The 115,343-nt window shown below is 48.2% G+C and carries 98 protein-coding genes and 3 tRNA genes (1 of these 101 running past the window's edge); 34 read left to right on the forward strand and 67 right to left on the reverse strand.

Going from position 1 to position 115,343, the window contains the following annotated elements; genetic code table 11:
* Positions 1 to 90: 90 nt before the first annotated feature.
* The 3 genes from B7991_RS12905 to B7991_RS12915 are packed head-to-tail and all read left to right on the forward strand — an operon-like array spanning position 91 to position 2,444.
* A complete protein-coding gene (locus B7991_RS12905; protein WP_088631198.1) occupies positions 91 to 285 on the forward strand; it encodes a hypothetical protein in 195 nt (64 codons plus the stop codon).
* A 9-nt stretch (positions 286 to 294) separates the two neighbouring features.
* Positions 295 to 1,014 carry a MauE/DoxX family redox-associated membrane protein gene (locus B7991_RS12910; protein ID WP_088631199.1) on the forward strand — a complete coding sequence of 240 codons (720 nt, stop codon included), beginning with the start codon at positions 295 to 297 and terminating at the stop codon, positions 1,012 to 1,014.
* Positions 1,014 to 2,444, forward strand: coding sequence for a hypothetical protein (locus B7991_RS12915; RefSeq protein WP_088631200.1), 1,431 nt, complete (start codon positions 1,014 to 1,016; stop codon positions 2,442 to 2,444). The genes B7991_RS12910 and B7991_RS12915 overlap by 1 nt, the downstream gene beginning before the upstream one ends.
* 50 nt (positions 2,445 to 2,494) lie before the next feature.
* Here B7991_RS12915 and B7991_RS12920 read toward each other — a convergent pair whose 3' ends face one another.
* The 7 genes from B7991_RS12920 to B7991_RS12950 all read right to left on the reverse strand — a co-directional run bounded on the left by B7991_RS12920 (position 2,495) and on the right by B7991_RS12950 (position 9,590).
* Entirely contained in the window at positions 2,495 to 2,917 is a 423-nt protein-coding gene (locus tag B7991_RS12920; protein WP_088631201.1) for a PTS sugar transporter subunit IIA, read from the reverse strand.
* Positions 2,917 to 3,939: an aminoglycoside phosphotransferase family protein gene (locus B7991_RS12925; RefSeq protein ID WP_088631202.1), complete on the reverse strand. Its 1,023-nt coding sequence runs from the start codon at positions 3,937 to 3,939 to the stop codon at positions 2,917 to 2,919. Before B7991_RS12925 ends, B7991_RS12920 begins: the two co-directional genes overlap by 1 nt.
* Before the next feature lie 116 nt (positions 3,940 to 4,055).
* Positions 4,056 to 5,072: an ABC transporter permease subunit gene (locus B7991_RS12930; RefSeq protein ID WP_014545089.1), complete on the reverse strand. Its 1,017-nt coding sequence runs from the start codon at positions 5,070 to 5,072 to the stop codon at positions 4,056 to 4,058.
* The gene (gene dapB, locus B7991_RS12935) at positions 5,073 to 5,903 is read right to left on the reverse strand and encodes a dihydrodipicolinate reductase (protein WP_088631203.1); all 831 of its coding nucleotides are present in this window, start codon (positions 5,901 to 5,903) and stop codon (positions 5,073 to 5,075) included. It abuts the gene before it with no gap.
* A gap of 236 nt (positions 5,904 to 6,139) precedes the next feature.
* Positions 6,140 to 6,880, reverse strand: a complete 741-nt coding sequence (locus B7991_RS12940; RefSeq protein WP_088631204.1) for an ankyrin repeat domain-containing protein — start codon at positions 6,878 to 6,880, stop codon at positions 6,140 to 6,142.
* A 107-nt stretch (positions 6,881 to 6,987) separates the two neighbouring features.
* A complete protein-coding gene (locus B7991_RS12945) occupies positions 6,988 to 9,378 on the reverse strand; it encodes a LysM peptidoglycan-binding domain-containing protein (protein ID WP_088631205.1) in 2,391 nt (796 codons plus the stop codon).
* Positions 9,375 to 9,590 (reverse strand): hypothetical protein, encoded by a 216-nt coding sequence (locus tag B7991_RS12950; protein ID WP_088631206.1) that lies wholly within the window; start codon positions 9,588 to 9,590, stop codon positions 9,375 to 9,377. Before B7991_RS12950 ends, B7991_RS12945 begins: the two co-directional genes overlap by 4 nt.
* A 251-nt stretch (positions 9,591 to 9,841) precedes the next feature.
* Here B7991_RS12950 and B7991_RS12955 point away from each other — a divergent pair, with 251 nt between their 5' ends.
* Entirely contained in the window at positions 9,842 to 11,974 is a 2,133-nt protein-coding gene (locus B7991_RS12955) for a thrombospondin type 3 repeat-containing protein (protein ID WP_088631207.1), read from the forward strand.
* A 126-nt stretch (positions 11,975 to 12,100) separates the two neighbouring features.
* On the opposite strand, the gene B7991_RS12960 is transcribed toward B7991_RS12955, so the two are convergent.
* Together B7991_RS12960 and B7991_RS12965 are read right to left on the reverse strand one after the other, a co-directional pair.
* Positions 12,101 to 12,280 carry a hypothetical protein gene (locus tag B7991_RS12960; RefSeq protein WP_088631208.1) on the reverse strand — a complete coding sequence of 60 codons (180 nt, stop codon included), beginning with the start codon at positions 12,278 to 12,280 and terminating at the stop codon, positions 12,101 to 12,103.
* 298 nt (positions 12,281 to 12,578) lie between these two features.
* The gene (locus tag B7991_RS12965; RefSeq protein WP_088631209.1) at positions 12,579 to 14,228 is read right to left on the reverse strand and encodes an endo-1,4-beta-xylanase; all 1,650 of its coding nucleotides are present in this window, start codon (positions 14,226 to 14,228) and stop codon (positions 12,579 to 12,581) included.
* A 219-nt stretch (positions 14,229 to 14,447) separates the two neighbouring features.
* Between B7991_RS12965 and B7991_RS12970 the strand changes: the two genes are divergently transcribed.
* Complete coding sequence (locus tag B7991_RS12970; protein WP_235002970.1) at positions 14,448 to 15,332, forward strand: TIGR01212 family radical SAM protein; 885 nt, start codon at positions 14,448 to 14,450, stop codon at positions 15,330 to 15,332.
* 176 nt (positions 15,333 to 15,508) lie between these two features.
* Positions 15,509 to 16,024, forward strand: a complete 516-nt coding sequence (locus B7991_RS12975; protein ID WP_088631211.1) for an adenine phosphoribosyltransferase — start codon at positions 15,509 to 15,511, stop codon at positions 16,022 to 16,024.
* 50 nt (positions 16,025 to 16,074) lie between these two features.
* Here the strand turns inward: B7991_RS12975 and B7991_RS12980 are convergent, their stop codons facing one another.
* Genes B7991_RS12980 through B7991_RS13040 form a run of 13 tightly spaced genes read right to left on the reverse strand, consistent with a single transcriptional unit; the run spans position 16,075 to position 29,328 of the window.
* Positions 16,075 to 17,304: a beta-ketoacyl-ACP synthase gene (locus tag B7991_RS12980; protein WP_088631212.1), complete on the reverse strand. Its 1,230-nt coding sequence runs from the start codon at positions 17,302 to 17,304 to the stop codon at positions 16,075 to 16,077.
* A complete protein-coding gene (gene fabG / locus B7991_RS12985; RefSeq protein ID WP_088631213.1) occupies positions 17,301 to 18,029 on the reverse strand; it encodes a 3-oxoacyl-ACP reductase FabG in 729 nt (242 codons plus the stop codon). The genes B7991_RS12980 and fabG overlap by 4 nt, the downstream gene beginning before the upstream one ends.
* A gap of 14 nt (positions 18,030 to 18,043) precedes the next feature.
* Complete coding sequence (locus B7991_RS12990) at positions 18,044 to 18,514, reverse strand: thioester dehydrase (protein ID WP_088631214.1); 471 nt, start codon at positions 18,512 to 18,514, stop codon at positions 18,044 to 18,046.
* Positions 18,511 to 19,719 carry a beta-ketoacyl synthase N-terminal-like domain-containing protein gene (locus B7991_RS12995; protein ID WP_088631215.1) on the reverse strand — a complete coding sequence of 403 codons (1,209 nt, stop codon included), beginning with the start codon at positions 19,717 to 19,719 and terminating at the stop codon, positions 18,511 to 18,513. The genes B7991_RS12990 and B7991_RS12995 overlap by 4 nt, the downstream gene beginning before the upstream one ends.
* 26 nt (positions 19,720 to 19,745) lie before the next feature.
* Entirely contained in the window at positions 19,746 to 22,091 is a 2,346-nt protein-coding gene (locus B7991_RS13000; protein WP_254917974.1) for an MMPL family transporter, read from the reverse strand.
* 20 nt (positions 22,092 to 22,111) lie between these two features.
* Positions 22,112 to 22,726, reverse strand: coding sequence for an outer membrane lipoprotein carrier protein LolA (locus tag B7991_RS13005; protein WP_254917975.1), 615 nt, complete (start codon positions 22,724 to 22,726; stop codon positions 22,112 to 22,114).
* A gap of 7 nt (positions 22,727 to 22,733) precedes the next feature.
* Positions 22,734 to 23,171: a thioesterase family protein gene (locus B7991_RS13010; protein WP_088631218.1), complete on the reverse strand. Its 438-nt coding sequence runs from the start codon at positions 23,169 to 23,171 to the stop codon at positions 22,734 to 22,736.
* A 15-nt stretch (positions 23,172 to 23,186) separates the two neighbouring features.
* Positions 23,187 to 24,713, reverse strand: coding sequence for a histidine ammonia-lyase (gene hutH, locus B7991_RS13015; RefSeq protein ID WP_088631219.1), 1,527 nt, complete (start codon positions 24,711 to 24,713; stop codon positions 23,187 to 23,189).
* Between the two features lie 14 nt (positions 24,714 to 24,727).
* Positions 24,728 to 25,681, reverse strand: coding sequence for a lipid A biosynthesis acyltransferase (locus B7991_RS13020; RefSeq protein ID WP_088631220.1), 954 nt, complete (start codon positions 25,679 to 25,681; stop codon positions 24,728 to 24,730).
* 2 nt (positions 25,682 to 25,683) lie between these two features.
* Complete coding sequence (locus B7991_RS13025) at positions 25,684 to 26,433, reverse strand: glycosyltransferase family 2 protein (protein WP_217898066.1); 750 nt, start codon at positions 26,431 to 26,433, stop codon at positions 25,684 to 25,686.
* Positions 26,426 to 28,792: an AMP-binding protein gene (locus B7991_RS13030; protein ID WP_088631222.1), complete on the reverse strand. Its 2,367-nt coding sequence runs from the start codon at positions 28,790 to 28,792 to the stop codon at positions 26,426 to 26,428. The genes B7991_RS13025 and B7991_RS13030 overlap by 8 nt, the downstream gene beginning before the upstream one ends.
* On the reverse strand, positions 28,792 to 29,049 hold the full coding sequence (locus tag B7991_RS13035) for an acyl carrier protein (RefSeq protein ID WP_014545111.1): 258 nt from the start codon (positions 29,047 to 29,049) through the stop codon (positions 28,792 to 28,794). The genes B7991_RS13030 and B7991_RS13035 overlap by 1 nt, the downstream gene beginning before the upstream one ends.
* 3 nt (positions 29,050 to 29,052) lie before the next feature.
* Positions 29,053 to 29,328: a phosphopantetheine-binding protein gene (locus B7991_RS13040; RefSeq protein ID WP_088631223.1), complete on the reverse strand. Its 276-nt coding sequence runs from the start codon at positions 29,326 to 29,328 to the stop codon at positions 29,053 to 29,055.
* Between the two features lie 95 nt (positions 29,329 to 29,423).
* On the opposite strand from B7991_RS13040, the gene B7991_RS13045 reads away from it, so the two are divergent.
* The 6 genes from B7991_RS13045 (at position 29,424) to argH (ending at position 35,189) form a co-directional block, all read left to right on the forward strand.
* On the forward strand, positions 29,424 to 30,527 hold the full coding sequence (locus tag B7991_RS13045) for a methyltransferase (protein ID WP_088631224.1): 1,104 nt from the start codon (positions 29,424 to 29,426) through the stop codon (positions 30,525 to 30,527).
* Positions 30,528 to 30,540: 13 nt separating this feature from the next.
* Positions 30,541 to 31,215, forward strand: a complete 675-nt coding sequence (locus B7991_RS13050) for a beta-ketoacyl synthase chain length factor (protein WP_088631225.1) — start codon at positions 30,541 to 30,543, stop codon at positions 31,213 to 31,215.
* A gap of 3 nt (positions 31,216 to 31,218) precedes the next feature.
* The gene (locus B7991_RS13055) at positions 31,219 to 31,989 is read left to right on the forward strand and encodes a 1-acyl-sn-glycerol-3-phosphate acyltransferase (RefSeq protein WP_088631226.1); all 771 of its coding nucleotides are present in this window, start codon (positions 31,219 to 31,221) and stop codon (positions 31,987 to 31,989) included.
* 134 nt (positions 31,990 to 32,123) lie between these two features.
* A complete protein-coding gene (locus B7991_RS13060; protein WP_088631227.1) occupies positions 32,124 to 33,140 on the forward strand; it encodes a hypothetical protein in 1,017 nt (338 codons plus the stop codon).
* Between the two features lie 2 nt (positions 33,141 to 33,142).
* A complete protein-coding gene (locus B7991_RS13065) occupies positions 33,143 to 33,709 on the forward strand; it encodes a hypothetical protein (RefSeq protein ID WP_088631228.1) in 567 nt (188 codons plus the stop codon).
* 76 nt (positions 33,710 to 33,785) lie between these two features.
* Positions 33,786 to 35,189 carry an argininosuccinate lyase gene (gene argH / locus B7991_RS13070; RefSeq protein ID WP_088631229.1) on the forward strand — a complete coding sequence of 468 codons (1,404 nt, stop codon included), beginning with the start codon at positions 33,786 to 33,788 and terminating at the stop codon, positions 35,187 to 35,189.
* Positions 35,190 to 35,290: 101 nt separating this feature from the next.
* Here the strand turns inward: argH and B7991_RS13075 are convergent, their stop codons facing one another.
* From B7991_RS13075 to nirJ2, 8 genes are read right to left on the reverse strand one after another with little or no spacing between them, the layout of a single operon-like run.
* A complete protein-coding gene (locus B7991_RS13075; RefSeq protein WP_088631230.1) occupies positions 35,291 to 35,956 on the reverse strand; it encodes a hypothetical protein in 666 nt (221 codons plus the stop codon).
* Entirely contained in the window at positions 35,956 to 36,606 is a 651-nt protein-coding gene (locus B7991_RS13080) for an OmpA family protein (protein ID WP_014545120.1), read from the reverse strand. The genes B7991_RS13075 and B7991_RS13080 overlap by 1 nt, the downstream gene beginning before the upstream one ends.
* A 2-nt stretch (positions 36,607 to 36,608) precedes the next feature.
* Positions 36,609 to 38,474, reverse strand: coding sequence for a fimbrial protein (locus tag B7991_RS13085; protein WP_088631231.1), 1,866 nt, complete (start codon positions 38,472 to 38,474; stop codon positions 36,609 to 36,611).
* Positions 38,475 to 38,481: 7 nt separating this feature from the next.
* On the reverse strand, positions 38,482 to 39,399 hold the full coding sequence (locus tag B7991_RS13090; protein WP_014545122.1) for a hypothetical protein: 918 nt from the start codon (positions 39,397 to 39,399) through the stop codon (positions 38,482 to 38,484).
* A gap of 9 nt (positions 39,400 to 39,408) precedes the next feature.
* Entirely contained in the window at positions 39,409 to 40,125 is a 717-nt protein-coding gene (locus B7991_RS13095) for a right-handed parallel beta-helix repeat-containing protein (RefSeq protein ID WP_085490267.1), read from the reverse strand.
* On the reverse strand, positions 40,122 to 40,970 hold the full coding sequence (locus tag B7991_RS13100) for a hypothetical protein (protein WP_088631232.1): 849 nt from the start codon (positions 40,968 to 40,970) through the stop codon (positions 40,122 to 40,124). Before B7991_RS13100 ends, B7991_RS13095 begins: the two co-directional genes overlap by 4 nt.
* Before the next feature lie 23 nt (positions 40,971 to 40,993).
* Positions 40,994 to 41,557 (reverse strand): tRNA adenosine(34) deaminase TadA, encoded by a 564-nt coding sequence (tadA, locus tag B7991_RS13105; protein ID WP_235002967.1) that lies wholly within the window; start codon positions 41,555 to 41,557, stop codon positions 40,994 to 40,996.
* Positions 41,558 to 41,559: 2 nt separating this feature from the next.
* Positions 41,560 to 42,552: a putative heme d1 biosynthesis radical SAM protein NirJ2 gene (nirJ2, locus tag B7991_RS13110; protein WP_088631233.1), complete on the reverse strand. Its 993-nt coding sequence runs from the start codon at positions 42,550 to 42,552 to the stop codon at positions 41,560 to 41,562.
* A gap of 190 nt (positions 42,553 to 42,742) precedes the next feature.
* Here nirJ2 and fabF point away from each other — a divergent pair, with 190 nt between their 5' ends.
* Genes fabF through B7991_RS13125 form a run of 4 tightly spaced genes read left to right on the forward strand, consistent with a single transcriptional unit; the run spans position 42,743 to position 46,658 of the window.
* Positions 42,743 to 43,993 (forward strand): beta-ketoacyl-ACP synthase II, encoded by a 1,251-nt coding sequence (fabF, locus tag B7991_RS13115; RefSeq protein ID WP_088631234.1) that lies wholly within the window; start codon positions 42,743 to 42,745, stop codon positions 43,991 to 43,993.
* A gap of 13 nt (positions 43,994 to 44,006) precedes the next feature.
* Entirely contained in the window at positions 44,007 to 44,138 is a 132-nt protein-coding gene (locus B7991_RS15185) for a hypothetical protein (RefSeq protein WP_254917976.1), read from the forward strand.
* A 3-nt stretch (positions 44,139 to 44,141) separates the two neighbouring features.
* On the forward strand, positions 44,142 to 44,912 hold the full coding sequence (locus B7991_RS13120; RefSeq protein ID WP_015732489.1) for a polysaccharide deacetylase family protein: 771 nt from the start codon (positions 44,142 to 44,144) through the stop codon (positions 44,910 to 44,912).
* A gap of 18 nt (positions 44,913 to 44,930) precedes the next feature.
* On the forward strand, positions 44,931 to 46,658 hold the full coding sequence (locus B7991_RS13125; protein WP_088631235.1) for an AMP-binding protein: 1,728 nt from the start codon (positions 44,931 to 44,933) through the stop codon (positions 46,656 to 46,658).
* Between the two features lie 96 nt (positions 46,659 to 46,754).
* Here B7991_RS13125 and hemL read toward each other — a convergent pair whose 3' ends face one another.
* The 5 genes from hemL to cobA all read right to left on the reverse strand — a co-directional run bounded on the left by hemL (position 46,755) and on the right by cobA (position 52,436).
* Positions 46,755 to 48,041, reverse strand: a complete 1,287-nt coding sequence (gene hemL, locus B7991_RS13130; RefSeq protein WP_088631236.1) for a glutamate-1-semialdehyde 2,1-aminomutase — start codon at positions 48,039 to 48,041, stop codon at positions 46,755 to 46,757.
* A 4-nt stretch (positions 48,042 to 48,045) separates the two neighbouring features.
* Positions 48,046 to 48,855: a mechanosensitive ion channel family protein gene (locus tag B7991_RS13135; RefSeq protein WP_088631237.1), complete on the reverse strand. Its 810-nt coding sequence runs from the start codon at positions 48,853 to 48,855 to the stop codon at positions 48,046 to 48,048.
* Positions 48,856 to 48,922: 67 nt separating this feature from the next.
* Complete coding sequence (gene hemB / locus B7991_RS13140) at positions 48,923 to 49,888, reverse strand: porphobilinogen synthase (protein ID WP_088631238.1); 966 nt, start codon at positions 49,886 to 49,888, stop codon at positions 48,923 to 48,925.
* A gap of 5 nt (positions 49,889 to 49,893) precedes the next feature.
* On the reverse strand, positions 49,894 to 50,853 hold the full coding sequence (locus B7991_RS13145) for an NAD(P)-dependent oxidoreductase (protein ID WP_088631239.1): 960 nt from the start codon (positions 50,851 to 50,853) through the stop codon (positions 49,894 to 49,896).
* On the reverse strand, positions 50,853 to 52,436 hold the full coding sequence (gene cobA, locus B7991_RS13150) for a uroporphyrinogen-III C-methyltransferase (protein ID WP_088631240.1): 1,584 nt from the start codon (positions 52,434 to 52,436) through the stop codon (positions 50,853 to 50,855). The genes B7991_RS13145 and cobA overlap by 1 nt, the downstream gene beginning before the upstream one ends.
* A 54-nt stretch (positions 52,437 to 52,490) precedes the next feature.
* Here cobA and B7991_RS13155 point away from each other — a divergent pair, with 54 nt between their 5' ends.
* On the forward strand, positions 52,491 to 53,048 hold the full coding sequence (locus B7991_RS13155) for a CMP deaminase (RefSeq protein ID WP_085490262.1): 558 nt from the start codon (positions 52,491 to 52,493) through the stop codon (positions 53,046 to 53,048).
* Positions 53,049 to 53,286: 238 nt separating this feature from the next.
* Here the strand turns inward: B7991_RS13155 and hemC are convergent, their stop codons facing one another.
* From hemC to nirJ1, 4 genes are read right to left on the reverse strand one after another with little or no spacing between them, the layout of a single operon-like run.
* Positions 53,287 to 54,342, reverse strand: a complete 1,056-nt coding sequence (gene hemC, locus B7991_RS13160; RefSeq protein WP_088631241.1) for a hydroxymethylbilane synthase — start codon at positions 54,340 to 54,342, stop codon at positions 53,287 to 53,289.
* 12 nt (positions 54,343 to 54,354) lie between these two features.
* Positions 54,355 to 55,725, reverse strand: a complete 1,371-nt coding sequence (locus B7991_RS13165) for a glutamyl-tRNA reductase (protein ID WP_088631242.1) — start codon at positions 55,723 to 55,725, stop codon at positions 54,355 to 54,357.
* A 24-nt stretch (positions 55,726 to 55,749) separates the two neighbouring features.
* Positions 55,750 to 56,736, reverse strand: coding sequence for an Lrp/AsnC family transcriptional regulator (locus tag B7991_RS13170; protein WP_159462300.1), 987 nt, complete (start codon positions 56,734 to 56,736; stop codon positions 55,750 to 55,752).
* 22 nt (positions 56,737 to 56,758) lie between these two features.
* Positions 56,759 to 57,931, reverse strand: coding sequence for a putative heme d1 biosynthesis radical SAM protein NirJ1 (gene nirJ1, locus B7991_RS13175; RefSeq protein WP_088631244.1), 1,173 nt, complete (start codon positions 57,929 to 57,931; stop codon positions 56,759 to 56,761).
* Between the two features lie 377 nt (positions 57,932 to 58,308).
* On the opposite strand from nirJ1, the gene B7991_RS13180 reads away from it, so the two are divergent.
* The gene (locus B7991_RS13180; RefSeq protein ID WP_088631245.1) at positions 58,309 to 59,238 is read left to right on the forward strand and encodes a toxin-antitoxin system YwqK family antitoxin; all 930 of its coding nucleotides are present in this window, start codon (positions 58,309 to 58,311) and stop codon (positions 59,236 to 59,238) included.
* Positions 59,239 to 59,256: 18 nt separating this feature from the next.
* Positions 59,257 to 60,447, forward strand: coding sequence for a GIY-YIG nuclease family protein (locus tag B7991_RS13185; RefSeq protein WP_088631246.1), 1,191 nt, complete (start codon positions 59,257 to 59,259; stop codon positions 60,445 to 60,447).
* Positions 60,448 to 60,475: 28 nt separating this feature from the next.
* On the opposite strand, the gene B7991_RS13190 is transcribed toward B7991_RS13185, so the two are convergent.
* Positions 60,476 to 60,769, reverse strand: a complete 294-nt coding sequence (locus tag B7991_RS13190; protein ID WP_088631247.1) for a HigA family addiction module antitoxin — start codon at positions 60,767 to 60,769, stop codon at positions 60,476 to 60,478.
* A 223-nt stretch (positions 60,770 to 60,992) separates the two neighbouring features.
* Here B7991_RS13190 and B7991_RS13195 point away from each other — a divergent pair, with 223 nt between their 5' ends.
* Positions 60,993 to 61,796 (forward strand): Rpn family recombination-promoting nuclease/putative transposase, encoded by an 804-nt coding sequence (locus B7991_RS13195; protein WP_088631248.1) that lies wholly within the window; start codon positions 60,993 to 60,995, stop codon positions 61,794 to 61,796.
* 88 nt (positions 61,797 to 61,884) lie between these two features.
* On the opposite strand, the gene tgt is transcribed toward B7991_RS13195, so the two are convergent.
* Positions 61,885 to 63,027, reverse strand: coding sequence for a tRNA guanosine(34) transglycosylase Tgt (tgt, locus tag B7991_RS13200; RefSeq protein WP_088631249.1), 1,143 nt, complete (start codon positions 63,025 to 63,027; stop codon positions 61,885 to 61,887).
* Positions 63,028 to 63,406: 379 nt separating this feature from the next.
* Here tgt and B7991_RS13205 point away from each other — a divergent pair, with 379 nt between their 5' ends.
* Entirely contained in the window at positions 63,407 to 64,786 is a 1,380-nt protein-coding gene (locus B7991_RS13205) for a TrpB-like pyridoxal phosphate-dependent enzyme (RefSeq protein WP_088631250.1), read from the forward strand.
* A gap of 120 nt (positions 64,787 to 64,906) precedes the next feature.
* On the opposite strand, the gene B7991_RS13210 is transcribed toward B7991_RS13205, so the two are convergent.
* From B7991_RS13210 to B7991_RS13230, 5 genes are all read right to left on the reverse strand, one after another.
* Entirely contained in the window at positions 64,907 to 66,028 is a 1,122-nt protein-coding gene (locus B7991_RS13210; RefSeq protein ID WP_088631251.1) for a sialate O-acetylesterase, read from the reverse strand.
* Between the two features lie 161 nt (positions 66,029 to 66,189).
* Entirely contained in the window at positions 66,190 to 68,511 is a 2,322-nt protein-coding gene (locus tag B7991_RS13215) for a DUF6055 domain-containing protein (RefSeq protein WP_254917977.1), read from the reverse strand.
* Between the two features lie 113 nt (positions 68,512 to 68,624).
* A complete protein-coding gene (locus tag B7991_RS13220) occupies positions 68,625 to 69,542 on the reverse strand; it encodes a hypothetical protein (protein ID WP_088631253.1) in 918 nt (305 codons plus the stop codon).
* Positions 69,543 to 72,968: an MFS transporter gene (locus B7991_RS13225; protein WP_088631254.1), complete on the reverse strand. Its 3,426-nt coding sequence runs from the start codon at positions 72,966 to 72,968 to the stop codon at positions 69,543 to 69,545.
* A gap of 50 nt (positions 72,969 to 73,018) precedes the next feature.
* Entirely contained in the window at positions 73,019 to 74,395 is a 1,377-nt protein-coding gene (locus B7991_RS13230; protein WP_088631255.1) for a Xaa-Pro peptidase family protein, read from the reverse strand.
* An 82-nt stretch (positions 74,396 to 74,477) separates the two neighbouring features.
* Between B7991_RS13230 and B7991_RS13235 the strand changes: the two genes are divergently transcribed.
* From B7991_RS13235 to B7991_RS13265, 7 genes are all read left to right on the forward strand, one after another.
* Positions 74,478 to 74,834, forward strand: a complete 357-nt coding sequence (locus tag B7991_RS13235) for a hypothetical protein (protein WP_088631256.1) — start codon at positions 74,478 to 74,480, stop codon at positions 74,832 to 74,834.
* On the forward strand, positions 74,824 to 75,786 hold the full coding sequence (locus tag B7991_RS13240; protein WP_088631257.1) for a PhoH family protein: 963 nt from the start codon (positions 74,824 to 74,826) through the stop codon (positions 75,784 to 75,786). The genes B7991_RS13235 and B7991_RS13240 overlap by 11 nt, the downstream gene beginning before the upstream one ends.
* An 11-nt stretch (positions 75,787 to 75,797) precedes the next feature.
* The gene (locus B7991_RS13245; protein WP_088631258.1) at positions 75,798 to 78,074 is read left to right on the forward strand and encodes an HD family phosphohydrolase; all 2,277 of its coding nucleotides are present in this window, start codon (positions 75,798 to 75,800) and stop codon (positions 78,072 to 78,074) included.
* A 158-nt stretch (positions 78,075 to 78,232) separates the two neighbouring features.
* Positions 78,233 to 78,308 (forward strand) — tRNA-Asp (locus B7991_RS13250).
* 315 nt (positions 78,309 to 78,623) lie between these two features.
* Complete coding sequence (locus tag B7991_RS13255) at positions 78,624 to 78,815, forward strand: hypothetical protein (RefSeq protein WP_088631259.1); 192 nt, start codon at positions 78,624 to 78,626, stop codon at positions 78,813 to 78,815.
* A gap of 6 nt (positions 78,816 to 78,821) precedes the next feature.
* Positions 78,822 to 78,896 (forward strand) — tRNA-Val (locus B7991_RS13260).
* Between the two features lie 25 nt (positions 78,897 to 78,921).
* Positions 78,922 to 78,997: transfer RNA gene (locus B7991_RS13265), tRNA-Asp, on the forward strand.
* A 125-nt stretch (positions 78,998 to 79,122) separates the two neighbouring features.
* Here B7991_RS13265 and B7991_RS13270 read toward each other — a convergent pair.
* The 5 genes from B7991_RS13270 to B7991_RS13290 form a co-directional block, all read right to left on the reverse strand.
* Positions 79,123 to 79,785 carry a hypothetical protein gene (locus B7991_RS13270; protein ID WP_088631260.1) on the reverse strand — a complete coding sequence of 221 codons (663 nt, stop codon included), beginning with the start codon at positions 79,783 to 79,785 and terminating at the stop codon, positions 79,123 to 79,125.
* A gap of 25 nt (positions 79,786 to 79,810) precedes the next feature.
* Positions 79,811 to 80,611, reverse strand: a complete 801-nt coding sequence (locus tag B7991_RS13275; RefSeq protein ID WP_088631286.1) for a hypothetical protein — start codon at positions 80,609 to 80,611, stop codon at positions 79,811 to 79,813.
* A complete protein-coding gene (locus B7991_RS13280; RefSeq protein ID WP_088631261.1) occupies positions 80,583 to 81,821 on the reverse strand; it encodes a lamin tail domain-containing protein in 1,239 nt (412 codons plus the stop codon). Before B7991_RS13280 ends, B7991_RS13275 begins: the two co-directional genes overlap by 29 nt.
* 49 nt (positions 81,822 to 81,870) lie before the next feature.
* Complete coding sequence (locus B7991_RS13285) at positions 81,871 to 82,737, reverse strand: M23 family metallopeptidase (protein ID WP_254917978.1); 867 nt, start codon at positions 82,735 to 82,737, stop codon at positions 81,871 to 81,873.
* 191 nt (positions 82,738 to 82,928) lie between these two features.
* The gene (locus B7991_RS13290) at positions 82,929 to 83,693 is read right to left on the reverse strand and encodes a Nif3-like dinuclear metal center hexameric protein (RefSeq protein WP_088631263.1); all 765 of its coding nucleotides are present in this window, start codon (positions 83,691 to 83,693) and stop codon (positions 82,929 to 82,931) included.
* A gap of 228 nt (positions 83,694 to 83,921) precedes the next feature.
* Here B7991_RS13290 and metK point away from each other — a divergent pair, with 228 nt between their 5' ends.
* Positions 83,922 to 85,115, forward strand: a complete 1,194-nt coding sequence (gene metK / locus B7991_RS13295; protein WP_088631264.1) for a methionine adenosyltransferase — start codon at positions 83,922 to 83,924, stop codon at positions 85,113 to 85,115.
* 264 nt (positions 85,116 to 85,379) lie between these two features.
* On the opposite strand, the gene B7991_RS13300 is transcribed toward metK, so the two are convergent.
* From B7991_RS13300 to hsdR, 14 genes are all read right to left on the reverse strand, one after another.
* Positions 85,380 to 85,835: an ATP synthase subunit K gene (locus B7991_RS13300; RefSeq protein WP_014544954.1), complete on the reverse strand. Its 456-nt coding sequence runs from the start codon at positions 85,833 to 85,835 to the stop codon at positions 85,380 to 85,382.
* Positions 85,836 to 85,853: 18 nt separating this feature from the next.
* Positions 85,854 to 86,309, reverse strand: a complete 456-nt coding sequence (locus B7991_RS13305; RefSeq protein ID WP_015732433.1) for an ATP synthase subunit K — start codon at positions 86,307 to 86,309, stop codon at positions 85,854 to 85,856.
* A gap of 39 nt (positions 86,310 to 86,348) precedes the next feature.
* On the reverse strand, positions 86,349 to 88,280 hold the full coding sequence (locus tag B7991_RS13310; protein ID WP_088631265.1) for a V-type ATP synthase subunit I: 1,932 nt from the start codon (positions 88,278 to 88,280) through the stop codon (positions 86,349 to 86,351).
* Positions 88,277 to 88,909: a V-type ATP synthase subunit D gene (locus tag B7991_RS13315; protein WP_085490495.1), complete on the reverse strand. Its 633-nt coding sequence runs from the start codon at positions 88,907 to 88,909 to the stop codon at positions 88,277 to 88,279. The genes B7991_RS13310 and B7991_RS13315 overlap by 4 nt, the downstream gene beginning before the upstream one ends.
* A 1-nt stretch (position 88,910) precedes the next feature.
* Positions 88,911 to 90,212 carry a V-type ATP synthase subunit B gene (locus tag B7991_RS13320; RefSeq protein WP_073424070.1) on the reverse strand — a complete coding sequence of 434 codons (1,302 nt, stop codon included), beginning with the start codon at positions 90,210 to 90,212 and terminating at the stop codon, positions 88,911 to 88,913.
* On the reverse strand, positions 90,205 to 91,962 hold the full coding sequence (locus B7991_RS13325) for a V-type ATP synthase subunit A (RefSeq protein ID WP_088631266.1): 1,758 nt from the start codon (positions 91,960 to 91,962) through the stop codon (positions 90,205 to 90,207). Before B7991_RS13325 ends, B7991_RS13320 begins: the two co-directional genes overlap by 8 nt.
* Before the next feature lie 17 nt (positions 91,963 to 91,979).
* A complete protein-coding gene (locus B7991_RS13330; protein WP_088631267.1) occupies positions 91,980 to 92,516 on the reverse strand; it encodes a hypothetical protein in 537 nt (178 codons plus the stop codon).
* A 9-nt stretch (positions 92,517 to 92,525) separates the two neighbouring features.
* A complete protein-coding gene (locus B7991_RS13335) occupies positions 92,526 to 93,128 on the reverse strand; it encodes an ATPase (protein WP_088631268.1) in 603 nt (200 codons plus the stop codon).
* A 249-nt stretch (positions 93,129 to 93,377) separates the two neighbouring features.
* Positions 93,378 to 94,445, reverse strand: a complete 1,068-nt coding sequence (locus tag B7991_RS13345) for an HTH domain-containing protein (RefSeq protein ID WP_088631270.1) — start codon at positions 94,443 to 94,445, stop codon at positions 93,378 to 93,380.
* 239 nt (positions 94,446 to 94,684) lie between these two features.
* Positions 94,685 to 99,256, reverse strand: coding sequence for an ATP-binding protein (locus B7991_RS13350; RefSeq protein WP_088631271.1), 4,572 nt, complete (start codon positions 99,254 to 99,256; stop codon positions 94,685 to 94,687).
* A 16-nt stretch (positions 99,257 to 99,272) separates the two neighbouring features.
* Positions 99,273 to 100,787 carry a restriction endonuclease subunit S gene (locus B7991_RS13355; RefSeq protein ID WP_088631272.1) on the reverse strand — a complete coding sequence of 505 codons (1,515 nt, stop codon included), beginning with the start codon at positions 100,785 to 100,787 and terminating at the stop codon, positions 99,273 to 99,275.
* 5 nt (positions 100,788 to 100,792) lie between these two features.
* The gene (locus tag B7991_RS13360; protein WP_088631273.1) at positions 100,793 to 102,340 is read right to left on the reverse strand and encodes a class I SAM-dependent DNA methyltransferase; all 1,548 of its coding nucleotides are present in this window, start codon (positions 102,338 to 102,340) and stop codon (positions 100,793 to 100,795) included.
* A gap of 18 nt (positions 102,341 to 102,358) precedes the next feature.
* Positions 102,359 to 103,315, reverse strand: coding sequence for a Fic family protein (locus B7991_RS13365; RefSeq protein WP_217898067.1), 957 nt, complete (start codon positions 103,313 to 103,315; stop codon positions 102,359 to 102,361).
* 120 nt (positions 103,316 to 103,435) lie between these two features.
* Positions 103,436 to 105,748: an EcoAI/FtnUII family type I restriction enzme subunit R gene (gene hsdR / locus B7991_RS13370; RefSeq protein WP_088631275.1), complete on the reverse strand. Its 2,313-nt coding sequence runs from the start codon at positions 105,746 to 105,748 to the stop codon at positions 103,436 to 103,438.
* Between the two features lie 232 nt (positions 105,749 to 105,980).
* On the opposite strand from hsdR, the gene aspS reads away from it, so the two are divergent.
* On the forward strand, positions 105,981 to 107,774 hold the full coding sequence (aspS, locus tag B7991_RS13375; protein WP_088631276.1) for an aspartate--tRNA ligase: 1,794 nt from the start codon (positions 105,981 to 105,983) through the stop codon (positions 107,772 to 107,774).
* Positions 107,775 to 107,903: 129 nt separating this feature from the next.
* Here the strand turns inward: aspS and B7991_RS14910 are convergent, their stop codons facing one another.
* The gene (locus tag B7991_RS14910; protein WP_015732430.1) at positions 107,904 to 108,077 is read right to left on the reverse strand and encodes a hypothetical protein; all 174 of its coding nucleotides are present in this window, start codon (positions 108,075 to 108,077) and stop codon (positions 107,904 to 107,906) included.
* Positions 108,078 to 108,086: 9 nt separating this feature from the next.
* Positions 108,087 to 109,727: an acetolactate synthase large subunit gene (locus tag B7991_RS13380; RefSeq protein ID WP_088631277.1), complete on the reverse strand. Its 1,641-nt coding sequence runs from the start codon at positions 109,725 to 109,727 to the stop codon at positions 108,087 to 108,089.
* 288 nt (positions 109,728 to 110,015) lie between these two features.
* Between B7991_RS13380 and B7991_RS13385 the strand changes: the two genes are divergently transcribed.
* The 4 genes from B7991_RS13385 to B7991_RS13400 form a co-directional block, all read left to right on the forward strand.
* Positions 110,016 to 112,418, forward strand: coding sequence for a circularly permuted type 2 ATP-grasp protein (locus B7991_RS13385; RefSeq protein WP_088631278.1), 2,403 nt, complete (start codon positions 110,016 to 110,018; stop codon positions 112,416 to 112,418).
* Position 112,419: 1 nt separating this feature from the next.
* Positions 112,420 to 113,298 carry a transglutaminase family protein gene (locus tag B7991_RS13390; protein WP_088631279.1) on the forward strand — a complete coding sequence of 293 codons (879 nt, stop codon included), beginning with the start codon at positions 112,420 to 112,422 and terminating at the stop codon, positions 113,296 to 113,298.
* A gap of 112 nt (positions 113,299 to 113,410) precedes the next feature.
* Positions 113,411 to 114,904 (forward strand): circularly permuted type 2 ATP-grasp protein, encoded by a 1,494-nt coding sequence (locus B7991_RS13395; protein ID WP_088631280.1) that lies wholly within the window; start codon positions 113,411 to 113,413, stop codon positions 114,902 to 114,904.
* A 24-nt stretch (positions 114,905 to 114,928) separates the two neighbouring features.
* Positions 114,929 to 115,343, forward strand: partial view of an alpha-E domain-containing protein gene (locus tag B7991_RS13400; RefSeq protein WP_014544941.1) — the start only. Its footprint extends 515 nt past the window's final position; only the first 415 of its 930 coding nucleotides appear in the window; it begins with the start codon at positions 114,929 to 114,931; the stop codon falls past the right edge of the window.

Genomic DNA, 115,343 nt, shown 5'->3' on the forward strand with positions numbered 1-115,343 from the left:
GTTTCTTATACATGAAAACCCCGAAAGTTGTGTCCAACTTTCGGGGTTCACATCACAAACGGTGGGTTCTTTTTTTGTATATTGAACAACATGAAAGAAAGAATTCAGAAGATTTATCAAGACATCCTCGTCTACCTCAAATCCTTAAATTGGATTGTCCTGCTTGGCATTGCCGCATTCAGCATCGCACTCGCCATCATCAACAACATCCGCGTCGATGACGCCAAATCCGTCGATTGGATTGGCACCCAAGATGTCCTCGAAAAGCCGGCAGACGTTCTTTAAGGAGTTCCCATGATTGCATGTTTTGAAAAAGAAAATCTCAAGAAGACCATTATTGCGGGCGTTCTCCTTCTCGTGGCGACATTTTTCGTGACCGTCGGCGTTGCCGAAATCAGCTTCCCCGAAACGATTCTCACGTTCACTGACCAGGAATGGCTCCTCGACATTTGGCCGAAGGCATACCGCTACAACATCCACGTTGGCGTTGGCGCTATCGTTCTCGCTTGTGCGCTCATCTTCCCGGCCATCAAGATTCAAAAGGACTTTGCCATCCGCGCTCTTGAAACGCTTTGCCGCGTAGGCATTGGTGGCATGTTCATTTTCGCCTCCATTTTCAAGATCCAGGACCCGCACCAGTTCGCAACGCTCGTTGCGCAATACCAGTTCTTCTCGGCGCTGCACCTCGACTTCGTGAACAACTTCTTTGCACTCGTGTACCCGCAATTTGAATTCTGGTTCGGGCTTGCGATGATCGTGTCGCCGTTTGTCCGCGAATCGGCATTTGCGATTTTCTGGATGTTCGTAAGTTTCATCATCGCACTCGCCTGGGCGCTGTGGAATGACCTCGGCATCACATGCGGTTGCTTTGAACTCGAAGGCGCACAGGATAAGGCAGAAGCTTGGACTAGCCTCATCCGCGACCTCATCCTCATTTGGCCGACTCTATGGCTTGCCTTCCGCAAGAACAAGAGCATCATCGGCATCTGGAAAAAAGACAAGGAAGTGAAGTAATGCAATCGTGGCACAAGACCTCGTCTATCCTTAGCATTATCTTTGGAACCGCACTCACCTGCTCGGCACATCCGGTCGACATGCCACACCACATTTCCTTTGCCGATTCGGCGCATACCAAAGAGTTGAACATCAACGTCCAGCTTCTGGATTCTCTTGCTGTCACAAATTTCAGCAATGCGAAAACGCATTACGACAATTCCATGTCCATACGCCTTTTCGCAAGCGGTAAATTCACCGACGCGTTCCTGTTTGATACCCGTGTCAAAGTCAACACGGACTACACAAACCGCTACATCAATTTCAATTACTATAATCCCGACGAAGGACTCCCCTACAACAAGCAAAGCGAACACAAGCGCACTTGGGACCTCTTCGCCGCAAACGTGAGCTACAATCTTGAACCCGTCAAGTTGCTCGCTGGATTTGACTTTTTGGAATGGGGGCCAGCCCGCCGTAACCACGTGATTTTACGTGGAGAACGCAATTTTTACCGCCCGTGGCAAGACAGCTCCAGCCGTATTTCCGATGCGGCCCCGACTCCTTATTTTGGCTACCAGTTCACGTTAGGCCCTATTGAATACACGCAGTATGCCGCCAAGCTCTACGAAAAGAAGAACTTTGGCAAGTATTTCCATGCGCACCGCCTGAACTTGAACCTCCCGAAAGAAATCACACTTGGCATTTCAGAAACGTCGCTTTACGGCACCACCACCGAAGCGGCTGGTACAAATCCGAACCCCGATAGCGATAGCACGGGCCGCGAATTTGAATGGGCTTACGTTCTCCCCTTCATCCCTTACGTTTTTCAGGAACACTTGCAAGGCGATCAGGACAACATCTCACTGGCTTTTGACTTGAGCGTGAAAACTCTCCCGAATTGGGAATTTTACGCTGAACTTTTGTGGGATGATATGAAATCCCCGACAAGCATGTTTGACGACAGTTGGTGGGGCAACAAGTGGGCCACAACGCTCGGCGTCGCTCGCGACAACTTTGAAATTGGCCCTGTGAATCTCAACTGGATGTTTGAATACACGCGCATTGAGCCCTGGGTTTATACGCATCACAAAGGGAACGCTTACACGTACGCGAGCTACGCCCAAAGCCTTGGTTGTGACCTCGGCCCAAACAGCCAAGAAGTCCATACCGAATTGACCGCCACATACAACTTTATCAAGGCTACGCTCTTCTTTGGCGCTGTCGCCAAAGACACCGCCTTCGGCGGAAACATCAAGGATTTGCACACGCCCGAAAGCGCCATGGACAAAAAGTTCCTGAACGAAGAGACGACGCTTCGCTACAAGGAACTTGGATTTACATTGAGCGTGACTCCATGGGAATGGTTCAGCTTTAGAACAAGCTACACAAGATTCTTTGGAGATTTTAAAGGCTACCGCGCTTATGCAGCCGGTAGCGTACAATGGTAAATGTACTTCGTCATCCTGAGTGGCGCAGCCACGAAAGATCCAGTAACATTTTAGAACATTTTCTTTAATTCTTCCTCGTCGGTTGTGGCGAGGACTTTTTCTTTCCATTCGGGGTCGAGCAAGCGCTTTGCCACATTTGCAATCGTAACCGTATGCGCCATTGCCGATTCCGCCGGAGAAAGAAGCACGCACATAAATTGCGCCTTCTCATCATTACGAGTTTTAATCCCCGTAATGCCTTCACGGGCGACGACAAAAGCCATCAACGGTTCTTGCAAACCAGAAACGCGCGTATGCGGGAGCAAAAGCCCCTGCCCCATATAAATGCCCTGAGCAACACGCTCAGAAAGCCCTTTCCATGTCGACATTGCGTCGAACGGATAAGGACCTTTCACAAGCGCGTCATAAGCGTAACCCAAAGCACGATTGAACTCCACTGGCTGCGCGTAAATACGCGTATAGATGAGAGCCATTACTGAAGCGCCCAATCCATGAACTTGAACACTTCAGGATCTGTAGCCTTGGCAATCTGCTTGAATTCGCCAAACAGTACACGGAGCTGAGCCTTGCCCGGTTCAATGTACTGTTCGAACTTTTCAATCTTTTTCACCTTGGAGAGGAAGCAATAAGCGCCGAGAGCCTGCATCAAGCGCTGCAAGCTAGCATGCACAAAGCCTTCCCATGCATCGTCCTTCGTATAAATTCTTGTACCGCGGTACTGGCTGCGCCAATATTCAAAGAAGTCCTTGATCATCGGAAGCGGGAGACTCACGTACGGGTCCCACAAGAGCGATGCGATATCATAGAACATGGAACCACGACGAGCGCCCTGGAAATCGACAAATGCGACTTCGGAATTCGGACGGATCATAATGTTTTGGCTCTGGAAATCGCGATGCATCAAGACCTTCGTCTGTGCTTCGACGGAGACAGCCACGAGCGAATAGAAATTGCGGACCGATTCCGGAATTTCCGTAATGCCCTTGTGGAGCTTGAGATAATTCTCGGTAAAGTAATCGGATTCCCACTTGAGGGCGGCAAAGTCAAAGCGGCGGAGCCAAATTTCGGTGTGATGGCTGAACAGCTGGTGGCTTGCATTCTGCCACTGGATAAGTGCATCAATCACTTCCGGGTACAGAATACGAACGCTGCCAGAGAGCACTTTCGAATCATTCGGGAAAGCTTCATCCAAGAGGTTACGTTTGCCCAAGTCTTCTTGCAACACCTGGCAGGCTTCTTCGTCAACGCAATAAACGCGCGGAACCGGCAAGCCGTATTCCCTAAACGTCTTGGAATACTCGACAAAGTGCTTGAAATCTTCATTCACTTCGGCACTCACCTGCAAGACGCTTTTACATTCATCGCTAGCGATACGGAAATAACGCCTTCCAGAGCCTGCACCGGCAATGGGAGTCACAGTAAAGTTTTCAGTATAACCATGAGTCAAGAGAAACTCATGAATACTCGGAGAAATTTTAATAATATCGTTTTGCATGCTTTTAATATACAATAAGAAAGAGGAAAATGACAAAGAAAATGTAGGTTATTAGTCATTAGTTGCTAGTTATTAGCAATAAACCAAAGACTATGGACTAACGACTAAAGACTATCTTACGAGAACTTAATTCTCGGGTCAACGAGCGTATAAAGGATATCGCTGAAAAGGCGACCCACCATCGCCATAAGGCTACTGAGAAAGATAATCCCCATCACCACGTTATAATCGCGGTTGACCATCGAATTGTAATACAAAAGCCCCATACCATCGATATCAAAGACTTTTTCGATGAGGAGCGCACCCGCAAACATGAGTGTGCAAATTTCAGAAAGGCGGGTTGCAATTGGGATAAGCGCATTGCGGAGAGCGTGGCGCACAAGAGCCTGCTTAAAGCTCAGGCCCTTAGCCAAAGCCGTTCGCATGTAATCGCGGCCCAATTCCTCGAGCGCAGAATTTTTCATGAGGAACGTGAGGAACGCAAATTCGCTAATCATGTAGCAGAATATCGGGAGCGCCAAATGCTGTGCCAAATCAAACACTTTCCCGAAGAACGTAAAATCCTCGAAGTCATCGCTCGTGAGCCCACCCAGCGGGAAAATGTCCAAGTACGAACCGCCCGCCAAGAAGATAATAAGCAAAATGCCAAGTGCATAACCCGGCATCACGTAGCCCGAGAAAATAAGACCACTCGTAAAAGAATCAAGCTTGCTGCCGTGATGCACCGCCTTCCAGAGTCCAAGCGGAATGCAGATAAGGTAGCTCAAGAAGAACGACGTCACGCCAAAGAACAAAGAAATCGGGAAACGGCTTACAATCACGTCCCAGACCGGGAGTCCGTACGTGTAGCTTTCTCCGAGATTCAAATGCAGGACATTCCAAAGCCACGTGAGGTAACGTTTCCACGCAGGCTGGTCAAAACCAAAGTACGCCTGGATTTGCGCAATCTGGTCCGGCGAGAGCGCCTTGGACGCATCCACGCCACCCTTCATCGAAGCTGCCTGCTGCGCACGAGAAATCAGCTCTTCCACAGGTCCTCCCGGCAAGAGCTGAATCAAGATAAAGCACACCAACGAAATCCCGATTAATGTCGGGATCATCAGCAGCAAACGACGAAGGATATAGGATCGCATTTATCTCATTTTTCCAGAGCGCAAGACGTCCATCATGTTGAACGGCTTTGCGGTGCCTGCAGCAATCTGGTCGGCAAGGAAGTTCACAGCATCGACAGTGCCTTCGGCGTAAATCTTGCGGCCGCAAACATTGTGCTGGAATTCAAAGTGAACCGTACCATCAGCGCTATCAAGGCTGTAAGTATGGAAAGCGTGACCGCCGAGATATTCTTCGGGCACGTGCATGCGTTCCATCTGTTCCTTCTCGTTGCGCACCTTTTCGATGTCATCGACGGTGAAGTCAAAACCCATCTTCTGGAAGTCGCCGACCACAGCGCGGGCGGTACCGCTCGTATCGGCCTTGGTCTTCTGGTGGCTTTCGACAACGGAGAGCTTGTAGCCGCTGAATGCCGTCGGGAATTCCTTGGCCAAGAATTCAATCATCGCCTGGAAAGCGACAATCTGCTTTGCCATGTTCGGTGCGATGACGCTCGGATGGTTGGCTTCGGCAACAAGCTTTGTAAGAGCTTCGCGGTCACCACCGGTCGTGCCCATCACGAACGGAATCTTGTGATTCACGTAGAAAGCGGCGTTGTCGTTCACAGCCGTCGGGTGCGTGTAGTCAATGCAAATCATGTTCGGATACTTGGCAAGCACTTCACCAATGCGGGCTTCGCGGTTGGAGGGCTTCAAGAGCTGAATCGTCTTGCCTGCAACTTCGGCTTCGTTTTCGACGATAATTTCACCCGTCAAAGAATACGGGACAAGTTCCAAACCGCGAGCAACACAAGTTTCGGCCACAATGCGGCCCATGTTACCCGGAATACCATTAACCATCACTTGGATAGACATAAAATCTCCTGTTGTTTTTCCGTTTGACAAGATAGAAATTTACACATAAAAAAAGGGAGATGCCCGCTCGGAGGCGGGCATGACAGGTTATAAAAAGGTGATCCCGGCATGCTTCGACTGCGCTCAGCACAGGCTCCAGCCGGGATGACATGCAAAAAAGACTGGTATGACTGATTATAAAAAGGAGATGCCCGCTCGGAGGCGGGCATGACAAATTTTAAGCAAAAAAGATTAGCTTATTTGCCACGAGAGTCAATCTTATACTTTGCAGTATTCTTGGCACCCTTCTTCTTCAAAGCCTTGATGAGGCGAGTATAGCCTTCGTTCGTAGCCCAGTCGAGCACAGAGTAACCCTGACCGCACTTGGCGTTCACATCGACACCCTTGTTGATGAGGAACATCATAGCATCGTAGTTACCAGACTTGACAGCCCAATGAATCGGCATATAGCCATCCGGGCTGCGGTTTTCAAGCGGAGCGCCAGCGTTTGCAAGCACTTCGAGCATGTCGGCCTTACCCGTCTTAGCAGCGATAAGCACTGCGGTAGCGAGGTTCTGCGGTTCAACGCCTTCCTTCTTGAGCTGATCCAAGATGCGGACGACAACTTCCTTGTTGCCCATCATGACTGCGTTATCGATAACCGGTTCACCGTTGCCGTTGTTGACGTTAGCCTTTGCGCCGTGATCGAACAAGTAGTTGAGCACCATCATGTTGCCCTTATTTGCTGCGATAGCGACGGCGTTGTTGCCGTTATCAGCCGGCTGGTCAATTTCAAAGGAAGCCTGGAGGAACAAAGTCATCTTGGCGGTATCGCTATTGACCGCATAAGAGACGAACTGGTTCGGCGTAAAGCCAATCTGCTTCTTCGTCAAATATCTACGAACAGACTGCGGGTCGTTCGGGTCCATGGTTTCTTCACAACCGGTCAAGGAAAAAATAAGACCAGCAGCACAGAGAGCCAAGATTTTCTTCTTCATATTATACTCCAATGAATTTTTGATTTTTCAAGTTAAAACTACACTATTTTTTCCAATTTATTCCATAAAAAACACGAATTTACACATTTTTTTTCAAAAACAAACGATTATTTCTTGTTTTTCTTGGTCGTTTTGATTTTTAACTTCTCATTAATCTTGATTTTCGTGTCTTTAAGGCCGTTCCACTTCACAATATCTTCAATTGTCACACCGTATTGGCGGGAAATATCCCAAAGGCCCTCGCCCTTCTTGACCACGTGAGTAATCTCTTCGACCTTCGGAGTGCTCGGCGCCGGAGCCGCAGATCCTGGAATCTTGAGCTTTTGACCAACCTTGATGTTCGAGGAATTGCCCATATCGTTCATTTCACGAATGGCGGCAACCGTTGTCGAAAACTTCTTGGAAATTGCAAACAGATTATCCCCTGCTTCGACCGTATAGATTATCGTCGTATTGGCGGGAGTCTTCTTAGAAGATTTCGATGTCGATTCAGTAGTCTTTTCGGTTGTCTTTTCCGTCTTTTTAGTGGTCTTGCTAGACTTCTTAGAATCTGCAACAGCATCGTTTGTCTTGGATGGTTCCACATCTGGAGTACCTTCATCCACGGCACCCGACATCCGACGCAGCGGACGGACATAAGCCGGGATCGCTAAAGAATCACCAATCGTAAGGCGCTTGGTAAACCCGCTATTCGCCTGCAACAAGAGGAAAACAGGGACTTTGTACTTCTTTGCAATATCAGCATAGGTATCCCCAGCCTTGACCACGTATTTTTCACCTTTTTTGAGCGCAACACGTTGCTGAATAAAGCTCGTCGGCTTGAGATCAGGCTTTGAAACGTAAATAGTATCGCCCTTCTTGACGTTATAACCCGCCTCGATATTGTTCCAGACGCGAAGCGATTCCTGAGAAACGCCAAAACGGCGAGAAATGGAAGCCAAATTATCACCAAGTTGCACCACATATGTACGGACTTTCGTTGGCTTTTTGCCTGTAGACCTGCGCGGAGCGACTTTTATCGGGATGAGAAGCGTACGGCCCGGCTTGAGCTTCGTCTTTTTCATGTCGTTGGCACGTTGAATTTCGGCCACACGGACGCCATACTGTTGTGCAATTACGCCAATCGATTCCCCTTTACGGACCTTGTGCTGTTTCCAGCTCGAAAATCCATTCTTTTCCATGCGGTCATAATTCTGCACAAACGCAGCACGAGTGCCATAAGGCAAGCGCAACAAATAGGCGTCACGGTTTGGCGGAGTACACCACATGGTGAGTTCCATATTCAAAGTACGAAGCGTATCTTCCGTGACTTTCAGGAACTTTGCAATTTCATCGAACGAAAACGAATCATAAACAGTAACGGTATCATAAGCAGGCAACTGGCGCTTAGTAATTTGCACATCGTAATGTCCCGGATAATGCCCAATCACCATTGCAGCAAGGATTCTCGGCACATAATGCATTGTCTCTTGCGGGAGTTGCAAGTCCCAATACGTCACCGGGCGATTGCCCCATGTAGAATCAGCCTGTTTTTCCTTAATCAAACGACGAATTCGGCCTTCACCGCAGTTGTACGCCGCCATAGACAAAAGCCAGTCGTTAAATTCATCATGAAGACGAGAAAGGTAAGTCAAAGCGGCATCGGTCGCAAGTTCAGGATTACGACGCATATCCACCCAGAAGTCCTGTTCAAGACCATAGCGGGCACCCGTTTCAGGAATAAACTGCCACATGCCGGCAGCCTTTGCTCGGCTATATGCTTTCACGTTAAAGCCGGATTCCACCAAGGCCAAATAAATCAAATCACGAGGCATACGTCGTTGTGCAAGCTTTGCATTGATCAAGGAATCATAAGCCGTCTTGCGGGTAAGCGACCTTGTAATAAATCCGCGAGCCGTAGTCGTCATGTAGTAAATTTCTTGCATGACGCGTTCGTTAAAACGAATCGGGAGCGAGAAACGCCCGGCATCTACAGTATCTAAGAAATTTTCGATAACACGAATTGAAGCGCTATCGGCTGCATTTTCGTCGTAAGCATCAACACCATCAATAGTTAAGCTATCTACAGAAGCCGAATCATTCCCCTCTTGCTCTGCAAGGTTCGGATAAACATCTTCTAATGCTTGCACGATACGCACAGGCATCTGCATTTTGTAGATAGAATCTTCAGAACGTGTAAGCTTACTCTTTGTAGAATCGTACTTCTCGGTTACGAGCAAACGGAGCGATTCTTCGAGATAATGCTTGGAAACAGCCCATTGATTATTATCAATAGCCTGAAGGCCATACTGATAATAGACCCAAGAGGGCCTTGTCGAATCCCCAACTATTTCCTTACCTGGATTTACTCCAGTAGGTACATCAATAGAAACCTTCTCCGCTTGGATAGGTTCCCCCTGAGATGACGCGGCAAGCTTCGCCTGCTTGGAAGCGCAGGCGGTCAGCATTAAAAGAGCAAGAGCGAAGCCGAGTCTGAGTAATTTATTCGACCATATCACTGGTCGAAATCCATATCCTCGCCGTAGTCAGACCAAATTGGGTTACGGCCAAAGGACGGCTTGTCAAAATCGACTTCTTCGTCAACTTCTTCTTCCTGCGGTTCTTCTTCTTCTTTGATCAGATCATCTTCTTCGCCCAAATAAGACGGATCGGGAGCATCATCGAACGCATCACTCTTAGGACGACGACCACAATAGTAAGCCTTACTCATATAAGCTTTCCTCCAGTTTATTGCATCAATCTGTTCATACCATACAGGATAACACCGCACATCGCAAGTGCAGTCACAATTTGCAGGATGATGATCACCCTGTTAATCTTGTACGCCTTTTGCGACTTTCTATGCCATGGGGGCAATTTATTTGCGGAGTTCATGTTTCTCACTTCGGAAGTGAAATATATACATAAATTTTAAAATGCAAATAGATAATCATAAAAAAATGTCTAAATTCTTTATGAAAAATGAAACAATTTCTATCAACACTTCTCTTTAGCGCAGTTTTTCTGTTTGCGCAGTCCGGATTTTCCATCAACAGCAGCGGAATCCATGTTCCTGGAGCACGAACTCTCAGTCCGGGAGACTTGTTCGTCATGGGCGGATTCGAAATGGCGAATAGCAGTAAGCCCGCCAGTATCGAAGGATTCCTGACGGATGAAAACGGTAAAAAATACGAGCTTACCAAGGACTCCCCATCAAACTCCGTCCTCGGTTATGTAGGCTATGGTATTTTGGACTACCTTGAAATCGGATTGAACCTGAACGTCCACTATGACGGAAATGCAGGTAACACCAAGCTCAAGGGGCTTGGATTTGGAGATATAGGACTATTAGCCAAGGTCCAACTTCCCAACCAGTCCTTGAGAGATCTGTTCAACTTTGCTGCTGCACTTGAAGTTTTCATCCCTACCGGAACAAACGAAAAGGGGTTACGCCCAAGGCACCTTTGGTACATTCACGAAGACGAATTGTCCAACCCCTATTCTGCATCTGATTTCGTCGCCGCAGCAACATTGTACATGACGATAAACATCCATAGGAACCTCAACTGGAACAACTATGCAGGTTATCTCAGAACATTTGGAAACGGAGAGAACATTTTTATCTGGGGTTCAGGCTTAAATCTATTCCCCTATGAATGGGTTTCTCTTGTACTCGAGACCTCCGGTGAAACGCACATTCGCACTAAAAACGTCTGGCACGAATTTTTGAATGACCAGCTGAGATTTTCACCGGGTTTGAAAGTAAGACTTCCGAAATTCACAACGCTTTCCATCAATGCCGATCTCGGTATGGACCTTTTCAGAAAGCAAAAGATCCACCGTGGCCACGCCATCACTGTCAAGAACAAGGACCACAAGTATTCTTACACTGTCCCTGGCAGTCCAACCATGGCCGTATCCATCAAGTTTAGCCGTACATTTGACCTCAGTGGAAGGATCGAAGACTTTAAAAAGAAGATGGACGCATGCCCCAAGTCAGGCCTTTCGTTCAAAGAAAACAAGTACCGCTGTGCGCCCGACGACGATAACGACGGTATTGCAAACGACCTAGACCGATGCCCTGACACGCCCGCAGAAGTGCTTATTGACGAGAACGGATGCCCGTTTGACCACGATAGCGATGGCGTTCCAGACCACCTGGACAAGTGCCCCAACACCAAGGAAGGCTACCCAGTCGATGAATTTGGATGTATCCGAGACAACGATAACGACGGCATTCCGAACGAACTAGACAAATGCCCCAATTCCGAGCCCGGTGAAGAAGTCAACGAGAAAGGCTGTATTCTCGATACAGACGAAGATGGCATTCCGAACGTACTCGACTCCTGCCCGAATACGCCTGCAGGACTCACCGTGAACAAATACGGATGCTTCTTGGACATGGACAAGGACGGCGTCCCAGACGAATGGGACAAGTGCCAAAACAGCATGCCGAACGAGATTGTCAATATGTACGGCTGCCCCATTGACTCTGACGAAGACGGCATTCCGGACTTTATGGACAAATGTGAAAAGACTCCTTCAGGAGTAAAAGTCGATAGCGTCGGATGCCGGCTAGACCATGACCTTGATGGTGTATTTGACGAAGATGACAAATGCCCTGATACGCCTGAAAATGCGCCAGTCGATAGCATCGGTTGCCCTTTGGATTCTGATAAAGATGGCATTTTCGATTACCTCGACAACTGTCCGAACACACTTGAACAAACCGAAGTCGATGCAAACGGCTGCCCGATTCGAGAAAAGCAGAACCTCGACAAAATCGCAAGGCGAATTCAATTCCACAAGAGCACAGACAAGCCGATTAATTCATCTTACACGGCTTTAAGCGATGTGGTTTCTATCATGCGGCACAACAAGAAAATCGCCATTGAAATTCAGTGCAGCGTAAAGCCAGGTGAAGCGATGATTCCGCAATCCCTTTCGGAAGCGCGCGCAACAGTTGTTTACGAGTACCTTGTGAATAAAGGCATCAAGGAAGATCGCCTTAAAGCAACAGGTTTTGGGCTACAGTTGCCAGCAAACGTCCGTGGACATGCCAAGTTGAACCCTGTAGGAATAAGACTACTGCCTTATACAATCAAGGAAGAATAAGCGCTGGACTTAGATGGATTGCCGCGCTTCGCTCGCAATGACGTGCAAGGTTAGACAGCACGAGCGCTTGCGTTCGTATTGGATAACCGCAGCCATCAAGCCTCGAAGAGGAATGACGTTTCTTTTCTAAGTTCTGTCCTTGCTATTAAAGAAGAGCGCAATGACGAGCGCGACTACGACGTACAGCGCGACAGCAGATAAAAGCCCGAGAATTTCCGAGCCAGAGAGCGCCTCCACCTTGATGTAAAGGAGGACGGAAAGAGGCATGGCGAGTAAAAAGAGTATTCCGGGAATTTTCTGTTTCATGAAAAGCAAGATAGTAAAAAAGCCGCATCACGCGGCTTGTAAATGGCGATGCCGGAACGGTGTCCGGCATGACAAAAGTATTCGCAAATCGTCATCCTGAGGAACAAAGTGACGAAGGATCCAGTGAGATTTAAAACTTGACTGGATTCCTCGCTCGTAAAGGGCTCGGAATGACGAATGCAAGCGGAGCCTGTCACCCCGGATTTGTACAAGTACAATGCCCTTCGGCTCAGCTATGAAAATGCAAGCATTTTCGCAGCGTTCACCTCGGCTGCATTTGTTCCGGGGTCGACTTTTATTACTTCACGGTAATCTGGAACTTCTTGTCGCCAGCGTTGACCTGGTAGTAGCCCTTGAAACCGCGGAACTTGGCTTCGCCATTTTCGTCGGCAGTGGCGTAGAGATCGGTTGTCCAGACCTTGTGCCACAAGTCGTAAACACGCTTTGCAGCAGGCTTTTCGCGACCGTCCGAAGCAATCATGCCGCCGTTTTTGACCCAGTGGCGGTTGTCCCAGAAGCCCCAAAGCACAATGCCGTTCACTGCCGGGTGGCTAAATGCAGTACGGATAAACGTTTCGAACTTTTCGGCCTGGACTTCTTCGGAGTCGTTCATACCGACCTGCCAATCGCCCACGTCAAATTCCGTGACCTTGATCGGGAGGCCAAGAGAAGCAAGCTTATCGAGACGAGTCTTGATGAGTCCCGGAATCACAGGACGAAGCCCGAAGTGGCACTGAACGCCAATACCCATTACAGGCACCTTGCGGTCAAGCATCCCCTTGATCAAACCGTAATAGCGGTCCGTTTCGCCAGCTGCCACGACGTTGTAATCGTTGATGTAAAGGAATGCGCTCGGGTCAGCCTTGTGTGCCCAAATGAAGGCACTGTCGAGAATTTCCCAGCCGCACTTGTTGAACGTCCAAGATTCGTGAATCGGTTCATTCCACACGTCGTATTCCGTAATCTTGCCCTTGTATTCCTTGAGGTCGCGGTAGATACGGGCTTTGAGCTTTTCAGCCATTTCTTCGCAACTACCCTTGTTGCTGTAGTGCTTGTCGAAGCCGTAGCCCTGATGGCTCCACATGAGCGCGTGACCGCGGAGTTTCCAGTGATTTTGAGCTGTGAAGTCCGTGTATTCCTTCATTTCATCACGCTTGATTTTGCCCTCTTTCGGTTCATATTCCGGCCACTTGAACTGATTTTCAGAGACGCCGTGCCAGAAGTACTTCTTGGCAGCATTGCGGTACCAATTTTCAGTGCTATCCTTGGTGTCGTAAAGAGCGAGTGCCGTACCGAACGGGAACGAATGGCGCAACAGCTTCACGTGGACTTTTTCGCCCGGATTTGCCTTGACCGTGAAATCCACCTTGCGGAGGCTATCGATACGGGCATCGGCATTGTTATACCAAGACGGATCAGACATTTCGTCCATCTTTTCGACTTCGACATCGTCGAGCTGGATCCAGCCCTTCTTAAGCCCAATCTGGAACGTAATGTTGTTGAGGCCGTAACCCTTCTGGTCGGCAAGGAAAATCATTTCATAAGTCTGCCACTTGTCCGTCAAGTCAAACGAAGCGCTTTCTTTTTGGCGGTAGTCTGGAGGGCCGCCCTGCACCACAGAATTGATGGGCATGTTGCCCTTAGCCTTGAACGAGAGCTTATAAAAACCAGAGTCTGCCAAGAATTTAGGCGGCTGGAGCTGCAAGCCCCACCACGGATTCGGAAGTTCCTTCACGACGACCTTAGCGCCCTGGGAACCATCGACACCGAGCCCCTGCACAGCAATTTGCGATTCGGCTACAGCTGGACCATCAGGATTGTTCCACAGATACCAGCCGCCGTCACCATACTCCATATCACCATTATTCAACTGTGCAAAAGACGGCACAGAAAGCGCCATGGCAACGGTCGCCGCAATCGCAAGAGCTTTATTCTTTTTAAAATTCATGAGGACACCTCGGTTATGTTTACAGGTTAAATATATACTCGAAGTGCGTTTTTCGGGCGATTTAGGGCATATTTTAAGCAGACTAAAACACAAACAAGCGAAAAAGTGTAACAAGTGTATCAAAGGAAGGCAAGCGATTTTATAAGCAATAATCAATGTTCATTCTAGCAGAAATAAATGTATATCTAGTAACAAAGAACTTTTAACTATTTTATAGCCATGCATTACAAACCTTATCGCGATTTACTTTTGGAGCTTTTCCCCAACTACCTCAAGGTGCGCAAACTCCCGCTCAACGGCGGCATGAGCTGCCCAAACCTCGACGGCACCAAGGGATTTTCGGGTTGCAGCTACTGCAACAACCGCAGCTTTAGCCCAGTTTTTGATGAGGCAAAGGTTTCGATTCAGGAACAACTCGAAAAGTACGTTCCGAAACTTCGCGACAAGTACCCGAATGCAGGTATCCTCGCCTACTTGCAGCCGTACACAAATACGCACGCACCGCTAGAGCATTTGCGCGAAATCATCGATCCGATTATTAAGCACAAGGAAATTGCAGGGCTAGCCATTGGAACGCGCCCGGATTGCCTTGAAGACGAAAAGATTGAATACCTTGCGGAAATCAACCGCAAAAAGCCGATTATCGTTGAAATCGGGCTCCAAACGGCAAATGACTTGACGCTTGCAGGCATCAATCGCAGGCACACGCTTGCGGAATTTGAAGATGCCGTAAAACGCTGTCAAGCCGCAGGCCTCACCGTCACGACGCATGTGATTGTTGGGCTTCCCGGCGAAAAGATGGAAGACTTTAAGCACACGGCACAAGTCGTTCACGATTTGAAACTTGCGGCAGTCAAGATTCACCCGCTGCACATTGTCGTGGGCACGGTCATGGCACAAGATTTCGCCAACGGCGAAGTCAAACTGCTTTCGTTCGAGGAATACTGCGAAGCGGTTGCCGAAATGATCAAGATTATCGGCAAGGATATTGCAATTGAACGTTTCAGTGGCGAAAGCCCAAGCGAGCTTTTGATTGCGCCGAACTGGTGCGGGGAACGCGACAAGATTATAGCAACAGTCGAGAAGTTGTTGGATAGTCATTAGCAATAACGAGATGGCGATTCCGTCCCCATTCGCGGATCATGACCACATAAGCGCTAAAGCGCAAGTGGTCAAAGAGCTCGGAGGCCGGAATGACAAAGACGCCTGAGCAAGAAATAACTGGATTCTTCGCGATTTCATCGCTCAGAATGACGAAGACGTAAAAAAGAGAGGGGAAAATGAAACGTATTGAAGACTACATTATTGCTGTTCCGGATTTTCCTAAACCGGGTGTTTTGTTCCGTGATATTACGGGAATTTTGAGTGACCCTGATGGATTGAAGCTCACGCTTGATGCATTCTATAAAACGCTTGAAAATGTTGATTTCGATGTCGTTGTCGGGCTAGAAGCACGCGGATTCCTATTTGGTGTTCCGATTGCAGAGCATTTCCACAAGCCGTTTGTTCCTGAACGCAAAAAAGGGAAACTCCCCCGCGAGACTGTAGAAATCACTTACAATCTCGAATACGGGACCGCCTGTATGGAAGTCCATAAAGATGCGATAAAGCCTGGGCAACGCGTGGTAATCGTCGACGACCTACTCGCTACCGGTGGCACTGCAAAAGCAGCCGCCCATCTCGTAGAGAAAATGGGCGGTAAAGTTGAATGTTTTGCTTTTGTTATTGAGCTTGCGGATCTTAAAGGTCGCGAAGTCCTTGATGGCTACCGCGTGGAATCACTGACGAAGTTTTAAAGCAAATGATAATGGTGATTCCGGCTCGGAGGCCGGAATGACAATGGTGATTAAACACGCTTGAAGATAAGCGAAGTATTTATGCCGCCGAACGCAAAGTTGTTCGACATAAAATATTCCGTATCAATTTCACGCCCGGAACCCGTGATGTAATCCAGCGGAGCGCATTCCGGGTCCACATTTTTCAAGTTCAAATTCGGGCTAAACCATCCGCGATTCATCATGTTGATGCCAAGCCAGGCCTCGATACCGCCGCATGCGCCAAGCGTATGGCCCATATAGCTTTTGAGGCTAGAAATTGCCACGGCACGTTGCTTAAAAGCGTTGTATGTCGCCCAGCTTTCAGCAATATCGCCATGATGCGTTGCGGTTCCATGGCCATTCACATAGCCAATCGCATCCGTTGAAATTTCGGCATCTTTTAAAGCCAATTCCAGCGCATGTTGCATCGTATCCTTCTTGGGCTGCGTGATGTGTTCGCCATCCGTATTATGCCCAAAGCCGACGAGTTCTGCATAAATGTGTGCGCCACGAGCTTTGGCATGCTCATATTCTTCGAGCACAAGCGTTCCCGCGCCCTCGCCGATAACAAGGCCGTCTCGGTCGCGATCGTACGGCGCAGGCGTGAGTTCGGGCGTTGAATTTTTGACGCTCGTTGCAAAAAGCGTGTCGAACACAGCCGTTTCTGTAGCGGCAAGCTCTTCGGCACCGCCTGCAATCATCACATCTTGCATACCGTACTTGATGGCTTCATAAGCGTAACCGATGGAAAGGCTACCACTCGTGCAAGCGGTATTCGTCGTGATGAGTCGCCCCGTAAGGCCAAAGAAAAGGCTTACGTTCACAGCGCAAGTCTGCGGCATGGACTGGATATACGTCGTCACAGAAACATTAGCGCAGTTGTACGGCGGATTCTGCATGGAGACAAAATCCAAAAGCGGACGCACGCTCCCCATCGAAGAACCGTAGGCAACGCCCACACGGCCAGACTTGAGAAGTTCTTTTTCACCCGCAAGGCCCGCCATTTGCATTGCCTTATCCGCAGATGTAATCGCCAGCACGCCCACACGACCTGCACCACGGATTTTTTTGCGTGGGAATTCCGGCAAATCATAGAGAATCGGGCCCGCCAAGCGCGTATTCATTTGCGCATACTTGTCCCAATCATCCATACGGACGATGTGATTTTTCAGAGACTTGAGTTCCGAAAAAATTTCATCCAATTCCATCCCTAAAGATGTAACGCAACTGCCTCCGGTAACGACAACTCGACGACTCACGCCAAGCCTCCATTGACCGAGATGACCTGGCGCGTAATGTACGCAGCACCTTCAGAAAGCAGGAATACAACAGTAGCCGCGACTTCTTCGGGTTTGCCCACACGCTTCATCGGGATTGTCGGAAGAATCATATCGAGCGGAGCATCCTTAATCATTTCAGTTTCGATGACGCCCGGAGCAACGCTATTCACGGTGATATTGCGGCTCGCAAGTTCAGTTGCAAGCGCTTTCGTAGCCCCAATGAGGCCCGCCTTTGAAGCGCTGTAGTTGACCTGGCCACGGTTTCCAATCACGCCAGAAACAGACGAAATCGTAATAATGCGGCCTTTGCGCTTACGGCACATCGGCAACACAATCGGATGGACAACGTTATAAAAACCGTTCAAGTTTGTATTCAGGACTTTGTCCCAAAATTCGTCGGTCATCGCCGGGAATGCGGCATCAGCACAGACGCCAGCATTTGTCACAACGCCATAGTACACGCCATTTTCGGCAATGTCTTTTTCAATAACTTCTTTGCACTGTTCACGGTCGCAAATATTGAACTGCAAGGTGCGAATTTTACCGCCATTGGCTCGGATGCGTTCGGCAAGTTCATCAATCGGTGCGGAGTTTCTATTGTAATGGGCGACAACAGTGTAGCCTTCTTTTGCGACAGCTTCGGCAATGGCAAGACCAATTCCGCCACTTGCACCCGTAATCAAAACAGACTTTTCATTTTCCATTCCATACCTCTGCATCAATTTAAATTTAACGAACTTTTAGGGTCATCGACTTCGACCGTATTGAGTTTCGCCGTTACCGCAAGTGTTCCATTGACCGTTGCAGAACCTTCAAAAGTCACCGCCTTGTCCATGCGGATATTTTCAAGAACGTTGATCACAACGGTTTCGCCCTCCTTAAAAACAGGGACATCAGCCTTGAAGCCACTCACGCTCATAATAAATCCAGTTTTTGGCTTTTCGCCTTTGGCTCTGCCACAAATTCCAGACAACGCAGAAACGCTTTGAGCCATATATTCAAAAGCAACCCACACGGGTACGCCGCCAAGCTCGTCTTCATAGAACATGTTATCGCGAGCGATATCAATTTCAGTCGTGATAGAATTTTCTTTCAAATCGTAATCGCGTACGCGGTCGAGCAAAAGCATTTTGCCCTTGTGCGGCACAAGTTCACTGACTAAATCTTTTGTATCAAAAACTTCTGTCATGCCAAACCATTTTCAACAATCAAAGACACATTACAGCCACCGAACGCAAAAGAATTGCTCATGCAATATTTGAGGTCTTTTGCTGTCTCGCCAGGCTTTACCAAATGAACTGGTGGGAGTTTCGGATCGACGACGCCATCAAAAAGATGCGCTGGGAGAACATCATTTTTTAGAGCCATGCAACAGAAAGCAAGTTCCAATGCGCCAGCCGCACCAAGCGTATGCCCCGTGAGAGCCTTCGTCGAACTAACAGGAACATCTGCGTGATTCGCTTCACCGAAAAGACGGTTGATGGCACGCGATTCCATGGCATCGTTCAGTTCTGTTCCTGTTCCATGCAAATTCACGTAACCGATTTGAGAGGCATCAAGGCCGGCATCGTTAAGAGCCGCCTTCATCGCCTGATAAGCGCCTTCCCCATCAGCACGCGGGGCCGTAATGTGGTCGGCATCGGCACTTTCGCCAAAACCAACAACCTTTAGGCCTTCGCATTTTGCTGTGCAAAGATCCGCACTAGGTTCTTTTGTAACGACAAAGAACACCGCGGCATCGCCAAGTGTAAGGCCCGAACGATTTGCACTAAAAGGATTTGTCGGCTTATCGCTCATGGCTTCGAGCGAAGCAAAACCGAGAATCACCGAAAGCGAAGCAATATCGATACCGCCCACAATCGCGACATCGCAGTTGCCTGCGTAAAGATTATTGCGCGCCGAGACAAACGCACTTGCGCTAGATGCACAAGCCGTCGAATGTACCGAAAGCATCCCCGTGATTCCAAAGCGTTGCGCAATAAACTGCGCTGGGAAATCAGCCCGCTGGTAATCGAGAATGTAACCTTCAGGGAATGCTCCAGTTTCTTTAAAACACTTAAGCGCCGCCATTGAAGCTTCGGAACCATTATCGCATGAACCCAAGAAAATGCCCACACGATCAGCACCGAACTTTTCAACCGCTTTGCGAATCGTATTTTCAATCGCTGAGAACGCTGCTTGCGACAAGCGGTTCACGCGGTTATCAAACTTTTGTTCAGGGACAGGAGCAAGCGTAGCAGGGTCAATCGTCGCCGCTGGGCGCATGACACCGGCTACATCGTACATGGTAAAAGTCCCACGTTTGCCATTCGTGAGCGAATCAAGAACTAGAGCCTCATCGCTACCTAAAATGCAACGAAGGCTAAAATCGTTAATGTACACAGGTCGTTTCATCGGTCAATGAAACCAAATCTAGAAATTTAACGTTTGGCACTGAGCGGAGATAACAGGAAACAGCAAGAAATGCCAAGCAATACGGCTAAGCCAAACGTCCAAACCGGAGTAAAACCACTGTACACAAGGCCCCCGAACGAGATGAGCGTTGTTGCTGCAGAAAGCATCACCGCAAGAGCGGTAACCGATTTTTGTCGACCGCCTTCCCTAAAGAACAGAGCGTAGTCAATACCTATGCCGAGCGTTAAAATGACACCGACAATGGCAAAGAAATTGAATTCAATTCCAGCGTAACCAAAGACTGAAGCCGCAAAGAGGCTCGCCAAAATCGGGGCTCGCAAAATTTTCAAAGCACCTGTAAATTTGTACACAAACACAAGAATAATGAACATCACAATATAAGCCAAACCGACAAGTGTCAGCGAAACTCGGGATATTTTCGTAAACGATTCATTGATATTTTGCATTTTGTTCACGACGTAAACATGAGGCATATTTTTGGCCAATTGTTTTGCATCAAAAGCATCCGTTGCATGCAGCGGGAAAACAGCGCTATAAAACTTTTTTCCTTGCGAATTTTCAACAGCACCAACCCAAAGCATTTCAACCATTGAACGAATTGAAGATGGGAATTGATTCAAGTCCTCGAGTCCTACATATTTCGGCGCTTCTTTTAAACTTGCATCAAGCAAAGAATCGTTCTGCACGCCAATGCTCGTCAGATATTCTTTCGTCACATCATCATTGAGCAACTTTTGGGCATTTTCAAAAGTTTTTCTCTGCGTCATTTGCGATGGTATAAAGCTCGATACCGCTAAATGAGACTTTAACAAATTTTTCTTTTCGGCTTGCAAGAGGCGTTCCGTGAGCAATTCTTCCTGTTCTAAAACATCCTGTTCAGTTGCTCCATCTACAATAAAATAGTTTGACGAGATTCCAATATCATTCAATTTTCTGTTCAGAGTCTCCCCCGCCTTAAGCTTGTCACTCATCGAATAAAGGCTACCCAAATCCGTATGGATGTTGAGTGCACGAAGCCCAGGTAACAACGCAATTGCAAAAAAAACAAAGAAAAGAACGATAACCCATGTGGGTAAATTCGAATAGCACTTTATGAAATTTTTAGGAACAGATAAAGGAAGATTCTTTACAGCAACAGCTTCATTTTTCGTTCTAACATTTCTCGTTTTTTCAAATGCAGCATGGAACAAAAGTGTTATCGTCAAGAACGAGCTCAAAAGCCCGACGATTGAGAACACAGCCATCTGGCGCAGCAAAGTAAAATCGGCAAAGGTAAGCGACACATAGCTTACTTCTGTTGTCAAGAACCCAAGCAACAATCCCTTGAAAATCTTAGAACGGACATTGCTCACTCCCGACTTCCAATTCGTAAAGAAATGTACCGCATAATCGATACTCACGCCTATGACGCTCGTGCCAAAGACAAACGTAAATACATGAACATTGCCAAACACGAACCATGTAAATGTAAGAGCCGTAAAAATGGCAACAGCAATCGTCGAAAGTGTTGCCAAAATCGGAACCGCCGAACGGAATACATAGAGCAACAACAGCAGAATCAAAACAATAGACACACCCGAGATCCACGCCACTTCACGCTTAGCCTCACTCGAGCTTTCGTAACTGTGGAACGGAACGCCCGAAGCTGAAATATGCAATCCAAAATTTGCATTTTCTAAAGAATCGAGCACATGATTCAAACGGCCGATTACATGATCATCTGTTGCAAGAGATGATACATTTTCAGAAAGCACCGCGTTCCACATCACGTACGTCATGCCAGAATCTTGCGCCACAAGGACACCATCGTGCAAGCTAAAATGCGTAGACGATGTTAGCGTTTTTTTCATAAAATTATCAAAGGAGGCTTCGCCAAGCAAATACGGGTCTTCATCCAGGCGATTTAAATTCGCCATAGAAAACGAACCATAGATTTTTTGCAATGCTGCAAGTTCCAAAAATTTATGATTCAAATTAAAGAACGCTTCACGAACATCTTCCCCTTGAATCGTATAACGATGTTCGAATAGAAATTCGCGAGTTTCATTCAGCGTTTTTTCATCAACATAAAGTCGTGATTCCTCAATGGAGGAATCGCCTTTGAAAATGCTATCGAGAGAGGCCGCAACTTGGCGAGCCACTTCAAAATTTTCATGCCCAACTAGTACCGTTATGTTACGCATAGAACGTGAGCTAAGCGTTTTTTCAGCAGTGCTCACATTCTTGATTTCGTTGGAATCCGGCAGAATCGAATACAAGTCGGAATCCATCTTCCACGGCACAGAAATGCCGAGAATAATCAAGATGGCGTGAATCACCACCCACAGGATAATTCCCAATTTTGCGTTCAAATTCTTCCCTCCAACATTTTTCATTTTTTCGAGACCTTATAATTCAGAAAATCCAAAGTCGTCGGAATCTTTTCGCCATCCGTAATAACAATCCTATCCACGTTTTTGCAAGCATCCATCACGACGTTATCCACGAGCATGCGGACCATCGCCTCACGCGGAATCAGTCCGATTCTAAAACCACAAGACTTTTTTTCGTAAAAGACTTTGAAGTTTTTCTCCAATTCCGTGATTTTTCCAGAAAAAAGCGATTGGATATTATTCGAGACTTCTGCAAAGATAGGATTTTCCTTTGGCAACAATGTGCGAATTTGTCCATTAGTATCGCGTTCGACAATGCCCGCGTTATGGATAGCGAGCTCAGAGAATACGGGCTTTTGCGTTTTCCAGATGATTCCCGCCTTTTTAGAAATGCGGAACGTACCCGTCGAAACAAATTCGCGATTGAGCTTTTGAATGGACTTGGTCTGCTTAAAATCGCCCGTAGCCACCTGATAATCCATGACTTTCGCCAAGGATTTTTCAAGTTCCGGCCTGTTTTTAGCACTCAATGGGCGTTCAAAGACATCCGCCATTGATGAACCAATGCCAAGCAAAACTGTCAAAAGCAAAACGCCAATATTTCGACAGGACATACGCATTTTACACCACCTTATCGTTTGCCAAGAACGCTCTGACCTTGTCCACAAAGCAAGTTGGGCAAGCCCAAAGCGAATCTTTCGTTTTCATATCCACCGCCATTTGGGTACTTTCAGCTTTCGTGAGCACCGCACCCGTTTCGGCATCCATAAACTTGTACAACAGTTTCATGCAGACTTCGTATTCCACAAGTGTCACCTCGGCACGAATCCTCTGCATAAAAATCATCGGACGGATATATTTAATATGCAAATCTACGACGGGCCAGATGTAACCGCTACGCGTCATTTCGTTGTAATCATACCCAATTTTACGTAAAAGTGCGCAACGGGCGACTTCCATGAACTTTACATAATTGCCATGCCATGCGACTTGCATAGAATCGACATCGTAAAATTCAACTTGGAATTCAATCGTTTCCTTAATTTTTTTCACGGCCATACAAATTTAGGTCCTTTATACAGCGTAAAATTTCTGACGAATCAGCTCCAGCGTATTGCGCAAATCCTGTTCCAATTGACGGTCACATTCAAGCGGAGCAAACTTCGAGAACACCTGATTGTAAGTCTCTTGAAGATTCTTAAGGCGGTCTTCCGAAATTTCACCTCGTTCCAAGCGTATGCGAAGTGCCTGAGCCGAAGCCAGAAGCGTTGCCGCTGCCACCTGTTCCGAAAGCTCCAAGACGCGGATGCAGTCGCGGGCTGCAATCGTACCCATGCTGACCTTGTCCTGGTTGTGGCATTCCGTCGAACGGCTGAACACGCTCATCGGCATTGTCAAATGCAAAGCTTCTGCCGTCCAAGCTGAAACACCAATCTGCACCGCCTTAAAGCCATGGTTGATATCGTAATCGCCCTTACTCCCCGCAAGATTCGGCGGCAAATGGCGATTAAACTTGATATCGACAATCATCGCCAGCTGACGGTCCAAAAGGTCCGCAATGTTTGCAACCATATTCTTGAGAGTATCCATCGCAAGGCAAATATGCCCGCCATAGAAATGCCCACCGTGGAAAATGTTCTTTGTGAACGGATCTACAATCGGATTGTCATTGGCACTGTTGAGTTCTATTTCAATCAGTTGGCGCAAGAACGCACTAGAATCATAAAAAAGTCCAATCACATGTGGAGCGCAACGCAGAGAATACGGATCCTGGATTTTCTCGGGAACCACATTCTTCGCCACATCAAGATTCAAGGCTTCACGAATTTTCTTTGCAGCCAAGCCAAGTCCCGGATGCGGTTTTGCTTCGAACAAGCGTTCATAATAGTGATACGCATTGCCCTTCATTGCAACCGTAATCATCGCTGTAATTCGGCAAGCGAGGTCAGAAAGGTATTCTGCACGGGAATAAGCCATGCAAGCGACCGCATTCATCGCCGCCGTGCCGTTCATAATGGCAATTGCTTCTTTCGGGCGAAACTTGTGCGGAGTAATTCCCAGTTCCTTCATCACGTCCAAAGAAGAACGACGTTCTCCCTTGTACATCACATTACGTTCACCAATCACGGCACCTGCCAAATACGAAAGCGGAGTCAAGTCGCCACTTGCGCCCACGGAACCTTCCTGCGGAATGAGCGGTAAAATGTCGTTCTGTAAAAACTGCGTAATGATTTTCAAAAGCGCATAGCTCACGCCCGAGAAACCTTGCGCAAGCGTATTCAAGCGCACCGCCATAATCGCGCGGGTCGTCTCGGCATCAAAGTAATCACCGAGACCGCATCCATGGAAACGCGTCAAGTTAATCGGAAGTTGGCTGTAATGTTCCGGCGGCAACACCTGCGTGCAGGAATCACCATATCCTGTTGTCACGCCATAAATGCCACCATGTTCTGCAAGCGCTTCGTCCAAGAATTCTGCACCAGAATCAATCTTTCTCTGGAATTCCGCAGAACTGTCAAGTTCCACTGCGACTTGCTTTTTCGCAATCGCAACAACATCTTCAATCGAGAGCTTACCGCTTCCAATAACGACGGTTTTCATTTAATTATTCTCCACTATTTATCTAACCTGTCCCAAAAATTGTAGAAATTGTACCACTGATAAGGATGTTCTTTACACAGCCTTTCCAACAGCTCAGTGTATTCCTGCAAAAGCATTTTCAAGCGCGCAGGGCGTTCCTTGCGCAAACAATCCAAATTCGTCTTGGCACGCACCACATGCATTTCGTAAGGCGAACGGATATTAAAGTCATGTTTGCGAATCGCAAATACAAAGTAAACGGGAGCATTCAAAATGCCCGCCAGCGAAAAAGCGCCTTCCGGGAAATTTGCAGTTTCACCTAGGAACGTTGTTTCGAGTACACGATTTCGCGTATGTGCAGACGTACGATCTCCCGCAATCACCACGAGATTTCCATCTGCTATTTTCTCTTTCATCCAAATGGCAGAATCCACATCAATGGAATTAGCATCAATTACATTTTCCATCAATTCCGGATTCAGTTCACGCAAAAGCGCATTGAACTTTTTCGAGCCCGACAAATCGACTACCGGGAAAACCTGAAACTTTCGCGATGTATGGAACTCACCATATTCCGTAAGCGAGCGGAGCATTTCCATATTGCCTAGATGCGAACAAAGCAGAAACGCGCCCTGCCCTTGATTCATTTGAGAAACAAGCATTTGCAAATCGTCATTTTGCGATTCAATCTGATTGAGCTTGATAGCGCCCTTCCAGCCACGTAACTTTTCGACCATCGAAAGCGCAAACGAAAGGATGTGCTTATACGTTCCAAACGCACCCACGCGTACGCCCAATTTTCGCAAGTGTTCCAAATAAATTTTCGAACGCGCACGAACAGGTGCAGCCCCAAGCCAGAAAAAGAAACATATTACAGCCGTACACAATTCGACAAGAAACAGCGGCAAATGGCACACGACCCAAAGCATAAAACGGAAATGCCAAACACTTCCGCCAACTTCTTCAATTTCGGACCAATGCTTGCTCATAACTATTTCTTTTTAAACAAGCGACGAGATAAAAGCAAAGGAAGCCTAAAGAACATGCCAAAGCAAAGCATCGTGTGCGTCATCGAAATCACAACGTTATCATGGAACATTCTAAAGTTCGAAACGCCATCTTTCGGGTAATTCACCTTCACTGGAAAAAAGCGCATCTGCACGCCCGCCCACGCAAGACGAACAATAATTTCGATATCGACGCCCATGCGCTTGTTGTGCAAACGTTTCATCACCGGCCAAGATGTCTTGAGCGGATAAATTCTAAAGCCGCACATGGCATCGGGAATCTTTAGCGAAAGCGTTTCAATCGCCACCCAGAAATTTGTAATCTTACGGCCCTGTTCACGAGCCTTTGGCACAGATTCATCGTATTCCGGGTAACCGCAAATCAAGTCTTCAGGGTGTTCCTTCGTCTCGTTTATAAAAAACGGAATCGCCTTCATATCGTGCTGGCCATCGGCATCGACTTGCAAAGCGTGCGTGAAACCCGCCACAACAGCAGCATCCATACCAGAACGCATTGCAGCGCCTTTGCCGAGATTGCATTTATGCGTCACAAGTTCGACATTCGCAAATTCTTTTGCAATCTGTGCTAGAATTTCATGACCTTCAGGAGCATTTCCATCGTCAATGAGAATCACAGGAATGTTCAAATCGACAAGGGATTTCACGACATGGCGCGATGCATTTTCGTGGCGATAAACTGGCACTATGGCGCAAACTTTTACCGCATTATCCACGATTTTCGCCCTCGCCCACATCACCTGTTGAAGTGTTCATTATCATCGAACCATTAGAATATGAAGTTTCACCATCTTCGCTTGTGTACGCAAACGTTACCTTACCCGCATCCGCATCGTACGTGATTTTCACCAATACAGGAACATCCGGCAAAATGGGATTAGCAAAACGAGTGCGATTCATCTTGGAAAGTTCCTTAGGCACTTCCAAGAAGTTCCGCGCCAAGCGCAAAACCATATCCACCTGCACCACTGCAGGCAGCAGCTTAAATTCCGGGAAATGCCCATCGTAATAATCGCTCGTCGCCGGGAACAAAAGCTTCGCGGTCAAAGCGCCCGGTTCACGGCGGAACTTGAGAATCTTGAAGTTCGGACTTTCGGCAAGGCCAAACAGCGCCTGGATATCGCGCATGCGAATCTTGCCTTCCGTATTCTGCGGAAGTTCTTCAAGATAGCGCCACTTCTTCGGTGAAACCGTATTCTCGATAAACTTGAGCAAGTAATCGTGGAAATAATTATTGATCGTAAGTTTGGGCGACCCCGCAAACTTTGTGCGTCCAGCTTCGTTCAGCACAATCGCAGCGGCTAGGTATTGGCGTTTTCCCACCATCGGCACCACGCGAACATCTTGTACCAACCCAGTCTGCTTCAAGCGCATTTCCACTTCCGGGAGCGAGATGCGTTTTTCTTCAATCTTCACAATCGAATCCGAACGGCCCTTGAGCAAGAATCTTCCATCATCATAAAGGTCCACCAAGTCACCTGTCGTAAAGCCTTCGGGTTCCAGAATATAACTCGACTTGATGTTCAGGCAACCGTTTTCGGCAACGCTCATCTTGCAAACTTCAAACGGAGTCCACACCGGTCCATTCTTGGATTGCCTATACGCAATGCCACCCGTCTCGGTACTGCCGTAAATTTCCATCGTCCAAAAACCCGTCAGTTCACAGGCCTTGCGCGCCACCTCTTCGGGCAACGGGCCTCCGGACGAATAAATAATCGGAGGACATTTAAAGTCAATCGGCTTATCCGTTTCTGCAGATAAACGTTTCAAGAACGCAGGGCTCGAAGCGATTACCGCAGCTTCCCCTGCAATATTTGCTAGTTCTGTCGGAAAATCAATACGATGCCTGCGGAACGGAAGCCCAGTCGCAATCGGCAAAAGCGCCGTAAACAACAAGCCGTAAATATGGTGGTGGTTGACCGTGCTATAAACCTTGCGGTTTACCCAGTCATTTCCAAAGACTTTCACAAGTTCAAAAAGTTCATTTTCAAATTGCAAAAAGCGCTTGTACACAGCCTTCGGTTCACCCGTCGTGCCCGACGTGTACATCACCATCTCAGCTTTGGACTTGTCGAACTTGCCGAACTTGATTTCGCGAGCTTTGTCACCATCCGAACAATGCGCATTTTCATTACCAAGCACATCCTGGATCAAAGTCGCCGGCATTTCGTTCGCACCAGCAACACTACCAGCAAACGGTTCATCTGTCAAAAATCCGTATTCCGGCTTCTTGATTTCCTTGATAAACGCTTCTTGGCGATTCGCAGTCACAAGCGCCTTGCGCCCGCTCTGGAGCATTGCTAGCAAAGAAACCGTAAAGTAATACGAATCTTCGCAATGCAAAATCCACGGCACATTTTCACGAGCTTCCAGGTAATAACGCACCTTGGAAACATCACTTACAAAATCGCCCCAAGTCTTACCTTCGGCGACAAGCGCACCATCCGGGCGAGAATCACGTTCCAAATCACAGACAGGAACATACGACTGCATTTTACTCTGCACCATTTTTCGAACCAAATATTCCACAATGAAAAATAAACCAATTAAAATGTAAGAAATAAGTCCATTGTACAACGACCAAATCTTATCGGAACCCACGAAAACGGTAAGCGCAGAAACCGATCCGTTCACGACAAAAAAGAGGCACCATGCAAAAGTCACCTTATTGCAATAACGCTCCACCGCCTTAAACGAAGGCGATGTGTTCAACGACTTGTTCCCCAAGCACGCCATACGGAACGCAAAGCTCGGCGGTCGCCATAGCGTAAATCCGAAAAACGCAAGCAAGCTCAAGTTCACGAGCACCGGATAAAACTTGACAAATAAAATGTTATTTGCAAAGAAAGCGACAAGTGCGCACACCAAAATAAGCGCAACGAGAGCCCCCGTACGCCCACGATCCGCCTTTGACTTGCTACGCGTAAAATTCAAGAAATGGTAAAAGCCTAGCGCCAAAAGCATCAAGCTCATGCGCCGTGGAGAAAGTCCCCAGTACCTAATTCCGCAATAGACAAGGACCGGATACAAAACAGAAATCGCGGTAAAGAAAATCTTTCCCGCAACCTGTTTCATTACTTAGATTCCGAATTTTGAACAAGATTATAGATACCATCGACCACGTTCTCAAGAGTACGCATCTTCTTGAACGCTTCCGGGTCGATGTTTCTCGGCAAAAACGACTTGAGCTTCACGATCAAGTCCACAGCATCAATGCTATCCAATTCCAAGTCTTCGTAAAGGCGAGCTTCAGGAACGATTCGATTTTCTTCCAAGTCGAAATCTTCAATAAGGGCAGCCTTAATCTTTTCGAAAATGACCTGTTTGTCCATGGATTAGCCCTTAGAATTTGCAGAAATGTAAGCGGCAAGCGCATCCACCGATGCAAAATGCTTTTTGGTCTCTTCCTTAACCGTCGAGAAAGTTACACCAAAATTTTCCTTGATTGCAATGCCCAATTCCAAAGCGTCAATCGAATCCAGACCAAGCCCTTCGCCAGCAGCGTTCTTACCAAAAATCGGGGCAGAATCCACAATATCGGCTGGGGTAATATCTTCCAGTTCCAAGGACTCAATCATGACTTCTTTAATACGGGTATTCAAATCAGACATATATTTTAGCGACCTCAATCAAGGTTTACATTTTCTTGGATAGGCAATATAGAAAAATAATTTTATATTAAGGGAACCTTATTTTTAGAGACACCATGTTCGATTTTTACAAAAACGATTCCATCGACGCTGTAAACGCCAAGTTTGAAGCTCAAAAAATTGCATTTGCCCCCCTCAGTTTCCAAGCGGCCCGCGCCCTCAGGGACATGGGTATTTTAGAAGAAATCAGCAAATCCCGCAAAAAAGGCATAACCATTTCGGAAATTGCTCAGAAGCTAGACATTTCGCTTTACGGCGTGGGTGTTCTTGTAGAGATGGGACTTGGCATGGGAGCCATCAAGCTCCACAAAGATTCTAGCGAAGATGACCTGCGCCTCACGCTCGGGAAAATTGGATTTTTCCTCTTAAACGACGAAATGACGCAAGTGAACATGGACTTTTCACAGGACATCTGCTACCGCGGTGCCGAAGATCTCGAGCAGTCCATCCGCGAAGGGAAGCCCTCAGGACTCCCCCACCTCGGTCCGTGGAAAACCGTCTACGAAGGCCTATCCCAGCTTACCGACCAGCAGAAAAAGAGCTGGTTCGGATTTGACCATTTCTACTCCGACTTGGCATTCCCCGAAGCTCTCCCGATCGTATTCGAAAAGCTTGCAGAACTAAAGCAGCCAAGACTTTTTGACATTGGCGGAAACACCGCAAAATGGGCCATCGCCTGCTGCAAATACAATGCTGACGTACAAGTTTCCATCATCGACCTTCCGGGGCAAACCGCAGTCGCCGAAAAGAATGCCGCACAAGCTGGCTTTAAAGACCGTATCGATACAATCGCCTGCAATGTCCTCGATGACACGACCGAATTTCCGCAGGGCGCAAACGCCGTCTGGATGAGCCAATTCCTAGATTGCTTTTCGCTCAAGCAAATCACAAAAATCTTGACAAAAATCCACAAAGCCGCAACTCCAGAAACAGACGTCTACGTTCTCGAGCCGCTTTGGGACAAGCAGCGTTTTGAAGCCGCAGCATACTCGCTCCAGGCCACATCGCTTTACTTTACCTGCATCGCCAACGGTAACAGCAAAATGTACCGTTACGAAGAGCTTAAAAAGGCCATCGAAATCGCAGGTTTCGAGCTCAAGGAAGCGCACCACAGCGTAGGCCCGAACGCCTATTCACTTCTCCGCTTCCGCAAAAAATAAACCGGCGTAAATCATGCAAAAAGTTTTCATCGAAAGATTAGCAAGCTTTGTACCGACAGAAGCGCGCCCCAAGCCGGACGTATCGTTCGTTCCCATGCTGACGCGCCGCCGTCTGAGCTACATTTCGCGCATGGTAGTTCTCGTGAGCGATCAAGTTTCTCGCGACAAAGATGACAACAAGCTCACGCCCTGCAAGGTGACATTTGCATCGCAGTTCGGAGAAATCAGCCAGCAGCTGAAAATTTCGCAGACGCTTCTCGACACGGGCATGGTCTCGCCCGCACATTTTAGCCTTTCGGTCTTTAACGCCTCCATTGCAAACGCGTCGATTCTCGAAACGAACACCGCAGGCTACTCCGCCGTATTCTCTGGGAAGGACGCCTTTACCACGGGCCTCACAGATTGCATTGCCGCCCTCGAAAGCGAAAGCGCAGACACGCGCACGTTCATTTTTGCAGACGAGCTCATCCCCGAGACTTATGCTCCCGTCGCAGGCGTCCCTTACCCGAACGCCGTCTGCGCCATTGCACTCCGCCTCACGACCGACGAATCCAAGGCAGACCCGACATTTAAAAACGTCGATATTGCAAGCCAACTAGCGCAACTCAAGATTTTGCGCAACAACTTCGACACCGCTGCAGAACAAGCCATTGCTTTTCTCTGCGCCATCGACATGCAAAAGGCTTAACAGATGGCAAAAATCCGCTACATCCGTCGCGTTTTCGCAAAGCTTTTCTGCTTTGCTTTTTTCGGCATTTGTAGCCTGATTCTCACAATACTTCTTTTCCCCATTATCCACATCATTACAGGATTTAACGAAAGAAGATTCAAGATTTTTGTTCGCAAGTTCAACCACCAGTATTTTAAAATCTTCGTCAAAATCGCCGAAATTTCAGGAGCCATTCGACTTACTGTCGAAAACAAAGAATCGCTCAAGAATATCCGTTCCAAAGTCATCATCGCGAACCACCCCTCATTATTCGATGTTGTCATTCTTTTTTCGCTTATCCCCAATGCTAATTGCATTGTAAAAGGCGAACTCATTCAAAACAAGTTTATTTCGATTATCATCAAGAACTTGTACATTCCAAACAACATTCCATTTGAAGACCAACTTGAAATGGCAAAGACTTCAATGGACGAAGGGAACAACCTTATCATATTCCCCGAAGGAACCCGTAGCAAACCCGGAGAGCCTTGGGAATTCAAGAAAGGAGCCGCCCGTTTTGCACTTTATGCACAAAACGATGTCATCCCCATTTTCTTTGGTGGAAATGAAAAAATCGGGCTGAGCAAAAACGATAAATTATTGCAATTTCATCCAACAGAACGCTATTTATACAATTTAAAAGTTCTCCCAACAATCCCTATAAAAGAATACGAGAACATGCCTCTCACAAAAAGTGCCACCAAGTTGACACACAAAATGAAAGAAATTCTCGAAAAAGAACAATCGATTTAGCTATTTCATCGTTAAAAACATGCATTTTATTGCAATTTTTATTCCATTTATCAATCAAATGGACGTTTATGCAAAAAAAATGCTTTTCTTTTTACCTTATAATTACTAAATTAATCCCTAAAGGAGATTTCACTATGAATTGTATCAAGAAGTTTTTTGCAGCAACGCTTGCTCTTGCAGCTTCAATTTACGCTACAGAACGCGTCTATTTGGCTCCATTCAGCATGGTCGGTTTAAATGAAGATTTCGGCATTGCTGCCGAAAAGCTCATGAATGCCTATATCGATGATAACGGTCGTTATGTTTTGGTCAACTATTCCGAAGACGATTCCGTCAAAGTAGGCAACCGCGAATCCATCAATCAGAAAGCTATCGAAAAGAACTGCACCAAGTTCATCATGGCTGAATTCACCCGTCTTGGTGAAAACGTCATTACCTCCTTTAAGCTCTACGACATCAACAACGAAAACGTCGTCTGGAGCGACCGTCTCAAGGCTAAGAACCCGGACGACTTCGACCCGATTATCCAGCGCGTTGCCCGCAATATCGGCACAAAGAACAAGGCCACCAACGATGACGACATCTATACAGTCACCGAACAGGAAACCAAGAAGCCGAGAAAGAAAGGCGTGACCTCTTACTGGGGTGGCAAGATTGTGGGATCCCTCCCGCTCAACCCGTCTGACGCAAAAATGGACGCAGGACTTGGCCTCTTTGTTTTGTACGATGCTAGAGACCTCCTTTTCGGCTTTGACTGGACGATGAGCAACCTTGGTGAAAGCAACGACAAGCCGACACTTATCGACTTGACTCTTTCCGCCTTCTACCCGTTCACAAGCTCCAATATTTCTCCGTTTGTCGGTGGCGGTCTTTCTTATAGCTGGCGCTATACCTACTACAGTGTTTATAGATACGGATACGATGAAGACGAAGAATTTGAAGCAAACGGTCTTTCCTTGCAGCTCGGTGGCGGTGTCATTTTCAACCGTGCAAGCCGCGTCATGTTCATCTTGCAAGCGAACTACTTTATAGACTTCTTCGAAACTCCGTTTATTAAAGAATCTGAAAATGGCAAGACACTTCAAATTGCCAAGAAGGAACATTACATGAACGGCTTTAAGTTCGGTTTGGGCCTCGCCATCGGATTCTAAAAATGATGCGTAAGATTCTTACCCTTTCCTTGATTGCATCCGTGTCACTCAGCATGACCGGATGCTTTGCTGGGCGATCAAGCGTTGTAGCAAGCCAATACGCATCCAAGCCTTACGACATTTATCTCAACGGTAGACAAGTCTGTAAGATGGCAAGTGATGATGACTGCTCCTTCCAGACTCGTGGTACAAGAGCTGGTGGTCACCTCGAAGCCTATCTTGATGGACAAAGAGTTGGTTCGATAAACATTCACCGCAGCATTTCATTTGCTTCGATTCTGTGGGCTCCGTTTACTTACCTCTCCTCGATTTGGCTTTATCAAGCCTATCCTGATGAAATCGAAATTCCTATTGACACATACTTGTTAAGAGGTGGCAGCAATAGCAGTGATTTCGACAATGGAGGAAGCGTTTGGGACCGTCCAGTAAACATTCAAAAGAAAACAAAGAAAGTTTCTGCACCCGAAGAATCTGTTGAAGATGCAGCCCCAACAGCTGTACGAAATGGAGATTCGGAAAATGCTTATGAAGAACCCGCTGCACCTAAAAAGAGTAGCGTTTGGGACTAACAAAATACTCTAAAAATTTTTATCTTTAGCCGAGAAATCATAGCCGATTTCACGGCTTTTTTATTTGAGGTTTACAATGGCTAAGAAGAAAGATACCCAGACTAACATGTGGACGGGCCGCTTTGCTAGTGGCATGGCTCAGAGCATGGTCGATTTAAGTTTCAGCTTGCAGTTTGATGCAGAACTCATCGAAGAAGATATCGAAGGAAGCATCGGACATGGCAAGGGTCTTGTTGAATCTGGAGTTCTTTCTAAAGCTGACTACAAGAAGATTTGCGACGGTCTCAAGAGCATCCTCGACGACTACCACGCCGGCAAGAACCTCTGGTGCGATAGCGACGAAGACATCCACATGGCCGTAGAACGCGTTCTTACCGAACGCATCGGCGCACTCGGCAAGAAGATCCACACGGGCCGTAGCCGCAATGACCAGGTCTGCACGGACTTCAAGCTTTACATGCGTCATCGCGCTGCAGAAATCCGCGCCCTCGAAATTGAACTTATGGAAACGGTTTTGGACCTCGCCAAGAAGTACTTTGGCAAGATGATGCCGGGCTATACGCACTTGCAGCAGGCACAGCCGATTTACTTTAGCCATTACCTCATGAGCATGTTCTTTGCCGTGAGCCGTGACGTGAAGCGTCTCGACAACTTCCTCGAATTGCATAGCCAGCTCCCGCTCGGCAGTGGCGCTATGGCAGGTTCTGCATTCCCGTACCACCGCGCTCTCGTTGCAGAAGCACTCGGATTCAAGGATGTAAGCCCGAACAGCATTGACGCCGTGAGCCATCGCGACATGATGCTCGAATTCGAAGCCGACCTCGCCATTATCGCAAACACGATGAGCCGCTACGCCGAAGACTTTGTGAACTGGAGCTCTTGCGAATTTGGATTCCTCACGTTACACGACGCATTCTCCAGCGGTTCTTCGATGATGCCGCAGAAGAAGAATCCGGACTCCATGGAACTTATCCGCGGAAAGTCTGGCCGCATGCTCGGAAACTTCACCGCACTCTACACGCTCGTGAAGGGCGCTCCGCTCAGCTACAGCCGCGACTTGCAAGAAGACAAGGAACCGGTCTTTGATAGCGTCCACAACGTGAAGGTGATTCTCCGCGTGATGAAGGAAGCTTTGGAAACGGCTCGATTCAACTTCGAGACAATGCACGCCAAAATGCTCCCGGCGCTCCTCGCAACCGATCTTGCAGATTTGCTCGTGGAAGCTGGTGTTCCGTTCCGCGACGCCCACCACATCGTGGGAAGCCTCGTCGGCGATGCCGCACGCCAGGGCAAGCAGTTTACGGAACTTTCCGACGAGGCTTGGGCCGCCGCTGGCGTCCCGGACGTCGCCAAGATGAAGAAGACGCTTACGTTCGAATACAGCGTCAGCAAGCGCAACATTGAAGGCGGTACGGGTCCGAAGTCTGTGAAACAGCAGTTCACGAAGGCTGCCGCACTCCTCAAGAAGCTCAAGAAGTAACTGGACCCTTCGCTTCGCTCAGGGTGACGAGATTGTTGCTTAGGGTGACGAGATTGAAACTGCCGCGCAACTCAAGTGCGCGGCAGTTTTGCATATAAGCTTTACTTTTTGTCTTGCGGAACCAACCGATCCACGATTCTGAACAAATCGTTGTAAATTTCGAGGAAGTCTTCAATCCAAATCGGGTCATGTTCGCCAACAATGTGGAATGTTTCTTCGAGCGTGTGGAGAGAGTTGTAAAGACCCACGGTCGAACCGGCTGGCTGAACGTATCCGCCACTGTACGCAGACGACGCGACAATGCGGGCGCGGTAACTGCGGCGGAGACGCGCAATCAAAGCACTGCGGAGCGCCAAAAGTTCATCGTGAGCGACGAGATATTCGCCTTTCTGGATCCAGCCATCGACAATGTTCAAACGGCGATTGATGGAATCACGTTCCGTAGACGGCACGAGCATTTTTTTCGTTTCGAGTGTCGAACGGATGCGTTTAACAATGTTGTTCAACAAGTCTGCATTCCAGAAAATCATCGGCGGGCGCGCATCGCCCTTGTTCGTCTCGAGAGCGAGCTTGTGGGCTTGAATCCAGCGGTCCAGCTTCTGCGCCACAAGTTTTGCCTCGGGGTAACGATCCACCGCCACATATTCCTGGGCACGCGTGTAAAGCGTATCCGCATAAACCATCCGCCAATGCGAAAGCTTGCCAGTCTTGCGAATGGCATCAATGCTAGCCTTGATTTCGGACAGTTTTTCGGTAAGCTCTTCCATTAGGGCGTCACCTCAGCTGTTTTGTTGGACTGGAGCGGGGTCACACCGATTTCCACGCGACGGTTCAAACGGCGATGTTCTTCGCTATCGTTCGGGTACTTCGGGCGGTGTTCGCCAAAGCCAGCGGCAAAGAGCCTATCGGGCGGGAAGCCCATTTTCACGAGCATCTTGACCACGTTCACGGCACGTTCCGTAGAAAGGTTCCAGTTCGTATAGGATGTCGAACCGCTAAACGGAATATCGTCCGTAAAGCCACTCACCATGATCACGTCCGTAGAATCGAGAGCTTCCAAAAGGCCCTTGCTGATACCGCGAATCACGCCCTCGCCTTCCTTGGTGAGGTTTGCGCCGTTAATCGGGAAAAGGAAACTCGCCTGGATCTGGATTTTGCCATCTTCGAGCGCGATAAGGCCTGCTTCGATGGAAGTCTGCAAGCTCTTAGACAAAAGCGCATTGCGTTCTGCCGCTATCTTACGCATCTGTTCCTGGCAGCTGAGCACTTCTTCTTCGGTACGCGTGAGGTCTTCCGCTTTTTGTTCCTTGAGGGTCGCCATCGCCACAAACGCAAGGATAAAGAGCGAAACAAGGGCCACGCCCAAGTCTGTGTACGCCATCCATGGATTGCTATTTTCGTCTCTATTGCGACGCATGATTAACCTTCAGCTTTAGGTTGAGCGGGGATTGCAGAACGCTGTGTCTGTTCGAGAACTTCGAGCAAGATTTCCTGAGTCTTGACAGCATTTTCCATGAGCACTTCGCTCGCGCGTTCGTGGAAGGCTTCGAGAGACTGGTTGAGATGTTCAACAAAGTTGTCTTCTTCTTCGTGTTCTGCGGTATCGCCCGAGAGCTTTTCGAGAATCGTTTCGAGGCCGCTACGCAGCATTTCGAGGTTTGCACTGAGTTCGGACTGGTTCACGCGCATAAGTTCTGCGGTTTCCACAATGTTTCCGCCAAGAGCGTCCGTGGCTTCTTTTTCTTTGACCACGCGGTTGTCGATGCTTTCGGTGAGCGCCTTTTGAGCTTCGAGAAGCACGCTTGATGTTTCGGAAAGTTTTTGGAATGCACCGAGAATGTCGGAAGAAAGGGCGCCGAGCTTTTCGGAGATGTTCTGCGAAAGTTCTGCAGAACCCGCCTGAGCCTTTTCGGCAACTTGGAGAGCCACGTTCTTGAGCGTTTCGAGACCTTCGCGCTGGGAATCCACATTGGCAGTCGTCTTGTCTTCGAGACGCTGCATAAAGTCAGCCCACTGTTCGCTAGACTGCTTGACCTGTTCAGCAACGGAAACACCAATGCTCTTAGAAGCTTCGTCCATAGCATCCTTAGTAAGGTATGCCACATCCATCGTGCCCTTCGCCACATCCTGAAGGCCAGCCTTAACATCGGAAGCAACGCCATCAAGACCCGCCTTGACGTCAGAAGCCACACCGTCGAGCGAGCTCTTGACACCAGCAGAAAGACCATCTAGGCTTGCGTTCAAGGCAGCAGAAATGCCATTAAGCTTATCATCGAGCTTCGACGGGATTGCCTCAACGGACTTGGAGAGCGCACCGATATTTTCGTTAATCGGGCTAAAGGCGTTCGTCACAGAAGCGCCAACGAGTTCGCCAAACTTCTGCGTTGATTCGTTCATATTCGCCACAGCACCAGCAAGAGAATCGTTGACTGTCTTAATGGAAGAAGTCATTTCCGTAGAAACCTTCTGGACAGAATCAACGACATCTTGGTTCAGCTTCGAAGTCATGGCAGAGAGTTCCTCGCCCACCATCGAAACAACACCAGCCAAACCTTCCTTGACCGAAGAGGCGATCACAGACAAATTCTTTTCAACAGATTCAAAGAGGCGTTCAAGCTCGTTCTTGTCTTCTTCAATCACGCCTTCTGCGCTTTCATCTTTTTGCATGTCGAGCGTGAAGGAGTCGAGGTGCGCCATGAATTCATCGCGCTTGGAGCTGAGCACCGTGCGGCTTGCACTCAAAATCAAGGCGGCAAACAAACCACAAAGGCTAGTACCGAAAATGCCCTTCATATTCTGGAAAAGCACCTGAATCGTATCGAGCGTGCCCTGCGTCGTGGAATTGTCAATCGCACCACCGGCGGTTGCCACAGACTGCATAAGGCCGAAGAACGTACCCATAAGGCCAAGGAGAATGACTGTCGAACCCACGCTGCGGTTGAGCGGAATCGAAGAACCCGACGAGAGCACGTCAAAAGCAATCGGAGAATCGAGGCGGATATTCTTTTGCAACAAACGCTTTGCAAGTTCAATTCTCTTCGCGACAACGCCCGTTCCCGGCTCCGGATAAGCGTTCCCTTTTTCGCAAGAATCGATAACTTCGTCTTCGGCGATAATCTGCTTCATCTTGCGGATGGCAGAAAATTGCTCCACCAAGTAAACAGCCATGATGGCGATCATGATAATCCAGCCAAATGCCGGGGCGCCAAAGTAAAGAGCGCCTGCGATAAGGGCTATAAAACCCACCACCGTCAAAATAAGAATCGTATTGAATGCATTTTTCATTTTTTACCTACACATTCTGCGCTTGATAAGGAGCGACTGTTTCAAACAAGTTCAACTGACCGCGAGAGAACCCGCGAAGGAAAAGGGACCATTTGCTCTGGTACCATTCGATAACCTGAGTCGTAAGCCCCTGGGCGTAATCACAAAAATCATCCGTAAATGCAAGGAAGCAGTTTTCGTATGCGTAATGCGGGTTCCAGTAGCGCCCCACATTGCGGGCGCAAGACATTGCGGACGAATAGTAACGGACTGGGCCTTTAGAGGCAAACGCCGCCGCAAAACGTTTTTTCGCAAGCGAGTTCAAGGACGTACGGAGCGAAACAACCATGGCGTTTTCTTTTTCGCGAAGCGAAGCTTCAAGGCACGGCAAAAGCTTCGACACCGGGTCCACCGCACTTTCAGAAAGCCAGTACTTGCAGAGTTTTTCTTGCAACTGCATCACACGACCGTGCATACGCACAAACAACGGTTCGGCATCGCTCACAAGCAAGTGAATCGTCGCCGAATAAAAATTGTTGATGTCCTGCTTGTTGTTCTTGACCGTAAGAGCCCAGCCCTTTTCTTCGTCATGGACCAAGAAATCACCGCCTTCAAGCAAGAGTCGCAAGACTTCATCGGTCGAAAAACGCTGGATCCACTTGGCGCGGAACTCGCTATAAAGTTTTTCGCAATCCTTGAAAATCTGCGGGAAGCCCGATTCGCAAAGTTTCCAAGCAGACTCGCTGTACGAGATGAGCTCGGAACTGCCGACGTTTGCATCCGGATTGTTGAGCATGGCGTCGAGATGTTCAAAGAGCGCAATCGACCACGTGACCATCATGGACTGAGAAAGCGTCGCGACAATAGCCGAGCGATTCGGACGCACGGCCAAGCGTACGCTTGCCCCTGTCATCTTACGTATGGCTCTACGGAAAGCTTCTTCCACGACTACCTCTTAGAAACGCGCTTCGATGTTGTGCCACACGTTGCGGCGGACGCGCTTTTTACTCGTCTTCAAATCAGCGGCTTCACTGCGGATATCGGATTCCTGGTTGTTGCGAATCAAGTCCGTATCGCCATCGAGCTTGCCTTCAGTTTCGAGATAAAGTCCATAGACGTTTTCGGAGATGCTTGTACCGTTCGAAACGACACGACCAGCCCTCACAGACAAGGCATAACGGTTGTGAGCAAACGTGCAACGGGCAAGCGTCACATTGGGGCTTTCATCGACCCAAAGGCCATAATAGTTATTAAAGAAATTGACGTTTTCGAGAGTACCACTAGAACGGAAAATCGTATTGCGGAATGCATTCTCGACAGTCAAGTTCTTGATTTCAAACGGTTGTGCGCTAGACATGATGTGGAAACCATTCCAGTTTGCCACAGAATCGGCTCCACTAAAGACAACGGGTTTATCGTTTGTACCCGCAATTTTCACCGAGCCCTGGATCATGAGCTTTGCAAATTCGCCCATCAAAACGGTCACGCCCGGTTCAATGACGAGCGTATCCGTAGCGCCAACAACCACGCTCTGTTCGAGCACGTAAGGGCTATCCTTTTCTTGCAAAAAGACCTTGTTGTTTTCGGCCACCGGGAACGGCATACCAGAAGCGACTGCCACACTAGCAATTGTCGCCACAGCCACGAGAGAGGAACAGATTAAATTTTTCATTGAACGTTCCTCAAGGTGATTTTCTGATTGACGTTCATGCTCGGAAGCGTATCACCAGCGACAAGGTCGCGAACATCAATAACTGCCACGAGATTCATTTCGGCAGACGAGATGATTCCATGAGTGACATCAAAGAGAACCATGCCATCGCCAACGACATAGTCGCTACTCTTCAGCTGTAAATTCGAAGTCGTGTCCGGGAGTTCGAGGTATTTCACACCCATATGGATTTTAGCCATGCGAACGCCATCCTGAAGGAAAACGTCTTGCAGCGTGAATGTCTTATAAACGGTCGTGGAACTATTACCCTTGCCGAAAATCGGCATCTGGCGTTCCCAGGATTCACCAAGCTTGACCGGCTTTTCGGGGAGAAGCGGCTGAGCCTTGAGGAAAAGCGGAATCAGATTCAGTTCGTCTTCGGAAGGCATATCAAGCGCATTTTCGATAGTCGGATCGGTGATGATGCCATCGTGATCGAGCTTGAACTGGAAATTCTGAATGGATAAATACTTTTCAATATTGCGGAATTCATCGACAGAGCGCTTGTCGCTGGTGTAATCGACGGAATCGATTTTCATCTCGAAGCGGCCCGAGCCATCGTCATACGACATGAGGAGGCTCATCGTGCTGCGAACATTCACGTGGGTTCGCATGGATTCAGGTTCGTTGATGGAATCGCCAGGAATGCTTGCATTCAGCGTCGATTCGAGAACGAACGTCTGCGGGGAAACGGTTTGCGTGTTAAAAGAAAGATGGATTTCGTTCCGTTCGCAGGAACAAAGTGTCAATAGCGCAATAGAGAGTGTTGAGAGCGCGGAGAATGCGCTAAACTTGGTAAAATTCATGCATTAAATTTAAGTAAAAAATATCACGGAGTAGGTGGTTTTGCGCCAGTATCGCCTTTTTCAAGGCGCATCTGCTGGAAAAAGCCTTTCAGAAGGCCAAGGCATTCGTCTGCGAGAACGCCACCCGTGACTTCAACCGCGCGCTTGAGAGCATTGCCGGTAATGACGTCGATGGTGGTGCCGCAGCCGCCGAAACGGGAATCCGGAGAACCGTAAACAATGCGGGAAACACGGCTATTGAGAATGGCTCCTGCGCACATAGGGCATGGTTCGAGCGTCACGTAAAGCGTGCAACCATCCAAGCGCCAGTTGTCAAGCGTGCTTGCGGCAGTGCCAATGGCAATGATTTCGGCATGGGCGGTCGCGTCCTTAAGCTGTTCGACTTGATTGTAGCCCTTCCCTATCACGACTCCGTCTTTTACAATCACGCAACCGATGGGGATTTCCTTCATGTCAAAAGCAATCTGCGCCTGACGAAGCGCCATACGCATGAAACGTTCATCATCAGACGAAAGACGTGGTTCGACAGGCTCACCAACCTTGGCGAGTGACGAGAGATTGGCGTTGCTATCGGTTACGTTATTCATACCTACTTCAACCCTCTTCCGTAGGCGCAGTAGGAGTCTTCTTGCATGTAGTCGCCATCGTGGTAGTAAGCGGCACGGGCGCGGCAACCGCCACAGCGGTCGTTGAATTTGCACTTACTGCAAGCGCCCTTGTATGCCTTTGTACGCAACTGCTTGAAGATTTCGGCATTTGCCCAGATTTCGTCAAACGGCGTATCGTGAACATCGCCCGCTTCTTCCATCATGTAAGCGCAGGGACGCACCTTGCCAATCGGGCTTACGATGCAGTAGTCAAGGCCCGCAAGGCAACCACGGCTGTAACGCGTCTTGATGTCGAGTTGGTCTGCAATGCGCAGGAACTGCGGGGCGCAAGTCGGCTTGACCGGGATTCCGAGCGTGCGGCTCTTTTCCATAATCTTGCGGAGGAGGCCTTCGTATTCGGCAACGCGGAGCGCATGGCCTTCGATTTCCTTGCCTCGACCCACCGGGATGAGGAAGAAGATCTGATGGTTCACGGCACCGATTTCCTTGACCCAGTCCATGATGTCGAAGATTTCGTTCTGGTTCCAGTCCATAATTGTTGTGTGGATCTGAAATGGGAGGCCAGCCGCCTTGCAGTTTTCAATGCCCATCAACGTGAGTTCAAAGGCGTTCGGAAGACCACGGAAATCGTTATGACGCTTGGGATCAATGCTATCAACGCTTATACCCATGGCCATAGCACCCGCTTCCTTGAGCTTGAACGCCAAATCGTGCGTGATGAGCGTTCCGTTGGTACCGAACACCGGGCGGAGTCCACGTTCGCGGGCATGAGCCACAAGTTCCACGATATCCGGGCGCGTCATCGGTTCGCCACCGCTGAAAATCATGATCTTGAATCCGGCCTTTGCAATTTCGTCAATGAGCTTGAGCGCTTCTGATGTCGTGAGTTCGGCAGACTTGTTTTCGCCTGCGTCCTGATAGCAGTGTTTGCACGTCAAGTTACACTTATTCGTTGTCATCCAAGAGACGATCATGCCATAGACCTCATTCAAAATGTTTTTCCACAAATAAATATAGAAAAAGCAAATATATCCTATTATACCACTATATAATTACATTTACTATAGCAAAAATACTATCTTAAAATAGAATGATCCGAAAAGGAGATTCCCGCTCAGTGGCGGGAATGACAATGCAGGATTAGAAATTACACTGTAGATTTTTATGAATAGAAGAAGAGTTGTTATTACTGGTATGGGTGCGGTGACCCCCGTAGGCAAGTCCGCCCCCGAACTTTGGAACGCCATTAAGGCAGGCAAATGCGGCATCGGTCCGATCACATTGTTCGATGCCACGAACTGCCCAGTGAAAATTGCGGCAGAAGTCAAGGATTTTAAGCCTGAAGAACACGGAATTGACCCGAAGGAAGCCCGCCGCATGGCACGCTTCACACAATTCCTCGTCGCCGCCGCAAACGAAGCAGTCAAGGACGCAAGCTTAACGAAGGAAGAAATCGCCGCCGACACGACTGGTATTGTCGCTGGTAACGGACTTGCTGGTATGGACGTTGTTGAAGAAACTTATTGCAAGTACCTCGAAGGCGGTCGCCGTCGCGTCTCGCCGCTCGCCATGCCCGAACTGATTGCAAACGAAGCATGCGCCAACGTATCCATCGCTCTTGGCATCACAGGCTCTGCCTGGACGGTCTGCACCGCCTGTGCCTCCGGCACGGACGCCATCGGCGTTGCCCTTGACGCCGTCCGCTCGGGTCGACTCGACGTCTGCCTCGCCGGCGGTTCCGAAAGCGCCATCACAGACTACTCCATCAAGAGCTTTGCAGGCATGCACGCCCTCACCGACAAGTTCAACGACGCCCCGGAAAAGGCTTCCCGCCCGTTCGACAAGGACCGCAGCGGTTTTGTCATGGGTGAAGCAGGAGCCATCCTCGTGCTCGAAGAACTCGAACACGCCAAGGCCCGCGGTGCAAAGATTTACGCCGAAGTCGCCGGTTACGGTTCTTCAGCTGACGCTTACCACATCACAAGCCCGCGCCCGGGTGGAGAAACTTGCGCCAAGGCAATGATCAAGGCTATGAAGGATGCGGGTATCGCCCCGACGGATGTGGACTACTACAATGCCCACGGTACCTCGACGCATTTGAACGACCTCACCGAAACGCAAATGCTCAAGATTGCACTCGGCGAACACGCCTACAAGATCAAGGTCTCTAGCACCAAGAGCATGACCGGCCACTGCGTCGGTGCAGCAGGCGTTATCGAAGCGATGATTAGCACGCTTGCCATCCGCGATTCGTTCTACCCCGCCACCATCAACCTCGACAACCCGGACGCAGAATGCGACCTCGACTACGTGCCGCACAAAGGCATCGAAGGAAACATCGATGTTGCAGTATCTGCATCGCTTGGCTTTGGCGGTCACAACGGTATCGTCGTCATCAAAAAATTTAAAGATTAACAAAGGAGCCGCTATGTCTGATTGGCTTTTCAAATCCTGGATTAAAGCAACCATTTGCAGCGCAATACTGTTCTTTTTCTACCACCTCTTCATTTCGCAGAAGTTGGAAGAAGAAGTTTCCACTAAAACTAAGGAACAAGAGTAGCTTATGGAACAGAATAAAGATATCGCCGACATCCAAGCGGCCGAAGCGACCTTCCAGAAGAAGAAGAAGTTCATCCTTTGCTACCACAGCTTTAGCGTGAACAACTTCAAGAAGGCGTCCGTCCAGATCAGAAAGCTTGCAGAAGCAGCAGGCTCCCCCATCAGCATTGCGGTCATCCCCGCTTTTGGTGCAGCCCCGGAATCCGAAGCCGAACAGTTCCGCGAAGAACTCGACAAGTTTGTCAAGGAAGGCTACGAGATCATGCTCCACGGTGCACGCCACCGCGCAGACCTCTCGCTGAACCGTAGCATTGCAGGCAAGCTAGCGCTCCTCGTTTCGAACAACGAAGCAGAATTTGCAGGCATCGACGAACGCTTCACGCAGGCGCTCCTCAAGCGCAGTCTTGCACTGTGGAAGGCTCACGGCAACGGCAAGCCCTCTGGCTTTATCCCGCCGATTTGGTTTGGCAACAAGTACCTCAAGGAACAGGCTCTCGAAATTTTCGACTACTACGAAGATTTCCACGGCATTTACCAAAAGGTCAAAGGCAACATCAAGAAGACGAATTCCGCAACGCTTAGCTTCTCGATTTTGCCCACCCCGATTCTCGGTATCGCGCAGACTTACGCCTGCCTTCGTATGCTCTTGCCGGGTGGAGTCCACCGTCTGGTGTTCCACGATAAAGACTTCAGAACGATTGGAGAAAAACGCATTTTGAACATGGTGCGCTACATTTCGACCTTGCGCGAAAAAATCATGTACAAGGACTTGTAATTTCAGGACTTCGCACAAATGATTTTAAATAAGTTTCTATTTAAAATTGATTACAAGTCTTATGAAGACTTGTATAAAAATTTCAAGATAACGATTCCGAACGATTTTAACTTCGCTTATGACGTTGTTGACGAATATGCCAAGACGGAGCCGAAGCGTGAAGCCCTCGTGTGGTGTGACGACAACGACGAAAGCCACATTTACACGTTCAAGGACTTGTCGCTTGCCTCCCAGCGCACGGCGAATTTCCTTGTAGAACAAGGTATCCAGAAGGGCGACCGCGTGATGCTCATTTTGCGCCGCCGCTACGAATTCTGGTTTTTCTTGCTCGCTCTGCACCGCATTGGCGCAATCGCCATCCCGGCAACGAACATGCTCGCCGCCGAGGATTTGGAATACCGATTCAACGCCGCCGAAATCAAGATGGTCGTAACATACGACGACCCCGCCTTGCAAAAGGAAGTGGACAAGGCAAAATCCAAGTGTGAATCGGTCGAAAAGCTCGTGACAGTCGGCCAGACCGCTCGCCAGAACTGGATTAGCTTCTACGACGACTATGAACTTTTCCCATCGACGTTTGAACGCCCCGTTGGCGATGCAGCTACGCATAACGACGACATCATGATTGTCTATTTCACGAGCGGCACGAGCTCAAATCCGAAGATGGTGGCACACACGTACACCTACCCGCTCGGACACATTGTAACCGCCAAGTACTGGCAACACGTTGTGGACGGTGGCCGTCACTTGACCGTTGCCGAAACAGGCTGGGCCAAGGCTCTCTGGGGCAAGATTTACGGACAGTGGATTGCTGGAAGCGCCGTATTCACTTACGACATGACCACGTTCATCCCGGGCAAGCTCCTCGAGAAGATGGCGGAATACAAGGTGACGACATTCTGCGCACCGCCGACCGTATACCGCTACATTTTGCAGCATGGCCTCAGCAAGTACGATCTTTCGAGTTTGCAATACTGCACCACCGCAGGCGAAGCATTGAACTTGGATATTTACAACAGGTTCTATGAGCAGACGGGCATCCGCATGCAGGAAGGCTACGGACAGACCGAGCTTACGCTTACCACGGGTAACTTTGGCTTTAGCGAACCGCATCCGGGTTCTATCGGCAAACCCTCTCCAGGCTACCAGATGGAAATCATCAATGCCGAAGGTAAACCCTGTGCCGCCGAAGAAGTCGGTGAACTTATCATCAAGATTGACCAGGGCAAGCCTTTTGGCATGTTCGGCGGTTACTACCGCGATGCAGAACGCACCGAGAAAGTCTTTGAAGGCGGCGTGTACCACACAGGCGATACGGCTTACAGAGACAAGGACGGATTCTTCTGGTTCGTGGGCCGCACCGATGACTTGATCAAGAGCTCCGGTTACCGCATCAGCCCCTTCGAAGTGGAAGAAGTGTTGCACAAGCACCCTGCCGTTTTGGAAGTCGCTGTAACAGGCGTTGAAGATAAGTCTCGCGGTCAAGCGGTCAAGGCAACGGTCGTTTTGCAGAAGGGCTACGAAGCCTCCAAGGAACTTGCGAAGGAAATCCAGCTCTTTGCAAAGAACATTGCCGCAAGCTACAAGAGCCCGCGCATCATTGACTTTGTGACGGAACTGCCAAAGACGATTAGCGGAAAGATTCGCCGAGCGACCATCCGCGACAAGGATACCGCCGAGAATGTGACTGCGCCGGACGAAGCGAATGCGGAAAACGCCGCAAGCGAAACGTCTGAGGAAAAGTAATGAAAAACGCACCCTTCGGGGTGCGTTTTTTGCGAGATGTGTTCGTTTTAACAAGATGCGCGGACCGCTGGGAATGCGCAAAAAAATGCGCCGCCGCTATAATTTTTTGAACACGCGCTTCGCGGCTTCAATGGTACGGTCGATTTCATCTTCGGTGTGAGCGGCGCTCACGAAGATGGCTTCGAACTGGCTCGGCGCAAAGTAGAATCCTTCGTCAAGCATGCCGAGGAAATACTTGCGGAAAAGTTTCAAATCGGATTTTTGCACGTCGGCAAAGCACGTGACCGGCCCTTCCGTAAAGAAGATGCAGCCCATAGAACCGACTTGGTTTGTAGCAAGCGGAATGCCCGCTTCGGTTGCAGCGGTCTTAAGCCCAGTAATCAAGCGTTTCGTCATGGCTTCGGCATGTACATAGTATTCCGGATGAGTATGCAGTTCACGCATAGTGGCAAGTCCTGCCGCCATCGCGACCGGGTTCCCCGAAAGCGTCCCCGCCTGATAAATTCCACCGAGCGGGGCAATTTGCTGCATCACGTCCAAGCGACCACCATAAGCGCCCACCGGCATGCCACCGCCAATGATTTTTCCGAAAGTCGTGAGGTCCGGCTTAATGCCATAGAGACCTTGTGCGCAATGAATCCCGACACGGAAACCGGTCATGACTTCATCGACAATGAGCAAAGCGCCATGTTTTTTAGTTTCTTCAGAAAGCGTCTGCAAGAACTCCGGCTTCGCAGGGACAACGCCCATGTTGCCAGCCACCGGTTCTACTATCACACCTGCGATTTCATCACCAATCTTGTCGAAAAGTTCCTTAACGCCCGCCACATCGTTGTACTGGAGCGTGAGCGTGTACTTTGCCAAGTCCGCAGGCACACCCTTGCTGCTCGGCTTGCCCGTCGTGAGCATGCCCGAGCCCGCCTTGATAAGCAAGCTATCGCTATGGCCGTGATAGCAACCTTCGAATTTCACAATCTTATCGCGACCGGTAAAACCGCGAGCCGCACGAATCGCACTCATCGTCGCTTCGGTCCCGCTGTTCACCATGCGAATCATCTCGACGCTCGGCACAAGGCTCATCACGAGCTTTGCAAGTTCCGATTCAAGACCGCACGGGGCGCCAAAACTGAGGCCATTCTGAGCTGTATCAGCAACAGCCTTAATCACTGCATCGTGCGCATGCCCCAAAAGCATCGGGCCCCAGCTGCCCACGTAATCAATGTAATCGTTGCCATCCACATCGTAAATGTGGCAACCCTTGGCACGCTTGATAAACGGAGGCGTCGCCCCCACATTGCTAAACGCACGCACAGGACTGTTCACGCCGCCCGGCATGAGCGTTTTTGCTTCTGCAAACAACTTTTCGCTCAAAGAGTGATTCATATAACTACTCCTTAACAATATGCACCACACGCTGCGGGAACGGGATGGAAATACCGACTTCGTCAAAGCGTTCCTTCACAGCCTTCATGTACTTGCAACGCATATCCCAGTAATTTGCGGTCTTGACCCAGACTCTCATGTTCACGGCAACAGCGCTATCATCCAGCGACGAAACAAAGAACGACGGTTCCGGATTTTTCAGGACTTCTGGGTCCGCATTCACAAGTTGTTTCATTTCGTTCATCGCCTTTTCAGCAGAATCCGCATAATCAATGCCAAAAGCCAAATCAAGACGGCGGCTCGGATTGCGGCTAAAGTTGACAATCGGAGCTCCCCACAGCATGCTGTTCGGAGCAGAAACGTAAAGACCATCCAACGAGATAAGCGTCGTGTTGAAAAGCCCCACGCCTACAATTTTTCCCTTCAAAGAACCGCATTCGATATAATCCGAAGCGCGGAACGGATGGAGGAACAGCAAAAGAATTCCCGACGCAATGTTGCCAAGCGTATCCTTCAAGGCAAGGCCAATAGCAAGAGAAGCGGCACCGATTACAGTCACGATTCCTGCGGTGTTCACACCGAGAATATGGAGAATCATGAGCAAACCGACAATGTACAGCGCATAAGAGAACAACGAATAAAGCAACGGCTTTACCGATTCATCAGCGCCCTTCTTAATGGCAAAACTAAGAATAAACTTTATAATCGCCAAGATAATGGCGATAACAATAAGCACTGTCGCAATTTCAACGATGTCCTGAGCAATAGAATTCGTGACACCGAGATTTTTCAAGAAAGCTTCGTATTCTTTCATTTTAGCATCCCTTTTTAATTGTCATCCCGGAATCTGTTCCGGGATCGCCTTTTTACAAAATCTTATTTTACAGAATTTTATTTTCCAAAATTTCCTTGGCGTGGTACGTAATGATGATATCAGCACCGGCGCGTTTGAACGCAATCATGTTTTCGCGGATAATCGATTTTTCATCAATCCAGCCCATTTTTGCAGCAGCCTTGACCATCGAATATTCGCCACTTACGTTATACACAGCGACCGGCACGTTGCTGATTTCTGCCGTCTGGCGAAGCACATCGAGAAATGCGAGGCCAGGCTTTACCATCACGATATCTGCACCCTCTTCAAGATCGAGTTCCACTTCATGGAGCGCTTCGCGACCATTGCGTACGTCCATCTGGTAACTCTTGCGGTTGCCGAAATGCGGAGCGGAATCAGCGGCATCGCGGAACGGACCATAATAAGCGCTAGCGAACTTCGCGCTGTAACCCATAATCGGCGTATTTGTAAAGCCAGCATTGTCAAGAGCTTCGCGGAGAGCCGTGATGTGGCCATCCATCATGTCACTCGGAGCAACCATGTCGGCACCGGCAGCCACCTGCGAAACAGCGGTCTTTGCCAAAAGTTCAAGCGTCGGATCATTATCCACATCGCCATCCTTGATGATGCCGCAATGGCCATGACTCATGTATTCGCAAAGGCACACGTCCGTAATCACGTACAAACTCGGGAACTTCGCCTTGATAGCACGCACGGCACGCTGCACAATGCCATTCTTATCATAAGCCGAAGTCGCCATTTCGTCCTTGTGATCCGGGATACCGAACAGCAAAATGGACTTGATGCCAAGCGCGACACAGCTTTCAAGTTCCTTCAAGATTTCATCAATCGAGAAACGGAACTGGTTCGGCATGGACGGAATTTCTTCTTTAACGCCCGTTCCTTCAACCACGAACATCGGGTAAACGAGGGCATCGGGATTTACAGCAGTTTCTGCAACCATGTTGCGGATAACTTCATTTCTACGTAAACGACGAGGACGAATAATCATAATAACTATTCCTTTTTGAAATCTTTTTCAATTTGCACAAGGTCTTCGGCCCATTCGGTCTGGATTTTCTGCTTGAGCTTTTTAGCGAGCGAAGGAGCGCGGCCCTGCGTAGAGACGGTCACGGCAATGTTTTCGCCAAAGTCCATGCGGGCAGGCACAATGAAATCGCCGTCGAGGTAATCGCAAGCGTTATTCACGAGAATGCGACGAGCGCGTGCATCGTTAGAAACTTGGGCATTGACGGCAGGCTGGTCGGTACAAATGAAAACCATGAAAACACAACGCAAATCAAGCGGTTCGTAAGGGCGCTGCTTTAATGTGATAGAAGAGGGCTCTACAGATGCTGAATTCGAGAAACAACTGGATTCTTCACTTCGTTCAGAATGACGACAAAGCGCACTAAATTCGGGGTCGATTTGCGGAGCGACAACGGTAATGTGAGCGCCGGTCGGGATAAGCGTTTTCACCTTGCGCAGAGCAATGCGGCCACCGCCCACCACAAGCACGTTACGCCCTTCGAGATTAAGCTCGATGGAGAAGAGGTTTGAGCTATGGGAGCGCTCCTGTGGAGCTTTGAGTAGCGAGGTCACACCAGCGGCGCTTTGAGAAATTTCATTCTGTGCATTGCGAATACCGCACACAACCATGCTCGAAAATTCTTTCCAATCGCCAAGGCAAGGCAAAAGCGTAATCGGAATTTGCGGAAATTCCGCCTGCAATTTTGCAACCACTCGCGGCACATCATTCTTTGTATGCTGGCCATTCAACAGCAAATACGGCAGAAGCGTCACCGATTCTACGTCTTCGCGCAAAAGCGTGCGGAGGTCGTTTTCCAAATCTAACAAACTTGTGCTCGCCACGCGCGTACCCGGCAAGTCATGATGCAAGCGGTCGAGAATTTCTTCGAATCCTTTGTACGCACCCGGCAAAATGCAATGATGAGCGATGATAAGAATAGCTTTCATTAAGCATTCTCCCCCATCGTGTAATACTTCACGATTTTTTTGACGAGCGAATCCATCGTTGTTTCATCAGAGGTGACCGTTTCAAAGCCATGCTTTTTCGCGGAAGCTTCAGTCATGCGACCAATACAGAATGAAGTATGTGGGCAATGGTCAAAGGAGATCCCCGCCTTCGCGGGGATGACAGCACAAAAATTCTCGACAGCGCTAGAACTGGCGAAGACGATTGCATCGGCTGAGGCAATAGCTTCACATTTCCATTCAGGGAGTTCAGCAACCGGCAGTGTTTCGTAAACCGTCCAGCGGGTTGCTTTCGGTAAGAGTTTGAGCAAAGTATCGTCTGCAAGATTGCCTTGCAAAAGAAGAATACGAGATTCGTCGTCAACCACTTCGCGCAACAACAAACCTAGTCCTTCGCCGGTGTGGTCTTTAGGAACGTAATCGCAACGGATGCCGTATTCAAGCAACTTCTTTTCGGTGATTTTTCCGACACTTGCAATTTTCTTGCCAGCTAGAATGCGAATGTCATTACCCGAAGCGAGCAACTGCGTAAAGAAAGATTCAACACCATTCGTGCTTGTGAAAGCGAGAATGTCAAAATTTTTGAGGTCTTCGAATTCGACAGGCTCAGCAACCATATTTTCAGAAGAATTGGAGATGCCGGAACGGAGTCCGGCATGACAACAAGGGAAAACATCCCGTGTCTCAATCATCGGAGTTTCGATAACTTCGGCACCGAGAGCTGTCAGTCGAGCAGTAATCCCACTAGATTGTTTTGCGGCACGCGTTACAACCAAGCGCTTGCCCGAAAGCGGCAAATTCTTTTTCCACGCAAGAGTCTTGCCAAGTTCAACCACACCACCCATAATCGTAATTGCGGGTGCAGTCACATTTTCACGGACAATGGTCTCGCCCGCTGTTTCAAGCGTTGCCATAACGGTACGCTGGTTCGGGGTTGTCCCTTTTTCGATAAACGCAAGCGGAGTCTTCGGGTCTTTGCCACACTCGATTAAACGACGTGCAATAAAGTCCATATTGGCAATGCCCATCAAAAAGATGAGCGTCCCCTGGCACTTCGCGAGATTTTCAAAGTCTAAAGAAAGCGAATCACCAGCCTCGGCTTTTTCATGCCCTGTGATGATATGGAAACTTGTTGCAATTCCACGATGGCTCACGGGAATGCCCGCATAGGCAGGCACAGCGATGGCAGAGGTCACGCCAGGCACAACTTCAAATTCGACTCCAGCAGCGACAAGTTCCAAAGCCTCCTCGCCACCACGCCCAAACACAAACGGGTCGCCGCCCTTCAAACGAGCTACGGTCGCGCCCGGCATTTCAACGGCAAATTTTACCAGGAGTTTATTAATTTCGGACTGTTTCACCTTGTGGTGCGTCGGCATTTTACCCACATCCACCATCTTTGCTTTCGGATTACATAACGAGAGCACACCCGGTGAAACCAAACGATCGTAAACCACAACATCGGCTTTTTCAAGAATCGTCTTTCCGCGCACGGTTAAAAGCCCAGGATCGCCAGGGCCCGCGCCAATCAAATAAACTTTGCCAAAATGATTCGAATTTTCCATCGAAACCAAATTTAGAAAAACTTCGCCATTAAAATTTTGCCTATATTTTTTAGCATGAATAGTTCTAGAGCAAAGCTTCGCGACGAAGTCTATACACAGATGATGTGTGCCCAGGCACGCCTTTCCAAAGACCAAAACACCCAAATGGGTGCCGTTCTTGTGAGCGCCGACGGGCGTGTTATTAGCACGGGTTACAATGGAGCTCCGGCCGGATTCGACGACGAGACCGTTCCGTACACGCGCGAAAAGCAACTCCTCGCTTACGATTTGCTAGACGCCGACTCAGGTGAGCTTTTGAGCCACCACGAATTCGAGGCGAACAAGTATCCGTTCATGGTCCATGCCGAAATCAACGCGCTCCACTATGCCCGCGGTAAGGTTCCTCCGGGTTCCAAGCTCTACGTGATTGGATTTCCGTGCGAACGCTGCTCATTGGACATTAGCCTTTCGGGCGTTGCCGAAGTATTCGTGACCAAGGACGATTACGATCCGAAGTCCACGCTGAACAACAGCCGAGATACAGCTTATTACATGTTCGCACAGGCTGGAATTATCGTAACGCTTTGCGGCAAACGAATCAAGCCCGTTGTATCGAAGCCTGAAAAAAAGTAACGTATAAATTGCCACGTTGCTCTGCGACTCGCAATAACGAAAAGATTTGACTAAAGAAAGTAGTCCCGCACATCCAAAATGCGCGGGATTTTTTTGCGATACAAGATGGCGATTCCGCCCCGAAATAAAAGCAACCAAGGCGAACGCTGCGAAAATGCTTGCATTTTCATAGCTGAGCCGAAGGGCTTTGTACTTGTACAAAGCCGGGGTGACAAAAAGGCCAGGAAGACAGCGCTATTTATAATTGCTTTTGAATTTCGCGGGCAAGTTCAACGCCCAAGTTCTTAGCATGCAGAACGCAATCCGCAGAGTTCAAATCAAGCGCGCCCGAGTTTTCTGCACGGAGCAGTTTTTCTGATTTTTCGTCCCAGTAAATACCGCGGATTTTCAAAGTCTGCGCAATTCTATTAGCATTCTCTTCGAGTGCGCCACAAGTGCCGCGATTTTCAGCACTATCATCGGAAATAAATTCCGCGAAACTTGCCACCGGGAATTGGCAACCGGCATTGAGCGCCTTTAAATACGCCATTTCAGCAGAAGCGATGCAGAATGTCGCAACATCGTTCACGCGAGCGAGAATCTGCGCAAGGTCGTTACAAATCGCCCTCGATCCTTCGACTTCGCACACAGTGCTTCGCTCAGGATGACAAGTGTCAGAATCGGCAAGAGTTTCAATCGCGAGGATTCCCTGACCACTTGCGGGGAGCATCTGTTCGGTGCTAAAATATTCCGTTACCTGGTCAGCAAGCCCCATACGCTTAAGCCCTGCCGCCGCAAGCACAACACCATCAAGTTCCGCAAGTTTGCCAATGCGAGTCTGGATGTTTCCGCGAATCGGCACATATTCCAAATCCGGGCGGAGCGCTTTGAGCTGTACCACACGGCGAATACTACCCGTACCCACGCAAGCGCCAGCCGGCAAATCCATAAAGCGGACCCCAGCAGCACCACCACGCGAAAGGAACGCATCTCGCGGGTCTTCACGTTTGAGGACTGCAGCAAGTTTGAACTGCGGCAGCACTTCGGCAGGCATATCCTTCAAACTGTGAATCGCAATATCGGCACGATCTTCGAGGAGTGCAATTTCTAGTTCCTTGATGAACACGCCCTTGCCGCCAAAGCTCGCCAACGACTTATCCAAACGACGATCGCCTTCGGTTGTCATAGAGACTAGCTCATAAGTCAACGGTTCTGCAGCCGCATTCGCAGCGACAATAGCATCTGCCGCCATCGTCGTCTGGGCCAAAGCCAAAGCGCTCTTGCGCGTTGCAATACGTAATTTCAAGTCACTCACAGCAAGCCTCCTCTAATTTCTAGGAGATTTCGAATCCAAACACTTCAGGAAAACCTGCACATCTTCAGGAGAATTTTCGGCTTTGACTTTATACAGAAAGTCATTTGCCATTTTCTTCGCAAATCGTTCGTACATCATCTGGATGCGGTGGCGATCATCTTCCGAAAGTTCCGGCATAGAGCGCAATAACTTTTCAGATTCTTCATTTGCCGTCGTAAGCATTTTCTCGGCATGCAAATGAATTTGCTTAGAAACCTCGTCCATGCGGTTCCAATGCAAGAATTCGTCGAGACCTTCTTTCAAGATTTTCTGAGCCGCATCAAGTTCAATCATGCGCAAACGCCGGTTTTCTGAGACGATTTTTTCAAGGTCATCAACGCAGACGTATTCAACACCCGGAAGTTCGCCAATAGAAGCTTCAGCATTGCGCGGGCTACCGAGATCGATAATCAATCGCTTTGAAGGGGTGGTCACAGCAGACAAACCTTCACTGGATGGGGCTGCATGCAGCCCCAACTCTTCGGCTCGGTTATAAAAATGATCTTTTTCATTTTTGCAACGCTCGCCTTCTGAGTTGTCTTCGCGATACACAGGATGATATAAAGCAAGAGCCTTAACAAATTCATCTTTCGTCACAATCGGTTCCTGACAAGCGCTGCAAAGAATCACGACATCGCACTTGCCAAGAACTTCGTAGCGGTCTTCGAATTTCACAGGAGTAAGCACATCTGCAAATTTTTCGGCATTCGCAAAAGTCTTGCTACTTGCAAAAATCTTGGTCGTATTCTCTTGTACATATTTGAGCATCAACGAACCCATTTCGCCAAGCCCCACGATGTACACAGTACGATTTTCAAGATCGTCAAAAGTCTTCTGCACTTGTTTCATCGCCAAGAACGGAATATTGCAACTGAGCTTGCTCAAATTCGTCTCAGTCTTGATACGCTTTGTCGTATGGATTGCGCTCTGGAAAAGCTTGTTCAGCGTATTGCCCGTCGCATTCAGCTGGTGAGCCGTTTCGTACGCACGACCAATCTGGTGCAAAATCTGATCCTCGCCCATGGCTACAGAATCAAGACCCGCACACACGTTCATCACATGGTGCGCAACATCATCACCCGACTTAAAATAAAAGAACTTCGCAAAATCATCGTAGTCTTGACGGGCAAGTCCACACACATAACGAACGAGTTCACCATCAGTGATTTCACGGTCGCTCGCCACATAGACTTCCGTGCGGTTACACGTTGCCAAAATCAAAAGTTCATCAAACGGAGAATGCGTCAACGCCTCGGTCTTTACATCCATCGGGATATAAAACTTTTCGCGAATCGCGATTTCAGCCACCTTGTGGCTCATGCCTGCCATGTAAATTTTGCGCATAGTCCAAAGATAGAAAAGATTGGACTACGCAAAAAATCTAAAGCTCGTTTTCTTGAGTTCCTTGAGCGAATGGAGAACGACGTATTCCGGATTATCAAGCAAAGCCACGGATTCTTTGATATAGCTGTTCAATTCTTCGGGCGTCTGAGCATGCATCATTGCATACAAATTGTAAGGAAAATTTTCAAAAACCGGACGCTCGTAACAATGCGAAACAAAATGCTTTTTCGCAAGAGATTTAATTTTACTGGATTCTTCGTCCCTTCGGTCCTCAGAATGACGAGAGAAGCACACCATCGCATTGCATGGGAAACCCGCATCTTGATGACGGAGGATTGCTCCAAAGCGACGCATGCGTTTGGCGGCAAGGTCCTCGCGAAGTTCATCGCAAGAAACGCCCCAATCCTTAAACGGAGTGAGCGTATGCGGGATGTCATCACAAGCGATGTGGATGCGCGACTTGTCGGAATCATCGAGCGTTCCGGGGAATTTACTGGATTCTTCGGCCCTTCGGTCCTCGGAATGACGATTTGTTCCCTTCCCCATCACCGTATTGATTTTATACTTTTTCGTGGCGGTGAGGACATGGACATCGTGCAAATCCGTTTGCAAACACATGCGGTCCACAACAGCCTGGATTGCAGATTCATTTTCAGCAATGACCGTAAACCAAACATTGTATTCGTGACTACGGATGTAATTGTGCGTAATCGCGGGTTCGCTCATCACGACTGCAGCGAACTTTTCCATCGGCGTTTGCGCATGATGTTCTGCCGAAAAATCATTTTCCGACGCCGGAACCTTCCCTGCACAAAGTCTCGAAATAAAGCCGAGTTTCTTGGAATCGTACACGCCACCGATACGGCGAATTACGCCAGAAGCGCGCATTTTCTCAACTTCGTCAAAAACTTCTTGTTCAGAAACGTTCAACATTTCCGCAAGCGCCTTATACGGGCGCTCCACCAACGGAAAGCCGTCTTGAATAATCGCGAAAAGTTTTTGGCTCAGCATTTGCGGCACTTCGCGAGGGGCTTTACAGCCCAATTTCTTCATCCGTCAAATAGCAAGCGGGGTCTTCGGCCCAGAAGTCACCAGTAACGGCTTCGGCACGCGTACGGAAATTGCCGTTGCACAAATTCAAGTAAGCACACTTCGGACAACGCCCCTTCAAAAGCGGTTTGCGGTTCTTGAGGCCAGCCATAATCGGATTTGACAAGTCTGTCCAAATGTCGCCAAAACTGCGTTCGCGAACATTTCCGAGCGTGATATATTGCGTAAACTGGTCCGGATGCACATTGCCAATGCTATCGATATTGCCAAATGCCATGCCACTGCGGTTGCCACCGTTCATCTTAATCAAATCCAAAATCTTTTCGGCGCGTTCCGGATCTTCGCGCTTCATGCGCTGGTACAGATAAACGGCATCGGCATGGTTATCGACGGTCAAAATTTCCTTGTTCACGCCGCGCTTCTTAAAGTCCAAAGTGCGGTCAATAATCAAGTCCATCACCTTGCGGCTCTCTTCGTGATTCAAGTCGTTATCGACCATCGCACTTCCGCGACCGCTATAGACAAGGTGATAGAAACAAACTCTATCAATGTTTTCCGCTTCGAGCAAATCGAAAATGGCGTTCAAGTCTTGATAGTTGTACTTCGTAATCGTAAAGCGGAGCCCAACCTTCTGGCCCGTCGCCACACAATTGCGGATCCCGCGCAAAGCCATCTGGTACGCGCCCTGCTTGCCGCGGAACTTGTCGTGAGTTTCTTCGCAACCATCCAAGCTGATGCCCACATAGCCAACGCCCATCGCCTTGAGCTTCTGAGCCACATCCGGCGTGATGCAGGTGCCGTTCGTCGAAATCGTCGGGCGGATGCCCTTGCTTGCCGCGTAGTTCGCAAGTTCAAAAAAGTCTGGGCGCAAAAGCGGTTCGCCACCGCTGAACAAAATCACCGGCACATGAAAATCCGCAAGCTGATCAATAAGCTTGATTCCCTCTTCGTGCGTAAGTTCGTTCTGGTACTTAATCGCCTCAGAACGCGCATAGCAATGCACACACTTCAGGTTGCAAGTCTTGGTGCAGTTCCACACCACCACCGGGCCACGTCCTGCGCCCACACCATTTGTCGCCTTGTGCGCATGAGGTTGATAACGAAGAGAATCCCCAAAATTCGGGGTGTCCATCAAAAGCTTAGTGATACTGATCATGGGCCCAAATCTAGAAATTTTCGGCACCCTCACAGAAAACCGAACTTCTGTTTTTAAGTTGAAAATATTGTTATAAGGTGGGAAAAACGATTTACCTTTTTAAATATTCTCTTTTCCGCTTTGGGCGTTCCCCGTGCATACACGGGGCGGGCTATATTTTAGGGACTGTTGGTTTTACTTCGCTCACCACCAGCCTCCTAAAACGGAGCCTTGCAAGCAAGTCTCCGCCCCAAGGGGTCACTATCCCTAACGCGAAATTATTCTTTCAAAAAAAATGCAAGATTTTTAAATACATCAAAAAATCTACTTGACATATTTTTCACTTACAAACAGCAGAATATATATTAAAGACATCAACTAAAAAACACAGGTTCCGTATGCCACAGAAAAATGGACTTATAGAGGAAAAAGATTTAAACGGTAAAGTTGTAAAATCAACAGAATGGCTTAATGGCAAGAAAAACGGTTGGGAAACTATATACGACGTCAACGGAAACTACGTAAAAAGAATTCAGTATTTATCCGGCAAAAAGGTTATCGAAGACGAGTATTACAAAGGGATCCTTTCAAAACATACACCTTTTGCCAACGGAAAAAAAGAAGGTATCGTTATTGAATACCAGAATGGCATCAAAATTTTAGAAACTACATATGCTAACGGAAAAAAAGATGGTCTCATTTTAGAATACTACCCTGATACAGGTCGATTGAAAGCTGAAAAAAAATACATAAACGGAAAAAGAATTTTTCAATATGAAAAATCATACTATCCAAGCGGAAATTTTTGTTTAGACAAAGATGATTCTTACGAAATTCACTATCTCGTAGACAATAACATTCCTTCATACAAAAGATATCTAAAAGGATTAGGTGTTGTTCAAGAAGATACTTTTTATACCAATGGCCGTATCTGCTGGACAAAAATTTACAAACCAACATATAAAAACATTTACTATGATCTCGAAGGAAACGAAATTGATTTTGAAGCCTATCTTAAGCTATGCGATTACGTCAATTTTCCAAAAGAAGAAGTGGAGTTAATGAAAGAAGATCCTTCTATGTACTTCGATGAAGATGACGAAAATTATGAACTTGCAAATAATATTGAAAACGAAGATGTAGCCAATAATTACTGTATGGCCATGCAAGATTTATGCGAAATTGCAGAATCGTTAGATTTACTAGGGCTAATCACAGTGGAAAGTGTAAAAGAAAAGCTGCATACAGCAGTAGAATCATATCGTTTTGCAAGAAAAAACTTTGAAAACGTATTTGGAGAAATACAAAACAATTCAATTGTTCAATAAAAATGTAATTTGAAATCCATGAAATCAATCTGCGGAATTTATAAAATCACAAACTTGGTTAATGGCAAAAGCTACATTGGCCAGTCTATCAATATTTCCAACCGTTGGAAGCAGCATACACAATCACTTGATAAAATCAAAAATATTGATGAGGAAAATCCGCTCCGCAGAGCATTCTGTAAATACGGTCTGACCCAACAGATTTCACAACCTGGAACCTATGGGAATTTTAAATTTGAAGTTCTTCTAGAATGCGATAGAGAAAGCCTAACAGAAAACGAATACGCAAAAATTGACGAGTTGCAACCCGAATACAATAGAATGATGTGTCCGCCAAGTCCGGACAGGATGTGGCCTCGAAAAGAAAATTCTTCTGAAAAATGTTGCTATGTTCAATACCATAATTTTAACGCATTAAACCATCTACCCGGAGAAGATACTTTTTTTTACAATATCAACGAAGATTCGTATTCCCTAGTCTCACAAAAAAGAGATTGTTTAAAATTGAAAGGCCAAAAGATTTATTTGATCGTTGGAATAAAGCAGCAAGGTCACAAGAAAAAAGACTTCTTTTTATGGGAATACACTCAAATAGAAGAAATAACATTTACCAAATCCATGCATGGACCCGATTATTCGTTAAAAGGAACTCGATTTATTTGCAAGGAACCAATTTATCTAAACGATTTATCTGGATTTGATTATTTTGCAAAACACACTATGGGATCTTTTGCCTATGGAATGCAAAATGCCATAAACGATCCCTTTTGTAAATATATTCTTAATGAGTCAAATTTCATTCAAATCAATGATGTAGCTAATAAACTAAATTGGCTAGCCAATTTTGAGAATCAACTCACTGATAAAGATTTATGTCTAACTAAAAAAACAAATGATATTATAGATTTTGACTGGTATTGGATTTGGGATAAAGATCAAACTAGCATGTTCTTCAAAGATCGATATAACAATATTTTCACTTGGAATCCAAGCTTTATTCTTAAACAATTCGAAATTTTACGGAAGAAAATTCCAAGTATACAAGAAATTCTCTTTCATTTGAACGAAAACATTTCTCTATTTGCCAAAACTTTTCCCGACATTCGCTGTTTTGTCATTTACAGCCCTAAACACACACATGAATCTTGGAATGATGTCATAAAAGAATTCAAAAAACACAAGAACATCGAATTACGCTCATTAGATTAGGAAAGGATATATCATCCCAATATCCCATCTAGGCAGCTACAATCGCCATGATTTTACCCAGTTCTTCTGCCAATTCAACTTTCAAATTACGGATATCGATATCATCTTGCAAAGAAATAAAATAGTTGTCGGAAACGCCAAAGAACTTGGCTTGCTTTAAGGATGTATCAACCGTAATTCTCCTACGGTCATGAAGGATATCCTGAATCATTGAAACCGGAACATTGATTGCCTTAGCAACCTTATCCGCAGACAAACCCATGGGAGTAAAGAATTCTTCGTCAAGAATTTTCCCGATTGTCAGTGTTTCAATATGCTTCATACACACTATAACCTATTTCATGTGAACTCGTTAAGAGGGCGCAATTCAACACGATCACCACAACAAGAGTACATCTTCAATACTTTGTTACAAACACATTTGCTATCAACAGTTGGCAAAATGAAGCATTTTGATAACGGTTGTTTGCAAAATTTACAGGAAACAGCTTTTCCCAAATTTGCACGTATATATTACGACTCCCGAAACAATTAAAGGCGAATTTATGAGCATAAAATCTTTTGACGAACTTGACATCACTGACCCAATCATGTTCGGACTCGTGTTTAGTAACAAACATATCGCGCAGCCCTTCATCGAGCATTTACTAGGCATCAAAATTGACCATCTTGAAACACCAATCCCAGAAGCTGTCCTAAGTTACGACGCAGAACACAAGGGAGTCCGTTACGATGTTTTTGCCCGCGAAACAAACGAAAACGGAGAAGCCATCCGTTCTTTTGATTTAGAGATGCAAATGGTCGATACCAAAGAACTCCCGCAAAGGGCTCGGTATTACCAAAGTGTCGGCGACGGTGTAGCCCTCTCCAAAGGAGATTTTTACACAAGTCTCAGAGAACAATATATTATCTTTCTATGCCCCGTAGACATTTTTGGCGGAGGATTCCCTGTTTACCATTTTGAGAACAGGGCAAAGGAGGATTTCAACATTACATTAAATGACCTCACCTTCAAGAATTATTATATATTTAGAAAATACGAGGAATTCACAGATCCTGTCGTCAAGGCATACATGAAGTACTTTGCAACAAACAATGTGGACTCTCGCGAAACCGAAACCATCAACAACCAGGTGTCCTTTTACAAGACCGATACTTTCATAAGGAATAAGTATATGACTTACGAATTTGATCTTCACGAAAGCAAGGAAGAAGGAAGAAAGGAAGCCGAGGCTAAGGCATTCGAAGAGAAAAAAGCGATGGCAAAGGGTTTTCGCGACGATGGTGTTTCTTTGGACATTATCTCTAAGCAGACCGGATTTACTATCGAAGAAATCAAGGCCTTGTAGGCAAATAACTGCAAGCCCAACCTAATTCATCGCATTTCATAGTTGAACGCACAAAGCTTTTTAAAGTTTTGTGCTTTTTTACGCCCTTTTATTCCGCATTTTCCTGCAACATGCGAATTTGCTCGTCCGCCCATTCTTCAAAAGTATCGTCTGCGATATGGGCTTTCACGGACTTCATCAAGTGGATGTAGAAATGCAAATTGTGGATTGCCGCGAGCGTCCAGCCAAGCGGTTCTTTTTCCTTGAACAGATGGCGCAAATACGCACGGCTGTAATTACGGCAGCAATAGCAATCGCAGTTCGGGTCAAGTGGCAAATCGTGCTGGTGCGCAAATTTCGCCCCCTTGTAGCGGAGCACGCCATGACTCGTATAAACTAATCCATCCTGCGCATTTTTCGCCGGCAAAATGCAGTCGCACATATCCACGCCGCGTTTCACAAGCTCTAGCAAATTCCACGGCGTTCCCACACCCATCACATAGCGGGCACGATCTTCGGGCAACAAGTTTGTACAAAAGTCTGCAATTTCGTACATCGTCTCGACAGGCTCGCCAACCGAAAGCCCGCCCATCGCATAACCATCCGGCTCAATTTCTTTGAGCGCTTCGATGGACTTCTGTCGCAATTCCTTGTGCATGCCGCCTTGCACAATTCCAAAGAAGAACTGCGGATAGCCGTGAATCGGCGGATTTGCCAAAAGCCATTCCTTCGCCTCGCGCGTCCACTTGAGCGTGAGCGCAAGCGATTTTTCCGCCTCTTCGACAGTGCTCGGGTACGGCGTACATTCATCAAACGCCATGATGATATCCGCACCGATTTCACGTTGCGCATTCATCACGCTTGCAGGCGTGAACAAATGACGAGAACCGTCCAGCAAACTCTTGAACTGGACGCCCTCTTCGGTAATCTTTCGGAACTGTTTTAAACTCCACACCTGGAAACCGCCGCTGTCAGTAAGCATCGGCTTGTTCCAGCTCATGAACTTTTGCACGCCACCCGCCTCTGCAATGAGCTTTGTGCCCGGTCGCAAATAGAGGTGGTACGTATTCGCCAAGATGATTTCTGCATCGATTTCGCGGATGTCGCGGCTCGTAAGCCCCTTGACCGTCGCGGCTGTGCCTACAGGCATAAACACGGGCGTTGTCACGTCTCCGTGCGCCGTATGGATCACGCCAAGACGCGCCTTGGACTTTGCAGATTTCTTTAACAGTTCAAAAGGATTTTCGTTCACGAAACCAAAAATAGAAATCTTCTCGCCGTTACGACTTTTCGAGTTTCGGCTTTCGGTTTCGCGGGGTCAAATGGCGCATTGCGTTTTTCCCCGTATGTGTGGGCAAAACCTTCTGGCTTGCAGAAAGGGTATGCTCAATTTTGTTTTCGCCAAGAGGACGAAACTGTCCCGTTAAGAGATTGTGGTCAATGGCCATAGGAGCTCCTAATGTTTATGATGGTGATAGAAACAATATATTAAAAAATTTTAAAATTTCAAGAAAGCACCACCACCAATCAAGGTTAATCATATACATTGGTCATTTTGCACAAGTGCTGTTGTCAACGCAAATTCGATTTAATATAATTGGATGCGGTTACACAAATTTAAAGGATACAATATGAGAAACTCGCTCAAGATCGATGGTCAGGTCAAGACTTATCTCCACGAAGATGAACTTCCGAAGGCATGGTATAACGTCCGCGCCGACATGAAGAAGAAGCCCGCTCCGCTTCTGAACCCGGGTACCGGCAAGCCGGTGACTTTCGAAGACCTGCAGCCAGTTTTCTGCGATGAACTCATCAAGCAGGAACTCGATAACGATACCGCTTACATCGAAATCCCGGAAGACATCCGCACATTCTACAAGATGTACCGTCCGTCCCCGCTCGTTCGCGCTTACTTCCTCGAACAGGCCCTCGGCACTCCGGCACACATCTATTATAAGTTCGAAGGCAACAACACTTCGGGTTCTCACAAGCTCAACTCCGCTATCGCTCAGGCCTACTACGCTAAGAAGCAGGGCCTCAAGGGCGTGACGACCGAAACGGGTGCAGGCCAGTGGGGTACCGCACTTTCTATGTCCAGCGCCTTCTTCGGACTGGACTGCCAGGTTTACATGGTGAAGGTTTCTTACGAACAGAAGCCGTTCCGCCGCGAAGTGATGCGCACCTACGGTGCATCCGTCACCCCGTCCCCGTCCATGACGACCGACATCGGCCGCAAGATCAACGCCGAATTCCCGGGCACCACGGGTAGCCTTGGTTGCGCAATCTCTGAAGCTGTGGAAGCCGCTGTGAAGCAGCCGGGTTACCGCTACGTTCTCGGTTCCGTGCTGAACCAGGTGCTCCTCCACCAGTCCGTCATCGGTCTCGAAACAAAGGCCGCACTCGACAAGATTGGCGTGAAGGCCGACCTCATCATTGGTTGCGCTGGCGGTGGTTCTAACCTCGGTGGTCTCGTGAGCCCGTTCATCGGTGAAAAGCTCCGTGGCGAAGCCGACTACGATATTCTCGCTGTGGAACCGGCAAGCTGCCCGAGCTTCACTCGCGGTAAGTACGCTTACGACTTCTGCGATACCGGTAAGGTTTGCCCGCTCGCCAAGATGTACACCCTCGGTTCTAGCTTCATCCCGTCTGCAAACCACGCTGGTGGCCTCCGCTACCACGGTATGAGCAGCATTCTCTCTGAACTTTACGATCAGGGACTCATGCGTGCAACGTCTGTCGAACAAACTAAGGTCTTCGAAGCAGCAAAGCTCTTCGCACAGACCGAAGGTATCCTCCCGGCTCCGGAATCCAGCCACGCTATCCGCGCAACGATCGACGAAGCTCTCAAGTGCAAGGAATCCGGTCAGGCAAAGAACATCGTGTTCGGTCTCACCGGCACGGGCTACTTCGACATGGTTGCTTACCAGAAGTTCAACGACGGCGAAATGAGCGACTACATCCCGACGGATGAAGACATCGCCAAGAGCCTCGCCCAGCTTCCGAAGGTGTAACGAAACTTGGCAACTCTGTTGCCTTAGTTGAGTCATCCTGAGGCAACGCCGAAGGATCCAGAAATCTAAGCAAAAGCGCCCAGCACCAGCTGGGCGTTTTTCTTTATAATCTCAACAATTCTACTCTTTCCGCCCGGTCAAGCGGTAGCGATGTTCTACGCCGTCTTTCTTGAAGCGCACGAACAAACTTTGTTCATAAACATCATAGAAAAGTCTTGGCGATTGCGAATCCACGGCACGAACAACAGCCATGTTACGAATAGAGTTCGTACTGTCCGACGATGTAGAATCACGACCTGTCGAATCAGAAGGCACAACTTTTGAAGAGTCTGTTTTCGAGGAGTCCGTCTTAGATGAATCTGTGGCCACAGAATCCTTTTTGCCAGAATCTGAAGCCGGTTCCTGAGCCTTAAGCAATTCAAGCATCTTTTCCGCATAGCGTTCGCCCAAAGTCTGGTAGCCATCGCGAGTGAAATGCAACGTGTAGCTCGGTTCCTTAATCGCAGGGCACCCCTGAGCCGAAATCACGTAGCCATTCGGAATCAAGTCCGCCGCTTCTTTCACGGCATCGTTTCGCCAGCCCAAATCACCCGTAGGCGCAAGCTCCCCAAGCAAAATCGGAGTTTTTTCCGGGTCAAGTTCCAGTTCTTCAATGAACTGGTCATAAACTTTCTTGACGCGTTCGGGCCAATCCTTCATCTGGTAATCCGCTTCGCCCTGGTGGAAAAGGAATCCCTTGATGACGCCCTTCTGCTTTGCAATTTTTCCCATTTCGACAATGCGCTTGTGCACATCGCCACCGTATTCATTCAGATACTGAATCCACCAAGTATCGTTTTTGTTCTTGGCATTCTGCACATAAGCTGCATTACGGTCCTTATCGAATAGATCAATGCTCTGCCCGCCAATTGCCACATTCGCGACCGCCACCGTGATGCTGTCCGGGAGTTCCTTGATCATTTTGCGACCAAAGAAATCGACAATGCCGACCTTGGATGCGCTATGCCCCATCGGAGGAGCCGCCGGATAAAACTCGCCCACCTTCTGGTTCGAATGATTTCCGGCTCGCAAAACCAAGAAACGCGGATTCGTTTGACGGTCCGTATCCGTAATGGTCGCCTGCCCCGACATATTGGACTGCCCGTAAGCAAGGTAAATATGCAAGTTCGGGTCCTGCGCAAAACTTGCCGCACCGAGTACGGCACTTGTAACAACAACAGACTTAAGGATTTTTTTTAGCATTTGTCCTCCAAACAAAAAGCTGTCACTAACGTGACAAGTTATACAACCCTTATCTTTAATTATAACAAAAAAGAAACCCCGTTTCGAGGTTTCCTATTTTTATTTTATTGCAAAACTGCAAGGGTTTAATGCGTTTACTCAATCTATGCAATATCAAGCATTTAACGCACGTTTACACGAATCATACGATGCGAACGTTTTGCACGAACTAAATAAATTCCCGCATTAAATCCTGATGCACGAAGCGTTTTTTGCAAAGATTTATTGCCAAGTGCACTCCATTCAGAGGGTGTTACTTTCGCAAAACCGAGATGTTTCCCGTTCAAATCAAACACATCAAAGTTTTCATTCACATCACTCAACTGTAGCGCCACCACCTTAGAAGCAATACCCGTTGTATGCCCCGGATCTGTCTGCGTGGAATCATCTGCAATTGTATACCATTTGGCATTTTCAATGTTTGCTGTAGCATCCGTTGGTGGCGTCGTGAGATTTGCGCCAAAGTTCGCATTATTCAGCATGTCGGTATTGACCATGCCGTAGAATACGCCTTTCGTAATTTCCTTGTCAAAATTGTTTTCGAGGTCGCCACGCAATTGTGCTGTTCCGCTCAGCTTTTTGCCAGAAACCGCCCACATCACGCCGTAAACTTGTGCGTTATCCGTCACCGTTGAATTCACAATCAGCGAAAGCGCACCAACTTTAGCCTTGCCGCTAATCGTCCCGCTCACAAGCCAAGCATCATCTTCAAGCACGGCATCGCTGCTGATGTTTCCCGCGGTCACGAGCGCTCGACCGCGTACCACGGCGTTATCGCTAATTGTTCCGCCATTCACGACAGCAAAATCCTCAATGCGGGCATTCCCCGAAACAGTACCGCCGTTCACGACCGCATCAGGCCCCACATAAGCCGTAGCAGCGACCTTCGCCTTGTTGCTGACCCAGCCACCGCCATTGCTATGTTGCGCATATCCCGAAGCAGTCCTTCCATTAAATCCAGCAGGCTTCCAGAAATCTTTCGTATAACCTTCAGGCGCGCCGTTCACAACTTCAATCATGTACGGATAGCGATAAATGCTGTAATAGAACTGGTCCCAAAGAATCGTCTGCATTTCGGTCGGAGTCGCCGTTACCGCAAGCCACAAAGCCTTGTCATTCGCTTTCGTTTCGATTTCAAGATTGAAACCTGAGCCGTGCTTCATTTCGCTGTAACGTGGCGTGCCATCTGCACCTTCCGCGACCAAGCCAACCGTCCAACCCGATGCAGGATCCGGCAATTTATCCGGCGCATAATTGCACCATTTATAAGTTTTACCCTTGTAATAGTCCGTGTTATCGCCAAAGCAAGTATAGCCATTGACCGTCGGCTTTTCCTGCACAATTCCACGGAACTTGACCGTCACCTTCCCTGCCGAATCCGGATAAATTCGCACCAAGTTATAGCCCCAGCGCTGCGGAGCCCAGTAACTCGGCGAAATGTAACGGTCCGCGCAATTCTCGGTCGCAACATTCCCATCCGAATTCTCGGAACTTTCGCATTTCATCTTGTTCAGCATGGTCACGCGAGAATGTCTGCGGTAGTTGTCGCCCCAACTTGCGTCACGACGCGTCTTAAATTCATAATCGCCATAGGATTTTTTGTACAAACTCTTTTTTGCCGGAGCGTATTCAAGCGTCGCGTTTTTCATCGCGAACTTGCCGAACTGATTATTCAGTTCTTCGAGCGACCAACCGTAAACCATCATCATCGCACTAAACGGAGTCTGTTCCATGCGCCCGTCTTCGCCATCACGAATCGATTCCATCCAGATGCGATTGACCTCGTGCGCGCCTTTATTGCCGCCACCAAATTCTTCTTTCAAATGTTCCAGGAACTGCCAATTGCAATAGCGGTCTCGCGTGGAGCCATAATACAAGTACGGAAAGTTAATCAGATATTCAGAGCAATGAGCATCATTCGGATTATACTGGTGAGCCATCCAGTTCGCATGCGATTCCGCCATCCAACCCGAATGACTGTTGTTCCCGAGCCAACCGGCCACGCCTTGCAAACCATGCGCGAACTCGTGCGAAGTCCCCCAATAATCCTTGAGCGCCCCGACTCCAATCCACATGCCAGGCCCATACTCGCCATTCAAAGCCTTCACATAATCCTGGCCACCGTACAAGGACGGCAATGTTTCAAACACATAAATATTGCTTTTGAGTTTCCTGTCCGAACTTTTCGGGAACGGCAACATCCAGCCGAGCGAATCGATGTAGAACGAATACACCTTTTCTAGCGACTGGAGCACACCCTCGGCATCAGAAGTCGAGATTGAAACATTATTCGCCGCACCATCGTCGGTCTTTGGCTTTTTGCAAACTTCAAAATGTTCCGAAGAACGAATCAGCGTAAAGCCATTATCTTCACACTGCGGGACCCAAGTCACGTCGGCAAACGACGCAACGGCCATAGCACAGACTATCTGCGTAAATTTCATACCACCACCCATCAACACCCTAGAACATTCTAGGTATTACTAATATATATTCTCGCCCCCTCAAGCGCAAGAACCAACTAGCAAATTGTTGTCTTGAGACTCCCCGTTTGGGGTTACTTTCTTCCGAGATTCTTGAAATCAGGCGAAATAAACACGCAATTAGTGTCTTTGGGAGCGGAGCGATAAAGCACCAAGTCCAAGGTGAAAATACCCTTAGTTGAGGCACTTACCGACCAGCGGCTACCAGCAGGGCAATCCTTGACTTTCTTGTTCAGCGTTGCCGTAAACTTTCCGCCCGTCACGCGATACGTAAAGTAATCAGACACTAAAGAATCCGGCATCTGGAGCGATTTCGGCCCACCCACCTTGTTTGTCTTTGCAAAGAAAGACTTTTGCGCCTGGATATAGTACAAAGTCTGCCCGGTCAAATCTTCGGACACCGCCTGCGATCCACCGAAAACGCTCGGCGTTGAGCAACCGCGCACGCCAAAAACGAGCACGAGCACAAACGCAAGCGAGCAACCAATAAAAATCCAGTACTTCGGCTGAACCTTTTTTGCAACAGCCGCAATCTTTCCGCAAAGTTCCTTAAGTTTATCAGAAACGCTAGGTCCCTCTGACTGTGTTCCCGAGAGTTTCATATCCTGCAACACAATTCCGTCTTGCCACTTGAGGAGCTTCGTTGCGACGAGCATGTGGCAGAACTGCTTGGGGAAAGCAAGGCCAAACGCAGCAATGATAAAAAGAACAATGCTCAAGATGAAAAGAACGAGCAAAGCGTTATCTGCAGCCGGTAACAAATCCTTTGCCTGACGAAGAACATCCAAGAGCTTTTTATCATCCGAAAAATTTTCGGCCGCAAAACGTCCCGTGAAAGAATTCGAATAACGGTTGAGCCCCATCTGCACGCCATCTTTTGCCATAAGGCAAACTTTCGTGAGAGCGCGCTCGACTGCAAAACAGAACATTCCAAGGATTGCAATCAGCGATGCAACCAAACGCGCAGTACGTACAGATGTGAGACTCTTCATTTACTTTTTCTCCACCAGTTCCTTCGCCATCTTCTTTGCGGTCACAAAGTCAGCCTTGCCAGAACCAAGCTTCGGCATCACGTCAACGTTAAACGCAGCGGACGGAAGCATGAGAGGCGGCATGCCGCTTGCACGCAATTCCGAGAGCACGTCCTTCGGGTCCTTTTCGCCCTGGTACAAAAGAACAATCTTTTCACCCTTGGTGGCATCCGGGATTGCCGTAACAACGTAATCACAGCCCTGCAACACAGGCGTATCCTGAATCTTCTTTTCGACAGCACCAAGGCTAATCATTTCACCGCCGAGCTTAGCAAAGCGGCTGTAGCGGTCCACAATCGTAAGGAATCCGTCTTCATCGAGATAGCCCTTGTCACCCGTGCGGTAATAGCGAATGCCATCCTTCTGGACAATCACGCTCTTCGTGCGGTCTTCGTCCTTGAGGTAGCCCTTCATCACCTGGCAACCGCCAATGAGAATCATACCCGCTTCACCAGTCGGGAGCGGTTCGTTTGTTTCAGGGTCGACAATCAAGAACTGCGTACCCGGGAGCGCAGGACCCACCGTACCCGGCTTGTTGTTCACCTGCAACGTGGTATAGTCATCGAACAACGTATTTTCGGTATTGACCGATGCCACCGGAGCCGTTTCCGTACAGCCGTAACCTTCGTAAATTTCCTTACCGAACTTAAGGCGGAATGCCGTTGCAAGTTCCGGACGGAGAGCCTCGGCACCAGCGATAATAATACGCACAGACTTAAACATCAACGGGTGCACATAGCGGCTCACCGTAAAGGCTCGGAGGAACGTCGGTGTTGCCACCAAGAACGTCACCTGGAATTCCGCACAAACGCGAGACATCGTCTTCACGTCGGTCGGGTCAGCCACAGCTACAATCGGGCAGCCTTCCGTGAGGTTCAAAAGCGTCGTCACCGTAAGACCAAAGCTATGGAACAGCGGGAGTTCCGAGAGCATCACGTCGCCACGGCTCACATTCAAAATGCAAGCAAGTTGCTGGATGTTGCCCATCAAGTTGCGCTGCGTAAGTTCCACACCCTTCGGCGTACCTTCAGAGCCAGAGCTAAACACAATCACAGCATTGTCGTCCATGTTGCGATGTTTCACAAACACAAGGCGAATAAGCCAGCTCGGCATGAGGATGCAAAGCACAAGGAAAGCAGCAATCTTTGCCTTCGGGATTTCCTTCATGATATCTTCGGCATAGAGCAAGCGCACCTTGTCCGATGCAATCTGCGAGTAATCGTTGCCACGGCCTTTCAGCTTTTGCACAAACTGGCGGCTCGTAATCACGGTCGAGCATTCAGCGCGATCGCAGCAGAACTTCACATTATCGACAGAAGACGTGTAGTTCAAGTTCACGTTCGTCTTGCCAATCACCCAAAGAGCGAGGTTCACAATCACGCCAGCAGGGCTCGGCGGGAGCATAATACCCACGTTCTGTTCATTCTTGCCAAGCGTCTTCTTGAGGTAGCCGCGGAAAGCCATCACAGCGCCCATCAGCTTGTAACCCGAGAAATGAGCGCCATCCGGGCTATAAATAGCAGGACCATTCTTCACGTACTTCTTGTAAGTGCGGATCCAGCTATCGGCAATCGGGTGCACAAACGAAACAGCGTAGTTCCAGGCGTCAATAGAAATGCGACGGATAACAGCACGGATTTCGTTAGGCGGCGTATTGGCCGGAAGTGCTTCTCCAAAGGCGACCGTCACAGAACGTTCAGCCGAAGCACCGAACATGTTCGAGGAGCTATAGCTATAGTTAGAGCCCCACAAGCCCTGGATATAGAACGGAATTACCTGAGCCTTTGTGCCATCGACAGCGGAGGAATAGTCAATCGTAAACGGTTCCACGTGCGGAGACTTGGAAACTTCGCCCGACGGGAAAATCACGACAGCCTTACCTGCGAGGAGGGCGGCATGAATCTTGTCCATCGCAACCTTGGGATTGCGGTTATCAATACGGATCATGCCCAAGCGCTTGAGCACGGCGCGCAAGTACCACTTGTCGAAATGGTCCTTGTTGCTAGCAATGCAAAGCGGACGCGGAGATGCCATCTGCACCATAGCCCAGTCAATAAAGCTGTGGTGGTTACCGACCAAGAGAATCGGGCCTTCGTTCGGGATGTTCTGCACGTTCAACACGCGGATTCTATAACGGCTGAACACAAAACGTAAAAGCGTACGCAGCATAGCCTGCGGCAAATTCGAAATCGACCAGACGAATACACCCACAGAAATCACGGCAAGGCCAATGAAGTAGTTCTGCGGACGGACATCGGTGTTGCGGACCATCATCGTGAACACGAACAGGAACGCCACAAGCACCACAGCCTGGATCAAGTTTGCAAGTGCAATCACAGAACCGGAGTTGTTCGGACGCGTGTTATACTGCAAAAGAGCATTCACCGGCACCAAGATGAGACCGCCAAAGAAACCAGTCATGGAATAAAGCACAACGAGAGCAACCGGATGCACTAGGAACGGCACGAGGAACATGCAGATTGAGGCGCCAAACATGCCAAGCGGCACAAAGCCGGATTCAATAAAGTCCTTGGAGAAGTGTGCAGCCACAATCGTACCAACCATGAGGCCCACAATCGCAAACGACATGTAGTCCTGCATCATGTTCACGGTCGAAGAACCGGACACGTCCTGATAAATCAGCACGAACACCTGAGCCAAAGCCCAGAACATCGAAAGGGCTATGATAGACGCACGGAGCGTCGGCACGCGGAAACCGAGACTCAAGTGGCGCTTGACCTTGTCAACGCTCACGTTCAAGTCTTCGAACTTCACGCGCGGAATCATGAAGTTTGCAACCGTACCGAGCACGCTCACCGCGGTCAAAATCCACGGAATCACAACGGACTTTTCCGTAATGCGACGCACGGCTTCGTAAGAAACGAGCTGATCGAGGTTAATCAGGTTCACGCCGACAATCGCAAGCCAGGATGCCGCGATGATACCGCTAATACTGAATATCTGGAGGAAAGCGTTCGCGTAGCTCAAATTCCTAACGCCAAACATTTCCTTGATAATGGCGTACTTCGCCGCACTGTGGATGGCAAAACCGCAGCTCAGCCCAATGGAGAGCCAGAATGCGACTCGCGGGTAATCGATCGTCACAAGCACAGACTGCGCTATCACAAATAGCGTCATCATGAGTGACGACCAAGCCATCACCTTGTTCTTTGAAAACTTATTGGTGAAGAACCCCGCAAAGAACACCATCAACACGTATGGCGCGAGGAAGAAGATTTGGAGCATGAAGTTCTGCCAGATGATACCATCCTTTGCAAAGAACGATCCCGACAGAATTTTCTGGGCGTAAATAAACACACCCGCCTGAACAAAAGTTGTTGCAAGGATAGATAAGAAGAATCTTATAGAACCTTTAACTTTCCACATTTACAAAACCCTTTTTTTGCAAAATGTCCTTTTGCTCAAAGATAGAAAAATCACTTCATGAGCGCCTCAATCTCCTCAACTGTACGCGGAATATGCTCCGAAATATTTTCAAAACCGCTTTTTGTAATAATTAAATCATCTTCGATGCGGATGCCGATACTTTCGCGGTAGCGCTTGCCGTCAATTGTCGCCGTAAAATCGCCGTAAAGTCCTGGCTCACAAGAAATTAACATTCCCGGTTTTAACACCACATCCAAGGAACGGGAACCCGGGTCGCCTTCGTGGATATGTTCCCCGATAAAGTGACTCACCCCATGCGGCCTCTTATCGTACAGAAGCTTGAAACTCCCCTTCGCCCCCTTTACTAGGCGGCGGTCGAGTTCCATCATAATGAATTCCCAGCAAATCATGCCGATTTCCTTGAGAGCAACTCCCGGACGTACCACGCGCTGGTACACCTTCGCAGATTCGAGCACAATTTCGTACAACATTTTTTGAAGCGGGTCAAACCTGCCATTTACAGGAATGGTGCGCGAGATATCGCTGTGGAGAGTCCCGAACCGCACACCAAAGTCAAAGAGAACAAGTTCGCCATCGCGCAATTGCTCGTCGTTCTTCACGTAATGCAAGCAACAAGCATTCTTGCCACCCGCAATAATCGTCGGGAACGCAAGGTCGCCATCGCCACGGCGCTGCATTTCGTAATTGAGGAACAGCGCCACATCGCGCTCGGTCTTCATGTTCTTCATCTCGGTCAAAAGCGCGCGGAAAGCTTCATCCGTAATCTGCTGCGCCACACGCGCATCACCAATGCGTTCCGGTTCCAGCACCAGGCGGTCTTCGAAGTGCATGTCGGCACAGCTCTTGACGTTCAACTTATAAGGGCGGAGCACCTTCTTCAGATCGTTCTTGAGCTTTTCGTTGTGATCGCCCTTGAACTTCTCGTAATAGAAAGCATAAGCGTGGTCCACGGCATTCTTGCCGCTCGCATATTTCTTCGCAAGCGACTCGACAAAATCCCATAGTTCGTCAATCGGTCGAACTTCCTCGACGCCCGTCAAACGGGCGACAACATTTTCGCCATCCACAAAACCAAGGCGCTTGCCGTTCCAGAATTCCTTGAACGGGTCCTTGCGCGGTACAAAGAGCGTCGAACGCATGGCACGCGGATCCAGCACCAAATAGCAACCCGCCTGGTTCACGCCGGTCAAATACAGAAACGCAGGGTCCTGCACAAAGCGGGTCCAAGTTTGAACAAAGGCTTCCTCGCCCCCCGGTTCAACGATCATACCTGCAAAAACGCAAAAAGAGTCAAGCTTTTCCATCAAAGACTTGCGTCTTTTCGCATAAATTTTCTTGGAATCGTAATTTTTGGACGATAAAAAGACCTGAGAATAGGTCTGAACGTCATTTTTACGTGCTTGCATAGTCAATTTTTACCTTTTTTAACATTTTTTCTGCCACAACTATATATATTTTAGCCATCAAAGACTAGAATGGAGCTTAATAATGTCTCTTAAAAAATGGAAATTAGTTCTCGCCTCTGTTTCTGTAGCACTTTTCACAGCTTGCGCAGGTTCTTCTAACTCTAGCAGCAGCGATACAGGCTACACGGGAAGCAACGAATCTACCTCTGAATCCTCTTCTTACACAGGTTACAACGAAAACCAGGCTGAATCCGCCAAGCCGGCTACTCCGGCAAAGAAGGAACCGCCTAAGGAAGTCATCAACGAAAAGACCCTGAAGAAGACTCAGGACGAAGCGGCCGCCGCTAACGAAGACAACCACAAGCTCCGCAAGGAAATCTTCGACGCAAGGACCAAGCTTGGTCTCCCGGTTCAGCAACCTTCTACAGATGAAGAGTAGTATAAGGCATTACTCACTGTCTGACAACCTGAAACGCGTTATTTCAGGCGAACGTGAAACGGTTTTCCGATTACTGGAGAGCCGTTTTTGCGTTGAAATACGCACCCGTCTTCCGGGTCTAGACCTAGTTCCCCAGGAAGGAGCCGACTTGTCAGGCCTGCTGGCTGTTCTCGACCAGCTTAAAATCGCCGCACGCAACGGCGAAATTTTAGACGCCACCCAACTCGACCGCATGCTCGGCCCTAAGGAAGCATCGGAAACGAGCTACACCGAGCTCATCCCCGATAGCCCCGTCTTTAGGAACAGGTTCGGTATCAGCGTCTCTGCAAAGACTCCCGCACAGGCGGAACTGGTCAAGGCAGTCGAAAAGAACGATATCATTTTTGCAAAAGGCCCTGCAGGCACAGGCAAGACTTTCCTTGCCGTAACACTTGCCGTTGCAAGCCTTGAACGCGGCGAAGCCGAACGCATCTGCCTCGTGCGCCCCGCCGTCGAAGCCGGCGAATCGCTCGGTTACCTGCCCGGCGACCTCAAAGAAAAGATTGCACCCTACCTTCGACCCATTCACGACAGCCTCTCCGAGCTTTTGCCAGCTGAGAAGCTCAAGCGTTACGAAGAAACGGGCGCCATCGAAGTGGCACCCCTCGCCTACATGCGCGGTCGCACACTCAAACGCGCCTTCATCATTTTGGACGAAGCCCAAAACACGACTATCGCCCAGATGAAAATGTTCCTCACCCGACTCGGTCCCCACAGCAAGGCCATTATCACAGGCGACACAAGCCAAATTGACCTCGCCAAAGGGCAAACGTCCGGTCTCGAACATGCGATGAAAATTCTCCAGGGGATTCGGGGGATCGCTGAAGTCGAATTTAGCGCTACCGACGTTCTTCGTCATCATCTAGTCAAAGACATTTTGCTAGCTTACGAACAGAACGAGCAAAAAAAATAGAAGAGTATTAAATGAACAAGAAAGAGAAAAAGATTCATTTATTTATTGGCTGGGTTATCCTAATCCTCATTGCCATTCTCTTATTCCCGGACAAGAATATTGCCCTCCGCGCCGAGCGCCCGCACTTGGGCCAGCTCAGTACAAGGACGATTGTCGCCCCGTTCAAGTTCGAAGTTCCGAAGACCGAACAGGAAATCCAGAACGAAAAAGCTCGAGCCGCCGACAAGATCAATGCCATTTTTGAATTCAACGCCGACGAAACCACGCGCCAACTGCGTGAACTGGAACAGTACCTCAAAAAGCTCGAACAGTACGGCAAGATGCAAGCCGTCATCAGCAGCAGCAAAGATGACGGAAGCGCCTCCATGCAAGAAAAAATCAAGGAAGCGTCGAGCATCTACGACCAGTTGAAGCAAAGACTTTCCATTACCGCCATCAAGCCGCTCAGCACGAATTCCATCGCCCGTGATTCCTTGATGTCCGTGTTCTACCAGATGATGCAGAAAGGTGTTTCGAACACGCTCCTCGCCAAGACGGAAACTGAAGTCAGCCTATTCTGCAACAGCTACAACATCAAGCAGATCAAGAACCTCATCTACAACAAGCCGAACATTTCGCTCATCAAGGACAACGAAGAAAGCACACTTGAAATCAGCGAAATCCAGCCCATGCAGCGCCGCATCGAAGAAGCCTTTGGCCAACTGCAAAATTCTTTCTCCGCCGAACAAGGTTTACAGAGCGCCTTCTACGAAGCGCTTTACGTCTTCACAAGCCCAAACGTTTTCTATCTCGAAAAAGAAACCGAAGCCCGCAAGCTCGACGCAAGCAACAAGGTTACGCTTATCAAGGGCATGGTCCCGCGTGGCATGGAAATCGTGACGCAAGGCGCTCCGATCACCAAGGAAATTCTTGAAAAAATTGACGCACTTCAGCAAGCCCAGCAGAACGAAGAAAACTCAAAGATGCTCACGGCCCCGTACGGTAACGTGCTCGTCTTTGTCATCATCATCACGCTCCTCATCATGTTCTGGCTCTATACGCCGACACGCACCATGTTCAAGACTCCCCGCCAGTTGTGGAGTCTCGTGTTCCTCACCGTGCTCCAACTCCTCGCGTTCTGGATCATCCATAACCTTTCAGGAACACTTAGCCGCCCCGAAAGCATCCTCCCCGATGCCATCGACTTCATGTGGCTCTACCCGATTACGTTTACACCTGTGATTGCAGTCGTGCTTTATGACGCTCGAATGGGCCTAGCTTTTGCAACATTCTCCGCAGGTTTCTACGGCATTTTGAACGGCTACGACCTTGCAGCAACTCTCACAAGCCTGCTTGTGAATATCGCTGTAATTACCCCGCTCTTCCGTATGCGCTACCGTGTGCAGTTTGCCTGGAGCATGATTGCAGGTGTCGTTGCAGCGGCAGCTTCAATCAGCATCATGTTGCTCCTCCGCAACCGTTTCAATTTTGCGACGTTCTACCAGACACTCATCGCCGCAAGTGCAAACATCATCATCTTTACCGCAGTCGCCTCCGTGCTCTTGATCCACGTCGTCGAGAAAGTCTTCAGCATTACGACCGTGCTTACACTCATGGAAATGTCGGACTTCAACCGCCCGGCCCTCAAGCGCATTTCTGAACTTGCACCGGGCACGTTCCACCACAGCATCCAGGTTTCAAACCTCGCCGAAAGCGTGGCCGAAAGCATTGGCGCAAATTCGCTCCTCGTCCGCGTGATGGCTCTTTACCACGACCTCGGCAAGACGATGCGTCCCGAATACTTCACCGAAAACCAGAAGCAAGGCGTAAACCCGCATAACAACCTCGATCCGTACCAGTCCGTCAAGATTTTGACCGGTCACGTTTCGCAGGGCATGCTGCTTGCCAAGGAATACAAGATTCCTGAACTCGTTGCTACAGGCATCCAGGAACACCACGGCACAACGCTTATCCAGTTCTTCCATCACAAGGCTACAGAACTTGCCAAGGAAACTGGCAAAGAAGTCAAGGAAGAAGATTTCCGCTACAAGGGTCCGCGCCCGCAGAGCATGGAAACAGCAATCCTCATGCTCGCCGACGTCATCGAAGCGACAAGCCGCTCCATGGCAGACACTTCCTCTGAAGCTCTCGAATCCATGATCCACAAGACGATTCTTGACAAGTTCATGGACGGTCAGTTCAACGAAAGCAATTTATCTGTAAAGGAACTTTCCAAGCTCGAAGAAGCGTTCCTCCACAGTCTCGATGGAACATACCATACCCGCGTCAAATACCCAGGTCAGAGATAGTCATTGGTTATTAGTTAATTAAAGTGTCATGCCCTGCTCCGACAGGGCATCTCCTTTTTTAAAGAAAAAAATTAAAGAAAAGCATCCTTATCCCTTGACACAAAGATTAATTCTTTTTATATTTGGTTCGTTCGGTTGAAAGACTGAATCAAACCACTGGGGTGGTAGCTCAATTTTGGTTAGAGCACCGGCCTGTCACGCCGGAGGTTGCGAGTTCAAGCCTCGTCTATCCCGCGAAAAAGCGCTTCTCTTTGAGAAGCGCTTTTCGTTTGTTTTGCGATAGCGAAACAAACGAAACCTGATCCTCTCGAAAGAGAGTTTTTTTCGTTTTATGAAGCCACCTCTCAACATCATCTAGAGCGCCCCTTCTTACAGTCATCCAGAGTGGCTCCGCCCCAGCGTCATCCTGACGCCGTAGGCGGAAGGATCCAGTAACATTCTCCTCACCCTACATAAATTTTTTCATTTTTTTTTGCGAAAAACATACGTTATCGGTTGACAACAACATGAATATTTGTATATTTGGCTCGTAACTCGAGGTTGTAGAAAATGTTGAACAAAAAGAATCTTATTCTTATCGGTATTGGCATTTTACTACTCATTATTGGTTTCATTTGTTTGGGCACAGGTCCTGCAGATAATCCGGTAAGCCTTTCTGTTGCACCAATTATCTTGACGATTGCTTACGTTGTGATTATTCCTCTCGGAATTCTCTTCAACGGTAAAGATAAAGACAAGTAATTATTTGGACGATTAGCTCAGCTGGTTCAGAGCGTCTGCCTTACAAGCAGAATGTCAGCGGTTCGAATCCGTTATCGTCCACTACCGAAGAATCGGATACGATTTTGGGGTGGTAGCTCAATTTTGGTTAGAGCACCGGCCTGTCACGCCGGAGGTTGCGAGTTCAAGCCTCGTCTATCCCGCGATAAAGTCCTCTCGAAAGAGAGGACTTTTCGTTTGTTGAGCACACGCCTTCGCCGTCATCCTAGCGAACGCCTTCGCCGTCATCCTGAGTGGCGAAGCCACGAAGGATCCAGTTACATTTCAATTATATCTGGAATCCGATAGCGGCGTTGATATCGATGACAAGGCCCTTATCCATCTTAAAGAAGGCTCCCTTGCGATCCGCATCAAATTTACTAGTCCATGTATAACCGAATCCGGCATCGAGGAACACGGCGAAACGTCCAAAGAAACCTTCCCCGCCGTTCAGGACCTTCTTAACGCCGCCATTGAGCATAAAGCCCCAAAGCCAGCCGTTAAAGTCCCCATGCAGTCCCGTATCGATACTTAAATGATCCACAATCATTCCCGCCTGGAAATAGCGCCAGCGCTTGCCGCCAACGCCATACAGACGAAAACTTTCCTGCAAACCGATATCGTAAATCGTGTAGCCATCATTGTCATCTTCAGTACGGTCCACACGCACATAATGCGGAGTCGAGATCAAAGAGATCTTCTCCATCAGCTTCCATTCCAGCGTCAGGTAAAACTGCGGATATTCCGTAATGCCGTTCGGAACGTTAATGCCGCCCCAAAAGTGCGAATACGGCACCATAAAGTTCAACGGATGAATATACACCGTAATCGTAGAATCTCGCAACGTTCCTTCTTCGGACAAGACCTGAGCATCCGTAGACTCGCCTTTTTCGGCCGGTTCAGCCATGGAAAATACAGATAAAGCAATCAGGAGAAGAAGGAATTTTTTCATGCTCCAAATTTAGCTTTTTCCTCCATCATTTTTTTAGCCATCGTGTAACTTGAACGCTATTCCAGCCTATCGAATTGTGCTTAAATCCTCGAGCATATGAGGCCCCGCAATGAGCGCCACGGAATGAAATCTGTAGAGCCACGGCAAAGTCCGGGAATCGGTAAGACGAGCTGAGCTCCACAAATTTCCAGCGAAAACTCGCCCCAGCATACAAGTAGTCGAAATCGTATTCCGCAAAGGCAGAAACTGCTTCATCCGAGATCCAATGAACGCCTACAGCAGGTAAAATGCCCTCGTCTGTAAAGCCACCGAGCATCCCCGCCAGATAGACTTGTCGCCAATTAAAGGTCCCCGCCCACTTGAATCGGTGTCGTGCCCAAAGCGCATCGCCAGGAATCCACTCTAGACCAAGCCCATAGCTCATCCCAAGCGCAAAATGCGGCCACGTTTTTGCATAAGATATTTCTGAATACAAATTGCGATACAGCGAATCCATCGTCTCGTAATCGACAAAAGCACTCACGCGATATGCATCGCTCCCAAATTCAAGAGACAAATTCCAAGATGACTCTACAACATCGTCTAGCCAATAATAAGAGACTCCATACGATGGGATTGCATACCGTGCAGGAGTCGAATTGTAGCCGCCAAGACCAACAGGAGAAAGCCCTCCCGCGAGCAAAGACGCAAACGAAGCACGCCCCTCCGCAGCCAAGGCTCGCCCCGGCGCCATCAACAAGCAACAAAGTAAAATAAAGCCCATACAAAGCCAAGCGTACATGTACGCACAAGCAAACCTACGGGCGAACAAGAATACCGACCACATCCTCATACTCCCCCACAGACAACGAAACATAAGCGGCGCCAATTCCAAGATATTCCTGCACCGGGACCTTCACCCACTCATTAGACAATGCAGAGACCACGGATTTCCACACACGACGCCCCGCAGAATCCAAAAGCGAAAGCGTAACATTGTATTCTGATTCCACAAGCACTCGAAGCGGAGAACCTTTTTTTGAAACTACACGAGAAGATAGTTTGTACACAACAGGCGCTTTTGCCGCATCCCCAACCAATGACACGTTCCGCGCATTTTTAGACAAATACCCGGGCGTAAACTCACGCCGCATCGAGAGCGGATTAAATCCAGACGGGCACGATACCGTTCCTTTTTTCCAATAAACGCTATCAATCACGCTATCCCGATAGCAAAGCCGGAGCATACCTTCTGTGTTATTCAAAAAGCCAAGCGACACCTGAATCATTCGAATATCGGGAATGTTGAGTGCAGTCCGCAGAGACGATGTATCCTTGCTCACAAGCACCGCTTGGTACGGCCGAATCGAATCGCCCGACATTCCCAAAGCGCCTCCGCGATCACAAAAGCGGAAAGATTCTAGCGGGAGCGGATATTCACTCGAATTGTAGAGTTCCACCCATTCCGGCATAGGCTCTTCAGGACAATGATGCACTTCCGTCACCCGCAACAGGGAGGTTCCAGCAGTCAACAAATTCTTCAAAAGTGAATCAGCACTCTCCTGCACCGACACCGCCTTAGACGCGTCAACGAACTCCCATTTGTCCGTCAGCCCTACACGCTGAATAACCTTCCCCGGCTTAGGACGTGGAACAGTCACAGAATCATTGCATGTTCCCGCCCAGACCTTCCACACAGACTCTCGTGAATTCGGGAGCGAGATTTTCCCAAGCGAACCACATGCGACACTCGCCCGCGGCAGTTCTTGCGACAGATCTTGCGACGCACCCTGTAAAGCCTCAGCCGTACACTTTGCCGTGTCATGCACAAGCACAAAGCGTTCCGCCTCCGGCCATGCAAAAGCCATCACCGCCTTGGATTCAAATTGCACATAAAGCGATTCTGCTCGAAAATCGTCCATGCGAATTTCGACGTACTCGCCCTCCTGGTCCGAAACATCTTTCGGGTCCGGATAGAATTCAGTAAGCACCGGGCATGATAATGCCCACGAAAAAAGCGCCAAGCTCACCGCCGGCACAACACCATAATTATTCATTGCACCCTCCCCTGGGCGCACCCACCATGCGTAATAACGCTAGCGAGGATTAGTCGACTTCATAGTCGTTAGGGAGAATATAAGGAAGAGGGTTCACCGGGACGCCGTTTTTCCAGACCTCATAGTGGAGGTGCGGACCGACGGAACGACCAGTATTACCCATATAGCCAAGAATTTGGTAACGATGTACGAACTCGCCCGGAGTCACGGCCGACATCTGCATGTGCCCATAACGGGTCTTGAGGCCATTGCCGTGATTCAGGACTACAAAATTCCCAAAAGAGGAACTCAACTGGGAAATTTCAACAACGCCATCCGCCGGCGCATAAATCGGAGTCCAACGGTCGTTAGAAATATCGATGCCCTGATGCATCTTGCCGACTTCACCCGTCACAGGATGGATACGCGGACCAAAAGCAGAAGCATAACGACCATTTGTCGGAGAAATCGACGGAATGTAGCGTAAAACAGAACGGCTCTGATCGATATACTTAGTCAGAGAATTAAAAGATTCTTCGTTGTTCTGGATTTGTCCAAAAATGCGCCAAACATCTTCGTGCATCTTGGCGGTACGTTCGAACACCGGGGAGGTCTTGCGCAAAAGCTGTACATTCGGCTCGATATGGCCGCCCGTAGAGAGCTTGCGAGAAGCTTCGTCCGGTAACGGGAGTCCGAGCTTAGCGTGGAGCATTTTTTCAGCCTTAAAGAAATCCTTAGACGTGCTGGAAATATAATCCACAGTGCTCTGGATTTGCGAAAGCTCCTTGTTGAGCTTCTGACGGCTAGAGAATGCATGCCTCAACACGCCATCATAGACGGACGTAGAGAGCACCTGAACAAGGAAAAGAATAAAACCAATAACAACGGCGACTCGCACAAAAAGCGAACCGCGGAGAATAATAGAAGGCACCTTCACGGTTAGAGCCCGTGATGACTTCTGAAAGTGTATGGATGCCTTAACAAAATTCATCAGTGGATAATGTAAATAAATGGCACGAAAAATTCAAAGGTTTTATCCCTATTTTTTTATTACAAACCATATATAGAAATTTGCATGGTTTTTGTAACAAGCCACACGCCATTTAACACGCTTGAAGGCTCATCATCCTAAATTGGGTTGTCAAAATCGATAAATTTCGACGGAATGCTGAGTTCTGCCTGAATTTTAGCCGCAAGCGCACTCACCCCAAAGATTTCGGTTCTGTGGTGCCCGCACGATACAAGGTTCACCCCGTTTTCCTGACAGAATATGGGAACTTCTTCCTTGATGCTACCCGTAACGTAAGCATCGCAGTTCATTTCCATAGCTTCCTTGATGTCAGACACACTGCAACTACCACTGCAAATGGCAACGCGCTTGATTTCTTCGGGACCATAGAAGAACTTGTTCTGCACGCCATGGACAAAAGCCGTATCCAGGCAATCCACAAATTCTTCCCTTGTTGCAGGCGTATTCCATTCGGCAATCACGCCAATAGCACGCATACCGACATGCACAAACTCATGAATCGGGTTCAAGCCAAGCAGCTTTGCAATGACGGCGTTATTGCCAATTTCACGATGGCCATCGAGCGGCAAATGGAAACCGAACACGGAAATTCCGTTGTTCATAAGCTTACGGAGGCGTTCTGCGAACTTGCCAACCGGGAGCTGGGACTCGCCCTTCCAAAAACCATTCGGGTGGTGTACAATGATGCAGTCCGCCTTTTCGGCAATGGCGGCATCAATCAACTGGTCGCGCAAGCTCACGCCAGTCACAATTTTTGTCACCTTGTCGTTCGCTTCAACGCAAAGGCCATTCACACAAAAGTCATTAAAGGATTTTGGGTCGAGCAGGTCATCAAGCCATGCAGTCATAAAAGGCAGATCCATACATTCTCCTTGTTGAACAAAACATCCCAGCACCACGCCAGAATTAGCTCTCCACCATCCAACTCTCTATAATTAGCTATAGAAAATATAGATACATAATTTTTATTTACAACACAAAAGTGCATTTTTGGTCATAAAAAAGCCATCCGGAGCATTTTCTCGTTGCCACAATCTATGCATTTAACTAAATTTACGCATAGAAAGAAAATAAAAATTATAGGAGCCCCAATGGCACATTATCTTTTTACCTCTGAATCCGTTTCTAAAGGCCACCCGGATAAGGTTGCCGACCAGATTTCCGACTCCATTCTTGACGCCTGCCTCGCCCAGGACCCGAAAAGCCGCGTCGCTTGCGAAACGCTCGTGAACACCGGTCTCGTCGTTATCTCTGGTGAAATTACAACCAAGGCTGTTGTTGATTTCCAGGAAATCGCACGCAACACCATCAAGAACATCGGCTACGTGAACCCTGACCTCCAGTTCGATTATAAGGGCTGCGCAGTGCTCGTTGCTATGGACAAGCAGTCTCCGGATATCGCCCAGGGCGTTGATGCCAAGGCTGCCGAAGGCAAGGAAGACGACAAGCAGGGTGCTGGCGACCAGGGCATGATGTTTGGTTACGCCGTCAAGGAAACCAAGGAACTCATGCCGCTCCCGATCAGCCTCGCCCACAAGCTCATGGAAGAAATCCAGAACCTCCGTGAAAAGGGCAAGATCAAGTGGCTCCGTCCGGATGCCAAGTCCCAGGTCACCGTCGAATACGACGAAAATGACAAGCCGGTCCGCGTTGATACCGTCGTCATCTCCACCCAGCACGACGAAAAGGTGAACGGCAAGGAACTCAAGCATTCCGTGATTGAAAAGGAAATCATCGAAAAGCTCATCAAGAAGGTCATTCCGGCCAAGCTCTTGGACAAGAAGACCCGTTACCTCGTGAACCCGACTGGCAAGTTCGTTGTCGGTGGCCCGCACGGCGACTGCGGCCTCACTGGCCGTAAGATTATCGTCGACACCTACGGTGGCATGGGCCGTCATGGTGGTGGCGCATTCAGCGGCAAGGACCCGTCCAAGGTCGACCGCAGCGCTGCATACGCAGCACGCTATGTCGCTAAGAACATTGTCGCAGCAGGCCTCGCCTACCGTTGCGAAGTGCAGCTCGCCTACGCTATCGGCTACTCCAAGCCGGTTTCCGTGCTCGTGAACACGTTTGGCACTGGCAAGATCGACGACCGCAAGATCGAAGCTATTGTCGCACAGAACTTCGACCTCTCTCCGGCCGGCATCGAAAAGATGCTCGACCTCCGCAAGCCGGGTTACGTCGCTACCGCCGCCCTCGGTCACTTTGGCCGTACCGGCGCCCGCTTCACGTGGGAAAAGACCGACAAGGCCGAAGCTTTGAAGAAGGCTGCTGAAGCGGTATAATCAAGCCTCTCCAAACTTGCGACATAAAGCATTTAGCAAAAATGACGGATGAAAATCCGTCATTTTTTAGTTTATTTCAAAAACAAAGAAGACTGCCGTTAAGCAGTCTTCTTTTGTAGTCAAAGATCCTTCGACTCCGCCCTTCGACGCGCTTCGCTTGCACTTCGGCAGGCTCAGTGTACCACTCAGGGACCTTAATAAGGTTGGTGAGCTTAAGCCTGTGCTGAGCCTTGTCGAAGCAAACCACGCTCTGGATGACACGAGCTACGAAACAAGCATCATCGAGAACACCATGACGAACAGTGCGACCGTTTCGCCGACACCGAGCACCATGAGGTAGTTCACGAGGCCCTTGCCCGTTTCGCCAAGAGCGTTGCAAGCGTCAGCAGCGGACTTACCCACGTACCAGGCGCTAGCCATCATGCCGATGCCACCGAAGATGCCTACACCAAGGTAAGCAGCCCAGTTGCCCGGAGCAGCTTGAGACTTGTTCAAGATGTACATCATCAGGAGCATGCCGTAAATCGTCTGCGCAATCGGCGCACCCACGAAGATGAGCAGCGTAAAGAGCGCGTTCTTACCTTTGAGATACGCCTTCTTCCAGGCACCGATGGCCGCCATGCCGGCAGTCCCGCAGCCCAGTGCAGAGCCCACCGCAGCAAGGCCAAGAGCCGCCACCGCACCGAGCTTTGCGAGCGTTAAAAGTTGTGATTGATCCATAAGTGCAACCTCTTTCGATTAAAGCACCATCATGGAGAACACGAGCACGAACAAAGCGACGGTTTCGACGATACCGAGAACCATCAAGTAGTTCACCATGCCCTTGCCGGTTTCACCGAGAGCATCGCAAGCCACTGCAGCAGACTTGCCCTGGTACCAAGCAGAAGCCATCATGCCGAGGCCACCGAAGATACCAGCACCGAGGCAGCCGCCCCAATTCGTAAAGCCCTGTTCAGCAGCCTTGCTCAAGATGAAGTTCATGAGCAACATGCCATAAATCGTCTGGGAAATCGGAGCACCGACGAACACGAGAAGCGTGAAGAGAGCAGACTTACCCTGAGCGTAAGCCTTCTTCCACATCGTGATAGCAGACATACCGGCCGTTCCGCAACCAAGGGCAGAGCCCATAGCCGCAATGCCAAGCGCAGCTGCAGCACCCATTTTAGCGAGAGTCACCATTGTATTCGGTTCCATTATATTATCCTCATTAAGTAGCGGGATTTAACCCTTGGTTTAATTTTTTTGCTTGGCGAAGGGGCTGAAAGCAAATCCGCTCCATTCAAGACCAAGTCCATTTGAAAATTCGAGTGTGTTAAGACGTACGGCATGCACAGCAACGCCCATCACGGCAAGTGCAATGTTCAGGCCATGAACGCCCAAAAGAACTAGAGCTGCACCGGCAACCCCCACGGCAGAGCCAAACAGTGGCGAGAGCATACCATTGAACGCTTCGGCGATTGCTGCACCAGACATACCCACAGCAAAGAGACGGATATAGCTGATGACGTCGGTGAAGCTGTTCACGATGTCGAGCACGAGCATCGGGATGCTGATGAAGTCCTGCTTGAGGCGGCTAGGCGGCACCGTAAAGAGCACGAGAAGCACGACTTCCACGATGAACATCGGGATGACGAACTTCGGCATGTCGATACCAAGCACCATGTTGCATGCAAGGAAGAACATGACCCAAGCGCCCATGAGCCAGCCCACCTGCGCCATGAACGTCGAAGACTTGCGCTTGATACGCACGACGACGTTCCACGCATGAGCAATGCTCAGATGCACAACGGCAATGCAGAAGCAGAACAGCTGGATATGCTGCATCTGGGACGCCCCTGCGGCTTTCGGCACAAAGCTAGCCGGCAAGAACGTAAACGTCTCGCAGAACTGCCTGTATGCTTCGAAGCGCGTCGGATCCGTCGGAGCAGAGCTGCGAATCCAGTAGAGCACGTTGCGCACGCCTTCCGGGATAAAATTGTAGTTAGCGATATCGAGGTAGTAGCTCCACCCAGCAAGTTCCGGTGTAAGCCCGAGGAAGTTTGCATTAATGGCGCCCCAGATGATAGTCGCCCAGCTCATCAAATACACAAAGTGGAATCCGGCACTACTTGCCTTCGGCATTTTCGAGCGAGCAAACATCGCAAGACCGAGGAACAACAGGCCATAAGCCATATCGCCCACAATCATCGCAAAGAAAAGGCTAAAGAAGCAGAGGAACACAGAGCTCACGTCAACTTCGTTGTAGCCCGGCGAGATGCCAATAATGTCATAGAGGCACTGCATCGGGCGTGAAAGCTTGTTGTAGCCGAGAAGCGTCGGGATGTTATCTTCGTCCGTTGGATCTTCAACGCGGATGCCCCAGCCGTTTGCCTTCGCAGCCGCACTGATTTCAGCAACGCGCGGTTCCGGGCAGAATCCCTGGAGAGCAGCCAAACCCTTGTTCTGGAGCATGCTTGCAGAAGCTTCCACGAGATTGTAACGGTCCGTCACTTCCAAAAGGCGGTCTTCGAGATCGTCCTTCACAGAAGCAAGCTGGGCAAAGCGTTCATCCACAGCAGAAATCGTCGTGTTCGATTCCTCTTCAATCATTCGATATTCTTCGAGCGACTTGAGAGGCATGGCGAGTTCCGTAAACGCACCCTTCACAGATGCAGGAGCATCGCCCTTCGTGAACACGGCAATGTACGTGCCATTTTCATCCTTGCCAAAGACATGCTTGTAAGCGTTATCACCTTCGACTTCAAAAGGATCCTTGGAAAGATCGACGAGATAAAGGCGGACAAAAATGCCCTTTGCGGCAAGTTCCTTGACCGTACGCGGATCGAGATTTCCAAAAGCGTGGAGCTTTTCAAGCTCTTCCTTGGCTTGCTCCAGCTGGATTTCGGCATTTTTCTTGTCCGAAATGAGCGTCTGGATTTCTTCGACGAGCGTTACACCGCTAGCACCTTTCGCTGCAGGCGTCACACCCTTGCGGAGCTTATCCGGAACGACTTCCATAGCCTTCTGCACGCGGGCCACAGCACCCTTTGCACCGTTCACAGATGCACCAACGGCATTCTGGAGCGGAGTCAAATGGATAATTTCCATTTCGCGCAGAGCCTTAAGGGTTTCTTCCTTATGGCTTGCAAGCGTAAGAATGGTCACCTTCTTCATAGGAGTAATCATGCGGCAACCTCCTTACTCTGGGCGTCAAGTGCAAGCGCCTTAGCCGTAGCCTTGCCCTTGGCAAGCTTACTACGGGCCACACCGCTTGTCTGCTGGTCACCCAAGAAGATATTGATTTTGCGGATGTTATCCTTAGACTCGGGAATTTTCACCTTTTCGAACAGGTTCACACGCTGGCTCGTGGTACGCAGTTCCTTCGAAAGGAGTTCGTACTGCTTTTCGAGCACGCGGCGTTCCAGGCGCAAGGAAATCAAACCTTGCAAGCTGCGGATACCATCGTCGAGCCACACCGGAGTCGTAAAGAAATCCGGAATGTTCACGTTGAATTCCACGCCGCTAAACGTCGGAATCTTCACGCCGGCAATGTTACCCTCGCCCTGTTCGACACTCTTCACCGAGAGATACTTTTTCCACTCAATGGGTTCGGCAAAAAGCGAAATCCACGAAGCCATACTCTTGCGGAGCTTATCCTCTTCTTCGCGTTTCGCCATCACCTTCTCCTGGAGCGTACGCATTTCCATCTGCAGCTGCTGCTTCTTTAAAAGCAACGTCGGCAGATAGCGCTGGAAGCGCTTCAGTGCGTCACGTTCCGCCTTGAGGGCGTTTTTAGTTAACTTGACCTTAGCCATATTACCACTTCTTCGGCCAATACTGATTGATCATCTTGGTGGGGATACCGGTTTCTTCAGGAGTGAAGCAATCGGCGAGGATTTCCCATCCGAGATCCAAAGCCTTTTCAAGAGGGATGTTCACAGAAAGGTCCATCATTTCCTTTTCGAAGCGTACACCGTACTTCAACAGCTTCTGGTCCCAGTTGCTCATGTTGAAGCCCATGGATTGCTTTTCCAAGGTTTCCTTGTAGCTTGCGTACAGCTGAATCATGGTGTTCATGATGGTACGGTGGTCGCTACGGGTCTTGCCGTTCACCTGCTGCTTCAAGCGGCTCAAAGAACCGAACGGTTCGATACGGCCCTTGCGCAAGTAGAACTGACCTTCGGTAATGTAACCCGTGTTGTCCGGAACCGGGTGCGTCACGTCGTCGCCCGGCATGGTGGTCACAGCCAAAATCGTGATAGAACCAGCATCGCTGAAGTCCACAGCCTTTTCGTAACGGCTTGCGAGCTGAGAGTAAAGGTCGCCAGGATAACCACGGTTCGACGGAATCTGTTCCATCGTAATAGCAATTTCCTTCATGGCGTCGGCAAAGTTCGTCATGTCCGTGAGGAGCACGAGCACGTTCTTGCCTTCGGTTGCAAACTTTTCAGCAACAGCGAGGGATGCATCCGGAACAAGCAAGCATTCCACAATCGGGTCAGATGCGGTATGCATGAACATCACCGTACGGGAAAGAGCACCGTTCTTTTCGAGGTAATCCTTGAGATAGAGGTAGTCATCGTGCTTGAGGCCCATGCCGCCGAGGATAATCACGTCGACTTCAGCCTGCAAGGCGATACGTGCCAAAAGTTCGTTGTAGGGTTCACCTGCAATCGAGAAAATCGGGAGCTTCTGCGAAACGACGAGCGTGTTAAACACGTCAATCATCGGGATACCCGTACGCACCATCGTCTTCGGGATGATACGCTTAGCAGGGTTCACAGAGGGGCCGCCAATCGTGATGCGTTCGCCATCGACTTCCGGGCCGTTGTCACGCGGCTTGCCGGCACCGTTAAACACGCGGCCAAGCAAAGCATCGCTGTACGGGACCTTCATCGGTTCACCGAGGAATCGCACTTCGGAGTCCGTAGAAATACCACGAGCACCAGCAAAAACCTGCAAGTCCACGAGGTCACCGTCAATGCGGATCACACGGGCAAGAGAAGTACCGAAAGAGCTCGTCACCTGAGCTAGTTCCTGGTTTGCAACGCCTTCGGCTCTCAAAGTAATCACAGAACCGGCAATGCGTTCAATACGATGGTAAGCAACATTATGCATTAGCAGAAACCTCCTTTACGGAAGCAAAAATACTGGATTCGAGATCCTTGAATTCCTGAGAGTCAAACGCCACGCGGTTCCAGTCCTTGGTAGCCTGCGTGAGCTTGAGGAAGAACGTACGGGCGACATCCTTTTCGGTAAACGTCATCGGCGTCATGAGGATGGTGTAAATCTTGTCGAACACGTACTTCTGGCGTTCTGCAGAGCAAGCAGCGTCGATTTCGTTATAGGCGTCCTGCTGCAGATAAACGGCATCAAGATATTCAGATTTCAGATAAACAATGAAGTCTTCGATCGAAGTACCTTCTTCGCCCACGACCTTCATCATGTTGTTCACATCCACACCGTTAGCGAGGATGGAACGGGCCTGGGCGACCTTCTTGGAATCGATAATGCCTTCGTACTTGGACCAGGAATCCAACGGGTGGATTGCCGGGAAGCGGCGCTGGTCAGAACGTTCACGGGAAAGGCCGAGGAATGCGCCCACCACCTTCAAGGTAGCCTGGGTCACCGGTTCTTCGAAGTTACCACCTGCCGGAGAAACAGAACCGCAAATCGTCACGGAACCCGTCGAACCGTCCTTGAGACGGACAACGCCACCGCGTTCGTAGAACGAAGCGATTACAGATTCGAGGTAAGCCGGGAACGCTTCTTCGCCCGGAATTTCTTCCAAACGGCCACTCATTTCACGGAGAGCCTGAGCCCAACGGGAAGTGGAGTCAGCGAGGAGGAGCACGTTGAGACCCATCTGACGGTAGTATTCAGCGAGCGTCACGCCGGTATAAACGGAAGCTTCACGAGCAGCCACCGGCATCGAAGACGTGTTACAAATGATAAGCGTACGTTCCATCAAGGACTTGCCCGTACGCGGGTCAATCAATTCCGGGAATTCACGAAGGGTTTCCACCACTTCACCAGCACGTTCACCGCAAGCAGCCAAAATCACGATGTCCACGTCGGCATAACGGCTCATGAGCTGCTGGAGCACGGTCTTACCGGCACCGAACGGACCCGGCGTACAGAACGTACCGCCCTGCATCACAGGGAAGAACGTATCGATAATGCGCTGCTGCATGGTAAGCGGCTTGGACGGGCGGAGGCGTTCTTCGAATGCCTTAATCGGCATCTTCACCGGCCAGGTCTGCACCATCGTCACGTCAACAGATTCGCCCTTATCGTTCTTGAGCTTTGCGACAACATCTTCGACAACGCGGTCACCGGCAGTCGTGATGTAATCCACAGTCCACTTGCCGAGGAGCTTGAACGGCACCATGATGCGGTGCGAGAAAACACCTTCCGGAACCGTACCGAGCGTATCACCAGCGACAACCACATCGCCAGCCTTAGCGACCGGAGTAAAAGCCCACTTTTTGTCACGCGGGAGAGCCTTCAAATACTTACCGCGCTGGAGGAAGAAGCCGCATTCGTCAGCGAGCTTCGGCAGCGGGTTCTGAAGACCATCAAAAACTTGAGTAAGGAGACCCGGACCAAGTTCAACAGAAAGAAGTTCACCCGTAAATTCGACTTCGTCGCCAGCCTTGAGGCCAGTCGTATCTTCGAACACCTGGAGTTCAGCGTAATCACCACGGATACGAATCACTTCGCTCTTAAGGGGGATGATTTCTGTCTTACCTGCTTCGTTCTTCGAAATGAGCTTTGCATAAGCCACTTCGTTCTGGGAAACGGCGCTTTCAAACTTGACACGAATCAGGTTTCCGTTCACGCCGGTTATTTTTCCGATACTAGCCATTGAAAATGGACCTCCACTCATTCCTGCCTGTATGCAGGATCGTTTTCATTAATAATATTGATGACGGCCTTGTCGCCTGCGATATCGTTCAAGCGAGCCCAACGCTCGCAGATTCTAAGCTTAATCGCATAGGCGTAGACGTGCTTGATGGTCCCCTCGCCTACACCGGCAAGGCTATCCACAAGCCAAAAACGGGCGCGGTCGATATCCTGTTCCTTTTCAAGCGGATTTGACTTCATGAACGCGTCCTGGATCATCTTCGCAAAGGTGACGTCATAACCAGAGAATGAACGTTCCGCAAAACGCACTTCAGGGCCCCACGCCTGGGCGCGGAGCCTTCCTGAAACATTTCTCATCTGGGTTTCGCGGGACTGGTATTCCCTAACAAATTCATCATCGCACTCTTCGCCCGCTAAGAGGGCGTCGAGCGCTTCGAGTTCTGGGGCATCCAGCACACCTTCGCAACGGCCACGGAACTCGGCCATGCTAAGGGGCGGAACGTCGCCCAGTTCTAGCATCGGAAGCGATGCCATCAAATATGCTGGACTGCTCATTGGACCGCCTTATTTGCCCTGGGCGGCCTTGTTTACAATCTTTGCAAGTTGCGGTCTGAGCAAGGCAGAAAGAGATTCCGCCATAGCCTGTTCTGTAAATTCGTGGCTGACCTTGCCGCCATCGAGCTTCACGCGGAAACCAAACTTGACGCCCTTGTCGCTTTCGACCTTGACGCCAGCCTTGAGCTGCTTTGCAAACTCGCCCATCACGAAGCTCGTGAGGGCATTGGCATCGGCTTCGGAGAAGTTAATTTCGATGTCGGAGGTGTAGCTCTTTGCAACCGTGAGGAGCATGTTCTTCACGGTCGATTCATCGAGAGACTTGTCAATCTGGAGGCTGAGAAGATCAAGAATCATCTTTTCGAGGTTCTTGCCCACCGAGAGGAGCAAATCGCGAGCGGACTGTTCCAACGTGCGTTCGCTGCGTTCTGTAAATGCTTGTGCTTCCTTATCGGCGTTTTCGAGTTTTGCTTTGGCTTCGTCTTCGGCTGCCCTGACAATTTCGGCCGCCTTGTCCTTTGCCTTAGAAATAATATCTGCTGCTGCGAGTTCTGCCTTTTCGACAGCATCCTTCTGGATGCGTTCCATAAGGGCTTGCAAATCTTCTGCCATTTAAATCTCCAAATTGAACCAAAACACCCCTTTCAAGGGCATTTTTATTAAACACAGAAAAGAATATACTAGGAAAATTTGGAAAAAGACAAGAAAATCGACAAAAAATTGCGAAAATATTGTTTACTTGCACAATTGGAGGATAAAAAGACCAAAAGGAGCGACAAAAGGCGTAAAACCTCGACAGAAAATGGAAAGCGCTTTACAAAATTTGGGAGAAAAAGCCTTCGAAAAGTCCAGATGGTAAAACTAGTTCACTTTCCAATAGCCGTTTTTGTTGGCCCCAACTCGGGCAATCAGGTTTTGCTTTTTCAGCATCTGCAAATCTCTTTTGATTGTTTTTTCAGTAACACCAAATTTTTCAGCAAGATTTTGTGCCGACACATGAGGGTCTTTAATAAGAACTTCAATAATCTTTTTCTGTCTATCTTTTATAGGGACATTTATAGGGACATTTATAGGGACATTTTTGCTGTTTTGAGATTTTTTGTAGTCAACATGCAGATAGCGGTTTTTCAGTTCGTTATGTTCTCCCATTAGCAAGTTGCGGAAGAACTTTTCAAGATGCTCCGGCTCCTGTTGGATTCCCTTCGCCACATTTTTGTAATTGGCTCGGACAAGCGCATTCCTGAAATACCACGAATTCTTGGCGAAAATGTCATTTCCGACCTTGAATCCCATAGAATGCAAGTACTTGATGGTAAAAACAGCGGTCGTACGCGTATTACCTTCGCCAAAGGCATGAATCTGCCACAAACGCGAAACAAAAGACGACAAATGACGGACAATTTCGTCCATACTCAAGTCGCTGTAATTGAACTCCCGTTCGCGTTCAAAATCGTAATCCAAAGCCATCCGCAATTCAAACGAAGCTCCATACATCACGGAATCCCCGTTCAACACCCACTCCTTTTTCGAAATGTTGTATTTGCGGATTTCGCCAGCATTTTTGAGAACCCGATCAAAAAGACGCTTGTGGATAGCAATCAAAAAGGACGGAGAAAAGCTAAACGCTTTTTCACTCAGAACTTGGGCAATACGAGCTGAAACTTTATCCGCTTCTTCCGTTTCGTCGTTGTCATCCGTACGTTCAGTCTTTGATTCGTAATAAGAATCAATAAGAGCCTGAGCCTTATTTAAGGAAATCTCCCCCTCAATGTTCTTCTTGGCTACTTCAAGCAAATAATCCGAAGGTGTCAGACCATCGACTTGCTGCAAGCCGATAGCCGTTGACCACGCATAGGACTTTTCCCGCTTAGCGGGCTCAACCTGACGAATGTATTCTTCAAAATCTATTTCGGACGGTTTCTTCCGCATCGGATTTCCTTGCTGTTTTCTAGTCCTTAAAATAACTTTTTGTGTTTTCTTGTGCAATAGGTTCAGCATTTCTCCCTTTTAGGAGGGGCAAGTTTTCCCCTCGCTCGCACAGCGTCGCTCGCGACCCTTTCTAGCGGGGGCACCCCGCAACGCCCCGACCTCAGAATCAATCTGTTTCCGCAATTGCTCTACAAACGCCCGCAAAGTAGTGTTCATCATTTTACATTCAAAAAAAATTTTCAATGAACCCTAAATTCATCTTGTAAAACAGCGGCATATTCATTGCCAAGTTTAATCATCACATCGACAATTATTTCAAACGAATCGCTTAAAGTCTTATCATTCTTTATTTTATCAGAGTGACTATAAAACGATTCGGTTAAAACAGAGCGTGCAACAGGAAATACAAAATCGTGAGAATCCCATAAACAAGAATTCTTTTCCTGATAAGCAGCATTCAAGCATGAGGCAACAGACGGCAATATTTCTGGAAGAAGTTCTTTTAAATGCAACATTTGAATTGTCTGGAACATTTCTGACAGGTTGAATTTTCCATATTTTTCAAATTGCCCGTTAACAAAAAGTTTATCTTCATAGGAATAATGTGTTTTCAATTTTTCTAAATCGGTAGTGTAATTTGGGCCCTCATAAAGGCATAAAAAACGGCAAAATAAATTCTTAACATTTTCGTTCGCAATCAAAGCAACCTTATTTTCTATATATCGTATTTTTTTCTCAATTTCTGATCGTTTTGACGAATTTTCATAGGAATCAAAATATTTTGTACCTAACCAAATGAAGATGTCTTGATAAAACTGGATTGAATTTTCTTTGAAGTTAGAGAAATCAACTTCATCAAAAAGAAAATCTATTTCTCGATTTGCAGAGCCTTCTTTTTCAATAATCTCATATATGAAGAAATCTTGAATATTTTGAATTGTATAAATACCAAATTTATATTCCGACGCTCTTTGGCTCATTGAATCATTCCAAGTTCGAAGAATACTAAAAACAAGTTGTCGCATTATACAAGCAAACGATTCATTTTCAAGGTTTAATCCACAATTCGATATGGAGCTCAAAGTCTCCACATTATAATCTTTTGAAAGAAATAAACCATTCTTTATTTCTTGATTATTAAACAAATCTTCTTTCAAAATCTGATTACAATTCGTCATCAAATCATAGTATGATTTGTTTTGATTCGCTAGTTGAACAATGACTGTAAAAAATTGTTCAGCAACAGCAATATTCTTTTTCAGATAATGACGTACTGTTTTCAAAAGATCTTTAATGATGCCATTTGGCCCCTGGAACATCAGTAAAAACAGCATTAACTTTTTAATTTCAAATCTAACATGGCTCGATATTTTCGCAGACAGCTGTTCCCATAGATAAGGAACCATTTGGTTGTCTGAAAGAAATGAGCCGTAATTAAGATATTGGAACAATCCACTTACCCATATCATACATAAAGAGTCTCGACGTTCTTGAGACATATCCTTATTAGACAATGAAATTGAAATGAGATGAATCAACCGATTCTCAAAAAATGACTTTGCTTCTTTTCTTTGCTGAGCAATATCAAGAATAGAGTCTATTGCAGAATCAACGGATTCAAAATTTATAGTTCCATCGGCATTTTTTATTGGTTTTTCTTGAAAACATTGAGCCAAAAAATCATCACAATTTACATTATCTTTTTGTTTCTCAACAAAGTCTTTTGCTGCCCCAGTGGCAACTGGAGTAATTGAAACCATACTAGAAGAAACATATTTTTTCTCCGCGATTCGCACATCCATTTGTTGGATATGCAAATAATCTTCTGCATTTTTTTTGTCATTTAATGTTATAGAATAAAGATAGTCTAGAATGTCATGACATTTTTTTCTCAAAGGCTCCGGACCATTCAGCTGTAAATCAACAATATAATTTCTTAACAAGCAATCACATTTGGGATCCAAAACATACTGCGATTTTACATCAACCCCTAGAATTTGTTTCATTTGATTTTCTGAAATCAACACGGCTTGATCTTTATGATACAAGCAGTAGCGCTGAATATCCCAACGCAGCACCTTTCTGCAGGAAACTAAATCAATAACATAGCCAGGGAGTTCATTTTTAAAATGCAGGCCAACATCTTCAATTACAGACAACAAAGCAAAATTGTTCGACATTTCATAAAATTTTCTTCTTACATTATATGCAAATTTTTGGAACGACGGAACATCATCTAACAGGACCGTCATCCAATTGATTATCGTTATTTTCAAATTATAGATTATATCACTTATCACCAAAGGAATCTGATGTTCTACATAAGAACACATATACAGATAACAATTTCCAATATATTCCCTTTCTCGATTTTCTTCTATAAAATAAATCTTACAAGATTCAATTTTCTCAGGTTTATTTTTTACAAAAGACAAAACACAATGATTTACAAATTCAGTCGCCCATTCGAAGGCTTTCCAAAAATGGAGATTTAATAAACAAACAAAAAATGGATTACCATGTTCTCGTCCAAATGTAAAATGATGATCAGAAGCAAAGTCGCTTAATCCAAACAGATCACATTTATCAAAACGATCATAATCATTATGTTTTTTTATTTCACCTGATTTCAACCAGAAAACGTTCGCTAAATCACATAAATCTTCTGGAAGTTCTTTTACAAGATTTTTACAGACATGTTTTACTAATGTCCACTGAACCAATTCTTCTGATAAATATTGAACTTCTCTATTAGAAGATCTCAAGCCACATTTTAAATCATACAAAAAGTTTTTTAACCATTCTTTCGCAGCATCCGCCAATTGATACAAAACACTCAAATATGGTGCAAAATCTTTAATTGATTTATAATTCCACTTTTCTTGTTCATTTTTCTTTAATTCGTAGTAATATTCAACGATTACACAAACTGAATTAGAAACTGTTACATCACGATTTCTTACATTAGAATAGTCGGTGCATAATTTAAGAACATAAGATTCTTCTAATCCATTTTTGTAAAGATCTTTTGATTCAATTATCCTTATCAAGCATTCTCTAGATTCACCTACTGGTTCCAATTTTAAATAGTTGTAATCAAAATTGCCTTTTACAAATTTTCCTTCAAAACCATATAGGTTCACAATTTTGATAAACTCAATTAACAAATTATCATCAATCAATTTTTGCGAATACTGGTCAAAAAATAAATGGCTGTACTTTGACTTTACAATACCGATTTGTGTTTGTTTCTTCCACGCATTGTTATCGTAATGAGAGAAAATCAATTCATGTAAAAATTTTTTGCGAGATTCAAGTGTGAAGATCTTGTTAGAAACCCATATTTGGTATCGACGATAAGCACACCGACCTAAAGAATCTATATCACTAAAGAATTTTGAATAATCGCCCTTGCAATCAGCAAAAAATCTATCAAACTTATGTTCAAAACAAATGTCTTCAAAAATATCATAGCTTAAACGAATCAAATCACCATTCTGAACCACAATTTTTTCCGACAGAAGAAGATTCAATACTTTTGAATCCAAATCATCTTTATTTACGCCAAGTGTAAAATTTTTTGCTCTATCGAAGACAATCTTCTCAACAATATTTTGAATTACAGAGCAATCAATGCCATGTTTTGAGGCTTTTGAACGAAGACAAATAACATCGTTCCAAATAATCTTTCTCAACTCATTCTCTTCATTAATTTCAAAATCATCGCCCAATTTTGATACAATCAAGTTTACATAGAACGGACTTTTCAGAAAATCAGAATATCCTTTCTGACTTTTTATTTTTTTTAAGCAAGGAAAGTATTGAATAATAGACTCAACCTCTCCTGCATTCAACTCACTTATTTCATAGTCCTTAACTTTGTAATTAGACCACAACTTTGCAAATGAATTTTTATCGGACGTCCTGCAAGATGCTACAACATAGACATTTTTATAATCTCTAGATAAAGCAAAGATTTCTTGAAGCTTATTTTTTTCTGATTCTGTATTGTCCGCTATAAATTCAAGAGCATCTATAAATATGCAAAGTTTTTCTTGAAAACCATTTTCTAAAAGAGAATCTAGATCACAGTTCCAAATTTCGGAAATATTATTACAGGAAGCAAGCCGCTCCGCTCTTGAGTATAGAACATATCCTTCACATTCAAGAAGCATCTTGCACAGAGCCGATTTTCCTGAGCCAGGCTCTCCGACAATAGCAATTAAGTGACAATCATCTTTCTTGATTTGATTTATTATTACAGAACGATCGATTTCATATTCACCGTTGATTTTACAATCAATATTGAGAGAATCATCTCTTTTATAATGATTTACCGCTTTAAGAAATTTCCGTTTATTATCTTCCTTTCCCTGATTTTTTAGTTCTTCCAATGAAGACAGGATTTTTTCATTTCCTTTTGAAACGGAATCATGGAGAATTCGTTCTCCTGGGGTCATTATAGAACGATTATATTCATTAAAGCCATCTAAAACGCGAATGATAAACAATTCAACGTTTTTTCTATCCGTTTCATTCAATTTCAGATTAGGATTTTGTTCAAAATAATCCTGTATAATTTTTTGTTTTTCATCTTCAGAAAAAATATGTTCTCTATATTCAGAGTATGATTCTTCCTTAAAGCGATTAATACAAGCATCCACAACTACGTTATCGGATTTCCATTTTTTCGACAAAATTTTTTGTTTTCTAAAAAAATTGCCAATTAAAGGTATTTTTGCCCAAAAACATTCTTCTAATGTTACACAAGCACTTATTAGTTCAATTATTGCTACAAACGTCAACTCCATATTACCCCCTTTAACATTACAACACCTTAAACAATTGTTCGAGTTTGGTGACGATTCGTTTTTGTTCGGCTAGGGGCGGAATCGCTATGATTGTTTTCGCAATATCATTTAGGACCCAATTCTTATTCCCAACGCCTCGAGTATGTTCCCTAACTTGATTTTGAACCAAAGGAGATTTTATTAAATACACAAAAAAAGAACTATCAATTAGATTTGGGAAAAATTTTATCAAAGCCAAGCTTACGAATAAACTGAATTGAAAATCAACATCTACAATCACAGGAATACCCGTTGTTCCAACTTTTGATAACAATAAATCTCCTTTTTCAGGATTACATCTTTGATTTAGGATATCAGATTCTTCTTTTGAAACAAATTTTGTATTTTCAAAAGAAAGTCTTCCAGAACTCATGTTCTTTACGGATACAAAGGGAATTCCCGATTCTGTATATTTAGGAGTTTTATGAGTTCCATCTGAAAGGAGCCAAACAATATCTTCTAATCTGCACCATTCCCAATTTGAGGGTAACTCGAAAGGTAAGTCTTCTTCCGCTATGGAATCACAATTCAAATCTTTCTTTTTGAGTTTTCCCTGTTTAACAAGAGACTCTTTTTCTTTTCGGATTTTAGCAAGGAGAACGGAGGCGGGTTCGTCTTTGGGGTTCTGTGGGACGAGTTTGCCTTGGATGGCTTCTTGGAGGATGCTTTTTTTGAGGGCTTCGGGGAGTTCCTTGTTGAGTTTGTCGAGTTGTTCCTGGGCGGCTCCATATTCTTCTGCGAGCGGGAGAACTTGTTCAAGTTTTGCGACAATTCGTTTTTGTTCGGCTAGGGGCGGGAGGGGAAAAAATAATGGATAAATTTTCTTCCCCGACACAACAGGTTGTGCTGTTGCATTATGACTTTTCCCTAAATCTAAAAATTTCAAACAGAATACAAGAAACTCACGATTTATTTCGCTTTTAGGATAATCTGTAATAAATGCGTTATCGGTAACCCACGCTTTGTTAGGTGTTACATGAACACTTCCACAATAAAAGCCTACACGGCCAATAACAACAGTTTCTTCGAATACATTTGCTTCTGTATGATAACCCGTAATGCCATTTCCACCAAAAACAGGAATATCACCCTTTTTCATATCTTTTGAAACTAAACCATCGCCAGAAGATATTTTAATAAGGTTTCCAAGTCTACACCACGCCCATGTTTCAGGGATTTCAAACGGTATTTCATCTGAAATATCCTTGGGGGTGGCGGTGCCGACTTGTTCGTACCACACGCCGTTTTCACGATAGATGCGGGATGTCGGGTTCTTGGATTGCTTCGTCGCCTTAGCTCCTCGCAATGACGTTTTTTTAGAACCTTTACTGGATTCTTCGCTACGCTCAGAATGACGAGAGTCGCCGGCGTTTCGAGATGCGGCGAGGCGTTCCAATAATTTCTGGGCGGGTTCGTCCTTGGGGTTCTGCGGAACGAGTTTACCTTGTATCGCCCATTGCAGAATGCTGTTCTTGAGTTGCTTTCCGTCCATCGTCGCTAGCTCCTAGTTCCCCGAACGGAGTCGGGGATGACTATAGTGTCGATTCCCAAAAGTTTTTGGATTTCTTCAAGCTTTTTGTCAATCTTGGCATCCAGCGCGGCGCGTTTCTTGTGGTAGTCTTCCAGAAGTTCTGCGGGCGGCAACACTTCCTCTTCTTCCTTGGGGAATTTGCACTGGTCAAAGTTGCAGTCCATTTCCACGAGTTCTTCGGGGGTGAACTTGCGGGACTTTTCGCTCACGACTTCGCCGTCGTCGTTGGTCTCGAGGATTTCTTCGCGGTTGTTCCACCAGTCCATTATGGGTTTGCAATGCTCCAGGCGCATAGGCTTCGTCTTGCTGAAGTGCTTGTAGCCTTCGGGCATGTCGAGGCGGTAGAACCAGGTTTCCTTGGTGCTGAATCCTGTCGGTGCGCCCTTCGCTTTTTCGTTGTCAAAGAACAGGATATTCGTAGCGATGCTCGTATAAGGGCTGAATATGCTGCCCGGCAAGCGAATGACGGTGTGCAGGTTGAATTCGCGGAGCAGCTTCTGCTTGATGGCGAGTTTTGCGCCGTCGGTACCGAACAAGAACCCGTCGGGGATAATCACGCCCGCGCGGCCCATCTTTTTGAGGCGATACATGATGAGCACAATGAAAAGGTCGGCGGTTTCGCTGCTCTGCATATTCATCGGGAAGTTCAGCTTGGCATTCATGCCGGTGCTGCCGCCATAGGGCGGGTTCATGCCGATGCAATCTACCTTGTCGCTGTCCTTGAATTCCGTCACCTTGCGGCCGAGCGAATCCGTGTGGGTGATGTTCGGCTCTTCGATGTCGTGGACAAGCATGTTGGTTATCGAAAGCAGGTATGGGAGCGGTTTCCACTCTTGCCCGACAATGGACGACTGGAATTTCTTTTCGTCGCTCGTGGTCTTTACGGAGGGTTTCAGGTAGTTCAGGCAGCTGGTCAAGAAGCCGCCCGTTCCGCTGGTAAAGTCGCCAAAGGTTTCGCCGAGTTTCGGGTGTAATTGTTGCACAATGAAGTCCGTCAAGGCTCGCGGAGTGTAGAATTCGCCCGCGTTGCCTGCACTCTGCAAATCCTTCAGGATTCCTTCGTAAATGTCGCCGAAGGTGTGGCGGTCATCGGCGTCGCTAAAGTCTACTTCGTCAATGATGTTGATGAGCTTGCGTAGGATGATGCCGTCTTTCATGTACTGGTTCAAATCTTCGAAGACCATCCGCACAATCGCCTTGCCGCGAGGGGTATTCTCGTTTACGGGCAAGTTCTTGAGCGTCGGGAAAAGTTCGTTGTTCACGAACGCGAGCAACGCGTCACCCGTAAGCGCCTTGCCGTCTTTTTCATCTACAGCCCAGTTGCGCCAGCGCATTTTTTCGGGGATGATGGATTTATACTTGTCCTTGGTGCATTCCCAGATTTCTTCTTGGGCGTCATAGACCTTCAAGAAAAACATCCACACCATCTGTTCGATTCGCTGGGCGTCGCCGTTGATGCCGGCATCGCCGCGCATTTCGTTCTGCAATCTTTTGACCAAGTTGTTTACGGACATATATTACCTTATAAAACCTTATTTGACAATCCAGCGACCGGTTTTGTCGGAGCCTTCGCGAGCAATCACATCCAAGTCTTGCAACTTGGACATTTCACGATCGATCGTCCTTTCTGAAACCTTTAATTTTTTTGCAATCATTGCAATGGTGACATCACCATCGTTTATCATATCAATAATTTTCTTCTGACGCAACGAGAGCTTAATGTCGTTTGCCAATGCAGTCCCCTCTTCAACAGGAATATCCTTGAATTGTTTCAATGTATCAAGAATATTCTGGAGCATGAATTCAATAAACGGACTGCACTCCCCCGCCACTGAAGACTTCGCAATAGCATCATAATACTTTTGCTGGCTGGCATAGACCATATTTTCAACCGGCAAATGTTCAAAGGCGGGGTTCCACTTACCGAGAATAAGCGACTGCCACAAGCGCCCCATACGACCATTTCCATCGCTAAACGGGTGGATAAACTCAAACTCGTAATGGAAAATGCAAGAACGAATCAGCAAATGTTCCTTGCTCTTTTTTAACCATTCAAACAAATCAGCCATCAACGCAGGAACTCTGCCTGGCGGAGGCGCTAAATGGATGCACTTTTTTCCATTGAACACGCCTTCGTTACAACTACGGAACCGCCCTGCATCATGAGCTATTCCGAGCATCATTACGCCATGAGCCTTTAACAAATCCCTAATAGAAAAGGGATTGAGCTTAGGGTATAATTCATAAGTTGCCAAAGCGTTTTTGACTTCAATGATTTCGCGTTGTGGAGCAAGAACTCTTTTGCCGTTGATAATGTCGCTCACTACATTTTCGCTTAATGTATTACCTTCTATAGCAAGGGAGCTGTGAATGCTCTTAATTTTATTCGCCTTACGCAACTTGAGCTTATCCGCTTGTTCCAAGCGAATGACAAAGCGCTCTATCAACGACGAAATTTCCGTTGCAAGAGAAAGAATCTCAGAATTCAATTTAAAGGGCGGCTGATACACTTATTACTCCGACATATAACCTGACAAATAGAGCGACATTTACACTGACATTTACTACGACAATTAGACCGACAAATACAACGACATCGTAAATATATATTATGCGACATCGTCGGTCAAGTAGAGCTGTTTTTTCAGGTCTATAACGGCGGCTTCATAGCCTTCTCGCCCACCAAAGAGCTTCATAATCTTGGGTACTGTACCAATATGGCTGAACGGGTCCAATTTCAGAACGTCATTCTGCTCCATCTGTAAAATTCCATCGTCGGCATACTTAACAAGCAAAGCCTCTAGAACTTCGCGCGCCTTACCCTCATATTTCGCTAAATAATTACGCTTTTTCACATTATTTGCGCGCTCACGACGCGTCAATGGTTTCTGGTCAAAAGCCACATGGCAAATGATGTCGAAAACATCCACTTTAGCCAAGTCGGGATTCGCTTCGCGGATTGCATCAATCAGTACATCGTATTCCTTGAGTTCATCGACAATAGCGGCCTTACGAGCTTCGGCAGACCAGCGCTTGATAAAATCGTCCAACGTAGCGAACTTGCCACGGATGTTCTTGCGGGTAAAATCGGTAAAACTTTCAACCACTTGCGTTTTACCATCAGCGCCCAGATACGAGACCGTTTCGGCATCAATTTTTACTTCGACATGGTTGATGTAATACTTTTTCGGACCTGGATTGTAAGGATGCTTGGGCTCATGCAAACCACCACCGCCGCCACCATGCACAGGTTCTTCGGGCATTTCGGGTTCACCGTCAAATTCAGGATCCTTGAACATCTGCGTTGCATTACGGAAATCAAGGATTTCAAAATGCCATTTGCCCTTATCCGTCTTGAGTCGGGTGCCGCGACCAACAATCTGCTTGAACTCTGTCATCGAGCCAATTTCCTTGTCAATAACGATAAGTCCGCAAGTTTTGCAGTCTACGCCGGTACTCAACATTTCAGATGTCGTCACCACAACCGGGTAAGCTTCATCTGGCTCAATAAAGTTGCCAAGTTGCTTTTTCCCGACGGCATCATCGCCTGTAATGCGCATGACATAGCGGGAATCTTCCTTAACCATGTCAGCATTCAGGTTCACTAGCAACTGACGCATCGCTTCGGCTTCTTCCACATCGGTACAGAAAACAATCGTCTTGGTCATGCGACCAATCTTGTATAGCATCTGCGTAATGCGACGTGCGACAACTTCACGACGGGTCTTGATAACTAGTTCTCGTCCAAAATCCGGACGCTGATACAGCTGTTCCGGGATGACGTTGCCGAAAAGGTCTATTTCTTGAGGACCTTCTGGCGCCCAGCCCTTCAAATCCACATTCAAGAAACTGTTTGTCACACGATACGGAGCAAGGAAACCATCTTCAATACCTTGCTTCAACGAATACGTGAAAATCGGTTCGCCAAAGTATTCCAGGTTATTGGCACCATTCGCGACCTTAGGTGTAGCGGTCATGCCAATTTGCGTTGCTCCGCTGAAATATTCAAGAATCTTTCGCCATTCGGAATCTTCTTTTGCAGAACCGCGATGACATTCGTCCACAAGAATCAAGTCGAAGAATTCAGGCTTGAATGCGGTAAACGGATCGGGTACACCCTCGTCGTACGAAACCAGCTGTTGATACAACGCCATGTAGATTTCATAACTGGAATCCAGTTCCTTGCCCTTCACTTTTGTCATAATTTTCTTGAAGGGTTTGAAATCTTGAACCATGGTCTGGTTAATAAGGATATTGCGGTCAGCAAGATATAGGATTTTCTTTTTGCATTCAGACTTATGCAAGCGTTCGATAATCTGGAACGCCGTATAGGTCTTGCCTGTACCCGTTGCCATCACGAGGAGAATTCGTTTGTCTCCGCGAGCGACGGCTTCCACAGTGCGGTTAATCGCGATTCGCTGGTAATAGCGCGGAGCATGAGTGTCCGCATCCCAATAGTAAGGCTGGTTAATGACCTTTTCTTGTTCGGGAGTAAAATTCTTTTTTGCTCGTACGCGTTCAAGGAGCTGCTCACGTGTCGGGAACTTGTCTAGCGGAATTTCCGTTTCGGTTCCCGTCAAAAAGTCGTGTTCTACAAAGCCATCGCCATTGCTGCTGTAAGCAAAAGGGATGTCAAGAATCAGGGCGTAATCCATCGCCTGTTGCAAACCGCCACCTACAGGGTGATTGTTGTCTTTTGCCTCGACAATGGCAATTGGGTAATTCGGCGAAGAGTAAAGCAAGTAATCTGCCTTTTTACCCTGTTTGCGGGCATGCTTGCCACCTTGGAAAATAACGCGACCATCGGTGAAATACTTTTCCATACGCATATCTTCGGCCGCCCAGCCTACAGCGTTTAACGCCGGCGTTATGTAGCGGTTCTTGATATCTTCTTCGGAAAGTTCTTTCTTGTTCGGATCCATGAGCAAACCTTATTAGCAAATATACATCAAGAAAGTGACGAAAATCAGCAGAAAACAAGGATTTTAGAGCGTTTTAGGCAAGCCGGGCGTTGCGGGCTGGCGTCTGAAGCCCGCTCGAAGGGGTAGCGGAAGACTTGGTTGGAAACCAAGGCTGTAGCGAGGGGGATTCCTCCCCCATTCCTATAAAAAATGCTATATTTTCGCGCGAAAAATTATCTTCAAGGATACAACCATGAAACGTACACATAACTGCGGCCAGCTTCGCAAGGAAGATGTTGGCCAGATCGTAACACTCGCCGGTTGGGTGGATCGCCGCCGTGACCATGGTGGTGTGATTTTCGTTGACCTCCGCGACAAGTATGGCAAGACCCAGATCGTTTTCAATCCGGATTACAATGCCGATGTTTTGAAGACTGCCGAACAGCTCCGTAACGAATACGTTATTTACGTGACTGGTAAGGTCTACGCCCGCGAAGAAGGCAACACGAACGAAAAGCTCGCTACGGGTGAAATCGAAGTCAAGGCTGACAAGCTCGAAATTTTGAACGCCGCACTCACTTCTCCCTTGGCCATTAACGACCCGAACGAAGAATGCAAGGAAAACGACGACCTCCGCTTGCAGTACCGCTATTTGGACCTCCGCCGTCCGTGGATCCAGAAGAAGCTCCTCCTCAAGAGCCGTTTCCTCAAGGCCGTGTACGACTTCTTCTATTCTAACGGTTTTGAAAACATTGAAACTCCGTGCCTTTGCAAGTCCACTCCAGAAGGCGCACGTGACTACCTCGTGCCGTCCCGCGTGAACCCGGGCAAGTTCTACGCCCTCCCGCAGTCTCCGCAGCAGTACAAGCAGCTCTTGATGATTGCTGGCATGGACCGCTACTTCCAGATCGCCAAGTGCTTCCGCGACGAAGACCTCCGCGCTGACCGTCAGCCGGAATTCACGCAGATCGACGTTGAAATGTCCTTCGTCAACCAGGACGAAGTGATGGAAATGTTCGACAAGTTCGTGACTGAAGTTTTGGGCAAGGTTTGGAACTTCGAACCGCCGCGCCACATCCGCCGTATGAAGTGGGCAGAAGCTATGCTCAAGTACGGTTCCGACAAGCCGGACCTCCGCTTCGACCTCGAAATTCACGACGTGTCTGAAATCGGTGCAAAGTCCAACTTTGGCGTGTTCAAGAACTGCGTTGCCGCTGGTGGCAAGATCCGCGGTATCGCTGCTAAGGGTTGCGTTGACTTTACTCGTAAGCAGATCGACGAACTCACCGCTTACGTTGCCAAGTACGGTTCCAAGGGCCTCGTGTGGATGCGCGTCAAGGAAAATGACGAAGTTGAAACTCAGGTCGGCAAGTTCTTCACGACCGAACAGCTTAACGAACTCCGCGATGCTGTTGGCGCTAAGTGCGGCGACATGATGTTCTTCATCGCCGGTCCGGAAAAGATTGCAGCAACGGCTATGGGTCAGCTCCGCTTGGAAGTCGCCCGTATCAAGGGTCTCCGCGATCCGAAGAAGCGTGAATTTGTGTGGATTACCGAATTCCCGATGTTCGAATACAGCGACACGGAAGGCCGCTACATGGCTATGCACCACCCGTTCACGAACCCGCTTCCGGAACATTTGGACATGATGCTCAGTGGCAACCTCAAGGATTGCAACGCCGAAGCTTATGACCTTGTTCTTAACGGTGTGGAAATCGGCGGTGGTTCTATCCGTATTCACAACCCGGAAGTTCAGGAAAAGGTGTTCCGCCTGCTCGGCCTCTCCGAAGAACAGGTGAAGACCAAGTTCGGCTTCTTCGTCGATGCATTCAAGTACGGTGCTCCTCCGCACGGCGGTCTCGCCTTCGGTCTCGACCGCGTTGTTGCAACCATGGAAGGTGAAGAATCTATCCGTGACTACATCGCATTCCCGAAGAACACGAGTGCTTCTAGCCCGATGGACCAGTGCCCGAGTGAAGTGGACCTCCAGCAGTTGCAGGACATCCACATCTCCGTGCAGATGCCTAAGGGTAACGAGAAAAAGTAAAAGGTGATTCCCGCTCGGTGGCGGGAATGACAGCTTCCGCGAGAATCGCGGCACTCAAGATTCAGAAAAGAACCGTCGGTATTTGCTACCGGCGGTTCTTTGATTGTTGGATGGAGGAGGAGTCTTTTTTTATAAGTTCTTTTTCTGCTGTTTATGTTCATCGACATTGCCGCAGGGTTTCAGATGGCGGTAAACAGCGGGGTGCCCCGAGATGCTGTCGATGGAAAGAAAATGTGAGGATTCGGATACGGCTACACCGAATGAATCCGTTTGCCCTGTAAATAGGCTATTGATGTATCCCATGTCGTTCTCCTATATTTTCAAATTCTTCAGATATTGCGAGAGTTCCATGTTCGCGGAGTAATCCACCGGACACTCGATGATGCTCGGCACATTCTGGCGGAAGGCTTCGCGCAAGGTGCTCGGCAAGTCTTCGGTGCGCTCAATGCGGTAGCCCTTCAGATGCAAGGATTCGGCGTACTTGACGTAATCCGGATTCGTGAATTCGACCGCATAGCTGTCGCCATAGCGTTCTTCCTGTTTCCACTTGATGAGGCCGTAGCCGCCATCGGTAAAAATCAGCGTCACGAACGGGATGTGTTCGCGGTAAGCAGTCTCGAGTTCCTGGCTGTTCATCATAAAGCCGCCGTCACCCGTGACCGCCAAGACCTTTTTCTTGGGGTTCAAAAGCTTTGCAGCAATCGCGCCAGGCACCGCAATACCCATGGTCGCAAAACCGTTAGAAATAATGCAGGTGTTCGGGTGGTCGCAATTGTACTGGCGAGCAATCCACATCTTGTGCGCACCCACGTCCGAAATCAGAATGTCATCTTCATCCAGAACGAGGCGGATGTCGTGCAGCACCTTCTGCGGTGTCGGCGGGAAGCTCGTATCGTGATCGTAACGCGAATGCTCGGCCACCATCATCGCACGGATTTGCATGGCCCATTCCGGTTCCCAGGAGTTCGGACAAACGCTGCAGAGCGCATCGAGGGATGCAGAGATGTCGCCAATGATTTCTTCGTCGGGCTGATAGAATTTGTTCACATGGTTCGGCGTTTCGTCGATGTGAATAATCATCTTGTCACCATTCGGGTTCCACTTGGCAGGCGCATATTCCACGACGTCATAGCCAACAGCAATCACGAGGTCTGCCTGTTCCATGACGATGTTCGGATAATCCCTTTGCGGTAGTCCGATGCAGCCCATAAAATACTTTTCGCAAGTCGGGATTACACCCTTTGCCATCATGGTGCAAACGACTGGAATCTTGGACGAGGACACAAATGCACGCAAAGCCTCGGAAGCATGATTACGGACAGCGGAATGGCCTACAAGAACCACCGGGCGCTTAGCATTCGCAAAGACCCCGCCCGCCGCGAGAATCGCATCGGTGCTAGCGTACACGGTGTTTTCGCGATGGTGCTTCAGCGGAGTTTGAGCGACCTCGCCTTCGACTTCCATAGCGGCAATGTTGCACGGCAAGTCGATGTGGCATGCACCGGGCTTTTCCATTTCGGCATACTTGAATGCAATACGGACAATTTCATTCACCGTATCCGGGCGAACGACCTGCTTACTGCGCTTGGTAATCGGCGTAAACATGTTCACCAAATCCAAATATTGATGGCTCGTCAAGTGCATACGCTCTGTACCCACCTGCCCCGTAATGGCAATCAATGGAGCACCATCGGAGTTCGCATCGGCAACACCTGTAACAAGGTTTGTAGCGCCTGGACCAAGGGTCGAAAGGCAGACGCCCGCCTTCCCCGTCAAACGCCCATAGACATCAGCCATAAAAGCGGCACCCTGTTCGTGACGCACCGTAATGAACTTGATGGACGACTTCTTAATCGCTTCCATCAGTTCGAGAGTTTCTTCACCAGGGATTCCAAAAATGTACTTGACGCCTTCACTTTCTAAGGACTTGATCAAAACTTCAGCAGTGTTCATAATTTTAAAGGTCTCTTAAATGTCTCCGCGAAAGATTTGCAAAAACCGTGCCAAAAAGTGATTTTACCGTAAAAAAGCCAAATTTTGAAAGAAACAGGGCTCTGGAGAGCATTTTTTAAGGCATTTTGGGAGTTTTGCCGATTCCAAAGCTACAGCTTATACAAATAATGGAACGCACTTTTACACAACAAATTCCGTAATAGTTACAAGAAACGTAATGAATATATTATAAAAACACGCGATTTTAAGCCATATTAGTCTTGGCACATTTTTTGCGATTAAACGAGCATGGAATGTGTAGAGACAGAAGATACTTTTATCAAATCCATTTCGGCATTGTCGAAAGTGGAATTCGAGCACCGCTGCAGGCGTTTGCATAACGTTCTTGACGAGAACGATCTTTCGTCGAGCATGGGAGGCAACCACAAAGGTACAGACCCCATCCCTCTCGTGATTACGGCCGAAGAATGGAAAACGCTGGAAGCGGGTGTTGCGCAAAGGGCAAAGCTTTTCAATGCATTGGCAAAGGACATTTATGGCAAACAAAGTCTTTGGAAAAAAGGGAAATTGCCCGCTGCGCTGTTGTTCGCGAACCCAGATTTTTTGCAGGTTGTATGGAAAGTGCACCCGGTTGGCGATGTCTTTGTGAACTTAACATCGACCGATGTAGCAAGGCTCAAAGACGGAACGTTTGTGGCAGTGTCGGACCATTTGCAAGTACCCGACGGCTTGGGACGTGCGCTGGAGAACCGCATTGGCGTAAGCCGTGCATTCCCGGAACTTTTCCGCAGCATGCAAACGGAACGATTGGCAGGATTTTTCAAGAAGCTGATGGATGGCCTAGACGCCATGCACAAGAACATAGGAGGTGAAGGTGAAACCAGCAAGGTGGTACTTTTGGCATCGAGTCCGGACAATCCGCGGCGAGCAGAAGACGCAGTAATCGCCCGTTACCTGGGGATCCCACTTGTCGAAAACGATGACCTCGCGATTCGAAACATGCAGGTGTACATGAAGACGCTTATGGGACTCAAGAAGATTGGGACCATATTCCGCCGAGTGGAAGACGGCATGTGCGATCCGCTGGAACTGCGAATTGACAGTGGCGAAGGTGCTGTTGGCTTAATCAGTTCCGTCCGCGCAGGGAATGTGGCTATTGCAAACTTTCTCGGGACAGGCGTTCTGGAAACGCCCGTGTTCAAGCCGTTTTTGCCGGAGATTTGCCGCGAGCTTTTGGGTGAAGAATTGCTTTTGCGCGATGTGGAAACGCTTTGGCTCGGGAACGCCGATGATGCGGAGCGCGTGTTGGCGGAACCTGAAAAATGGATTTTCAAAAAGGCGTTCCGCGACGAAGGAAGTTTCAAGGAGGCAGAACCCAAGACTTATGCGACCATGACAACAACGGCTCAGCTCGCCCTGCTGCAAGCGGTCGAGAATGCACCCGAGCAATGGGTGACAGAAAGATCGATGGAGGTTTCGACAGTTTACGCTTACCGAGGAGAGTTCACTCCGGCAGTTTCGCTGATGCGGTTCTTTGCGGTGAACACAGCGAAGGAAACTTCGGTGATGCCGGGCGGTCTTGGAATTTTGGACAATGGACTTGGAGAAAAAGACATTTGGGTGCTTTCGGAAAATCCTGTAGCGAACTTTTCATTGCTCGCACCAGCAAGTCAGGCAATTACGCCGTCGAGAGCTGGAGGCGACCTGCCTAGCCGTGCGGCCGAGAACTTGTTCCGGCTGGGGCGAGCATTGTCATCATCGAACATGATGGCGCGTATCGCAAGAGGTATCGCGGTGAGGCTCTCGGACGAATCCTGGATGGACATGCCGGAACTGCCGTGGATACTGAAGGCGGGGCTTACAGACGAATCGCAGTCGAGGCTCGCGCAAGATCCCGAAAACGCACTCCGTTACTTTATCTTGCGCAAGGACAACAAGAACGGCATGCAATGCGTGCTGACGGAAATTCGAGAACTCGGCATGCAGTTGCGCGACCGCATTTCGGAGGATTTATGGCTTTACTTGAACGGATTTGGCATTGCAGAAGTGCCGGCAGGAACAGGTGCGGCAGCGCTGTTGCCCTACCTAAAGGAGGTCCTGTCGGACAGCGCTGCAGTGGCAGGGCTTGCAGCCGACTCCATGACGCGAGGCCACGAATGGCGCTTTTTGGAACTCGGTCGTGAAATCGAATGCGCCATCCGCACCTTGCAACTGGTCAAAAGTCTGCTGTACACCGCCCCCACTGACGAGATGACGAACTTGCGCTTGTTGCAAGCGGTTCTTGAAATCGGCGACGGGCTCATGACATACCACCGCCGCTATGGAGGCCGTTTGCAAGTAGTCCCCGTCATTGACTTGCTTTTGTCAGACGAATCCAACCCGCGAAGCGTCGCCTACCAGGTGGCAAAATTGCGGAAAGCCGCAAAGCACTTGCCCGGCAACGACCAGAGCGAAGCGACATTCTCGCCACTAGACCGTGAACTGATGCGCGTGCTTGCCGAGCTCCGCCTCGCAAACATCGAACAGCTTGCAGAAACTGTAGATAACAAAAGGGAGAACCTCATAAAACTTGTAGAAACACAGATAAATTCCATTGAACGAATTGCTGAAATCGTAAACAGGCTCTACTTAAGCCATGCGCCACGCGCAGGAGTTTTCCACGCGACAACCACGGATGTGTCGGAGGTTTAAGATGCCCATTTATCAAGTTGACCACGAGACCGTCTACGACTACCGCCTCCCCGTTCTTTACAGCAACCACCTTGCCCACATGCTCCCGCGAACTGTCAGCCGACAGAATTGGATTAGCCACAGCATCGAAGTGGAACCGAATCCAACAATTCGGCAGGAACGAACCGACATTTTCGGGAACAGAGTGTTGGCATTCAGCATTGAGCAGGAACACACGCACTTTAAATTCAAGACGACCGGCATTGTAGATGTTCAGGAAGAAGAACCGCCAAAACAAGGTAAAACAATGAAATGGGAAGATGTCGCAAAACTTTTGGAACGCCCGACAAGCGACGAGACGCTCGACGCCGCCATGTACGCCTACGCCTCCCCTTTCGCCAAGTTTGACGAATCGATCCGCAATTACGCGCTCGAAAGCTTTGAGCAGGGCCGCCCCATTTTTGACGCCGCCTACGAGCTCATGACGCGAATCTACACGGATTGCAAGTACACGCCGGGAGCCACAAGAATCGGGGCGCAGCCGCAGGAAATCTTGCGCGGGCGAAAAGGCGTCTGCCAAGACTTTGCGCACCTGATGATAGGCTGCCTGCGTTCACTGCATTTGCCCTGCCGTTACGTGAGCGGTTACCTCCGCACGCACCCCTGCGAAGGCCAACCCAAACTCGTCGGAGCCGACGCGACCCACGCCTGGGTCAGCACCTACATTCCCGGCCACGGCTGGGTAGAACTGGACCCCACCAACAATGTGCTTGGAGGTAACGAACACATTATACTCGCCTGGGGTAGAGACTTCGGGGACGTGAGCCCGTTAAAGGGCGTCATCACCGGAGGTGGCGAGCATACCTTGAAAGTGTCCGTGAACGTGGATTTGAAGGAATAGCCGCCCCCGGCAGGGAAAGCCGATCCCGGCATACTTCGACTGCGCTCAGCACAGGCTCCGGCCGGGATGACAGTAAAGGAACATTTAACATAAAAGCATAAGGAAACAAAACATGCGATTTGGAAATTACGACACCGAAGGCTTTTACGATGAGCTTTGCTTACCGGATGGGACTCCCCGCCCGGCTGCAGAGCCGTTGTTTACGAAAATCAACGAGCTTCCCGAAGGAGAACTGCAACGCCGCCAGATCATTGCGGAATCTGCGTTTTACGATAACGGAATTACATTCGCGGTTTACGGCAACAAGGACGGCAAGGACAAAATCATCCCCTTTGACGTCATCCCGCGTATTGTAAGCGCTGCCGACTGGAAGCACCTCGAAGCAGGCCTCAAACAGCGTACAGAAGCGCTAAACTGCTTTTTGACGGACATCTACAACGATCGTAAGATTTTGCGTGATAAGGTTGTTCCCGAAAGCCTCATCAACACCTGCACCGCTTACCGTCCGCAGATGGAAGGCTTTGTGCCGCCCAAAGGAATCTGGGCTCACATTACCGGCACAGACCTTGTACGCGATACCGACGGCACGTTCTACGTGCTTGAAGACAACATGCGTTGCCCGAGTGGCGTCTCGTACGTGTTGCAGAACCGCCAGATTCTCAAGAGAACCTTCCCGCAGGTATTCTCCAACTGTTCCATTCGCCCCGTAGACGAATACTGCACCCGCCTGCGCCACGCATTGGAATACTTGGCTGATTCAACAGCATCACCCAAGGTGGTGGTGCTGACTCCCGGCATCTACAATTCGGCGTATTACGAACATTCTTTTTTGGCACAGCAGATGGGCGTGGACCTTGTGACTGGCGACGACCTCGTGGTGCAAGACAAGAAGGTTTATGCACGCACGACACGCGGCCTCAAGCAGGTTCACGTGATTTACCGCCGTGTCGATGATGAATTCTTGGATCCGAAGGTTTTCCGCCCGGATTCTTGCCTCGGCGTGCCCGGACTGATTGAAGCTTACAAGGCTGGTAACGTAGCGCTTGCGAATGCGCCCGGTTGCGGCGTCGCTGACGACAAGGCGATTTACACCTATGTGCCGCAGATTATCAAGTACTATCTCGGCGAAGAGGCGATCATCCCGAATGTGCCGACATTCGTTTGCGAAAACCCAAAGCACATGCAGCATGTGTTAGACCACATCGAAAACATGGTCGTCAAGGCCGCCAGCGAATCCGGTGGCTACGGCATGCTCGTCGGTCCAAAATCGACAAAGGAGGAATGTGAGGCGTTCAAGAGCAAGATTATCGCGAACCCGCGTAACTACATTGCGCAGCCCATGATTTCGCTCAGCCGCGTGCCTTGCATTGTCGATGGCGGTTTCGAAGGTCGCCATGTGGATTTGCGCCCCTACATTGTGCAAGGGCGAGAGACTTACATTCTCCCCGGTGGCCTCACTCGCGTAGCACTCCGCAAGGGTTCTATCGTGGTGAATAGCTCGCAGGGCGGCGGATGCAAGGACACTTGGGTCATTGCCGAAAACGAAAAGGCTCCGGAACTCGGACAAGCCAAACTTTGGATGGAACAACAACAGCAACAACAATAGGAATTTAGAAGTAGGAAGTGTAATATGTTAAGCAGAGTCGCAAATTCCATTTATTGGCTCGCCCGCTATATCGAACGCGCCGAAAACGTCGCGCGAAGCATCGATGTGAACCTCCAGCTGCAACTGGACTTGCCCGGCGAAGAACGCCCTTGGGAACCGGTGATTCAGATTGCTGGCAACGCCGATGACTTTTTCAAAAAATACGCGCACGTTTCCATTGAAAACGCGCTCATGTTCTTGACGTTCGATAAGGAAAATCCGAACAGCATCATTTCGTGCGTCGGGGCCGCCCGTGAAAATGCTCGCTGCGTCCGCGAAAGGATTTCTTCGGAACTGTGGATTGCCATCAACCAGTTTTACTTGAAACTGAACGACCCCGAAATGCCGAAGGAAGCGTTGGCAGGTCCACACGCCTTTTACAACAGCGTCAAGGAATTCA

Origin of the sequence: Fibrobacter sp. UWB3, from assembly GCF_002210405.1 — a bacterium.
In the GTDB taxonomy this organism is placed as follows: domain Bacteria; phylum Fibrobacterota; class Fibrobacteria; order Fibrobacterales; family Fibrobacteraceae; genus Fibrobacter.

Excerpts from the sequence above, each read along its gene's own strand:
- B7991_RS13330 (WP_088631267.1), bottom strand. The coding sequence starts at position 92,516 with ATGAGCAGTCCAGCATATTTGATGGCATCGCTTCCGATGCTAGAACTG.
- B7991_RS13215 (WP_254917977.1), bottom strand. The coding sequence starts at position 68,511 with ATGAAATTTACGCAGATAGTCTGTGCTATGGCCGTTGCGTCGTTTGCC.
- B7991_RS13315 (WP_085490495.1), bottom strand. The coding sequence starts at position 88,909 with ATGGCTAAGGTCAAGTTAACTAAAAACGCCCTCAAGGCGGAACGTGAC.
- B7991_RS13020 (WP_088631220.1), bottom strand. The coding sequence starts at position 25,681 with ATGAGCAAGCATTGGTCCGAAATTGAAGAAGTTGGCGGAAGTGTTTGG.
- B7991_RS12940 (WP_088631204.1), bottom strand. The coding sequence starts at position 6,880 with ATGAAGAAGAAAATCTTGGCTCTCTGTGCTGCTGGTCTTATTTTTTCC.
- cobA (WP_088631240.1), bottom strand. The coding sequence starts at position 52,436 with ATGGAAAATTCGAATCATTTTGGCAAAGTTTATTTGATTGGCGCGGGC.
- fabF (WP_088631234.1), top strand. The coding sequence starts at position 42,743 with ATGAATAGAAGAAGAGTTGTTATTACTGGTATGGGTGCGGTGACCCCC.
- B7991_RS13155 (WP_085490262.1), top strand. The coding sequence starts at position 52,491 with ATGAATAGTTCTAGAGCAAAGCTTCGCGACGAAGTCTATACACAGATG.
- B7991_RS13245 (WP_088631258.1), top strand. The coding sequence starts at position 75,798 with ATGAACAAGAAAGAGAAAAAGATTCATTTATTTATTGGCTGGGTTATC.
- B7991_RS14910 (WP_015732430.1), bottom strand. The coding sequence starts at position 108,077 with ATGGGATACATCAATAGCCTATTTACAGGGCAAACGGATTCATTCGGT.
- aspS (WP_088631276.1), top strand. The coding sequence starts at position 105,981 with ATGAAACGTACACATAACTGCGGCCAGCTTCGCAAGGAAGATGTTGGC.
- nirJ2 (WP_088631233.1), bottom strand. The coding sequence starts at position 42,552 with ATGATCGTCTCTTGGATGACAACGAATAAGTGTAACTTGACGTGCAAA.
- B7991_RS13050 (WP_088631225.1), top strand. The coding sequence starts at position 30,541 with ATGCAAAAAGTTTTCATCGAAAGATTAGCAAGCTTTGTACCGACAGAA.
- B7991_RS13120 (WP_015732489.1), top strand. The coding sequence starts at position 44,142 with ATGGAACAGAATAAAGATATCGCCGACATCCAAGCGGCCGAAGCGACC.
- B7991_RS13270 (WP_088631260.1), bottom strand. The coding sequence starts at position 79,785 with ATGAAAAAATTCCTTCTTCTCCTGATTGCTTTATCTGTATTTTCCATG.
- B7991_RS13205 (WP_088631250.1), top strand. The coding sequence starts at position 63,407 with ATGAGAAACTCGCTCAAGATCGATGGTCAGGTCAAGACTTATCTCCAC.
- B7991_RS13145 (WP_088631239.1), bottom strand. The coding sequence starts at position 50,853 with ATGAAAGCTATTCTTATCATCGCTCATCATTGCATTTTGCCGGGTGCG.
- B7991_RS12990 (WP_088631214.1), bottom strand. The coding sequence starts at position 18,514 with ATGACAGAAGTTTTTGATACAAAAGATTTAGTCAGTGAACTTGTGCCG.
- metK (WP_088631264.1), top strand. The coding sequence starts at position 83,922 with ATGGCACATTATCTTTTTACCTCTGAATCCGTTTCTAAAGGCCACCCG.
- B7991_RS13390 (WP_088631279.1), top strand. The coding sequence starts at position 112,420 with ATGCCCATTTATCAAGTTGACCACGAGACCGTCTACGACTACCGCCTC.
- B7991_RS13305 (WP_015732433.1), bottom strand. The coding sequence starts at position 86,309 with ATGGAACCGAATACAATGGTGACTCTCGCTAAAATGGGTGCTGCAGCT.
- B7991_RS13230 (WP_088631255.1), bottom strand. The coding sequence starts at position 74,395 with ATGCAAGCACGTAAAAATGACGTTCAGACCTATTCTCAGGTCTTTTTA.
- B7991_RS13240 (WP_088631257.1), top strand. The coding sequence starts at position 74,824 with ATGAAGAGTAGTATAAGGCATTACTCACTGTCTGACAACCTGAAACGC.
- B7991_RS13040 (WP_088631223.1), bottom strand. The coding sequence starts at position 29,328 with ATGTCTGATTTGAATACCCGTATTAAAGAAGTCATGATTGAGTCCTTG.
- B7991_RS13075 (WP_088631230.1), bottom strand. The coding sequence starts at position 35,956 with ATGGAAGAGCTTACCGAAAAACTGTCCGAAATCAAGGCTAGCATTGAT.
- nirJ1 (WP_088631244.1), bottom strand. The coding sequence starts at position 57,931 with ATGATCAGTATCACTAAGCTTTTGATGGACACCCCGAATTTTGGGGAT.
- fabG (WP_088631213.1), bottom strand. The coding sequence starts at position 18,029 with ATGGAAAATGAAAAGTCTGTTTTGATTACGGGTGCAAGTGGCGGAATT.
- B7991_RS13125 (WP_088631235.1), top strand. The coding sequence starts at position 44,931 with ATGATTTTAAATAAGTTTCTATTTAAAATTGATTACAAGTCTTATGAA.
- B7991_RS13310 (WP_088631265.1), bottom strand. The coding sequence starts at position 88,280 with ATGATTACTCCTATGAAGAAGGTGACCATTCTTACGCTTGCAAGCCAT.
- B7991_RS12920 (WP_088631201.1), bottom strand. The coding sequence starts at position 2,917 with ATGGCTCTCATCTATACGCGTATTTACGCGCAGCCAGTGGAGTTCAAT.
- B7991_RS13005 (WP_254917975.1), bottom strand. The coding sequence starts at position 22,726 with ATGTCCTGTCGAAATATTGGCGTTTTGCTTTTGACAGTTTTGCTTGGC.
- B7991_RS13225 (WP_088631254.1), bottom strand. The coding sequence starts at position 72,968 with ATGTGGAAAGTTAAAGGTTCTATAAGATTCTTCTTATCTATCCTTGCA.
- dapB (WP_088631203.1), bottom strand. The coding sequence starts at position 5,903 with ATGTCTATCCAAGTGATGGTTAATGGTATTCCGGGTAACATGGGCCGC.
- B7991_RS13210 (WP_088631251.1), bottom strand. The coding sequence starts at position 66,028 with ATGCTAAAAAAAATCCTTAAGTCTGTTGTTGTTACAAGTGCCGTACTC.
- B7991_RS13065 (WP_088631228.1), top strand. The coding sequence starts at position 33,143 with ATGATGCGTAAGATTCTTACCCTTTCCTTGATTGCATCCGTGTCACTC.
- B7991_RS13060 (WP_088631227.1), top strand. The coding sequence starts at position 32,124 with ATGAATTGTATCAAGAAGTTTTTTGCAGCAACGCTTGCTCTTGCAGCT.
- hemL (WP_088631236.1), bottom strand. The coding sequence starts at position 48,041 with ATGAATCACTCTTTGAGCGAAAAGTTGTTTGCAGAAGCAAAAACGCTC.
- B7991_RS13360 (WP_088631273.1), bottom strand. The coding sequence starts at position 102,340 with ATGTCCGTAAACAACTTGGTCAAAAGATTGCAGAACGAAATGCGCGGC.
- B7991_RS13095 (WP_085490267.1), bottom strand. The coding sequence starts at position 40,125 with ATGAAAAATTTAATCTGTTCCTCTCTCGTGGCTGTGGCGACAATTGCT.
- B7991_RS13380 (WP_088631277.1), bottom strand. The coding sequence starts at position 109,727 with ATGAACACTGCTGAAGTTTTGATCAAGTCCTTAGAAAGTGAAGGCGTC.
- B7991_RS13325 (WP_088631266.1), bottom strand. The coding sequence starts at position 91,962 with ATGGCTAGTATCGGAAAAATAACCGGCGTGAACGGAAACCTGATTCGT.
- B7991_RS13355 (WP_088631272.1), bottom strand. The coding sequence starts at position 100,787 with ATGGACGGAAAGCAACTCAAGAACAGCATTCTGCAATGGGCGATACAA.
- B7991_RS13185 (WP_088631246.1), top strand. The coding sequence starts at position 59,257 with ATGAAATCAATCTGCGGAATTTATAAAATCACAAACTTGGTTAATGGC.
- B7991_RS12965 (WP_088631209.1), bottom strand. The coding sequence starts at position 14,228 with ATGAATTTTAAAAAGAATAAAGCTCTTGCGATTGCGGCGACCGTTGCC.
- B7991_RS13345 (WP_088631270.1), bottom strand. The coding sequence starts at position 94,445 with ATGCGGAAGAAACCGTCCGAAATAGATTTTGAAGAATACATTCGTCAG.
- B7991_RS12910 (WP_088631199.1), top strand. The coding sequence starts at position 295 with ATGATTGCATGTTTTGAAAAAGAAAATCTCAAGAAGACCATTATTGCG.
- B7991_RS12905 (WP_088631198.1), top strand. The coding sequence starts at position 91 with ATGAAAGAAAGAATTCAGAAGATTTATCAAGACATCCTCGTCTACCTC.
- hutH (WP_088631219.1), bottom strand. The coding sequence starts at position 24,713 with ATGAAAACCGTCGTTATTGGAAGCGGTAAGCTCTCGATTGAAGATGTT.
- B7991_RS12955 (WP_088631207.1), top strand. The coding sequence starts at position 9,842 with ATGAAACAATTTCTATCAACACTTCTCTTTAGCGCAGTTTTTCTGTTT.
- B7991_RS13385 (WP_088631278.1), top strand. The coding sequence starts at position 110,016 with ATGGAATGTGTAGAGACAGAAGATACTTTTATCAAATCCATTTCGGCA.
- B7991_RS12950 (WP_088631206.1), bottom strand. The coding sequence starts at position 9,590 with ATGAGTAAGGCTTACTATTGTGGTCGTCGTCCTAAGAGTGATGCGTTC.
- tadA (WP_235002967.1), bottom strand. The coding sequence starts at position 41,557 with ATGAATAACGTAACCGATAGCAACGCCAATCTCTCGTCACTCGCCAAG.
- B7991_RS13320 (WP_073424070.1), bottom strand. The coding sequence starts at position 90,212 with ATGCATAATGTTGCTTACCATCGTATTGAACGCATTGCCGGTTCTGTG.
- B7991_RS13300 (WP_014544954.1), bottom strand. The coding sequence starts at position 85,835 with ATGGATCAATCACAACTTTTAACGCTCGCAAAGCTCGGTGCGGTGGCG.
- B7991_RS13290 (WP_088631263.1), bottom strand. The coding sequence starts at position 83,693 with ATGGATCTGCCTTTTATGACTGCATGGCTTGATGACCTGCTCGACCCA.
- B7991_RS13350 (WP_088631271.1), bottom strand. The coding sequence starts at position 99,256 with ATGGAGTTGACGTTTGTAGCAATAATTGAACTAATAAGTGCTTGTGTA.
- hemB (WP_088631238.1), bottom strand. The coding sequence starts at position 49,888 with ATGATTATTCGTCCTCGTCGTTTACGTAGAAATGAAGTTATCCGCAAC.
- B7991_RS13335 (WP_088631268.1), bottom strand. The coding sequence starts at position 93,128 with ATGGCAGAAGATTTGCAAGCCCTTATGGAACGCATCCAGAAGGATGCT.
- B7991_RS13280 (WP_088631261.1), bottom strand. The coding sequence starts at position 81,821 with ATGAATAATTATGGTGTTGTGCCGGCGGTGAGCTTGGCGCTTTTTTCG.
- B7991_RS13180 (WP_088631245.1), top strand. The coding sequence starts at position 58,309 with ATGCCACAGAAAAATGGACTTATAGAGGAAAAAGATTTAAACGGTAAA.
- B7991_RS12960 (WP_088631208.1), bottom strand. The coding sequence starts at position 12,280 with ATGAAACAGAAAATTCCCGGAATACTCTTTTTACTCGCCATGCCTCTT.
- B7991_RS12995 (WP_088631215.1), bottom strand. The coding sequence starts at position 19,719 with ATGAAACGACCTGTGTACATTAACGATTTTAGCCTTCGTTGCATTTTA.
- B7991_RS13085 (WP_088631231.1), bottom strand. The coding sequence starts at position 38,474 with ATGAAAAATGCATTCAATACGATTCTTATTTTGACGGTGGTGGGTTTT.
- B7991_RS13035 (WP_014545111.1), bottom strand. The coding sequence starts at position 29,049 with ATGGACAAACAGGTCATTTTCGAAAAGATTAAGGCTGCCCTTATTGAA.
- B7991_RS12970 (WP_235002970.1), top strand. The coding sequence starts at position 14,448 with ATGCATTACAAACCTTATCGCGATTTACTTTTGGAGCTTTTCCCCAAC.
- B7991_RS13030 (WP_088631222.1), bottom strand. The coding sequence starts at position 28,792 with ATGAAACAGGTTGCGGGAAAGATTTTCTTTACCGCGATTTCTGTTTTG.
- B7991_RS13010 (WP_088631218.1), bottom strand. The coding sequence starts at position 23,171 with ATGGCCGTGAAAAAAATTAAGGAAACGATTGAATTCCAAGTTGAATTT.
- B7991_RS13190 (WP_088631247.1), bottom strand. The coding sequence starts at position 60,769 with ATGAAGCATATTGAAACACTGACAATCGGGAAAATTCTTGACGAAGAA.
- B7991_RS13170 (WP_159462300.1), bottom strand. The coding sequence starts at position 56,736 with ATGCTGAGCCAAAAACTTTTCGCGATTATTCAAGACGGCTTTCCGTTG.
- B7991_RS12925 (WP_088631202.1), bottom strand. The coding sequence starts at position 3,939 with ATGCAAAACGATATTATTAAAATTTCTCCGAGTATTCATGAGTTTCTC.
- argH (WP_088631229.1), top strand. The coding sequence starts at position 33,786 with ATGGCTAAGAAGAAAGATACCCAGACTAACATGTGGACGGGCCGCTTT.
- B7991_RS13100 (WP_088631232.1), bottom strand. The coding sequence starts at position 40,970 with ATGAATTTTACCAAGTTTAGCGCATTCTCCGCGCTCTCAACACTCTCT.
- B7991_RS13220 (WP_088631253.1), bottom strand. The coding sequence starts at position 69,542 with ATGAAGAGTCTCACATCTGTACGTACTGCGCGTTTGGTTGCATCGCTG.
- B7991_RS13195 (WP_088631248.1), top strand. The coding sequence starts at position 60,993 with ATGAGCATAAAATCTTTTGACGAACTTGACATCACTGACCCAATCATG.
- B7991_RS13055 (WP_088631226.1), top strand. The coding sequence starts at position 31,219 with ATGGCAAAAATCCGCTACATCCGTCGCGTTTTCGCAAAGCTTTTCTGC.
- B7991_RS13395 (WP_088631280.1), top strand. The coding sequence starts at position 113,411 with ATGCGATTTGGAAATTACGACACCGAAGGCTTTTACGATGAGCTTTGC.
- B7991_RS12975 (WP_088631211.1), top strand. The coding sequence starts at position 15,509 with ATGAAACGTATTGAAGACTACATTATTGCTGTTCCGGATTTTCCTAAA.
- hsdR (WP_088631275.1), bottom strand. The coding sequence starts at position 105,748 with ATGGATCCGAACAAGAAAGAACTTTCCGAAGAAGATATCAAGAACCGC.
- B7991_RS13165 (WP_088631242.1), bottom strand. The coding sequence starts at position 55,725 with ATGCGCAAAATTTACATGGCAGGCATGAGCCACAAGGTGGCTGAAATC.
- B7991_RS13235 (WP_088631256.1), top strand. The coding sequence starts at position 74,478 with ATGTCTCTTAAAAAATGGAAATTAGTTCTCGCCTCTGTTTCTGTAGCA.
- B7991_RS13255 (WP_088631259.1), top strand. The coding sequence starts at position 78,624 with ATGTTGAACAAAAAGAATCTTATTCTTATCGGTATTGGCATTTTACTA.
- B7991_RS13275 (WP_088631286.1), bottom strand. The coding sequence starts at position 80,611 with ATGTGGTCGGTATTCTTGTTCGCCCGTAGGTTTGCTTGTGCGTACATG.
- B7991_RS12930 (WP_014545089.1), bottom strand. The coding sequence starts at position 5,072 with ATGCGATCCTATATCCTTCGTCGTTTGCTGCTGATGATCCCGACATTA.
- B7991_RS13045 (WP_088631224.1), top strand. The coding sequence starts at position 29,424 with ATGTTCGATTTTTACAAAAACGATTCCATCGACGCTGTAAACGCCAAG.
- B7991_RS13080 (WP_014545120.1), bottom strand. The coding sequence starts at position 36,606 with ATGCGTCGCAATAGAGACGAAAATAGCAATCCATGGATGGCGTACACA.
- B7991_RS12915 (WP_088631200.1), top strand. The coding sequence starts at position 1,014 with ATGCAATCGTGGCACAAGACCTCGTCTATCCTTAGCATTATCTTTGGA.
- B7991_RS13135 (WP_088631237.1), bottom strand. The coding sequence starts at position 48,855 with ATGAAAGAATACGAAGCTTTCTTGAAAAATCTCGGTGTCACGAATTCT.
- B7991_RS15185 (WP_254917976.1), top strand. The coding sequence starts at position 44,007 with ATGTCTGATTGGCTTTTCAAATCCTGGATTAAAGCAACCATTTGCAGC.